At 33.6% G+C, this 115,343-nt stretch carries 104 protein-coding genes, 1 rRNA gene and 1 riboswitch (1 of these 106 running past the window's edge); of the genes, 50 read left to right on the top strand and 55 right to left on the bottom strand.

Annotated elements, in window-relative coordinates:
• Positions 1-346, bottom strand: the 5' end (the start) of a protein-coding gene (locus G3A46_RS11780; protein WP_165150040.1) for a M14 family zinc carboxypeptidase. Its footprint begins 821 nt before the window's first position; only the first 346 of its 1,167 coding nucleotides appear in the window; its start codon is at positions 344-346; its stop codon lies beyond the left edge, outside the window.
• A 292-nt stretch (positions 347-638) separates the two neighbouring features.
• Between G3A46_RS11780 and G3A46_RS11775 the strand changes: the two genes are divergently transcribed.
• Together G3A46_RS11775 and G3A46_RS11770 are read left to right on the top strand one after the other, a co-directional pair.
• Positions 639-1,079: a helix-turn-helix transcriptional regulator gene (locus G3A46_RS11775; protein WP_165150038.1), complete on the top strand. Its 441-nt coding sequence runs from the start codon at positions 639-641 to the stop codon at positions 1,077-1,079.
• 43 nt (positions 1,080-1,122) lie between these two features.
• The gene (locus G3A46_RS11770) at positions 1,123-1,497 is read left to right on the top strand and encodes a DNA topoisomerase IV (RefSeq protein ID WP_165150036.1); all 375 of its coding nucleotides are present in this window, start codon (positions 1,123-1,125) and stop codon (positions 1,495-1,497) included.
• On the opposite strand, the gene mscL is transcribed toward G3A46_RS11770, so the two are convergent.
• From mscL to G3A46_RS11735, 7 genes are all read right to left on the bottom strand, one after another.
• Positions 1,487-1,921, bottom strand: a complete 435-nt coding sequence (gene mscL / locus G3A46_RS11765; protein ID WP_165150034.1) for a large-conductance mechanosensitive channel protein MscL — start codon at positions 1,919-1,921, stop codon at positions 1,487-1,489. The two genes, G3A46_RS11770 and mscL, sit on opposite strands and share 11 nt — an antisense overlap.
• A gap of 70 nt (positions 1,922-1,991) precedes the next feature.
• A complete protein-coding gene (gene cmk / locus G3A46_RS11760) occupies positions 1,992-2,687 on the bottom strand; it encodes a (d)CMP kinase (RefSeq protein WP_165150032.1) in 696 nt (231 codons plus the stop codon).
• Entirely contained in the window at positions 2,687-3,706 is a 1,020-nt protein-coding gene (gene porQ, locus G3A46_RS11755; protein WP_165150030.1) for a type IX secretion system protein PorQ, read from the bottom strand. The genes cmk and porQ overlap by 1 nt, the downstream gene beginning before the upstream one ends.
• A gap of 134 nt (positions 3,707-3,840) precedes the next feature.
• Positions 3,841-6,291, bottom strand: a complete 2,451-nt coding sequence (gene lon / locus G3A46_RS11750) for an endopeptidase La (protein ID WP_165150028.1) — start codon at positions 6,289-6,291, stop codon at positions 3,841-3,843.
• Positions 6,292-6,531: 240 nt separating this feature from the next.
• Positions 6,532-7,917 (bottom strand): DUF6252 family protein, encoded by a 1,386-nt coding sequence (locus G3A46_RS11745; protein ID WP_165150026.1) that lies wholly within the window; start codon positions 7,915-7,917, stop codon positions 6,532-6,534.
• Between the two features lie 49 nt (positions 7,918-7,966).
• Entirely contained in the window at positions 7,967-9,286 is a 1,320-nt protein-coding gene (locus G3A46_RS11740) for an MFS transporter (protein WP_165150024.1), read from the bottom strand.
• Positions 9,287-9,377: 91 nt separating this feature from the next.
• Positions 9,378-10,196, bottom strand: a complete 819-nt coding sequence (locus G3A46_RS11735; protein WP_165150022.1) for a M48 family metallopeptidase — start codon at positions 10,194-10,196, stop codon at positions 9,378-9,380.
• A gap of 210 nt (positions 10,197-10,406) precedes the next feature.
• On the opposite strand from G3A46_RS11735, the gene G3A46_RS11730 reads away from it, so the two are divergent.
• The 3 genes from G3A46_RS11730 to msrB (G3A46_RS11720) are packed head-to-tail and all read left to right on the top strand — an operon-like array spanning position 10,407 to position 11,821.
• Complete coding sequence (locus G3A46_RS11730) at positions 10,407-10,934, top strand: collagen-like protein (protein WP_165150020.1); 528 nt, start codon at positions 10,407-10,409, stop codon at positions 10,932-10,934.
• 1 nt (position 10,935) lies between these two features.
• Positions 10,936-11,424, top strand: coding sequence for a peptide-methionine (R)-S-oxide reductase MsrB (msrB, locus tag G3A46_RS11725; protein WP_165150018.1), 489 nt, complete (start codon positions 10,936-10,938; stop codon positions 11,422-11,424).
• Positions 11,417-11,821, top strand: coding sequence for a peptide-methionine (R)-S-oxide reductase MsrB (gene msrB / locus G3A46_RS11720; RefSeq protein ID WP_165150016.1), 405 nt, complete (start codon positions 11,417-11,419; stop codon positions 11,819-11,821). The genes msrB (G3A46_RS11725) and msrB (G3A46_RS11720) overlap by 8 nt, the downstream gene beginning before the upstream one ends.
• Before the next feature lie 94 nt (positions 11,822-11,915).
• Here msrB (G3A46_RS11720) and G3A46_RS11715 read toward each other — a convergent pair whose 3' ends face one another.
• The 4 genes from G3A46_RS11715 to G3A46_RS11700 all read right to left on the bottom strand — a co-directional run bounded on the left by G3A46_RS11715 (position 11,916) and on the right by G3A46_RS11700 (position 17,497).
• Positions 11,916-12,899, bottom strand: a complete 984-nt coding sequence (locus G3A46_RS11715; RefSeq protein ID WP_165150014.1) for an SDR family oxidoreductase — start codon at positions 12,897-12,899, stop codon at positions 11,916-11,918.
• Positions 12,899-14,185, bottom strand: a complete 1,287-nt coding sequence (locus G3A46_RS11710; protein WP_165150012.1) for a nucleotide sugar dehydrogenase — start codon at positions 14,183-14,185, stop codon at positions 12,899-12,901. Before G3A46_RS11710 ends, G3A46_RS11715 begins: the two co-directional genes overlap by 1 nt.
• A gap of 69 nt (positions 14,186-14,254) precedes the next feature.
• A complete protein-coding gene (locus G3A46_RS11705) occupies positions 14,255-16,699 on the bottom strand; it encodes a tyrosine-protein kinase family protein (protein WP_165150010.1) in 2,445 nt (814 codons plus the stop codon).
• A gap of 3 nt (positions 16,700-16,702) precedes the next feature.
• Positions 16,703-17,497 (bottom strand): polysaccharide biosynthesis/export family protein, encoded by a 795-nt coding sequence (locus G3A46_RS11700; RefSeq protein ID WP_165150008.1) that lies wholly within the window; start codon positions 17,495-17,497, stop codon positions 16,703-16,705.
• A gap of 249 nt (positions 17,498-17,746) precedes the next feature.
• Here G3A46_RS11700 and G3A46_RS11695 point away from each other — a divergent pair, with 249 nt between their 5' ends.
• Positions 17,747-19,618, top strand: a complete 1,872-nt coding sequence (locus G3A46_RS11695; RefSeq protein WP_165150006.1) for an ABC-F family ATP-binding cassette domain-containing protein — start codon at positions 17,747-17,749, stop codon at positions 19,616-19,618.
• A 45-nt stretch (positions 19,619-19,663) separates the two neighbouring features.
• On the opposite strand, the gene G3A46_RS11690 is transcribed toward G3A46_RS11695, so the two are convergent.
• Positions 19,664-19,927, bottom strand: a complete 264-nt coding sequence (locus G3A46_RS11690; protein WP_206736012.1) for a DUF4834 family protein — start codon at positions 19,925-19,927, stop codon at positions 19,664-19,666.
• 108 nt (positions 19,928-20,035) lie between these two features.
• Here G3A46_RS11690 and G3A46_RS11685 point away from each other — a divergent pair, with 108 nt between their 5' ends.
• Together G3A46_RS11685 and G3A46_RS11680 are read left to right on the top strand one after the other, a co-directional pair.
• On the top strand, positions 20,036-21,028 hold the full coding sequence (locus G3A46_RS11685) for a transporter (protein ID WP_165150004.1): 993 nt from the start codon (positions 20,036-20,038) through the stop codon (positions 21,026-21,028).
• 18 nt (positions 21,029-21,046) lie between these two features.
• Positions 21,047-22,165: a GNAT family N-acetyltransferase gene (locus tag G3A46_RS11680; RefSeq protein WP_165150002.1), complete on the top strand. Its 1,119-nt coding sequence runs from the start codon at positions 21,047-21,049 to the stop codon at positions 22,163-22,165.
• A 101-nt stretch (positions 22,166-22,266) separates the two neighbouring features.
• Here the strand turns inward: G3A46_RS11680 and G3A46_RS11675 are convergent, their stop codons facing one another.
• Together G3A46_RS11675 and G3A46_RS11670 are read right to left on the bottom strand one after the other, a co-directional pair.
• Positions 22,267-23,220, bottom strand: a complete 954-nt coding sequence (locus G3A46_RS11675) for an EamA family transporter (RefSeq protein ID WP_165150000.1) — start codon at positions 23,218-23,220, stop codon at positions 22,267-22,269.
• Between the two features lie 116 nt (positions 23,221-23,336).
• The gene (locus tag G3A46_RS11670) at positions 23,337-24,683 is read right to left on the bottom strand and encodes a DEAD/DEAH box helicase (protein WP_165149998.1); all 1,347 of its coding nucleotides are present in this window, start codon (positions 24,681-24,683) and stop codon (positions 23,337-23,339) included.
• Positions 24,684-24,821: 138 nt separating this feature from the next.
• On the opposite strand from G3A46_RS11670, the gene G3A46_RS11665 reads away from it, so the two are divergent.
• Positions 24,822-25,523: an RluA family pseudouridine synthase gene (locus G3A46_RS11665; RefSeq protein ID WP_165150136.1), complete on the top strand. Its 702-nt coding sequence runs from the start codon at positions 24,822-24,824 to the stop codon at positions 25,521-25,523.
• A 39-nt stretch (positions 25,524-25,562) separates the two neighbouring features.
• Here G3A46_RS11665 and G3A46_RS11660 read toward each other — a convergent pair whose 3' ends face one another.
• The 12 genes from G3A46_RS11660 to G3A46_RS11605 form a co-directional block, all read right to left on the bottom strand.
• Positions 25,563-26,684 carry a DUF2891 domain-containing protein gene (locus G3A46_RS11660; RefSeq protein ID WP_165149996.1) on the bottom strand — a complete coding sequence of 374 codons (1,122 nt, stop codon included), beginning with the start codon at positions 26,682-26,684 and terminating at the stop codon, positions 25,563-25,565.
• Positions 26,685-27,463: 779 nt separating this feature from the next.
• On the bottom strand, positions 27,464-29,005 hold the full coding sequence (locus tag G3A46_RS11655) for a YifB family Mg chelatase-like AAA ATPase (protein ID WP_165149994.1): 1,542 nt from the start codon (positions 29,003-29,005) through the stop codon (positions 27,464-27,466).
• Positions 29,006-29,131: 126 nt separating this feature from the next.
• Entirely contained in the window at positions 29,132-30,700 is a 1,569-nt protein-coding gene (gene pgi / locus G3A46_RS11650) for a glucose-6-phosphate isomerase (protein ID WP_165149992.1), read from the bottom strand.
• A gap of 20 nt (positions 30,701-30,720) precedes the next feature.
• Positions 30,721-31,614, bottom strand: coding sequence for an N-acetylglucosamine kinase (locus tag G3A46_RS11645; RefSeq protein ID WP_165149990.1), 894 nt, complete (start codon positions 31,612-31,614; stop codon positions 30,721-30,723).
• A 3-nt stretch (positions 31,615-31,617) separates the two neighbouring features.
• Positions 31,618-32,613 (bottom strand): type I glyceraldehyde-3-phosphate dehydrogenase, encoded by a 996-nt coding sequence (gap, locus tag G3A46_RS11640; protein WP_165149988.1) that lies wholly within the window; start codon positions 32,611-32,613, stop codon positions 31,618-31,620.
• A 75-nt stretch (positions 32,614-32,688) separates the two neighbouring features.
• Positions 32,689-33,672 (bottom strand): 6-phosphofructokinase, encoded by a 984-nt coding sequence (pfkA, locus tag G3A46_RS11635; protein WP_165149986.1) that lies wholly within the window; start codon positions 33,670-33,672, stop codon positions 32,689-32,691.
• Between the two features lie 245 nt (positions 33,673-33,917).
• Complete coding sequence (gene tilS, locus G3A46_RS11630) at positions 33,918-35,222, bottom strand: tRNA lysidine(34) synthetase TilS (RefSeq protein WP_165149984.1); 1,305 nt, start codon at positions 35,220-35,222, stop codon at positions 33,918-33,920.
• On the bottom strand, positions 35,223-35,936 hold the full coding sequence (locus G3A46_RS11625) for a DUF3307 domain-containing protein (RefSeq protein ID WP_165149982.1): 714 nt from the start codon (positions 35,934-35,936) through the stop codon (positions 35,223-35,225). It lies immediately after the preceding gene.
• Between the two features lie 6 nt (positions 35,937-35,942).
• On the bottom strand, positions 35,943-36,629 hold the full coding sequence (locus tag G3A46_RS11620; RefSeq protein WP_165149980.1) for a fumarate hydratase: 687 nt from the start codon (positions 36,627-36,629) through the stop codon (positions 35,943-35,945).
• A gap of 116 nt (positions 36,630-36,745) precedes the next feature.
• Positions 36,746-38,047, bottom strand: coding sequence for an aminodeoxychorismate synthase component I (gene pabB / locus G3A46_RS11615; protein WP_165149978.1), 1,302 nt, complete (start codon positions 38,045-38,047; stop codon positions 36,746-36,748).
• Positions 38,047-38,589, bottom strand: coding sequence for an NAD(P)H-dependent oxidoreductase (locus G3A46_RS11610; protein WP_165149976.1), 543 nt, complete (start codon positions 38,587-38,589; stop codon positions 38,047-38,049). Before G3A46_RS11610 ends, pabB begins: the two co-directional genes overlap by 1 nt.
• 91 nt (positions 38,590-38,680) lie before the next feature.
• The gene (locus tag G3A46_RS11605) at positions 38,681-42,133 is read right to left on the bottom strand and encodes a M36 family metallopeptidase (RefSeq protein WP_165149974.1); all 3,453 of its coding nucleotides are present in this window, start codon (positions 42,131-42,133) and stop codon (positions 38,681-38,683) included.
• A gap of 193 nt (positions 42,134-42,326) precedes the next feature.
• Between G3A46_RS11605 and G3A46_RS11600 the strand changes: the two genes are divergently transcribed.
• Positions 42,327-42,908, top strand: coding sequence for an anti-sigma factor (locus G3A46_RS11600; RefSeq protein WP_165149972.1), 582 nt, complete (start codon positions 42,327-42,329; stop codon positions 42,906-42,908).
• 73 nt (positions 42,909-42,981) lie between these two features.
• Here the strand turns inward: G3A46_RS11600 and G3A46_RS11595 are convergent, their stop codons facing one another.
• Together G3A46_RS11595 and G3A46_RS11590 are read right to left on the bottom strand one after the other, a co-directional pair.
• Complete coding sequence (locus G3A46_RS11595; RefSeq protein WP_241836891.1) at positions 42,982-43,611, bottom strand: DUF4331 family protein; 630 nt, start codon at positions 43,609-43,611, stop codon at positions 42,982-42,984.
• 27 nt (positions 43,612-43,638) lie between these two features.
• Positions 43,639-44,337 (bottom strand): DUF4331 family protein, encoded by a 699-nt coding sequence (locus tag G3A46_RS11590; protein ID WP_165149970.1) that lies wholly within the window; start codon positions 44,335-44,337, stop codon positions 43,639-43,641.
• A 148-nt stretch (positions 44,338-44,485) separates the two neighbouring features.
• On the opposite strand from G3A46_RS11590, the gene G3A46_RS11585 reads away from it, so the two are divergent.
• Positions 44,486-45,691: an LETM1-related biofilm-associated protein gene (locus G3A46_RS11585; RefSeq protein WP_165149968.1), complete on the top strand. Its 1,206-nt coding sequence runs from the start codon at positions 44,486-44,488 to the stop codon at positions 45,689-45,691.
• 10 nt (positions 45,692-45,701) lie between these two features.
• Here the strand turns inward: G3A46_RS11585 and G3A46_RS11580 are convergent, their stop codons facing one another.
• The 6 genes from G3A46_RS11580 to G3A46_RS11555 form a co-directional block, all read right to left on the bottom strand.
• Complete coding sequence (locus G3A46_RS11580) at positions 45,702-46,457, bottom strand: LytTR family DNA-binding domain-containing protein (RefSeq protein ID WP_165150132.1); 756 nt, start codon at positions 46,455-46,457, stop codon at positions 45,702-45,704.
• Positions 46,458-46,594: 137 nt separating this feature from the next.
• Positions 46,595-46,897: a 2TM domain-containing protein gene (locus G3A46_RS11575; protein WP_165149966.1), complete on the bottom strand. Its 303-nt coding sequence runs from the start codon at positions 46,895-46,897 to the stop codon at positions 46,595-46,597.
• Between the two features lie 11 nt (positions 46,898-46,908).
• The gene (locus tag G3A46_RS11570; RefSeq protein ID WP_165149964.1) at positions 46,909-47,217 is read right to left on the bottom strand and encodes a 2TM domain-containing protein; all 309 of its coding nucleotides are present in this window, start codon (positions 47,215-47,217) and stop codon (positions 46,909-46,911) included.
• Positions 47,218-47,314: 97 nt separating this feature from the next.
• A complete protein-coding gene (locus G3A46_RS11565) occupies positions 47,315-48,643 on the bottom strand; it encodes a 2TM domain-containing protein (RefSeq protein WP_165149962.1) in 1,329 nt (442 codons plus the stop codon).
• A 69-nt stretch (positions 48,644-48,712) separates the two neighbouring features.
• Positions 48,713-49,372, bottom strand: a complete 660-nt coding sequence (locus G3A46_RS11560; protein WP_165149960.1) for a hypothetical protein — start codon at positions 49,370-49,372, stop codon at positions 48,713-48,715.
• Between the two features lie 123 nt (positions 49,373-49,495).
• A complete protein-coding gene (locus G3A46_RS11555; protein WP_165149958.1) occupies positions 49,496-51,649 on the bottom strand; it encodes a TonB-dependent receptor in 2,154 nt (717 codons plus the stop codon).
• 301 nt (positions 51,650-51,950) lie between these two features.
• On the opposite strand from G3A46_RS11555, the gene G3A46_RS11550 reads away from it, so the two are divergent.
• Positions 51,951-52,547 (top strand): DUF1801 domain-containing protein, encoded by a 597-nt coding sequence (locus G3A46_RS11550; RefSeq protein WP_165149956.1) that lies wholly within the window; start codon positions 51,951-51,953, stop codon positions 52,545-52,547.
• Positions 52,548-52,573: 26 nt separating this feature from the next.
• Entirely contained in the window at positions 52,574-52,903 is a 330-nt protein-coding gene (locus tag G3A46_RS11545; RefSeq protein WP_165149954.1) for a hypothetical protein, read from the top strand.
• 15 nt (positions 52,904-52,918) lie between these two features.
• Here the strand turns inward: G3A46_RS11545 and G3A46_RS11540 are convergent, their stop codons facing one another.
• Positions 52,919-54,190, bottom strand: a complete 1,272-nt coding sequence (locus tag G3A46_RS11540) for an NAD(P)/FAD-dependent oxidoreductase (RefSeq protein ID WP_165149952.1) — start codon at positions 54,188-54,190, stop codon at positions 52,919-52,921.
• Between the two features lie 111 nt (positions 54,191-54,301).
• Here G3A46_RS11540 and G3A46_RS11535 point away from each other — a divergent pair, with 111 nt between their 5' ends.
• On the top strand, positions 54,302-54,796 hold the full coding sequence (locus tag G3A46_RS11535; protein ID WP_165149950.1) for a sigma-70 family RNA polymerase sigma factor: 495 nt from the start codon (positions 54,302-54,304) through the stop codon (positions 54,794-54,796).
• Between the two features lie 6 nt (positions 54,797-54,802).
• A complete protein-coding gene (locus G3A46_RS11530; protein ID WP_165149948.1) occupies positions 54,803-55,447 on the top strand; it encodes a hypothetical protein in 645 nt (214 codons plus the stop codon).
• Between the two features lie 22 nt (positions 55,448-55,469).
• Here the strand turns inward: G3A46_RS11530 and G3A46_RS11525 are convergent, their stop codons facing one another.
• Both G3A46_RS11525 and G3A46_RS11520 read right to left on the bottom strand, forming a co-directional pair.
• On the bottom strand, positions 55,470-56,273 hold the full coding sequence (locus G3A46_RS11525; RefSeq protein WP_139854450.1) for a lysophospholipid acyltransferase family protein: 804 nt from the start codon (positions 56,271-56,273) through the stop codon (positions 55,470-55,472).
• A gap of 132 nt (positions 56,274-56,405) precedes the next feature.
• Entirely contained in the window at positions 56,406-57,047 is a 642-nt protein-coding gene (locus G3A46_RS11520) for a CoA pyrophosphatase (RefSeq protein WP_165149946.1), read from the bottom strand.
• An 83-nt stretch (positions 57,048-57,130) separates the two neighbouring features.
• On the opposite strand from G3A46_RS11520, the gene G3A46_RS11515 reads away from it, so the two are divergent.
• The gene (locus tag G3A46_RS11515; RefSeq protein WP_165149944.1) at positions 57,131-57,856 is read left to right on the top strand and encodes a peptidylprolyl isomerase; all 726 of its coding nucleotides are present in this window, start codon (positions 57,131-57,133) and stop codon (positions 57,854-57,856) included.
• A gap of 11 nt (positions 57,857-57,867) precedes the next feature.
• Here G3A46_RS11515 and G3A46_RS11510 read toward each other — a convergent pair whose 3' ends face one another.
• A complete protein-coding gene (locus tag G3A46_RS11510; RefSeq protein ID WP_139856471.1) occupies positions 57,868-58,491 on the bottom strand; it encodes a trimeric intracellular cation channel family protein in 624 nt (207 codons plus the stop codon).
• A complete protein-coding gene (locus G3A46_RS11505; protein WP_165149942.1) occupies positions 58,488-59,213 on the bottom strand; it encodes an RDD family protein in 726 nt (241 codons plus the stop codon). Before G3A46_RS11505 ends, G3A46_RS11510 begins: the two co-directional genes overlap by 4 nt.
• Positions 59,214-59,251: 38 nt before the next feature.
• Here G3A46_RS11505 and G3A46_RS11500 point away from each other — a divergent pair, with 38 nt between their 5' ends.
• From G3A46_RS11500 to G3A46_RS11470, 7 genes are all read left to right on the top strand, one after another.
• On the top strand, positions 59,252-60,226 hold the full coding sequence (locus G3A46_RS11500; RefSeq protein ID WP_165149940.1) for a stage II sporulation protein M: 975 nt from the start codon (positions 59,252-59,254) through the stop codon (positions 60,224-60,226).
• Positions 60,201-61,118 (top strand): hypothetical protein, encoded by a 918-nt coding sequence (locus G3A46_RS11495; protein ID WP_165149938.1) that lies wholly within the window; start codon positions 60,201-60,203, stop codon positions 61,116-61,118. Before G3A46_RS11500 ends, G3A46_RS11495 begins: the two co-directional genes overlap by 26 nt.
• Positions 61,111-61,836: a hypothetical protein gene (locus tag G3A46_RS11490; RefSeq protein ID WP_165149936.1), complete on the top strand. Its 726-nt coding sequence runs from the start codon at positions 61,111-61,113 to the stop codon at positions 61,834-61,836. Before G3A46_RS11495 ends, G3A46_RS11490 begins: the two co-directional genes overlap by 8 nt.
• Positions 61,826-63,013: a DUF4350 domain-containing protein gene (locus tag G3A46_RS11485; protein WP_165149934.1), complete on the top strand. Its 1,188-nt coding sequence runs from the start codon at positions 61,826-61,828 to the stop codon at positions 63,011-63,013. Before G3A46_RS11490 ends, G3A46_RS11485 begins: the two co-directional genes overlap by 11 nt.
• Before the next feature lie 4 nt (positions 63,014-63,017).
• Positions 63,018-64,010, top strand: coding sequence for a MoxR family ATPase (locus tag G3A46_RS11480; protein ID WP_165149932.1), 993 nt, complete (start codon positions 63,018-63,020; stop codon positions 64,008-64,010).
• A gap of 95 nt (positions 64,011-64,105) precedes the next feature.
• Positions 64,106-65,440 (top strand): DUF58 domain-containing protein, encoded by a 1,335-nt coding sequence (locus G3A46_RS11475; RefSeq protein ID WP_165149930.1) that lies wholly within the window; start codon positions 64,106-64,108, stop codon positions 65,438-65,440.
• Between the two features lie 117 nt (positions 65,441-65,557).
• Complete coding sequence (locus tag G3A46_RS11470) at positions 65,558-66,496, top strand: hydrogen peroxide-inducible genes activator (protein ID WP_165149928.1); 939 nt, start codon at positions 65,558-65,560, stop codon at positions 66,494-66,496.
• Positions 66,497-66,569: 73 nt separating this feature from the next.
• Here the strand turns inward: G3A46_RS11470 and G3A46_RS11465 are convergent, their stop codons facing one another.
• Together G3A46_RS11465 and G3A46_RS11460 are read right to left on the bottom strand one after the other, a co-directional pair.
• A complete protein-coding gene (locus G3A46_RS11465) occupies positions 66,570-67,625 on the bottom strand; it encodes a DUF5074 domain-containing protein (protein WP_165149926.1) in 1,056 nt (351 codons plus the stop codon).
• A 4-nt stretch (positions 67,626-67,629) separates the two neighbouring features.
• Complete coding sequence (locus G3A46_RS11460; protein WP_165149924.1) at positions 67,630-69,462, bottom strand: TonB-dependent receptor; 1,833 nt, start codon at positions 69,460-69,462, stop codon at positions 67,630-67,632.
• Between the two features lie 29 nt (positions 69,463-69,491).
• Positions 69,492-69,751: riboswitch (cobalamin riboswitch) on the bottom strand.
• A 143-nt stretch (positions 69,752-69,894) separates the two neighbouring features.
• On the opposite strand from G3A46_RS11460, the gene G3A46_RS11455 reads away from it, so the two are divergent.
• The 5 genes from G3A46_RS11455 (at position 69,895) to G3A46_RS11435 (ending at position 74,731) form a co-directional block, all read left to right on the top strand.
• The gene (locus G3A46_RS11455; protein ID WP_165149922.1) at positions 69,895-71,043 is read left to right on the top strand and encodes an ABC transporter substrate-binding protein; all 1,149 of its coding nucleotides are present in this window, start codon (positions 69,895-69,897) and stop codon (positions 71,041-71,043) included.
• The gene (locus G3A46_RS11450) at positions 71,043-72,074 is read left to right on the top strand and encodes an iron ABC transporter permease (protein ID WP_165149920.1); all 1,032 of its coding nucleotides are present in this window, start codon (positions 71,043-71,045) and stop codon (positions 72,072-72,074) included. Before G3A46_RS11455 ends, G3A46_RS11450 begins: the two co-directional genes overlap by 1 nt.
• Positions 72,074-72,868 carry an ABC transporter ATP-binding protein gene (locus tag G3A46_RS11445; protein WP_165149918.1) on the top strand — a complete coding sequence of 265 codons (795 nt, stop codon included), beginning with the start codon at positions 72,074-72,076 and terminating at the stop codon, positions 72,866-72,868. Before G3A46_RS11450 ends, G3A46_RS11445 begins: the two co-directional genes overlap by 1 nt.
• A 98-nt stretch (positions 72,869-72,966) precedes the next feature.
• On the top strand, positions 72,967-74,277 hold the full coding sequence (rmuC, locus tag G3A46_RS11440; RefSeq protein WP_165149916.1) for a DNA recombination protein RmuC: 1,311 nt from the start codon (positions 72,967-72,969) through the stop codon (positions 74,275-74,277).
• An 85-nt stretch (positions 74,278-74,362) separates the two neighbouring features.
• Positions 74,363-74,731, top strand: a complete 369-nt coding sequence (locus G3A46_RS11435) for a 6-phosphogluconate dehydrogenase (protein ID WP_165149914.1) — start codon at positions 74,363-74,365, stop codon at positions 74,729-74,731.
• A gap of 36 nt (positions 74,732-74,767) precedes the next feature.
• Here the strand turns inward: G3A46_RS11435 and G3A46_RS11430 are convergent, their stop codons facing one another.
• The 3 genes from G3A46_RS11430 to rpmH form a co-directional block, all read right to left on the bottom strand.
• Entirely contained in the window at positions 74,768-75,307 is a 540-nt protein-coding gene (locus G3A46_RS11430; RefSeq protein ID WP_206736011.1) for a T9SS type A sorting domain-containing protein, read from the bottom strand.
• 121 nt (positions 75,308-75,428) lie between these two features.
• Positions 75,429-78,281 carry a carbamoyl-phosphate synthase large subunit gene (gene carB / locus G3A46_RS11425; RefSeq protein ID WP_165149911.1) on the bottom strand — a complete coding sequence of 951 codons (2,853 nt, stop codon included), beginning with the start codon at positions 78,279-78,281 and terminating at the stop codon, positions 75,429-75,431.
• Between the two features lie 104 nt (positions 78,282-78,385).
• Positions 78,386-78,547, bottom strand: a complete 162-nt coding sequence (gene rpmH / locus G3A46_RS11420; protein WP_139856453.1) for a 50S ribosomal protein L34 — start codon at positions 78,545-78,547, stop codon at positions 78,386-78,388.
• Between the two features lie 199 nt (positions 78,548-78,746).
• Between rpmH and G3A46_RS11415 the strand changes: the two genes are divergently transcribed.
• The 3 genes from G3A46_RS11415 (at position 78,747) to G3A46_RS11405 (ending at position 81,017) form a co-directional block, all read left to right on the top strand.
• On the top strand, positions 78,747-79,634 hold the full coding sequence (locus tag G3A46_RS11415) for a DUF6263 family protein (RefSeq protein WP_165149909.1): 888 nt from the start codon (positions 78,747-78,749) through the stop codon (positions 79,632-79,634).
• Between the two features lies 1 nt (position 79,635).
• Entirely contained in the window at positions 79,636-80,205 is a 570-nt protein-coding gene (locus G3A46_RS11410) for a DUF2892 domain-containing protein (protein ID WP_165149907.1), read from the top strand.
• A 110-nt stretch (positions 80,206-80,315) separates the two neighbouring features.
• Positions 80,316-81,017 (top strand): redoxin domain-containing protein, encoded by a 702-nt coding sequence (locus G3A46_RS11405; RefSeq protein WP_165149905.1) that lies wholly within the window; start codon positions 80,316-80,318, stop codon positions 81,015-81,017.
• Positions 81,018-81,059: 42 nt separating this feature from the next.
• On the opposite strand, the gene G3A46_RS11400 is transcribed toward G3A46_RS11405, so the two are convergent.
• Together G3A46_RS11400 and G3A46_RS11395 are read right to left on the bottom strand one after the other, a co-directional pair.
• Complete coding sequence (locus G3A46_RS11400) at positions 81,060-81,980, bottom strand: lytic transglycosylase domain-containing protein (RefSeq protein ID WP_165149903.1); 921 nt, start codon at positions 81,978-81,980, stop codon at positions 81,060-81,062.
• A gap of 59 nt (positions 81,981-82,039) precedes the next feature.
• Positions 82,040-82,699, bottom strand: a complete 660-nt coding sequence (locus G3A46_RS11395; RefSeq protein WP_165149901.1) for an alpha/beta hydrolase — start codon at positions 82,697-82,699, stop codon at positions 82,040-82,042.
• A gap of 242 nt (positions 82,700-82,941) precedes the next feature.
• Here G3A46_RS11395 and G3A46_RS11390 point away from each other — a divergent pair, with 242 nt between their 5' ends.
• Positions 82,942-83,241, top strand: coding sequence for an N-acetyltransferase (locus G3A46_RS11390; protein ID WP_165149899.1), 300 nt, complete (start codon positions 82,942-82,944; stop codon positions 83,239-83,241).
• Between the two features lie 78 nt (positions 83,242-83,319).
• Here the strand turns inward: G3A46_RS11390 and mtaB are convergent, their stop codons facing one another.
• Positions 83,320-84,687, bottom strand: a complete 1,368-nt coding sequence (mtaB, locus tag G3A46_RS11385; RefSeq protein WP_165149897.1) for a tRNA (N(6)-L-threonylcarbamoyladenosine(37)-C(2))-methylthiotransferase MtaB — start codon at positions 84,685-84,687, stop codon at positions 83,320-83,322.
• A gap of 397 nt (positions 84,688-85,084) precedes the next feature.
• Here mtaB and G3A46_RS11375 point away from each other — a divergent pair, with 397 nt between their 5' ends.
• Both G3A46_RS11375 and G3A46_RS11370 read left to right on the top strand, forming a co-directional pair.
• Entirely contained in the window at positions 85,085-86,704 is a 1,620-nt protein-coding gene (locus tag G3A46_RS11375) for an ABC transporter substrate-binding protein (RefSeq protein ID WP_165149895.1), read from the top strand.
• Positions 86,705-86,980 (top strand): hypothetical protein, encoded by a 276-nt coding sequence (locus G3A46_RS11370; protein WP_165149893.1) that lies wholly within the window; start codon positions 86,705-86,707, stop codon positions 86,978-86,980.
• Here the strand turns inward: G3A46_RS11370 and G3A46_RS11365 are convergent.
• Positions 86,977-88,152, bottom strand: coding sequence for a GlmU family protein (locus G3A46_RS11365; RefSeq protein ID WP_165149891.1), 1,176 nt, complete (start codon positions 88,150-88,152; stop codon positions 86,977-86,979). The genes G3A46_RS11370 and G3A46_RS11365 overlap by 4 nt on opposite strands.
• A 229-nt stretch (positions 88,153-88,381) precedes the next feature.
• A complete protein-coding gene (locus tag G3A46_RS11360) occupies positions 88,382-88,663 on the bottom strand; it encodes a type B 50S ribosomal protein L31 (protein WP_139856443.1) in 282 nt (93 codons plus the stop codon).
• Positions 88,664-88,878: 215 nt separating this feature from the next.
• Between G3A46_RS11360 and G3A46_RS11355 the strand changes: the two genes are divergently transcribed.
• The 5 genes from G3A46_RS11355 to lptB all read left to right on the top strand — a co-directional run bounded on the left by G3A46_RS11355 (position 88,879) and on the right by lptB (position 94,829).
• Entirely contained in the window at positions 88,879-89,406 is a 528-nt protein-coding gene (locus G3A46_RS11355; RefSeq protein ID WP_165149889.1) for a DUF4199 domain-containing protein, read from the top strand.
• Positions 89,407-89,414: 8 nt separating this feature from the next.
• Positions 89,415-90,362, top strand: coding sequence for a glycosyltransferase family 2 protein (locus G3A46_RS11350; protein WP_165149887.1), 948 nt, complete (start codon positions 89,415-89,417; stop codon positions 90,360-90,362).
• A gap of 118 nt (positions 90,363-90,480) precedes the next feature.
• Positions 90,481-92,196 (top strand): phospho-sugar mutase, encoded by a 1,716-nt coding sequence (locus tag G3A46_RS11345; RefSeq protein WP_165149885.1) that lies wholly within the window; start codon positions 90,481-90,483, stop codon positions 92,194-92,196.
• Entirely contained in the window at positions 92,196-94,022 is a 1,827-nt protein-coding gene (locus G3A46_RS11340; RefSeq protein ID WP_165149884.1) for an ABC transporter ATP-binding protein, read from the top strand. Before G3A46_RS11345 ends, G3A46_RS11340 begins: the two co-directional genes overlap by 1 nt.
• Positions 94,023-94,088: 66 nt before the next feature.
• Positions 94,089-94,829 (top strand): LPS export ABC transporter ATP-binding protein, encoded by a 741-nt coding sequence (lptB, locus tag G3A46_RS11335; protein ID WP_139856438.1) that lies wholly within the window; start codon positions 94,089-94,091, stop codon positions 94,827-94,829.
• Positions 94,830-94,969: 140 nt separating this feature from the next.
• Here lptB and G3A46_RS11330 read toward each other — a convergent pair whose 3' ends face one another.
• On the bottom strand, positions 94,970-95,707 hold the full coding sequence (locus tag G3A46_RS11330) for a CDP-alcohol phosphatidyltransferase family protein (RefSeq protein WP_165149883.1): 738 nt from the start codon (positions 95,705-95,707) through the stop codon (positions 94,970-94,972).
• A gap of 127 nt (positions 95,708-95,834) precedes the next feature.
• On the opposite strand from G3A46_RS11330, the gene G3A46_RS11325 reads away from it, so the two are divergent.
• Positions 95,835-96,902 (top strand): PorV/PorQ family protein, encoded by a 1,068-nt coding sequence (locus G3A46_RS11325; protein WP_165149882.1) that lies wholly within the window; start codon positions 95,835-95,837, stop codon positions 96,900-96,902.
• A 53-nt stretch (positions 96,903-96,955) separates the two neighbouring features.
• Complete coding sequence (locus tag G3A46_RS11320) at positions 96,956-98,131, top strand: DUF4105 domain-containing protein (protein ID WP_241836890.1); 1,176 nt, start codon at positions 96,956-96,958, stop codon at positions 98,129-98,131.
• 24 nt (positions 98,132-98,155) lie between these two features.
• Here G3A46_RS11320 and G3A46_RS11315 read toward each other — a convergent pair whose 3' ends face one another.
• Both G3A46_RS11315 and G3A46_RS11310 read right to left on the bottom strand, forming a co-directional pair.
• The gene (locus G3A46_RS11315; RefSeq protein ID WP_165149880.1) at positions 98,156-99,442 is read right to left on the bottom strand and encodes a glycosyltransferase family 4 protein; all 1,287 of its coding nucleotides are present in this window, start codon (positions 99,440-99,442) and stop codon (positions 98,156-98,158) included.
• Positions 99,443-101,878: a YfhO family protein gene (locus G3A46_RS11310; RefSeq protein ID WP_165149879.1), complete on the bottom strand. Its 2,436-nt coding sequence runs from the start codon at positions 101,876-101,878 to the stop codon at positions 99,443-99,445.
• Between the two features lie 232 nt (positions 101,879-102,110).
• Here G3A46_RS11310 and G3A46_RS11305 point away from each other — a divergent pair, with 232 nt between their 5' ends.
• The 3 genes from G3A46_RS11305 (at position 102,111) to G3A46_RS11295 (ending at position 103,895) form a co-directional block, all read left to right on the top strand.
• Positions 102,111-102,884 (top strand): class I SAM-dependent methyltransferase, encoded by a 774-nt coding sequence (locus tag G3A46_RS11305; RefSeq protein WP_165149878.1) that lies wholly within the window; start codon positions 102,111-102,113, stop codon positions 102,882-102,884.
• Positions 102,885-103,000: 116 nt separating this feature from the next.
• Positions 103,001-103,705, top strand: a complete 705-nt coding sequence (locus G3A46_RS11300; protein WP_139856431.1) for an ABC transporter ATP-binding protein — start codon at positions 103,001-103,003, stop codon at positions 103,703-103,705.
• Between the two features lie 19 nt (positions 103,706-103,724).
• A complete protein-coding gene (locus G3A46_RS11295; RefSeq protein WP_165149877.1) occupies positions 103,725-103,895 on the top strand; it encodes a hypothetical protein in 171 nt (56 codons plus the stop codon).
• 76 nt (positions 103,896-103,971) lie between these two features.
• On the opposite strand, the gene G3A46_RS11290 is transcribed toward G3A46_RS11295, so the two are convergent.
• A complete protein-coding gene (locus G3A46_RS11290; RefSeq protein WP_165149876.1) occupies positions 103,972-106,461 on the bottom strand; it encodes a GEVED domain-containing protein in 2,490 nt (829 codons plus the stop codon).
• A 380-nt stretch (positions 106,462-106,841) separates the two neighbouring features.
• Here G3A46_RS11290 and rplS point away from each other — a divergent pair, with 380 nt between their 5' ends.
• The 6 genes from rplS to G3A46_RS11260 all read left to right on the top strand — a co-directional run bounded on the left by rplS (position 106,842) and on the right by G3A46_RS11260 (position 114,416).
• A complete protein-coding gene (gene rplS, locus G3A46_RS11285) occupies positions 106,842-107,192 on the top strand; it encodes a 50S ribosomal protein L19 (RefSeq protein ID WP_165149875.1) in 351 nt (116 codons plus the stop codon).
• Between the two features lie 705 nt (positions 107,193-107,897).
• The gene (locus tag G3A46_RS11280; RefSeq protein WP_165149874.1) at positions 107,898-110,126 is read left to right on the top strand and encodes an NADP-dependent isocitrate dehydrogenase; all 2,229 of its coding nucleotides are present in this window, start codon (positions 107,898-107,900) and stop codon (positions 110,124-110,126) included.
• Positions 110,127-110,191: 65 nt separating this feature from the next.
• Positions 110,192-112,552, top strand: coding sequence for a TonB-dependent receptor (locus G3A46_RS11275; RefSeq protein WP_165149873.1), 2,361 nt, complete (start codon positions 110,192-110,194; stop codon positions 112,550-112,552).
• A 4-nt stretch (positions 112,553-112,556) separates the two neighbouring features.
• Positions 112,557-113,357, top strand: a complete 801-nt coding sequence (locus tag G3A46_RS11270) for a DUF4249 family protein (protein ID WP_165149871.1) — start codon at positions 112,557-112,559, stop codon at positions 113,355-113,357.
• A gap of 26 nt (positions 113,358-113,383) precedes the next feature.
• Positions 113,384-114,199, top strand: coding sequence for an N-acetylmuramic acid 6-phosphate etherase (gene murQ, locus G3A46_RS11265; protein ID WP_165149869.1), 816 nt, complete (start codon positions 113,384-113,386; stop codon positions 114,197-114,199).
• Positions 114,192-114,416, top strand: a complete 225-nt coding sequence (locus G3A46_RS11260) for a DUF6095 family protein (protein ID WP_139856424.1) — start codon at positions 114,192-114,194, stop codon at positions 114,414-114,416. Before murQ ends, G3A46_RS11260 begins: the two co-directional genes overlap by 8 nt.
• 641 nt (positions 114,417-115,057) lie before the next feature.
• Here the strand turns inward: G3A46_RS11260 and rrf are convergent.
• Positions 115,058-115,167 (bottom strand): 5S ribosomal RNA (gene rrf, locus G3A46_RS11255).
• Positions 115,168-115,343: the final 176 nt, after the last annotated feature.

The following is a 115,343-nucleotide window of genomic DNA, read 5'->3' as shown; positions in this document are numbered from 1 at the left end:
CACCATCTGGATTTAAAATTGGGATTATATATAAGGTGTAACTACTTAAGAAATTTTCAATTTCAGTTTTAAAAAAATGTTTCTGATTTATGAATTTCAAAAAATCAAATAAAGCTTTGGTTGTGGTAGATTCATTTCCGTGCATTTGCGACCAAGCCAAAACAACTTTTTTTCCAGTTCCAATTTTCACAAGGGGGATATCTTGACCATTTTCTGACTGACCAACAACTGTAATATTGTAATCATTTTTATAAAGTTCCAATATTGGATAAATGTGATTTAATGTAATATATCTACCACTTAAAGCACTTTCAAAATTGCGGGTATACCAATCTTTTATTTCCATAGTAATTTTTGAAGTTTACAAAGTTAAACAATGCATTGTTTACAAAAGTAAACAAGAGACGCAGTCTAAGTCTATTACATCAGTAAACAAATTCCAGGCTTCTGCCCTCAATTATAACAAGCTGAAAACCAAGTTTCTATAACCTACGTTTAAATAACATATAATCAATTAGTTACGTGCTTATATTTAAACTTTTAATTTAAGTAAAAATAAGGATTTTAGACACATATTAGCATAGTTTAAAATAATAGTTTACATTTGTAATAGTTATTTTGACACAATATATGTTACAATGGTAAACAGTAAAGATTTTGTAAAACGACTTGAAAAAATTCTGGAATATTACGGTATTTCAGCAACAGCTTTTGCTGAAAAAATGGATTTTAATCGCTCCACCATTTCCCATTTATTATCGGGTAGAAATAAGCCAAGTTTAGATTTTGTCATGAAGTTATTGAAAGAATTTCCAGAAGTTGAAATGAATTGGTTGCTCTATGGAAAAGGAAGCTTCCCTTCTACTTTAGAAAATTCTAAAGAGAAAGAAGAACAAAAACTTAAACCTTCAAATACGAGTGAGAAAAGTCTAGACCTATTTTCGACAACTTCATCTAATGATGAAAAGAAGAGTGTTTCATCAATAAAAAGAGTTGATCAAAATCTTGACTCAGAAAAAGAGATCGATAAAATTGTGATATTTTATCGCGATGGCACTTTTAAAGCCTACCAAAACTAATTCTTCTCAGTAATTTTTCGGAAATTCGCATAAAAAATTAAAAATGCGTTTTTATCTACTTTTATTACCGCTGTTTTTATTCAGTAGTTGTTATGAAAAAGAGCGTAACTGCTCAAATTTTAAAATAGGAACCTTTGAATTCGAAGCACTTTCAGGAACTGAGGTCTTTAAAACTACCATCACACGTAACGATTCTATAGAAATAGATTATTATGAAGGGAAAGCTGATACCTCCTCTATACGTTGGATAAACGATTGTGAATACGTACTACAAAAAATAAATCCTAAGAATCAAGCTGAAAAGAAGGCGATTCAAATTAAGATTTTAACCACAGATAAAGACACCTACACTTTTGAGTTTAGAGAAGTAGGTAAAACGAGTTCTAGTAAGGCTACAGCACGAAAAGTTAGTCCTTAGCTCCTTTATTTTTAATGTAGCTATTTTGCTCTTCTAGTAACTTTTCAATATTGGAAAGCAGTTCAATATTTTTAGGAGTTTCTACGGTTTTATCTTTAGGGTTTTCAGATTTCGTTTTAAAGCGATTGATAAACTTTATTATCACAAAAATGGTAAAAGAGATTATTAGAAAATCTATTAAAACCTCCATTAATTCTCCATAACCAATTGCAACTTCATCAGAAGCTTCAGATGCTTCCCGCAATACGAATTCCTTATCTGAGAGCTTTACTCCTTCCGTAAGTAAGGATAACGGAGGCATTACAACCTTTTTAACTATAGTGCTAACTACATTGTTAAAAGCAGTTCCTATAACGATACCAACCGCCATATCAATCATATTACCTTTGATGGCGAAGTTTTTAAATTCTTTTAAAAAACCCATTTTATGTTGTTTTTGGAAAGTGTAATAATAGAAAACTTTTTAAATAGCAGAAAATGTACGGCGTTGTAATTTAAATACGCCCTGCTATTCTATCCTTAGCTAATTGGAGTACTGTATGAAACTGATCTTCTATATTGATATCAGAGTTATCAATTTCAATGGCATCAGAAGCTTTTTTAAGTGGGGAATCCTTACGCGTAGTATCAATGTTGTCTCTGTCTTCAATGTTCTTTAAAACATCCTTAAATTCAACGGAGTCGCCACGATCTGTAAGTTCTTTATATCTTCTTTCAGCTCTTTTTTCAGCTGAAGCATTCATAAATATCTTTAGTTCTGCATTTGGGAAAACTACGGTACCAATATCTCTACCATCCATTACTACTCCTTTCAATAAACCCATTTCTTGTTGTTGTGCAACTAATTTAGTGCGTACTTCTGGAATTGTTGCAATTGGACTTACGAACTCTGAAACTTCTAAATTTCGAATATCATTCTCCACATCTTTCCCATTTAAAAAAATATGTGCCTTATTCCAATCTGGTTTTTTTTTAAACTCTAATTGAATTGAAGGAAGTGAGTTTTTAAGTTTTTCTATATCAAAATTTTCTTTTGATATTATTCCATTTTGCATTGCAAATAAGGTAACTGCTCGATACATCGCACCGCTATCAACATAAATGTAACCTAAGTAATCTGCAAGTTGTTTCGCAACTGTACTTTTACCTGTAGAGGAATAGCCGTCAATAGCAATAGTAATTTTTTTCATTATTGAAGATCTAAATTTAATCCAAAGAAACTAGATGTAGCTGCAGCGCTGTATTTGGAATATGAATAGCTTAAGCGAAATTTATTAAGTTTAATACCAAAACCTGCACTTACTCCTGCAAATGCACGTTTATCTACTATACGAAGCTCTTCACCTCTTCTGAAATTATATCCTAACCTAATATTAAACCCACTTTCTGGAAATAGCTCGATTCCCACTATAGTATGTCTAAAGGCATTGTCTAGGAAATTAATATTTTCTTTTTGAACATTACCTTCAAGGTCGGTTTGTTCCCTTGCAGGGTTAGAAAAGGCTACATTCCATTGTTGCATATTTTCTAAAGTAAGATGCCATCGAATGGGAATATGCTCTAGCGTTTGAGATATTCCGAAAATAAGCTCAAAAGGTAGAGGTTCGTATTCTTCGTGATAAGGGGTGATTTGTGTCCCTAAGTTTCTTGCAACTCCAGTAATTTGAAGATCCCAATCTTCATAAACGTACATAAGTCCAATATCTACAGCAGCTCCAAATGATGAGTATTGCTCTAGTTTTGAAGATATAAGCTTTACATTTAACCCTACGTGAAAGTCGGTATAAGGAATATTTCTTGCGTGACCCAAAGATAGAGCTACTTCACCTCCACTAAAACTATTTGTTGGGGTTCCTGCCTCATCATATCCATCAAATTTTCCGTAATTCACATAGCTTACTCCTGCGTGTAATACTTGAGTACGTCTGTCCCAAAGATAAGCGTAGCTTGCTGTCCCATAATTTACATCACCAATATAGTTTGTGTAGTTTAGTGATAATTGATTGTCCATCTCTGCATTAATAGTTGCAGGATTAAACAATGCCTGTGAAGGGTCGTAATCGTAATTTGTAACAACTTTACCTCCTAGGGCGGCCATTCTTGGACTATTAACCAGATTAAGGAATTGATAAGTCGCCTTACCTCCCACCTGAGCTTCTAATAGCTGAGAAATTAATAGAAAAATTACCAAGAAAACCTTTTGGGTCATAAGTGTGAGTTACCGTAACTAAAGTCTAAACGAATGCAAGTGTAATTTATTTTTGCAAAGAAAAGAAAACAAAGATGATTAATGCACATTTGCATAAAAACAAAAATACATTAATCATCTTTTATTAGGTTATCTTAAAGTGTTTTAGCGTTCTTTACTTTTTCATCTGTAAGTGCCAACTCTAAAACATCGCTCATATCTTTCACATAATGAAAGGTTAAGCCTTTTAGATATTCTTCTTTTATTTCTTCAATATCTCGCCTGTTGTCTTCACAAAGTAGAATTTCTTTAATTCTAGCGCGTTTTGCAGCAAGGATTTTTTCTTTAATTCCTCCAACAGGTAATACTTTTCCTCGAAGCGTAATTTCTCCTGTCATTGCAATAGATTTCTTTACTTTTCTTTGTGTAAATAACGACACTAAAGAAGTAAGCATTGTAATTCCCGCACTTGGGCCATCCTTAGGGGTTGCTCCTTCTGGCACGTGAATATGAACATTGTACTTGTCAAAAATCTCTGGATCTATTCCTAGTTTTTCTGCATTAGACTTAATGTATTCTAATGCAATTGTAGCAGACTCCTTCATTACTTTCCCAAGGTTACCAGTCATATTTAATGCTCCTTTACCTTTTGAAAGTGCCGATTCTATAAATAATATATCACCACCTACACGAGTCCATGCTAATCCAGTTACTACTCCTGCAACTTCGTTGTTTTCGTATTTGTCACGTTCCATTTTTGGAGCACCTAATACTTTAACAATTATTTCATTGCTTACTTTTACCTCGTATTCTTCCTCCATTGCTATTTTCATAGCTGCATAACGCACCATTTTAGCAATTTGTTTTTCAAGACCACGAACCCCACTTTCACGAGTATAACCTTCCACAATTTTTTCAAGTTGTGGTTTTGCGATTTTTAAAGAATCACTAGTTAATCCATGTTCTTTTAACTGCTTTGGCAATAAGTGCCTTTTTGCAATTTCAACTTTTTCTTCAACAGTATAACCAGTAACGTTTATAATCTCCATTCTATCCAGTAAAGCTGGCTGAATAGTGCTTAAACTGTTAGACGTAGCGATAAACATAACTTTTGAAAGGTCGTAGCCTAACTCTAAGAAGTTATCGTAAAACGCATTGTTTTGCTCCGGATCAAGCACTTCAAGCATAGCTGATGAAGGATCTCCTTGATTGCTCGCGGAAATTTTATCTATTTCATCCAAAACAAAAACTGGGTTACTTGTTTCTGCCTTTTTTATACTTTGAATAATTCTTCCAGGCATTGCGCCTATGTAAGTTTTTCTATGACCTCGAATTTCTGCCTCATCACGTAGTCCTCCCAAACTCATTCGTACATATTTTCTACCTAGAGCCTCTGCTACAGATTTTCCTAAAGATGTTTTACCAACACCTGGAGGTCCGTAAAGACAAAGAATTGGCGACTTCATATCGTTTCGAAGTTTCAAAACAGCGAGGTATTCAATAATTCGTTTTTTAACATCGTCAAGACCATAGTGATCGCGATCGAGGATTTTTCTAGCTCTTTTTAAATCGAATTTATCTTTACTGTATATATTCCAAGGAAGTTCAAGCAATAAGTCTAAGTAGTTACGCTGAATGCTGAATTCTGCAACTTGCGGATTCATTCGCTGTAACTTAGAAAGTTCTTTTTGGAAGTGCTTGTTTACTTCTTCACTCCATTTTTTGTCTTTAGAACGTTCGCGAATTTCTTCGATTTCCTGCTCCATAGAAGAACCACCCAATTCCTCTTGGATAGTTTTCATTTGCTGCTGAAGAAAATACTCGCGTTGTTGCTGATTAATGTCACTCTGGACCTTACTTTGGATATCATTTCGCAACGACAACTTTTGAATTTCCATATTCATATATCGAAGCGTTTCCAAAGCGCGTTCTTTTAGATTGTTAATTTCTAAAAGCGCCTGTTTCTGTTCTACTTCAATATTTAAATTTGATGAAACAAAGTTTATAAGAAAGCTTGGGCTTTCTATGTTTTTAATTGCAAATGAAGCTTCAGTTGGAATATTAGGACTTTGCTTAATGATTTGCAAAGCCATTTCTTTAATGCTGTCGATAATAGCATTAAACTCATCGCTATCCTTCTCTGGTCTTGCTTCTGCTACTTCTCTAATTGTAGCAGTCATATAAGGTTCTGTAGTTATAACTTCAGCAACTTCAAAGCGTTTTTTACCTTGAATTATTACTGTAGTATTACCATCAGGCATTTTAAGAACACGAAGTATTTGAGCCACTGTACCAACGGTATTGATATCAGCCACACCTGGTTCTTCCTCATTTTCATCTTTTTGAGAAACTACACCTATTACCTTATTTCCTTTATTTGTTTCATTAATTAACTTAATAGATTTATCTCTTCCAGCAGTAATTGGAATTACAACTCCTGGAAACAACACTGTGTTTCTTAAAGGTAAAATAGGAAGTATTTCAGGAAGCTCCTCCTTGTGCATTGCGTCTTCGTCTTCAGCAGACATTAACGGAATGAACTCAGAATCTTCATGTAAATCTTGAAATGACAACTTGTCTATTGATGTAAATTTTGATTTAGCCATATATTGTATTAGGACATTGTGTCACTTTTAAAAGCAAACACAATTCTTATTATTGATTTTTTTTAACTTTTTTGCGTAAGAACCCTGAAAATCAAACTATCTCCAGTGTTCCACCTATAGTAATTCAAGAGTTGTGCCAGTCTATGATATAAGATTAGAAGTTTAAGCACAAAAATCACCAATAAAAAAAGTCGTTTTTAAATATTATAAAAACGACTTTTAAGAAATATTATAAAGAAATTACTCTAATTCGAGATAGAAAGAACCCTCAGTAATATTGTAGATTGTAGGATCTACTTCATTTAAGTCCTTGGCTTTAAAAGTAAAAGTTCCCTGAATTGTATTTTCTTGATAGTTATAATTAGTAATTGTAAGCGAACCTGGATTTGATATAAAATCTATTGATGTACCTACTTCAGGAGTATAAGTCCCAACAATTTCATTACCTTCAATTACTTCTGTACCCATTGCATAAGTACCTTCTGAAATAGTCGCAGGGAAGGTTAAAACCATACGTTGGCTTTCTAGATTTGTAGTAATGGTTATTGTAGGATATTGGTTAACAACATCAGTAGTTACCTCAATATCTAAAGGATTATACGATGTATCTCCTACTTTTGCCTTAAATAAGTTGTTACCACCAGGCACTCCTTCAAAATGAGCAGTTAATCTACCTTCAGTAACTAGCACTTCATCTCCAACTTGTCCTAGTGGATCATTTGCTCTAAAGGAGAAGTTAGCTTTTAAAATACCTAATTCTAAATCAAACTCTGTGATTGTTAGTGTTCCCGGGTTTGAAGTTAAAAATTCTGAACCACCACCAGCATTGTAAAGCCCAATTAAGTCTGTACCGTTTGAGATATTCACCATATTGTGAGTTCCTATTCCCAAGGACTTTGGTATGTCTATTCGTATAGAAGCCCCTTCATCGTTAAATGCTTCAACCTTAAGCATTCTAGTATTTGCAACAATAGGCTCTGTAACAGAAATGCTATCAGCTATAAACCCAACTTCGTCAACTTTTGCAAAGAATTCATCTAATGGATTTCCGCCGTTTCCACCATTTCCACTTCCGCCACCAACATAAGGAATGGCATTAAAGGAACCTTTAGTAATATCAATACTTTCTAAAACAGGATCTCCATTACCATCTAAAACTGTTTCGCCATTACTATCCACTTTTACTCTAAACCCAACAAATTTAAAAGTTCCAGATATAGTTGACTCTTGAGTATTTATTTCAGTGATTTCAATTTCTCCAGAACCACCATTTGCTAATGATGAATTAAATGGCCTTTCATTTATAGAGGTATCATAGTAAGAACCTAGGTTTTGATTTGCACTTAAATCAAAAACTCCTACAGCAGCATTAAATACTGTAAGTTTAATTTTTTCGCCAGTAACTTTTGTTCCAGTAATTACCAATTCATTTTCTGATGATAATGAAGCGTCTGTAGTGGCTGCTATAAATTGATTGCCATCTACTAAAGCTTTAAATTGGCCTATTTCAGCATTTGTATCATCATCTTGCGGAAAATCTCCAGTTAGAGGTTCGTCTTCACAAGCAATAAATTGAAAAGTAAGTAATGCTAAAAGCACAACTTTAAAAAAATTAATTTTCTTCATCCGGTAGGTTGTTTGGAATATAATAGAGACAAACTTAAACAAAAATTGTTTAAAAGTTTTTATTTCTTGGAACTCTTAAGAGTAAAATTACTCCTGTAATAAAAAATAAAACTAAAAATAAAATTGAGTTACGCATACTCCCTGTTATTTGGTCTATAAAACCATATATCATCATTCCTATTACGATACCAACTTTTTCAGCAACATCATAAAAACTAAAGTATGAAGTTGTATCCTTTGTTTCAGGTAAAAACTTTGAATATGTAGAGCGAGATAAGGACTGAATTCCTCCCATTACTAAACCTACAACTCCGGCCGTAACATAAAACTGTGTTGGAGATTCTATAAAAAAGGCTACAACACAAATAAAAACCCAAATAATATTAATCGAAATTAATACAGAGATATTTCCATATTTTTCAGAAGCACGTGAGGTTAATGTAGCTCCACCTACTGCTACCAATTGAATTATAAGAATACTAACAATCAACCCCATTGTTTTACTATCATCGCCACCCCAAGCTATTTCCTGTTCCCCAAAATATGTTGCAACCAACATAACTGTTTGAACCGCCATACTATAAACAAAGAAGGCTGCTAAATATCTTTTAAGTTGAATATTTTCTGATAGGGAATTGTAAACACCCTTTAATTCTTTAAATCCATTTAAAAATATTTGGGCACTAACCTTTTTTCCACTCTTGTTTCCTTTAGGAAGAAAATAAAAGGAATACTGACTAAAAACAATCCACCAAATCCCCACAGATACAAAGGACCATTTCATAGCTTTCATACTCGCTTCACCGCCCTCTCCAAATCCAAAAAGCTCAGGTTTCATTACCATTGCCAAATTAAAAAGCAATAAAATAACACTTCCCACATATCCCATTGAATATCCTCTAGCACTAATTCTGTCCTGTTGTTCAGGAAATGCAACGTCTGGCAAATACGAATTGTAGAAAACTAAACTTCCCCAAAAGCCAATTAGTCCGAAGAAATATAAAAGGAGACTGATGTAAATACTTTCAATACTAAAAAAATAAAGCCCCATGCAAGAAACAGACCCGAGATAACAGAAAAATTTCATAAAACTCTTCTTATTACCTACATAATCTGCAATTCCTGAAAGTATGGGTGAAATTAAAGCGACAACTAAAAATGCAGCTGCAGTGGTGTAACTAATTAAAGGGGTACTTCTGATAGAACCCCCTAAAACGTTTACAGTCTCTACATTAGCAGATTTAAACAATGCTTGGTAGTATATAGGAAAAATTGCCGAAGCGATTACCAAACTATAAACCGAATTAGCCCAATCATAAAACGCCCAAGCATTCAAAAGTTTTTTACTTCCTTTAGGTAAATATGGCATAAAAAATATTCGGTTAAATTTATAAGTCGCTAAACTAATAAAAAAATCCCGCTACAAACGGGATTTTAATTAAGTTGAAATATTTTAAATACTAATTTTTAAAAGTTGTAACTCCAAATTTTCTAGCTTCTGCTTTTGCACTTGCAGCCCAACCTTTAATATTTTGAATTCTTGTAGTACTAGAAGGGTGAGTACTTAAAAATTCTGGTGGCGCTCCTTGTGATTGAGCTTGCATACGCTCCCAAAGTTGTGCAGCTGCCATAGGCTCGTATCCAGCAATTGCCATTAATATCAACCCAATATGATCTGCTTCTGTTTCGTGACTTCTACTAAAAGGAAGCATTACACCTAAATTACTACCAAGACCATAAGCGGTATTAAATATTTGTTGATTTTCAGGATTATTAGCCAAGGCAACATTTCCTGCTACTGCTCCTAATTGTTGTAATTGTGCAGCACTCATACGCTGTTGACCGTGGTTTGCTAAGGCATGAGCAACCTCGTGCCCCATTACTGCAGCAAGTCCAGCTTCGGTTTTAGTTACAGGAAGAATACCTGTGTAAACTACAATTTTACCACCAGGCATACACCATGCATTTACATCCTTACTTTCAATAAGATTGTATTCCCAACGATAATCTGTTAGATAACCTGCATAACCATTAGCATTAAGATAACGCTCTGCCGCCGCAGCCATTTTTTGACCAACACTTTTAACCATATTAGCATCTGCCGTACCCTTAACAACTTTATTTTCAGATAAAAACTGATCGTATTGCTGAAAAGCCATTGGCAAAATTTGCGAATTTGGAACCAAAGCCAATGTTTGCTTTCCTGTAAATGGATTGGTGCTACAAGCAACAACCACTACTCCTAATAAGAGTGTTATAAGTGATTTTCTAAGTATCATAAATATAAGTGTTATATTAAAGAGTTAAATTTAGATATATATAATTGATTAATATTATAAAAAAATTCTAAAATTCAAATATTGTTCCACAAATGAAAATTTTATTGTTTCTTTAATATACGAAGACGTTTTAAGCCCTTATATTTATAGACTTTATAAAGTTGGAACGACTTTTGTAAACTTTGATAACGAATCTTTAAATATAGCATTATGAAAAATTTACTTCTCTTTTTAGCTCTGTCTTCAACCATTTTATTTACTTCTTGTGAAGGCGATCCAGGACCTCCAGGACAAGACGGACAAGACTTTTTAGCTCAAGTTTTTGAAACAACCGTGGATTTTCAATATGAAAATGGAAATAACATATTTAGTTCACCATATATAGGTTTTCCTTTTACAGTTTATGAAAGTGATGTAGTTCTGGTTTATAGATATGAAGGTCAAGCTGGAATTGGTGGCGGTACTATGGCTGATGTTTGGAGCCCTTTACCACAAAACATATTTTATAACAATGGTGATATCATTCAGTATATTTTCACCAATACATTTGTAGATGTTCAAATGATTATTGAAGGTAATTTTGACCTTTCTACATTAAACGATGGATCGGTATTAGATGATCAAATATTCAGAATTGCTGTTGTACCTGCAGAGTTTGCCAAAACAAATCCATCGATGGAGGATTTATTAGAACTTATGCAAATAGATGATTCTGAAGTTGAAAAAATCGAATTTTAAGATGAAGTTATTAAGTTCAATAATAATATTGACTTCATTACTTATTAGTTGTAATTCTCCTGCTCAAAAAAGTAAGGGCGAGCAACAAATTCCGTTTGAGGTAACAAAAACCGATGCCGAATGGAAAGCTCAGCTTTCACCTCTAGCCTATAGTGTTTTAAGACACGAAGCTACTGAACGTGCATTTTCTAGTGACTTGAACAACAACGATGAAGAAGGTGTTTATGTTTGTGCAGGTTGCGGAACAGCAGTTTTTAAGAGCGAACATAAATTTGATAGTGGTACAGGTTGGCCGAGTTTTGATAGAGAAATAAAAGGTAATGTTGCTTTTTCTACCGACAAAAAACTAGGCTATACACGGGTTGAAGAACATTGTGCTACCTGCGGTGGTCATTTAGGTCATGTATTTAATGATGGTCCAAAAGAAACCACTGGTAAAAGACATTGTATTAACGGCGTTGCATTAAAATTTATTCCAAAAGATGAGTGATTCAAAAAAATATCCAATTAGTAAATCTGAAGCCGAATGGCGAAAAGAATTAGGTGACAAACGCTATCACATTCTTCGCGAAAAAGGGACCGAATTTCCTCGAACTGGGGAATACAATCTGACATTTGAAGACGGAACCTATGTGTGTGGAGCTTGTAGCACCCCACTTTTTGAAAGCAACAATAAGTTTGAAAGTAATTGTGGTTGGCCTTCTTTCGACGATTCAATAGAAGGATCAATAGAATACGTAAAAGATACTACACACGGTATGATTCGTACGGAAATACTCTGTGCTAGTTGTGGCAGCCATTTAGGACATATTTTTAATGATGGCCCTACTGAAACAGGTCAACGATATTGCGTTAATTCACTTTCATTAGACTTTAAAAAGAAATAAACACAAATAGCTATAAAGTAAAAGCTCCAAGTTTCAAAACAATAAATTTTGAAATTTGGAGCTTTAATATTTTATAACTTAATGAGTGAGAAACTTACTGTTTCATAAATGCTTCCCACGTAATTTTAAGGCCTTCAGAAACTGAATATAAAGGCTTGTAATTCATTAGATTATTTGCTTTTTCAATATTAGCAAGAGAATCTCTTACGTCCCCTTTTCTTGGGGGTCCATAAGTTGCTTCAATTTCTTTTTCGGAAATACTTTTCAGCTTATCCCATAATTGATTTAAGCTTGTTCTTTCACCAAATGCAATATTAAAAACCTCGTTTACAGCTTTATCTTCAGCGAAAAATGCTCTAACATTTGCTTGAACAGCATTTTGAACAAATGTAAAGTCACGAGTCTGCTCACCATCGCCGTGCATAGTTGGGGATTTCCCATCTTTTAATGCCTGCATAAACAATGGAATTACCGCTGCATAAGCGCCTGTTGGACTTTGTTTTGGTCCAAAGACATTAAAATATCTCAATCCTATTGTTGGAGTGCCATAGGTTTTATAAAAAACGTCTGCGTATAATTCATTTACCAATTTAGTAACTGCGTACGGAGAAAGTGGTTTTCCTATGTTATCTTCAATTTTGGGTAATGATTTACTATCACCATAAGTTGAACTAGAGGCTGCGTAAACTAATCTCTTAACTGTCTTACTTTCGTTCTGAGCAACCAACATATTAAGAAATCCTGAAACATTTACTTCATTAGAAGTAACAGGATCATTGATAGAACGAGGCACAGACCCTAGAGCAGCTTGATGAGAAACGTAATCTATCCCATCCATAGCATCTTTACAGGTTTGTAAATCACGGATATCTCCTTCAAAAAATTCAAAACGAGAGTCATCTTTAAACTCTGCAAGATTATCTAAGGAACCTGTAGAAAGGTTGTCTAATACACGTACTTTTTTTGCGTTATTCTCTAACAAATAAGCTACTAGGTTCGAACCTATAAATCCTGCACCACCAGTAACTAAAAAGGAAAAAGAAGATAAGTCGTTATTGTGATATATGTTTTCTTTCATTATAAAGTGCCGTCAACGGTGTTTTTAGGATATAAAGACTTCACATCAAATACCACACATGGTTCAGACATGTGATTTTTAATTTCAAAACTTCTAAACTCATTATGTGGAACAGCTACCACAACTGCGTTATAATCTTTTTGCAATTTAGAAGCATCAGTTATCATTGATATTCCAAATTCCTTTTCAACTTCACTTGGATTAGCCCAAGGATCGTAAACATCAATATTTAAGTTATATTTTTCTAATTCAGTAATTACGTCTATAACTTTAGTATTTCTTATATCAGGACAGTTTTCTTTAAACGTTATACCCATAACTAAGATATTTCCATTTTTAACTTTGCATTCTTTACGAATCATAAGCTTTACAACTTCTTGCGCCACATATTGTCCCATTCCGTCATTCATACGACGTCCAGCTAGGATAATTTCAGGGTTATACCCTTCTTCTTGGGCCTTTTGTGCTAGATAATATGGGTCTACACCAATACAGTGCCCTCCAACTAAACCTGGACTATATTTTAAGAAATTCCATTTTGTTCCTGCAGCTTCCAAAACATCGTTTGTATTAATATCTAATAGACGGAATATTTTAGATAACTCATTCACGAATGCTATATTGATATCACGTTGAGAGTTTTCAATAACTTTTGCAGCTTCAGCTACTTTAATAGACGATGCTAGATGTGTTCCAGCCGTGATTACAGAAGCGTATAACTCATCGATATATTTTGCTGATTCTGGTGTAGAACCTGATGTAACTTTCATGATTTTAGTTACAGTATGTTCTTTATCTCCCGGATTAATACGTTCTGGAGAATAACCAGCATAAAAGTCTTTATTTAATTTCAATCCTGAATGTTCTTCCAAAATAGGAACACAAATATCTTCTGTAACACCAGGGTATACAGTAGATTCGTATATAACTACATCATCTTTTTTCAATATTTTCCCTACTGTCTCACTTGCGCGTTCTAGAGGAATTAAAACAGGTTGATTGTATTTATTTGTTGGAGTTGGCACGGTTACAATATAAACAGTTGCACTTTCCATGTCAGCTGGATTATCTGTAACTGTTAACCCAATGCCGTCATTTTTGGATAACACGTTCTTTAATGCTTCCGAAGAAAGTTCTAATGTAAGGTCTTCTCCGTTTTGTAATTGCGAAATGCGTTCTGCATTAATATCGAAACCTATTACTTTATATTTTTCAGCAAAGGCAGCAGCAAGTGGTAAACCTACATATCCAAGGCCAATAACAGCAATTGTGGGATTTTGAATCATTTACAATGTTTTAATTAAGATAAATTTTTAAGACTGCAAAATTAAAGGAAAAATTTAGATTAAGAGTTACTACTTCTTTAAAGTCTTCTTAATTCTTTCAGAAAATGAAGGCTTATTGTCGTTTTCATGATATCCATCTACACCATAACCATATGTATATCCGTAACCATACCCATATCCTTTTCCTGCTTTCTCAACATAGTCATTAAGTACAATACTTATATGTTTAATTTCACCAGACTTATACTTTTCATTTACAAATGTGAGCATGTTTTTATGAGTGTAATTAAATCTTACAACATACAAAGTAGCATCCGCATATCTAATAAGCTCTAGTGAATCAGATACTAATCCTAAAGGTGGTGAGTCAATAATAATGTAGTCGTACCTTTCTTTTAAAGTTTCTATAAGACTCTCTAAAGGCGAATCGATTAACAACTCCGAGGGGTTTGGAGGAATTGGACCTGAAGTTATAATATCTAGGTTTTCCAATTCTGTGTTTTGAATTATTTCATCAATTTCAGACTCACCTATAAGATAGTTAACTGCTCCTTTCTCATTATGTAAGTTAAAATCTCCATATATCTTAGGTTTTCTAAGGTCTAGCCCGAGTAAAACAGTTTTTTTGCCGCTTAGCGCAAAAACAGTAGCCATATTTATAGAGCAAAACGTTTTTCCTTCACCACTTATAGAACTTGTTATTAATACTGTTTTTGACCCTTTAATTCCTTGTTTTCTATAAATAAACTGCAAACTCGATCGCAAAGCTCTAAAAGCTTCAGCAATTGAGGATTTTGGTTTTGAAATTACTGCTAAATTTGATTTTATTGAATTGTTTCCAATAACTCCTAATACAGGAATTGGGGTTAATCGTTTTAATTCAGCAATGCCATTTACTTTTGTATCTAGGAAAAAACGTACAAATACTATCAAAAATGGAAATAGCAAGCCCAACAATGCTGCCATCATATAGTTAAGTTGTGTGTTTGGGCCAATTTTTCCACCGCCAGTATCCTTGGCAGAATCAATTACCATAACATCACTAACGTTTGCCGCTTTTACAAGTCCTGCTTCACTTCTTTTTGCTAGAAAAAGATTGTAAGTACCTTGACTTAAGTTATAGCGTCTTTCAATTTTAAGTAAATCTTGTTGTTCTTTTGGCAACTTCCTGATTTTACCTTCATTGCGACCTATCTCACCATTAATATATCTTAACTCCTCCTTTTTTAAACTTTTTGATGAACGAATATTTTCAAGTAAAACCGATTTTACTGCATCAATTTTTCGATCTATATCACTGAATATAGGTGCTCCTTCTTTAAATGAATATTGAAGTTTATTACGTTCTTCCGCTAAATTTACAATTCTGCTTACACCACTTACAATACTCGCTTCAGAAATCCCTGCAACTGAAGGCGCCGGCACATCTCTATAGTCGGAACGACTAATAAGGTAACTTTCTAAAGTTTCGTAATAATTTAGCTCTCGATTAACTGATTCTTTACGTAAATCTAACTCACTTAATTTAGCTGTAATATCAGACCCTTCAGCTTCAAGATTAAAAATGGCATTTTTATTTTTAAATCTATTTAACTCATCTTCAACATTAGATAATTCTTCCGATTTTTGAGCTAAACTACTGTCAATAAACTTTATAGTTTTCGTTGCAAAAAGGTTTTTTCGTTCTAACATGTTCTCACTTAACACGCTCACAGATGTATTTAAATAATCCACTAAACGCATTTTGTTGTGGCCTGTTAACCTCATTTTCAACACCGAAGAACCTTTGCTTTCTGGTTCTACGCGAATGCCAAGATATCTTCTTACTACAGCATCAAAATCACCAAATGAAATATAGTATTTAACACCAGGATTCACCCCTACTTCAGGGTTCGGCATAAATGTTCCGTTAAAAAATGGAAGTTTAATATGAGTGCCAATTTTAAAGTTTTTCGAAAAGCTACCCGGCGTAACTGCAATATTTCGTTTCTCCTTTGTAGTGTAGTCTTGCACTGTAATACTACCACTTTCAGGAAATGTAGTGCTAAACTCAAAATTTACTGAGTCTTTAAAAACTATTTGAATTTGGTGACCTAGCATTTGAGGGCCTACCGTGTCCACACTTACATAAAATGGCGTTTGTTGATAAGCATCTATCTGCTCGTATTTTCCATCTTTAAGATAGTTGGTATAATATTGTAATCGCTCAACTACTTTTTCATTATGAGATCTTGATTTTAAAGTAATTATAGCCGTATTTACCTTATCTGTAGTCCCTCCCCAATTAAAAGTAAGGCTTGTATTAGATGTGAAAAATGGATTCTGATCGTCTTTTATAGAAATTACATTATCTATTAAATAAATAGGTTGTTTCCGAATATTTACAAAATAGGCTATTGTGAATCCAATTGCTAAAGAAATTAAAAACAAAGGCCAATGACGTAATAGTCGTATTAAAAACCCTTTGAAATCAAAAGTAGCGTGAGATTCGTTTATTTCAAATTCGTCGTTCATAACTTATAATCTGGTAAAAAGTAAAATAGTAGTTATCAACGCCGAGGTAATGGATACAATTGTTGTAAATGACTGTAACCCCGTTGTACCTGTTCCAATAGACTTTTGTGGCAGTGGATTAACCAAAATTAAATCGTTGGGTTTAATAAAATAATAATCCGAGCTCATTGCGTCAATAGAAGTTAGATCGATATGATGTACTTTTTGTCCTGCGGGATACTGCCTAATTATTACAACATCACTTTTATCGCCAGTCATTAAAATATCACCACTATTTGCAATTGCCTCCATAATACTTACTTGGTCACGATAAATGATATTTGAACCAGGTCTTCCTATTTCTCCATTTATTGTATAACGAATACCAGCTAATTTTACAGTTACAAAAACATTGGCTTCTGCTTTAAAGTAATCTTTTAACAATCGATCTTCAAGTTTTTCACGCACTTCCTCGACTGTATAACCTAATACATTTATTTCTCCAAGACTTGGAATGCGAATGTTACCATGATCGTTTACTACAAAACCATCATAATACAATTTTTCCTCACCAGTTGCATTAGGATTAGCATCACTTATGGGGTTAAATATACCCACTGTTTCTTGATCTAAAGCTTTTACGCGAATACTTAATAGATCATTAATCTGAAGCCTGTAAGGTTCTGGTCTTTTACGTAAAATTGATAGGGTGTCTGTTTTCGATTGATCTTCCTGTAAATAGGTAAGTTGTTTTGTAGAAATACATGAACTAGTACAGATAACCAAAAATAAAATCAATAATATATATGTAAACTTCATAAAGAGCTTAGAGTGTTGATGAACAAATATAAACTAACACAATTAATAATGAAACATTATTACATTTATAACTAAAATAGGTGTTAATATCGAAACTGAAAGTTAATTATAACAGTATCTCATCAAAATAACCTTAAAAATAAAAAAGAATACTTAATATTCCTTTATTATCTTAGTTTGGCGTGTTATAGACTTGCAAATAATGAAACCCTATCGGCTATTTCATTACATTTGTGAAAAATTAAAATTGTGAATTACCTTTCAGTAGAAAATATATCTAAATCCTTTGGGATGCGGGTATTGTTTGAAAATATTTCCTTCGGAATTAACGAGGGACAAAAAATAGGCTTCGTTGCCAAAAATGGAACAGGAAAAACTTCCCTCCTAAATATTATCGCTGGAAATGACAAAGCCGATACCGGAAATGTTGTTTTTAGAAAAGGACTAAAAATTTCTTATCTCCCTCAAGAACCGGATTTAAACCCTGAGCTTACTGTAGAGCAAACTATTTTTTCTTCAGATAACCCTATTCTTAAAATAATAGAGCGATACGAACACGCAATAGAAAACCCTAACGATTCAGAAGCCTATCAAAAAGCTTTTGACGATATGGAAGCACATCAAGCTTGGGATTTCGAAACACGTTACAAACAAATCCTCTTTAAATTAAAGCTAGAAGATCTACACGCCAAAGTTGGTAAGCTTAGTGGCGGACAGAAAAAGCGATTAGCATTGGCAAACGCTCTGCTTACCACACCTGACTTGCTAATAATGGATGAACCTACAAACCATTTGGATCTCGAAATGATTGAATGGTTAGAGAATCTATTTGCAAAGGAAAATTTCACCCTATTTATGGTTACGCACGATAGATATTTCTTGGAGCGCGTATGTAATGAAATAGTAGAACTTGATGAAGGTGTTCTTTATAACTACAAAGGAAATTACAGCTACTACCTTGAAAAGCGTGATGCTAGAATAGAAAATGAAGCTACCGAAACTGGAAAAGCAAAACAACTATTCAAAAAAGAATTAGACTGGATGCGTCGCCAACCAAAAGCGCGAACAACTAAAAGTAAAAGTCGAATTGATGACTTTCACGATATAAAAGAACGTGCAAGCAAGCGCAGAAACGACCACCAAGTTCAACTTGAACTAAATATGGAACGAATGGGAACTAAGGTTGTTGAGTTTCACAGTGTTTCAAAATCTTTTGGTGAAAAGAAAATTTTAGACAAATTTGAATATAATTTTAACCGTGGTGAACGTGTAGGGATTATTGGAAAAAATGGAACTGGAAAATCTTCGTTCTTAAATATCCTTACAGGTGCCTTAAAACCAGATTCTGGAAAAGTTGTAATAGGAGAAACCGTTAAGTTTGGATATTACACCCAAGCAGGTATCAATATAAAAGAAGGTCAGAAAGTTATAGATGTAATTCGCGAATTCGGGGAGTATATTCCACTTAAAAAAGGAAGACAGATTTCAGCTTCGCAGTTATTAGAACGTTTTCTTTTTGATCCTAAGAAACAATACGATTATGTAGAAAAGCTTAGTGGTGGTGAAAGAAAACGTCTGTATTTATGTACTGTACTAATCAAAAACCCTAACTTCTTAATTCTGGATGAGCCCACAAACGATTTAGATATAGTTACTTTAAATGTTTTAGAAAGTTTTCTGTTAGATTTCCCTGGATGTTTATTAGTGGTTTCCCACGATAGATACTTTATGGATAAGATTGTAGATCACCTTTTTGTGTTCCGTGGAAACGCAGAAGTCGAAGATTTCCCTGGAAATTATTCCGATTTTAGGACTTATGAAGACAGCAATATTCAAGAGAAGCGTGAGGCTAGTGAAGCAGCTACAAAAGTTAAAAAAGATTGGAAACAATCTTCAAGTCCTGCTAAACTAACATATAACGAGCAAAAGGAATACAATAAACTTGAAAAGGAAATAGCGAATTTAGAGAACAGACGAGAAACTCTTCAAAATAAATTTGCAACAGAAAATTGGGATGGTGAAGAAATAGATAAGCAGTCTATTAAACTTCAAGAAATTATAGATGAAATAGATAAAAAAACTGAACGTTGGTTCGAGCTTTCCGCTAAACTTGAAAGTTAAAATAAATAATGTAGGTGGTTGATATGAAGAAATAGGTAACTAAACTTACTCTACTTCTTCATAGTCAACATACTCCCCTACTTTATTAGTAGTTCGAGAGTTTCGTGAGGGCATTTTATCGATACTTATATCTCCTTCACGTTGTTGATGAGAAGCTGCAGTTGGATTTGTATTAAAAAACTCTTCAAACTTTTGATTAGCTTTTTTAGAAATGTAACGCATTAAATATGGTGTAGCGAGCCTAAATAAAAATTTAAGTCCGAAATATATCAATAGAACGATTAAAATCGTTTTAAGAAATGAAATCATAATAATCTAAATTGTCTCCAAAAATAAGGATTGGGGTGCAAAAAGACGAATATAGATTATTAAATAAATGGTAAAATCTTCTATCTTTGAATTTAAACCTGACTCACTATGCAAATAAAGCTTTTATTTACATTATTTATCACGACAATTATTAGTCAATATTCATTTGGCCAGTACACCGAAATGATCAATACCAATCGTCCAGGTGTATCACAAGGTGCTTTTGCTGTGGGTAATAATGTACTTCAGTTTGAAGCAGGTATGAGCCTTGGAAAAGAAAAACACTCTCTTCTAAATACCGAAACTAATGGATTAAATATTGATTATTCTATTCGATATGGTTTTTGGAAAGAACGATTAGAAGTGAGCTTTATAGGGGATTTTCAATCAAATAATATCACCTATACCAATTTTACACCCGAAGAAAAAAGAAGTGTCGCAAATTTTAAGAGTAATACGTTAGGCTTAAAATACCTTATCTACGACCCTTATCGTAAAAAAGTACTAGAAGGTCCAAATCTTTATAGCTGGAAAAAGAATAATAGATTTCAAGTAGAAGATTTAATTCCTGCTGTGGCACTCTATGTAGGTGCAAACTTCGATTATATAGATGAAGATGTTGTTAACCCTTTTGTACCCCCACGTGATAATACTATAAGCCCTAAGTTTGTATTATCCACCCAAAACAACTGGATTGGAGGTTGGGTATTTGTAACAAACTTAATTGTAGATCGTGTTACTACAGATTATCCTACCTACGGATATATCGTTACCCTTACACACGCTACCAACCGATATTTCTCTATCTTTCTAGAAAACCAAGGATTTAAAAGTGATTTCTACTCAGATCAACTAATACGTGGCGGAGCAGCAGTTTTAGTTAATAAAGATTTTCACGTAGACCTTTCGCTTACTTATAGCTTAAAAGACACTCCTTCTATGTTTTATGGTCGTGTTGGTGCAGCATATAGATTTGATATGCATAAACAAGACGAGTATTTGGAAGATGAAGCCAAAGACAAATTGAAATCTAAAAAGGATAAAAAGAAAGAGAAAAAAGAAAAGCGTTTAGACGACTTCACTCCTGATAATAACGGCTAAAAAATAGCATTAATCAATATGATTACTACTCAATTAATTTCCTCAAAAAGTGATCTTAAAAAATTTGTCACTTTTCCATTTAAACTATATAAAGACTGTAAACATTGGGTTCCTCCTCTTATTAAAGATGAAATGGAAACTCTAGATAAGGCTAAGAATCCTGTTTTTAAAAATGCAGAATCTTGGTATTACCTTGCTTATAAGAACAACGAAGTTGTTGGACGTATAGCCGTAATATTAAATCATCTTGAAGTTAACGAACAAGGAAAAAAGAAAATCCGATTTGGTTGGCTTGATATGGTAGACGATATTGAAGTTACCAAAGCGCTATTGGAAAGAGTTTATGAAAAAGGCAGAGAGCACAACTTAGAATACACCGAGGGGCCAGTTGGTTTCAGCAATATGGAAAAAGCTGGAATATTAACAATGGGGTTTGATGAAATGAACACTATGATTACTTGGTATCACTACCCCTATTATGCCGAACATTTTGAAAAACTAGGCTTTGAAAAACAAGCCACTTGGGTAGAATATAGGTTAAGAATTCCAGAAACAATTTTTGAAAAAGTAGCTAAGTTTTCAAAAATTGTTCGTGATCGATATAAACTTTCGGTAATTCGTTTTAAGGATAAAAAAGAAATTTTACCTTATGTAGATGAGATGTTTGGATTGTTGAATAAAACCTATAATACGCTTCAAACATTTGTACCCATTCAACAATATCAAATAGATTATTATAAGAAAAAGTATTTCAACTTTATTCATCCAGATTACATTTGTTGCATTAAGGATGAAACTGGAAAATTAATTGCCTTTTCAATAGTAATGCCTTCATTCTCTAAAGCCTTAAAAAAAGCCAATGGTAAGCTTTTTCCATTTGGATGGACTCATATATTGAAAGCTCAAAAAAAGAATGATACTGCTGCTTTTTACCTAATCGGAATTGATCCAGAATACCAAGGTAAAGGTGTTACAGCCATTATTTTCGAAGAAATGCAAAACTTATTTAACTCAAAAGGGATTCACACCGTTGAAACAAACCCTGAATTAAAAGAAAATACTGCTGTACAATTACTTTGGAAAGATTATTCACCTGAGCAGCATAAGGAACGAAGCACTTTTAAGAAAAACCTATAACATTCTTCTAAAAAATTAAGTCAGGAAATAATTGAATCATCGATTATTTCCTGACTTTTTAATTTTTACAAAAGGAATTTTAGGCCGTATGAATGAAGTTGCTAAAATTCTTCTTTTTTATTCTTATTAAATATTTTACTTGTAAATCGTGGTAATGTAACTGTAGTCTTTGCCGTATTTATAAAATAAACTCCTGTTAATAACACTGCAGCTGCAATTAAAGACTGCGAGGTTATTTCTTCATCTAAAAAATACCATCCTAAAAATAAGGCTATAAGAGGATTCACATAGGTAGATGTAGCTACTTTATCTGGTGAAACAGATTTTAATAAATAATTGAAAGATGTAAAAGCTACAATACTTCCAAAAATTATTAATAACACCATACTCCATTGTACTTGCGTACTCCATTCGTTTGGTGCAAGCCACGCTTCTCCAAAAGCCAAACTGGCTAATGCAAGCGTAATTCCACCTGTAAACATTTGATACCCTGTATTCACAAAAAAGTTTTTAGGAAACTCTGCTTTTCCCACAAATAAGCTTCCAAATGCCCAACTAAGCATACAGGCAAAAATCATTATCATTCCAACTATTGAACCTTCTTGAGTTACTATCTGTTGTTGAGTAACCAACAGTGTTATCCCTAATATACCAAGGCCCACCCCAATAAGAGACATGAGTTTAATCTTTTTTCCTTGTAAAATCCTCATTAAAAAAAGAACAACTAAGGGCTGAGCAGAAATTTCCAGTGCAGCAAAACCACTATCTACGTATTTTAATGCCCAAACAATTACTCCATTTCCAAAGGAAAGAAAAAGAAATCCAACGATAATGGTATTTAGTAGTTGTTTACGCGTAATAGCAAGACTTTTACCCATTGCCTTAGCAATAATGAAGATAAGTACACCTGCAGTTGTAAAGCGAATGGAGGCTAAAAAAAACGGAGATAGCTCAGTGACAGCTACTTTATTTAGCATATACGTAGAACCCCAAATAACATATATGGAGAAAAACGCTAAAATTATTAATATCGGATTACGGGATTCTGAGTTCAAGTTAATCGGGGATTCGTAATTAGTATTCTATTATCAGTTAAAGTTAATTATGGGTGATTTGGAATTTTCCTTTTCGTATTTACTCAAAACTTACTATTTCGATAAATAGTTATAGCTTATTTACGTTTATTCCTCTTGTTATAATTTTTATCACCTCTAGTTTTAGGTTTTTTATATTTCTGCTTAATTATTCGTTTGTACGAACCTCCTAAGTTTTCTTTCCTGTTTTTCTCCTTTTTTTCGTGAAATGCAGGTCCAACCTCTTCTATATTATTAGGGTTGTTTATTTCTAAAACTTTAGGTTGCTCCTCGTAGGTTAACTGCTTTGATATTTCAACTTCTTCAGGAAAATCTAATTCAGTAATCTTCAAATCCATCAAATTCTCAATGGCTTGTTTTGCTTCATTTTCATCTTCAGTATAAAGCAATATTGATGTTCCCTTCTGCTCCGCTCGACCAGTTCTTCCTATACGGTGCATATAATTTTCTGGAAACAATGGTGTATCGAAATTTATAACGTGTGAAACCTTATCTAAATCAAGCCCACGTGCCATAACATCTGTAGTAACAAGAATACGCGTCTTTTCATCATTAAAGTTTTCTATAGAACGCAGCCTGTAATTCTGTGTTTTATTTGAATGTATTACGGCTACTTCACTTCCAAAAAATTCATCTAAAATATCGAAAAGTAAATCGGCACTCTTCTTATTAGGAACAAAAACAAGTACTTTTTTAAAATCTTTTTCATCCTGAAGGATGTGCTTTAGCAAATTCGCTTTGGTGTAAAAGTTCTTAACTTTATATGCGTATTGTGAAATATTATCTAAAGGAGTTCCACTTACCGAAACCGAAACAGTAGTTGGCGCAATAAAGAAATCGTGAATAAAAACATTCACATCATCTGTCATTGTTGCAGAAAACATAATATTTTGACGCTTGTTTGGAAGCAGTTCCAAAATATTGGTAAGCTGAAAACGGAAACCTAAATCAAGCATAACATCTACTTCATCAATCACCATTTTTTTAACTGATTTAAGCTGTAATGCTCGGCTAATCACTAAATCGTACAATCGTCCTGGAGTAGCAACTATTATATCAGCACCTTCGGCAACAGCTTCTTTTTGTCTGTTTATGTTTGTACCACCATAAACTCCAATCACCCGTACAGAAGAGTATTTACCAAACTTTTCAATTTCTTCAACAACCTGTATTACAAGTTCACGGGTAGGAACCATTACTAAAACACGTGGATGTATATCCTTCGAGAATTTTAAATCTTGAAGAATAGGCAGCATGTACGCAAAAGTCTTTCCAGTACCTGTTTGAGCAATACCCACCATGTCTGTACCAGACAAAATAACCGAATACGATTGTGCCTGAATAGGTGTAGGTTTTTCAAAGCCTAAATCGTCTATTGCGAATTGTAGTTGTTTATTTAGGTTAAAGTCGTTAAAAGATTCCATTTTAATAGTTTGGCGCAAAGGTAGTGCTTAAGAGCGTCCTATAACCACAGTTATTTTATTTATTATTCATTTTTTTACAAACTAAGTAAATTTTCTTTTCCTTATTTTTGAAAAGTTGAATTCTAAAATTACTTAATAATCGGAACTTCAAAAAATCACAGCACTAAAGAGAATCTTCAAGTTATATATGAAGACAATCACCTAATAGTTATAAACAAACGTCCTGGCGATATCGTTCAAGGAGATAAAACCGGAGATATGCCTCTCTCCGAAGTGGTAAAAGAATACATCGCAGAAAAGTATAATAAACCTGGAGCGGTGTATTTAGGTGTTGTTCATCGACTAGACAGACCTACAAGCGGAATTGTTTTATTTGCTAAAACATCAAAAGCACTAACCCGCTTAAATAAACTATTTGCCAAAAGAGAAACTCAAAAAATATATTGGGCACTTGTGAAAAACGCTCCACCAAAAACGGAAGATACTTTAATCCATTTTTTGAAGCGAAACCCTAAACAGAACAAGTCTTATGCTCACATAAAAGAAGTTCCAGAAAGTAAAAAAGCTATTCTTCATTATAAATTAATTCAGAAGCTAGACAATTATTACTTATTAGAAATTGAGTTAGAAACTGGTAGACATCATCAAATTCGATCACAACTTTCTGCTATTGGTTGCCCGATAAAAGGGGATTTAAAATACGGTTTCGACAGAAGTAATCCCGATGGAAGCATTCATCTACACGCAAGTAAACTAACTTTAGTTCATCCCGTACAAAAAGAAGAATTCACATTTGAAGCCCCTAATCCTACTGATGTGCTTTGGGATGTTTGCAAATAATTTAGAGCTATAAAATAATTGAACTCAGAATTATTCTTACTATTTATGAAGCGTATTTAAAGCAAGAATAGCAAAGCTTCCTAACCAATGTCCACCTTCGTAACTATCCCCTACCAAATTAGGATATGAATAGGCTAAGTGCTCATTAGCTACATTTTTAAGGTGTTTGTATTTTGGATAATCCCGAGCTAAGGCATAGAATACCCACGCTCTACTGAAGTTTAAGCCGTCTAGATGAACTAATTTCCCATCAGTTCTATCACTTACCTCCCCTACTTTTAATTGATAATTTTCATTAGCCAATTCGGGCAAAAATGCATCTATCCAATTCAAAAACTCATCTTTAGAAAGTACGCGTTGCATAATATCTATCTCTTCTAAGCAAGGAGACAAAAAATCAAAGCCGCTAGGCTCCCAAGTAATAGGACAATCTATGTCATTTAAATAAAAGTCTTTAGCTCGTTTTTCTATGATTTGTTTCAACTCATCATCCCCTATTGTTTTAGCGTAATCGTAAGCAAAGGTTAACCCAAAAGCGGTATTCGAGTGTTCTCCTACTCTAATTGGGTAATTTAATTTTGGCAAAAACTCTTTATACCTAGTAACAATAATATCTGCTAGTGGTTTTAAGTTTTCTTCAAGTTGTTGTGCCATAGGATCATCCCAGTTATGTAATTCTTCCGCAAGTTTTAATAGCCAAGCCCAACCATAAGTTCTTTCGAAGGAACTGTTGATAGGCTTTTTAAAATACTCAACCTCTGTAGCTACATTTTCTGCAGTAATTTTCTCTTGTAGAATATTCTTCACCTCTTCTGCTTTATCCATATCTGGAAATTGCTTTAAAAGTGTAACCATAGACCAATAACCGTGTACAGCACTATGCCAATCAAAGCAGCCATAAAAAATTGGATGTACCTTAATAGGTTCTACTAAATCTGCTTCACTTTCTAAAACTTCACCAGGCTTATAAGGGTATTCTGTAGCAACACAATGTAAAGGAAGTTCAATTAATTTGTTCGCCTCCGCTAGTGTAAATGATGGATCTTCAAATTTTTCCATTGAAACAACTTCTGTTTTCGAAATTTCAGAATTTTTATTTGAGGGGTTATTACAACTAATTACTATTAAAGCTGAAAAAATATATAGCAAGTGATTTTTCATAAATAAGAAAGTTTAGTGCAAGATAAATAGATTATACCTAGGATATAAACATTTCTATCATTTAGCTGAAAATTGATTTAAAATTTAAACACTTAATCTACTGATTTTAAAAGTATTTAGATTATCCACTTAGATAAAAAGTTTAGCGCTTCGAATTTGGATTTATTTCAAGTTCTAGAGAGATTCAAATTCCTTGAAAATTTTAGGGTATAGTATATTTCTTAACACTCTTATTTAAAAGTTTAAGAAATTCTATAATATAGCAAAACTTTATGTTGATAAGTTTAAAACCTACTGATTTACAGTGTATTAACTTTTATTATTTGACAACTTTAAAATTCTAATAAATTGAGTATTACTTAATACACCTATATTTGTTTTAATAAAAGGGAAGGCTACCTTTTCCGGTAGCCTTGGAAAGCTTCATTAAGCTTTGTAGAAAAAATAGAGTAACCATTAAATATTACTCTCCTTAGATTACCACATTAGAGTAAATCTAAGGCTTTTCGATTAAAGGGGTGTTGCGCACCCCTTTTTTTATGACTATGATATGCTTGATAGTATAGTACAAATGTATGTAATTCGTTGTCTTTTAAAGAAGTTCTCGGTAATTAATTGAAACCAACATTTAATAAATTCAATAAATTACAGAATCGTTTATTATAGACATGTTTTTTAGTTATGGGGGAGGTTAGAATGAACTTTAAAACGGAATAAATGTTTTAACCCTAGCATTAAATTATATTGATGAAAATATACATATTAAACTTATACCTTACCTACCCAAACCAACCATCTCTATCCAAACTTCTATACTGAATTGCTTCAGAAATATGATTGCCGTTTATTCTTTCAGAAGCTTCTAAATCGGCAATAGTTCTTGCTACTTTTAAAATTCGATCGTAAGCTCGAGCGGATAGATTTAATTTTTCCATTGCTGTTTTTAATAGGCCTAAAGAATCTTCATCTAGTTTACAAAACTGACGTATTTGCTTTACTCCCATTTGCGCATTGTAGTGGATATTCTCGAAATCAGAAAAGCGTTTAGACTGAATTTTCCTAGCATTAGTAACTCTCTCGCGAATTACAACACTTGCTTCACCACGTCGTTCTTCACTAAGTTTTTCAAATGGAACTGGAGTAACCTCAATATGAATATCGATTCTATCTAATAACGGACCTGAAATCTTACTCAAGTAACGCTGCATTTCGGCTGGTGAGGACATCACAGGGGCATCAGGATCATTAAAATACCCGCCTGGACTAGGATTCATACTTGCTACTAACATAAAGCTTGAGGGATAAGTAACTGTAAATTTTGCTCGAGAGATAGTCACTTCTCGATCTTCTAAAGGTTGCCGCATTACTTCGAGAACTCCACGTTTAAACTCAGGAAGTTCATCTAGAAATAACACTCCGTTATGTGCAAGACTAATTTCTCCAGGTTGTGGATATTGCCCACCTCCTACAAGGGCGACATCCGAAATAGTATGATGAGGACTGCGAAAAGGTCTAGAAGTCATAATCCCTCCTTTTTCCATAGTTCGTCCAGCTACACTGTGTATTTTAGTGGTTTCGAGACTTTCTTGAAGTGTCATAGGAGGCAATACACTTGGCAATCGTTTGGCTAACATAGTTTTTCCAGAACCTGGTGGACCTATTAATATAATGTTATGTCCTCCAGCAGCAGCGATTTCCATACATCTTTTAATAGATTCTTGACCCTTTACATCAGCAAAGTCGTATTCTGGGTGTTCTAAATGATTATAGAACTCAGCCTCCATATCAACTATAGTTTTTTCTAATGGAATATTTTCATTAAAATAATCGATTACTTCTTTAATGTTATCGATTCCATATACATCCAAACCTTCAACAATAGCTGCTTCTTTGGCGTTTTGATTTGGTAAAATAATCCCTTTAAAACCTTCTTCTTTTGCTTTAATAGCTATTGGTAGTGCTCCTCGAATTGGTTGTAAATTGCCATCCAAGGACAACTCCCCCATTATTATAAAATCTGAAAGTGGATTCCGTTCTTGTATCTGTTCTGTAGCGATAAGTATTCCCATAGCCAGAGTTAGGTCGTAAGCCGAGCCTTCTTTTCTTAAATCTGCTGGCGACATATTGAGAATTAACTTCTTTCCTGGAATTTTATATCCGTTATTTTGAAGCGCTGCTGCAATTCTATAATTACTTTCGCGAATAGCGTTGTCTGGTAGACCAACCAAATGGTAACCAACTCCCTTATCTACATTTACTTCAACAGTTATTGTAGTAGCTTCTACACCAAAAACGGCACTTCCATAAACTTTTGTGAGCATATGCTTGAGGTTTTAGAATAGATTTTTAAGTAAGATAATAAAAATCTTTAAAACCCTCACAATTAAAAACTTACAGCTTTGAAAAGTGTATGTAACTAGAAATAGACTCCTTAGTTGTATTTTAAATTAAGAGTCTAATATTTTTTTTATCAGATTTTGAGTGGATGGATTTTTAACTGCAGAAGCATTTTTATTCTCGATAGAACTTAGAGTTCCCTTGGCAACAGTTTTACCTAATTCAACTCCCCATTGATCATAACTGAAGATATTCCAAATAATCCCCTGAACAAAAAGCTTGTGCTCATACATCGCAATAAGTTTTCCCAGACTGTTTGGAGTAAGTTTCTTGATTAAAATTGAATTTGTAGGTTTATTTCCTTCGAAGAATTTAAAAGGCTTTTCAACCTCTTTATTATATGTACCCTCCCACAATGCCTCAGTTTGAGCAAGATAATTAGCCATTAAAATATTGTGGTTTTTAAAATTACCAAGTAAAGGCTCGGAAAATCCGATAAAATCGGTAGGAATAAGTTTGGTCCCTTGATGAAAAAGTTGGAAATATGCGTGTTGTGAGTTACTACCTACATTCCCCCAAACTATTGTTCCAGTTTGGTAGTTAATCTTGTCCCCATTTCTATCAATATTCTTCCCATTGCTTTCCATTATGGCCTGTTGAAGATAAGGAACAAGTTTATTTAGGTATTGAGAATATGCTACAACTGCTTCACTTTCTACTTTAAAAAAGTTGTTGTACCATATTGACAATAAAGCAAGTACTACAGGAATATTTTTGTCGAATTCTTCGTTTTCAAAATGTGTATCCATTTCTGAAGCCCCCTTTAAAATAGCTTCAAAATTATGATAACCAACAGCGCAACAAATAGAAAGCCCTACGGAACTCCATAGAGAAAAACGACCTCCTACCCAATCCCACATTGGGAAAATATTATCTTCTGAAATTCCGAAATCTATTGCTCCTTTTATATTAGCAGAAACCGCAACAAAGTGACTTTGAATATTTTCTTCAACTGCACTTCTTAAGAACCAATCTCGTACAACTGTAGCGTTTACGATAGTTTCTTGAGTTGTGAAACTTTTAGAAACAACTATAAATAATGTAGTTTCAGGATTTAGTTTTTTTAAGATTTCCTCTACATCATCCCCATCGATATTCGCAATAAAGTGAATATTTAAGTGATTTCTATAATATTGAAGTGCATCAGTGACCATTTCCGGGCCTAAATGACTGCCTCCAATTCCAATATTTACAACATCTGTTATCGATTTTCCTGAAAATCCTTTATGGTTTCCACTTATTATTTCTTCTGAAAAATTCTTCATTTTTTGAAGTGTACTAGCCACTTCAGGTTTAAGATTATTTAAATCTCTAAGTGCTGTGTGAAGAACCGCTCTACCTTCTGTTTGGTTTATAGGTTTTCCTGAAAATTGTTGGTTTATAGCTTCTTTTAAACCTACCTCTTCTGCAAGGTTAAGTAAAAGTGAAATCGTTTTGTCTGTAACCCTATTTTTAGAGTAGTCTACATAAAAGTCCTTCCATTCTATTTTAAAACGGTCTGCACGAGTAGTTTCTTTAGAAAAAACATCCTGCATTTGCTTATCTTTTATTTCTTGAAAATGGGTTTCAAGGGCTTTCCAAGCATTTGTTTTTGTAGGATTTATTGCAGGTAAGGGCATTTTATAGGTGATTGGTGTTTTTACTTAATTTTATTTTTATAATACGCTATTAATCCATCAATTGGCCGTTGTACGATATTTCCCAATTCAAGATTGTATTCGTCAAAACATTCTTTAATTATTTGTTCTGAAAAATGTGCAATTGAACCAACAAAATGTATTGGCACTTCTCTTGCATTTTCAAAACTTAGAATGCGACATTCTATAAAATTTGAAATTCCTTCTTTTATAAGTGCGTAAAAATATGAGTTTATTTTGTCCTTACCTAAATCATTTCCCTCTATGTTATTGTTTTGAGAAGAAGAATTAAATATGAATTGAGCAAATGAAGCCAAATATGTGTTCGGATTTGCTTTTTTATATAAATTCATCTTGATGTCGTCCGCATTCAAATTGAAGTTTTTTTCAAATTCTGATGCAATTTCGACAGGCATTCTATTGTAATAGTAGTCTCTAATCAATCTTTTCCCAAAATAATTACCACTAGCTTCATCCATTAAAATATAGCCTAAAGCAGGAATATTTGAGTGGATTACTTTTCCGTCGAAGTAACAGCTATTACTGCCAGTACCTAGAATACATACAATTCCAGGTTCTGAAGTAGCAGAATAAACCGCAGCAGTTAAATCTTCTGAAACACTTACAGTTGCATTTACAAAAAGCTCTTCTAAAACTTCCTTTAAAATACTTCTAGGAGTTATGGTACCACAACCTGCTCCATAGAAGTGAAGTGTTTCCACTTGGGAAAATACATTTTTTAAGTTTTCGTTAGAAGAAATTCGAAACAGAAGTTCTTCTTTAGGCACAACCGTTGGATTTAAACCTAAAGTTGTAGTTTTAAAGAGTACATTTCCTGAATTATCTAGCAGGACCCAATCGCATTTTGTCGAGCCACCATCAGTTATGAGGGTCATAGTTTATAACGTTGCAATATGAACTGTCAAATCTACTAATTTTGACGAATAACCATATTCATTATCGTACCAAGCTACTAATTTGAAAAAATTATCGTTTAACGCAATCCCAGCATTAGCATCAAAAGTGCAAATATATGGGTCTGAAACAAAATCCTGAGACACCACTTCGTCTTCGGTGTAATTTACAAGTCCTTTGTATTCATTCTCTGAAGCATTTTTGAAAAGTTGTTTTATGGCTTCGTAGTTTGTATATTTTTTAGTTCGAAGAGTTAAATCTACCACAGAAACATCAGTAGTTGGAACGCGAAAAGCCATCCCTGTTAATTTCCCTTCAAGTTCTGGGATTACTTTAGTTACAGCAATTGCAGCACCTGTAGTTGTTGGAATAATATTGTTTAATGCATTTCTTCCAATACGATAGTTTTTCTTTGACGCACTATCTACCGTTGATTGTGAGGTAGTTACCGCGTGTACAGTAGTCATAAGTGCTTCTTCAATCCCGTATTCGTCATTGATAATTTTCGCTAATGGCGCCAAGCAATTTGTTGTACAAGATGCATTTGAAATGATTGTATCTGTAGCTTTTACACTTTTGTGATTCACGCCCATCACAAACATAGGTGCAGTTTTGGAAGGTGCAGAAATAACCACTTTTTTTGCTCCAGCTTTAATATGAGCAGAAGCTGAATCTACTTCTTTAAAAATTCCAGTACAATCCATAATAATTTCGGCTCCTACCTCATTCCATTTTAAGTTTTCAGGATTCTTTTCAGCAGTAACTCGAATCTTTTTTCCATTTATAACTAGGTAATTGTTATCTACAGTTATAGTTCCAGGAAATTTTCCATGTACTGAATCGTATCTTAATAAATAAGCCAAATGCTCTATATCTAGTAAATCGTTAACAGCAACTACCTCGATATCATTTCTTTTTGATGCTGCTCTTAAAACCAAACGACCTATACGGCCTAATCCATTTATTCCTGTTTTTATCATAGTTTTTTTATTTAATATAAAATTAATTTAGCGAATTTGTTTAGTTTTTAAAAATAGAATGCGAGAAAGTAATACTTATATAGAGATAATATCTGCCACACGTACAAGACTTACGTCAAATTGATTACTAGATTTAATTGCTTCAGCAAAAGGAATTAATTTTACTTTATTATGAACAATCCCTACCATTACATTAGATTCATCATTTAAAAGTGCGTCTACAGCTCCCACTCCTAATCTACTTGCCAAAACACGATCGTAACAACTTGGCGCTCCACCACGTTGAATATGTCCTAAGACCGAAACTCTTACTTCGTAATCCTTTAAGTTTTTCTCGATATTTTCTGCTAATTCAAATATATTTTTTCCTATTTGATCCCCTTCAGAAACTACAACAATACTAGATGTTTTACCAGATTTTTTACTTCTATCTAACGATTCTAGTAAGCGTTCTAATCCCATATCTTGTTCAGGAATCAAAATTTCTTCAGCACCGGCACCAATTCCCGCGTTAAGAGCTATATCTCCCGCATCACGCCCCATAACTTCCACTAAAAACAGTCGATTATGAGAATTAGCGGTATCTCGAATTTTATCAATAGCCTCTACAACTGTATTTAAAGCTGTATCGTAACCAATTGTATAATCTGTTCCATTAATATCGTTATCTATAGTTCCAGGGATACCAACAATTGGAAAATTAAATTCTTTTTGAAATGCTGTAGCACCTTTAAAAGTTCCATCACCTCCAATTACTACTAGAGCATTAATATTTTCATTTATGAGATTATCGTAGGCTTTTTTTCTTCCTTCAGAATTTTTAAACTCATCACATCGTGCAGATTTTAAAAAAGTTCCACCACGATTAATAATGTTTTTAACCGATCTTGCATTTAGCTCCTTAAAATCTGCTTCTATCAATCCTTGAAATCCACGGTAAATACCTACACATTTAACACCTTGATATTCGCAAGCACGGACAACTGCTCTAATTGCAGCATTCATCCCTGGAGAATCTCCACCACTTGTTAACACTCCTATTTTCATCGAATTTTTCATAATTGGAAAGTTACAATTTATGTTTACAATATGTAATGATTAATGTCAGAAACAAAAATACGTGTTAGTACGTATATAATATTACAATAACGTGCTGTATATTTGAATCATAGAATTAGTGGATAATGCACATTGATTATATTTTTTGTGGGGATAGAAAATATTCAAAGTGCAAATAAAGTTTACTAAAGTTAGGTTTGTTAGAAAATCTCGACCACAAGTCGAGATTTTCGCTTTTTAGACACTTAGCTAACGTAAGTAATCTTAATAATTTTCTCTGTTTTTTCAGTTACTTTATAGGTGTCATCCATTCTTTTTCCTACAATCCAAACTACTTTATTTTTATCTACAAGAACCCAAATTTTCTCCTTTTCGGTTGCTGAAAGCTTTTCATCTTTAAAAAATTTACTCAATTTCTTAGACCCACTCATTCCAAAAGGCTTGAAACTATCTCCTTTCCTCCATTTTCTTAATTTCAATGGAAAGTTCAATTTTTCGGCATCTAAATAAATAGTATTCTTTTCTGTTTCACCAATAGCTATAGATTGCTCAATTTCTAATTTAATTGGTGCGCTTATTCCCTCTTCCGCAACCAAGTATTCCTCATCTATGGGATTTATAACAATTTCAGTAAGAATCAATTCATCGCGATTTTTTAAAAGTCTATGAGTTTTAGATAGAACTTGTTTGCCTGTTTGAGCATCTAGCAAGTTGGAAACATCATTCCATTCGGTAAAACCAAAATCCTTAAGCAATTCGTATAATAACTCTTCAGTATGGGGTAACTCCCGTAGTTTTTGGATATTTAAATGGTATGAATCAGATTTTTTGGAAATAACAAGTTTGTACACCAATGACATATAATCGTCTATCAAATTTTGAGATGCAATTAGGTTGTCTTGTGTCTTTTTAAAGTTTTTAAGGAGGTTTTCATTAGTTTCTTTAAATCGAGGAATAACCTCTAACCTCAATTTGTTTCTAAGATAATCCGTTTTTTGATTGGTACTATCTTCTCGCCATTTAAGCTTATTTGCTTCAGCGTAATTAACTATTTCTTCTCTTGAAAAATTCAATAATGGCCTTACTACTTTCTGATTCTTTTTTGGAATTCCTGTAAGTCCGTTTAGGCCTGTTCCTCTTGAAAGATTTATAAAGAAAGTTTCTAAATCGTCATCTAGATGATGAGCTGTTAGTAGATAATCGTAACTAAAATTGGATAAAATCTCTTCAAACCAATTATATCGCAATGTTCTGGCTGCCATTTGGGTTGAAACCTTTTGTTCATCCGCATACTTACTAGTGTCAAATGTTTCAGAAAAAATTGGTACATCTAATTTTTCAGCTAATGCTACTACAAATTGCTCATCGCCATCACTTTCTTCTCCTCTGAGTGAAAAATTGCAGTGTGCAAGAGCGATTTCAAGATTTAAGTTTTTAATTAAGTGCGTTAAAACCACACTATCTACTCCCCCACTACAAGCAATAAGATTTTTTTTCCCTTTTAAGAATGAAAAGTTTTCCTCGATATGTTTTTTGAAGTTAGTTAGCACTTAAATGAATAAAAATAAATTAATAATTATACCTGCTATTACTGCTATTCCGAAGCTCAACATAGTACCAATAAGCACGTATTCTGTTTTTAACGTTTCATCATTTCTATAGCGTAGAATTGATTTTGCAGCAATCAAAAACCCTACAGCTGAATATTGTGAAACGATGATAAATGTTAGCGTTAGAATTCTTTCTAACACCCCAATTACTTTTCCTGCATTGGGCATTTCATTATCGCTGGAGACCTGTATATCTGTTGCTTTAAATACTTCTCTAATAAAAATATTCGCAGGTTTTAAACACACCAAGTATCCTGCTATTATTAATAGGTATTTAAAATCTATAAAGGTGTTTACAAAGGGATTTATTCCTTGCCATATATCAAACAAAAGAACTACTACTGTTAAAATTATTAAGTGTAAAGCCTGATCTACAAAAAAAGCGTACCTACCTAAATATTTACTGTTATTAAGATGGAGTTTAAATCCATCAATTAAGAAATGAGTTACAGTGATTATTGCTGCAGCCCAAACAAACTCAACTTGTAATGATAATAGCCATGATAATACAAAGCACACTAAAGCGTGCCAATACAAAAATGGACTTTTAAAGCCTATTGTGTTTTTTTGTTTAGCTAATTTATTAGTTTGGAAAAAGTAATCCAAACACAAATGCGCTATAAATTGGAGGAGCAATAATTCCTTTATTCCCATAGTGTTTTAGTTTGTAACTATCATTTTATAGTAATTTACAGCTTCTTCAATTGCATTCCAACCTACACTAGTCGAGTGTTGATTTACTGCAGACTGCCCAATACCTAAACGTTTTGCAATTTCATCTTCCTGATTATTCATCAGCTTTAAATATAAAACCTCACATTGTCTAGATGTTGCTTTACTTATTAACACGTCTAAAAGTGCTAGTAAAGGTTGGAAATTTTTATTTAAAGACTCGTCTTTTGAAGCAAAAAACAAGGTGTTTTTTATAACGATTCGCTCCTTATTATAGGTCGTTTCTCCACTTATTTCGCGTCCTGATAAGTAAATAGCATCACCATCAATAATTCCATCTTTAGGACTATACCTACTCAATTCACCATAACCTATAGCAAGGCGAATTCCGTGTATCTTAAATTGTTTTACTCTACTGTCGGAGGTTTTATAGGTTTTAACTTCAATTGGAATTGCTTTTACAAAACTCTTTATAGCTAAAGCCACTTGTAATCCTTCCGATGCATTTGGCACTACACATTCTATGTAGTCGCCTTTAATAATACGACCATATACATTAAATTCTTCCTCTAAATCTTTTAGAAGATTCTTTAATTTTTCCTCTACAAGTTTACGGTCTTCCCCTGTTAAACTAGTAGAAGATATGATGTCGCCAGATATAACCGAATATTTCATTCATTATAAATTTATTCAAATATACAAATTTATTAGTCATAATGCTAATAAATATGCTTTATAAGCCAAAACACTAATAAATAAAACTTATCAGTTAAAAAGCTAATAAACTAAGATTATAATGGAGGGTTAAGAACTAAGCGCATTGCTTTTGCTTTCAGCAGACACTCTTCGTATTCATTTTCTGGGATAGAATTTATTGTAATCGCACTTCCTACAGAAAAGCTAACATACTTTTCAATAGAATTATATAGAATACTTCGAATAACTACGTTAAAATCGAAATCGCCTGAAGGTGTAAAATAGCCTATGGCACCACTATATAATCCGCGTTTAGCATCTTCAGTACTTTCAATAATTTGCATGGCAGAAATTTTTGGTGCGCCTGTCATACTTCCCATTGGGAATGTATTTTTTAAAATATCTACACTAGCAGTTTCTGAACTCACTTGACAGGAAATTGTAGAAATCATTTGATGCACTTGTTCAAATGTATAAATAGCACATAACTCCTCTACCTTTACACTACCCTTCTGAGCTATTCGAGATAAATCATTACGCACAAGGTCTGTAATCATTATATTTTCACTGCGTTCTTTAGGATCATTTTGAAGTTGTTTTATCATATTCAAATCATCAATTTCATTATCTAGACGCTTAGCCGTTCCTTTAATAGGTTGTGAGACTATAGTATTTCCGCTTCTTTTGATATATCGTTCTGGAGAAGCCGAAAGTGCATGTAATTCATTCAGCTTCAAAAAAACGGAAAATGGTGGTTTTGAGATTTTATTGAGTTCAATAAAGGTATTTAAGGGGTCTATTTCAGCATTTTCAGAATAAAACTCTTGACATAGATTTGCTTCATAAATATCTCCTCTTTTTATGTGCTCTAAAAACTTATCTACCTTTTCGATATAATTAGCTTGAGCTGTACGAGCTTTAATATCCAAAGCCTTATGAGGGTTAATGTATTTGGATGAATGTAGAAGTTCTGAAATTTCCTTCCAATCAGATTCTAATTCATCATCGACCATATTTAAATAATGAACCTCAACATTTTCTTCAGTAAAAAGAAAAAGCTTTTTAGGTTGAAAAAAATATAAGTCAGGAAAATATAAACCGTCAAAGTTATTGGATTGAAGCGGCTCTACATCATTTTTAAGGTCGTAAGAAAGGTAACCAAAAATCCAATCGAGAGTTGTGGTTTGATACTCTTTTAATTTATCAAAAGCATCATACGCATCGGTTTTTATTGCCGTAAATGCGTCAACTGCAAGTATAGCTTGATAGCTTTCGTGAGCTTGTTTATAGCTGTTTGAGTCTAACCATACAACCTCATCATATTGCTGCGCCCATTGAAGGAAGCTTTGTTTAGATGCTTCGGTTAAAGAAAAAGGAAATTTCTTAACAGTCCGCATTAAATTTCAATTTGATGTACAAAGTTTTGAATAACGTCTATAAAACCTAACAGTAAAATTTCATTGGTAATGGTGTTTTCCTGTTCTGAAAAATTTTCAGAATAAGATGGGAAACTAAAGCTCTCAACTACATTTGCACCAAAGCGAGGAAGTGTATTTTTTGTGTACTCCAAAGCTGAAGCTGCTCCGCGTTTGCCATTAGAAGTACTCATTAACAACACTTTTTTTCCTTCTAGAAACTTTCTATCTAAACGGGATAACCAGTCTAACGTATTTTTAAAATAAGCCGAAATATTTCCGTTATGTTCATTTACTGAAATTACGAGAGCATCAGACTCCTGTATCTTGTTGTTGAGCATTTTTAAATTAACAGGATAACCTTTTTCGCGTTCAAGGTCTACGCCAAACATTGGCAGATCATAATCTGTTAGTTTAATAATTTCAGTATTGTGATTTGGGATGTGAGTTGCAGCAAAGCTTACAAGTTTATGGTTAATAGATGTACTACTATTACTACCTGCTAGGAAAAGAATTTTACTCATTCTATAAGTTTATTTGGGCGACAAAGTTATTGAAAAAAACCCGCGCCAAACAAGTTTGACGCGGGTTCTTAACTATTGAAATTATAAATTTTTATTGCTTCACTATTCGTTTAACAATACTTGTGTTTTGGGTGTTAATTTTCATAAAGTACATTCCTGCAGCTAGATTCTCCATTGAAATTGAAGTTTCTGCACCAGACTTACTTAAATCGATGTTTTTAACAACACTTCCTTTTACATCAGTTATCACAGCATTTACAAGCTGCTCAGATGTTTTATTGGCCAATGTAATAAAACCAGAAGTTGGGTTTGGATAAAGTGCAATGTTATTAAAGAACTCATTATCATCTACACCTAAAGTATCTTCTACTGTAACTGTGAAAGTACAAGTGCTTTCATTTCCAGAAGCATCTGTAGCAGTTAACGTAATAGTTGTAACCCCAGCATCTACCATTGTTCCTACAGCAGGATTTTGTGTAATAGTAGGAGTTAAACTACAGTTATCAGTTACTACTGCGTCAGCTGTATAATCAGGTAATGTAAACTGAGTACCTGGGTGTACCTCAACTACCACATCGGCAGGACAAGTAATAACTGGCGCTTCAGTTTCTGCAGTAATTTCAGTTAAAGTTCTTAATGCTTGGCATCCTGTTGGGCCGATATTAATATCAGAGTTAGGAACTCCAAAATCTGAAGGTTCACATACTCCAGACCAATCAGCAGCTGAATCTGTGTCTCCGTGTCTTCTAAAAGAATCAGAACCACAATCATTCGTAAAGCTAGCGCCTGCACCAGTCCAATCTAAATCGGAAGCAGTTATGTTGAAACCTGCAATTGTTAAATTCAGGTTTGAAATTTGAGAAGCACTAAAGCCCCAAAAAACAGAGTCAACAACGTTTCCGTCAGGATCAATAATTATAATCCATCCAGTACCAGTACTACCCCACCAAATATTATTACCCCAATAATCAGGTCCACTTTCATCACTAAATACTCTTACAGAATTTTCATCCATGTGGAATAATGGCCTTACAATTGAATTAACTGTATTTATGTTTGTATATGGTTGATCACTTACTGCAACTTTGTATCCTACATAATCTGTAGCTACTCCAATGTTTTGAATTTCAAATCTATCTGGAGTCTCAACGCTTATTTCAGAAATAACCAATTTAGATAATAATCCTGGTTCACTTTCTTGTGCATAAACATTACTATCGTCTGTTGGTGTGAATGTATAAGATGTTCCTTCGTGTAAAAAGTTTCCTCCTGTTGGAGCGTCAAACCATCTAATAATGTTTGAAGGGTCGTTAGGAGTTGCAGTTACAGTAACTTCTTCACCTATACAAACGTCTGTTGCTCCTACAGTAGTTGGTCCATCAGGAACTGAAAGAACTTCAATAGTATCAGTGTCAGAAGATGCAACTGTACAATTACTAGCTTGAACAGTATAAGTAACTGTATGAACTCCAACACCAGCAGCAATAGGATCGAAGCTGAATGTTGATCCATCGCCGTTATCTGTTACACCTGGTCCGCTATAAACACCACCTCTTGGGGCACCACCAGTTAAATCAGTCATCACATTTGAAGAAACACATACTTCTTCTAAAACACTTAATGAAGCACTTGAAGGAGGTGTATCAAAAGCTTGAGTTCCATCACTTCTACTTCCTGAAGATCCTTGGTCTGCACTATAACCTAACCCTCTTTTTGCAAAAGCTTCCCATAGCAAGCACTCATTTGCACCGCCATATATAGCTTGATCTGCTGCAATAATTGCATCACGACCGTCAACAAATCCTGGGCTACAAGGTTGTAACTTCAATCCTTCAGTTACAATAGCCATAGCCATAATGTTTCCTGCATCTTGGTTTACATCACCAGTAAAATTGTATGGATTCGGATCGTAACCATGTTCATCGATTAATGCCCAAGTTACTTCCCATAACATTTGTGCCCATACAGAACCTACGCCGTGTGGTACAGCAGCTGTTTTAATAAAATCATAAGTTTGAGGATTCACACTCATATCCGTACTATAAGGATAATCTCTAATACCTCCACCGTTTGGTCCTTGACCAAATAAGTATGTTCCTACAGCTCTAGGGTCTGTACCTACATCACCTGGAGAAATTGTTAGTAAAGCTCCAAAAAAGTCACTCCAACCTTCTCCCATTTGTTCTGAATTCTGCAAACATCCTGCAGCAGATGGACCACCAGTTAATCTATTTGAAATACCGTGTCCGTATTCGTGTATAACAACTAATGAATCGTAATCTCCATCTTTATCACCACAAATGTACATTTGCATTGTTGGGTTACCTCCATCTGGTGGAGTTCCAAAGTTTGCATTACAAGTACCTGAACCATCTTGAGCTTCAGCATTTACTGAGTCACCACCAATACCGCCATTACCGTAGTTATTTTCTTGAAAGTTTCCACTTTCTTCATCAAAACCGTACATATACATTACGTCGTGAATGATGTTATTTAAATAAAACAAGTTAGTAATTGCAGCATCTTCATATTGGTTAGAACTTGAATATGTTTGACTAAACGGATAACCTGTAAAATCTAGATTTGGTCCTCCGTTTGGTTGATATCCTGGGTTATTACCATCTTCGTAAGCATTTGCATTATTACCACGTGTAACTGTATATTCTGCTCCAGGAACTCCATCAGTATCGTGCCATCCGTAAGGAGAAGCAACAGGATGTGCTGGTTGAACTTCTATTGATCTGTTTCCATAATATGGGCTCTCAATAGGTAAAGCAAATGCCTCATAACATTCAGTACAGTTAGTATTATTAGATTTCGCTACTAATTCTGCATAGTTAGGCACGTCAAATAAATTGGTGTTAAAGTTCATTTCTTTCACGTCATTACTATGGTCGTGATCAAAATTACAGCTAACCATCCAGTCTGCTTTATCTAAAATTTTACCAGTAGTAGCATCAACTCTTAAACTCCACCAGTTTTGTTGGCTTTTCTCTTGAATTGAAATATCCCAAGATAAAACTAATTGATTGTCATCGGTAATAGCATACACGAGTTTTGCAGGGATAGGACTTAAAGAAATACCTCCATCACTTAATAGTGTTTCTTTAGAAGCACCTTTAGCTTTATCTAATACAGTTAAAGACTCATTAAGCGTAAAACCTAATTGCATTGCTGCAGCCTGAACTGCTTGCGAAGCTGTTAATCCTGGTTGTGTATTTCCAAATAATTTTTCGGAAGTACTTTTAATAAATTTACTGTCTTGTGAAATAACAGCACCATTTGGTAAAGTATGAATTCCAGAATCGGTACCGTAAATCTCGATATCGTTTAATAACTGTCTGAAATAAACGTGTTGAATTCCACTTGTACGACTTTTAGATTCGTCTGTAACTTGCCATTGAAGGTCTTCAGGTAGTAACTCTCCTTTCTCTACAAATTGATTCAGTTGGTCGGAAATAGTCTTTGAAAAATCCTGAGCAATCATACTGCCTGAAAACAAACAGACAGCTGCCAGAAATAAATTTCTTGTAACTTTTTTCATGTTTTTTTGGGGGTTGATTTTAATTAATATGTATAAATTGTATTATTTGTGCTTGTAAAGCTATTAAAAAATAGTTCTATTACAACCTTTACATTAGCATCCCTATTTATTTAACATTTTTAAACAAGAGTTTTTATACTTAAATATGTTTCGACAATATGAGTACTTTTACAGAAATTAAATTATCATCTAAATGAACGAGAATAAAGCTTCTGATATCAAAAAATCAAAACCACGCAATCTACCGGCTATTTTAGGATGGGCTGCTGCTATATTTTTTATGGGAGGAATTTTGTGGATGCTAAAACAAAATAACGATTTGAATAAAGCTCTACAAACTGCTACTGTTCAGAATACAGTTTTAAAAACCAAAAATTCTGAAACAGAAAATCAATTAAAAGAAAGTAATAAGGTTCTTGAAATTTTAAGAGCTAAAGATGTTCAAACTTATACATTAGCAGGTAACCAAGCTGTAGCGCCTACCGCTTTTGCTAAGGTATATTTAAACCAAAAAGAAGGAAATACTTATATAGATATTAAAAACCTACCTACACCACCTAATGGGAAGACTTATCAAGTTTGGACACTCAAAATGGAACCCTTTTCCGCAACAAGCATTGGTTTAATCAACCTTCAAAACAACGTTGCTGATGGAATATATAAATTTTCAGATCTTTCTTTATCTGAAGCTATTGGTATAACTTTAGAGGAAGAAGGCGGTAGTGAATCACCTAATCTTTCGCAATTGTACACATTAGGAACTATAGCTAAGTAATAACCTTTCTATTTTAGAAAACAAAAAAAAGAGAACTACTTGAGTTCTCTTTTTTTGTTTTATAGTAGTTCTATTAAAATGGCGGAGCCAAATAAGGAAAGCTGTTGGAGAATTCAGCATCATTTGAAGGGACTCCATCTTCAGTTAATCCTGGATTCTCTGTCCCATCGGCACCTCCATAAATTAATTGAAGTGTTGTATTCATCACATCTTCCCCTAAGGCTCTTCCTGTTAATATATCAACACCGTTTGAATAAGTAGTTTCTCCTGTTTCAGCTAACCATAATACATCGTTTGACAACAAAGTAGAAGAAGCAGCTGCGTCTAATCCCCATACGTTTGTTGTATAATTTGGGTTTAGTAACAACAATTTACTTTCCATCATACTCTGAAATTCAACTTGCATTTTTGAAGGTACCGTTACATTGTAAGTATCTCTATAGCCTAATGTTCCAAACATTGTATTTATAGATGGTCTTCCCATTTGGTCTTCCTGAATGTAAACACCACTAAAGTCTAAACCACTTTCATCACAAGGGTCACACATACTTCCACCGCAGTCTATTCCAGTTTCATCTCCATTCTTTATACCATCGGAACAAGTAGCATTAATAATAATATTATCGTCGTCGTCTTTACATTGGGTGAATAATAATAAGGAACCTAATGCAGCAAAGAGCGTTATATATTTTAAAGTTTTCATGTTTTTTGTTTTGTTGATTAACACGTTTTAAATCTTTCTTTTAGACTCTACCCAAACATTATACATTGGAGTATCAGGTGAAAATTGATTTACCCCTACTGTACCACCTGGAAGCATTGATTTTGGAAGTTCAATTACTACACTTAAAACATTTTTTCCTGCGTAATAATCTGTTCCTTGAGAACTGAACTCTGTTGCATCGCCAGCTAGAATACTGTTGTACTTGTTTAGATCAAAAAAGAAAGGATCTTCACGTGGCCCTGCAAATAATTTTATTCCATCTATTTCAGCAACTTGAATATCATCTATAGTAGAAATTTTCACACTTCTTCTTGTGCTTGAGGTTAAAATAGTACTTCTTAAACCTTCATCCCCCGTATACTCAGGAACTGCTGGACCAAAGAAATGCATAGAATCTCCACGTTTGATAGCTTGAATAACTAAATCTTCTTTAAGGTCGTTGTCTTTGTCTATATTAAATTCTATAAGTACAGATTCGTCAAAAACAGCTTGCTCGGTAGCCTGTCCTGCTGGCAGTAATCCTTGAATATTAGCTACAAAAACAAAGTTATTATTGTTTTCACCTTGAAAGGCGTAAAAATCTGCAATATCTGCAGAAGAACCTTTTACCGATGGAGCATCCATATGATCTGCCGACATCAAAAAAGCAGATAATGCAACCATTCCAAGGCCACCTATGACTGCAAAAAGTTTTGATTTTTTCATCTTTTTAGTAAGTTTTTATTAATTAATTTTACTTGTTCATTTTAACTTAGGTCTAAATGTACAATCTTGATTTTCAAAAATGCGATATTTTTTGGGAAACAAGAAAAAATCAAGGCTTGAACAGTCAAAAATAACTATAATTAATTCGATGAACCCTTCAGCACCCGATTGGATACTAAAATTCTTAAATCTATTTGAAAAGGAGGAACTTGTTGATGCTTTTAAAAACAACCATCAATTTTATGAAGCTTTAAAGCAAACAGGATTTATCTATGGTGTTACTGTTTCTGTTATTCCGAAAAAATCTCTTGGACATTTAAAATACACTAAAGAAGAGCTTACTAAAATTAATCTCTTTCATACTTTACTTTTTCAATATTTTCAAAACAACGAAAATGGCAATTACGACGATGCCATAAAAAGTATTCTAACATTTTATAATCATTTAGAAAAAGGGAAAACAGGATTTTTTCAAATGTTTTCTATAGCACAAAGTCCGTCAAACACTTTAGAACATATACTAACAGCGCGATTACAATCGGTTAATACTATTTTAAAGAAGAATACAATTTCTTTACTCACCCACGCCCTACTCTACCTTGATGTTCTTGCATTTAAACATTGGCAAAAAGATCCTAGTTCAGTGAAATCTTATTATCGTGAATTAGAATCCACTACCTTAACTGCATGTTTTTACACCTTAGTTTCTAAAAAAGAAAAAACAAAATACGATAAGTTATTAGTAGAGTTTTTTGAATCATCATCAGATTATATAATAGATTATAGTGAAGGTGGAGCGGCTACTTTTTTAGAGAGTTTAAACTACCTCAACAGCGATATAAACTCATTAGAAAAACAATTTATCTTAGACTTGTGTTGCCTTACTGTTTGGGAAGATCTTACAATGGATATTTCTGAACATCAGTTTTTACAACAATTATTAGTCACCTTAAATTTCTCTGAAAAGGATTTAGAAGGAAGTCTTTTATCTCTTAAAAATTTTGCTGAAAAATACACGGAAAAAATTCTACTTTTTGAATATTCACACCCTGTAAAGCAATTCTACAAGCAATCCTCTGCAACGGTTAAATTACTAATTCTTAGAAATAAAGATAGACTTGCTAGAGAACTTGAAGAAAGTGGTGAATTAGTTGTTTTACTTGGACATTCAACAATTCGTGATCTAACAGCAGAAGAAAAGTATAAAGTGAAAGAGCAGTTATTAGACATTTGTAAGTCTATACCTTCACTAACCATTTTTCTCTTACCGGGAGGAAGCTTGCTACTACCGCTATTAGTTAAATTTATTCCGAAGCTATTACCATCTTCTTTTCAGGAGAATAGAATTAAATAAGTTTTGAATTTTACTCCAACCAAAGTTTAAAGTCTTTCACCCGCTCACGTGCAACAACAACTTCTTGTTCTTTATAGCTATTTAACTTCAATTGAAGTCTAGAGTTTGTATAAGATATTATATCCTTGATTGAGTTTATATTTATTATATATTTCCGACTGATTCTAAAAAAAAGTTCTGGCGAAAGTTCCTGTTCAAGCTGTTCTAAAGTTGTTTCTAAAAGATAATCTCGCCCATCTACAGTGTGTGCATAAGTTCCTTTATTTTCAGAATAAAAACACTCTATCTCATCTACCAAAATCATTTTGATATGCTGCCCTATTTTGGTTGTAAATCGTTTTTTATACTCGCGTTCAACCGGATTTACCAGAAGCTTTTTAATGTCCTCAAAATTAATTTGTAGATTTTTATTTGAAGGTTTTAAAAACATGTATTTTTTAACGGCAGCTTGTAATTCTTCTTCATCTATAGGTTTTAATAAATAATCTATACTATTAAGCTTAAAAGCCTGCAAAGCATATTCATCAAAAGCTGTGGTGAAAATTATCGCACTGTTAACCTCAACAACATCAAATATTTCAAAAGAAAGTCCATCACTTAATTGAATGTCTAAAAAAATTAAATCTGGATGTTTGTTAGTCTTAAACCACTCTACAGCTTCTTCAACACTGTGTAGCATTTCACTTACATTTACATCTTGTTTCGCTAACATACGTTGAAGATAACGAGCTGACGGTTTTTCATCTTCAATAATTATTACATTCATATAGTTTCGTAAAAATTGTGTGGGTAATTGTAGCGTTTTCATTTACGTGTTTTCACACTAAAAGTACTTAGCCACCTTTGAAAATTAGTTTTATTTATTATTTGAATTTTGATTGTTGCTAATTGAAAATCAATTTGCTATTGCTCTTCTAAAAACTGTTTAATTTTCTTTTCTTCCCATCGCTTTAAAAAAACGTTTTCAAGTTTAAATTCAAAGAAAACATAAATAGCGTGTGATACTAAACCTATACCCCAGAAAAAAGCAAATGCATAATTACTCCAGTTTTTGAAATCTAAAGGTTTGTTGTTAAAAACATTAGCTGAGAAGAGAAGGACTATAATATTAACTACTACAAAAACTAAAAGATGACTATAGAACCCTTTTAAAGTTTCGACTTTTTTCTTAGCTCTTAAATAGGATAAACTTTTCTTGACCTCCATTTTTAAAATGATTAAAATTCACTTTTATTTTCTCGTTTTTTCTCCTCTTCCATATACTGCTTAATCTTACGATTTTCCCAATCTTTACCCATAAATGGTGCCCATTTAAATACCTTAATAGCCTGAAAAAATATTCCGATTCCCCATCCAAAAGCAGCCCATAAAAACCAAGGATTTTTAAATTCGTTTACATAGTAATTTAGTCCCGCTAAGGCACAAATGAAAATAACATACATGGCAACATTAGTGTAAAACTTTTTCATTTCCTCTACACGTCGTTTTGCCTTGATATATTTATAATCTTCTTTATTTATTTCCATAACTGTAATTTTAAACCTTATCTTAAAAGTACCGAATATTGAGCTCTATGTAAAGAGAAAGGCGCCGAAGTGTTAATAATAAGTGATGAACAGTAAATTATTCATCTTTACTCATTAGTTCACGAATCTTTCTTTCTTCCCAAGACTTGCTAAAAAACGGATTGTATTTAAATGTTTCTGATGCGTGACCAATTACTCCAAATCCCCATCCGAAGATTGGAAATAGCGCCCAAGGAAATCCTGCGTGGGAAATTATATTTAAGTAAATAAGTACTGGAATAAAAAACACGAAAATAGCTAAATGCACATAAAACCATTTTAGCTTCTCCACTCGCTTTTGAGCTTGTTTAAATTTCTTTTCTGAAATATATATTTTTGATGAATTCATAACTTCAAAGTTTTCTGTTAATATTGGTATTGCAACACTAAACTCCTCTTGGTTTTTACTAATAGTAACGGGTTGCTTAGTAAGAAGCGCATACCTTTCTCGAATGTTTCGCAGCCCCAAGCCTGTGCTTTCTTTTAAAACTTGTTTAGGCTGAATATTATTGGTTATTATTAAAATCCCATCTTTTTCTGTTATAGTAATATGAAGTTTTTTCGATGGCATAACTTGATTGTGTTTTACAGCATTTTCCAACAGTAATTGCAGCGATAATGGCACTACCTTCGCTTGCGAATTTTTTAAATGTTGTGGTGTACTAAAAATGATGCTATCCTCAAATCTTACTACTAAAAGAGACATGTAGAGTTCGGCAAACTTTAGTTCTTCTTCTAGCGTAACCAGCTCTTTATTCTTTTGTTCTAATACATAGCGATATACTTTTGAAAGCGAAGTTGTAAATCGAGTAGCTGCTTCTGGATTTTCTTCAATTAAACTAGTTAGTACATTCAGGCTATTAAAGAGAAAATGAGGATCTAATTGATTTTTTAGAGCATCAAACTTTGCTGATGCTGTTCCAGCAATTAGTTTTTGTTCGGTTACAATGGTTTGCTGTTTATTTCGATAGTAATAAAAAGAATAAAATATTGCAGTAATTACTACAGAAATAATGAATGAGAGATAATAGTAATCAATCTTTTCAGAAGAAATAAATACTGAAAAATCTTTCCCTTCTATTCCTACTTGTGTAATTATACGAATAACAAAAAGAGCTACTAATGTAACTAAAACACCTCCTAAAAGCCCTTTTAAAAGGTTTTTAGTTTTAAAGACTTGATTGGGAAATGTTTTGAGTAAAAACCCAAAATAGTATGCATTAGCCAAATATAGAATTACAGAATATAATTGGTTGTACGAAAAAGCAATCAGCAGCTGACGACCATTTTTAAAGAAATGTCCATTTATATGTTGAATTATCACAAGAATGATAAACACAATAGTCCCTACAAAAAATGCTTTCCCTATGTCTTTAAAAATGCGCATTGAATGATTATTTTAAAAATTACACACAAGAATATCAGTTGATTAATAATCTTGAAATTAGGAAAAGGTTTACTTACAACTTTCTGCAACAATTTGTTTTGCTCTTTCTTCACCATAGGTTGGGTAGAACTCTCCTTCGGGTTTAAAAGTAGCAAAAAGTTCTATCGCACGTTGAAGGTCTTTGCAGTAAGTATCTATTGTTTGATTAAAATATTTTGCACTTCCTATATCCCACTCAGCTTTAGCCAAGATCATTCTTGGATTTTCTGGAGCTATAGCTAAAGCTTGGTTGTAAAGCGCAGCAGCTTTTGGAGAATAAGTCATTCCGTATTGCTGCCCGTCAAACACAATCCAGGCGGTATACAACTGTGCTTGCAGCACTAATAATTCAGGATTACCTTTTGATATAGCTGTGGCATCATTTATAAAATTCTGTGCTTTGTCTAGTTGTGCTTTCAACTTCGCTGCGTCTTTTTCTGTGAAACTGTTTATAATATTTATTTGAGCTACATAATAAGGCGGCAGCCAATTGTCTGTTTCTGCGGTTGCAATTCTTTCAAACATATTGGCTGCTTCCCAAGACTTATCTTCCTGCCAAAGCTTAAATGCTTTTTGCATTCCTTGTTGGTATTTGGTTGGTTCCGAAACTTCTGTTGAAGTTGTTTGAGCCTCTACCTGCATAAAAAAAGCAGTTAAGACTATACTTAAGTAAGTGAGTACGTTTTGCATAATTGATATTTTAGTTTTGGTTTAAAGTTTTATTATTATTCAAATTTCCTTTAATACTTCTATTATTTAAAAATGAAACAACCGAAATGTTGATTACATTGACTGAATTGTAATATTAAACTCCTACAGATTATCTAGTTGATTATTTTTCCCGTCTTCACTAATAGTCCAAAAGAAACCAACAAAAAAGAATTGATCTGCTGCTGGAAGTAATTTCCTTCTAGCAAAATTCCCATTGGCATCAGGAGTATTTGCGTACTGATATCCATTCACATTTTTAAAAGCGAAGGCATTGTTTATGGAGAAATAAAGTATCTTTTGTTGCGATAATAAATACGCCCAGTTTAAACTTACACTGTTATAATCTCTTGTTTTTTTCTGAAGAAAGCCAGGCGAATTTAAATCGGTGTAAGTTCTACCACTGCCGTATTGATAGCTAAATCCTATCTGACTTTTCCAATCGTCAATCCAATATTTTGCAACAATCGAAAGATTATGAGTATTAGCAAAGTTTGGTGTGGCCTTAATTGGGTAGTCTTTATATTTTCTTTCGGTATCCAAATATGAATAGCTTACCCAATAATCTACATTCTTTATACTTTCGTTATCGCGCCAAAAAACATCCAATCCTTGGGCATAGCCATTTCCTGTATTATCAAACAAACTATTTACATCGGGAATGGTTTCGTTGTATGTTACAAGCTTATTGTATTGCTTTCTATACACCTCAGCACGAAATATTCTATTGTTTGCAGCATATTGATAATTCAGTATGTAATGTTGGGTATGTTGAGCTTCTACGTCTGTAGTAAACTTTAAAATTTCATTATCTGGTTGTTGAAAGAAATCTCCGTAAGCTATGGAAAGCTGACTATTCTTACCTGTTTTAAAAGCAAATGATACTCTAGGTGAAACTGTAACTTCCTTAAACAATTCACTATACTCCCCACGAGCACCTAGTTTTAATGCAAGTTTTCGAGAGAAAATGATATCTGCTTCGGTAAAAAAGGCAGACACATTATTTTTAAACCCAAGCTTTGCTGAAAAGTCAGACGCATTATATTTTTCATCAAAATCGGTAAGAAACTGTTCCACACCAAAATTCAGTTTGAAATAATTACTAAAACGTTTGTTGAGTTTTAATTTTAAATGTGCCGAATTTTCAACATCCTTTATATCTGCTTTGTCGATGTTTACTTTTGTATTTGCGTATGTATAACTCCCACCTCCAAAAATTGACCAGCCTTTATTAAGTTTTTCAGAGTAACTAGCATTAGTATAGAAGTTCTTATTATTCAACTTAAAATACAATCCTTCTGCTAGATTAATATCTTCTTGTGTTAGTTCAAAATTTGAAGAGTCGAAAGCGCCATAAACCTTTAATAATCCGTCTCCAATTTTTTGTCTAAAAACAGCCTCTCCGGAAGCTGTTTCAAAGGGTTTTTCCCAAGTGTTTCTATCAGGAAGCACAGCAATGTAAGGAGCAAGATTTATATAAGATGTATTCAGACTCAATGATGACTTATTCCACTTTTCGGTGTGTCCTACCCCTCCACCAACGCTCATAATAGCAATATTTGTCTTTTCCTGTACAGGTTCGTCTATGGTATTCAATAGTAAGACTGAGGATAACGCTTGTCCGTATTCTGCAGAATAACCTCCAGTAGAAAATGTTATGCCATCAAACAAAAAGGGACTGTATCTTCCGCGAGTTGGGATGTTATTGGTTGTAGGGCTATAGGGTGTAAAAACTCGAATACCATCAATAAAGATTTGCGTTTCACCTGCATCCCCACCACGGACAAAAAGGCGTCCATCCTCAGCAACCGTTGTTGTGCCTGGAAGCGTTTGTAACGCCCCTACAAAATCACCAACTGCACTTGCTGTTGTTACTATATCCATTGGCTTTAAAACAGAAATTTTACTATTATCACCCGCTGAAAAGGAGCCTGCAGAAATTGTTACTGTTTCTAACGAATTTACATCGTCACGCAGAACAACTTTAAGATTTTTTAGTTTCGAAACATCATCTATCATTGTAAATGTTTCAAATGAAACATACGATATAGTTAAGGTTTGTACTCCAGTTTCAGTAGTTTCAAATGTGAAATTTCCATTTTGATCTGATGTAGTACCATCATAAGTTCCGATTAAATATACATTTGCCCCAAATATTGGAACACCTTTGTTATCGGTTACTATTCCTGAAATTTTGCTTTGTGCAAAAAAGGAAAATGGAAACAGAATTATTAGAAAAAAGACTACAGAAACTTTCATCGAATGGTTGATTTTGATTTACAGTTCAAAGATGAATTTTCTACACGCCCTTTCTGAATAAAACAATCTGAACTGTAAAAAAACACAGCTCAATTGTAACTCAAATTTCTTCTTAGATTTTAAAAACTCATATTAAATTGATAATCAGCACACAAGCTACGAATTATCCTTAAAACATTAATAACTAACACCTTATTCTAATTTATAAAATTCAAATTATCGATATAGTTGTTTTACCTCTATCATTCATAGTCCGAACAAAAACAGAATTATTGTATCTTCGGTTTAAATCAACTTTAAAATGACAGATTCAGAAAAAGTAGATATTTTCATCAATAAACAGACAAAGTGGAAAGATAAGCTTCAACTTCTACGCAGTATTGTTCAACAAACCGAATTAAAGGAAGAAGTAAAATGGGGCAAACCCACTTACACCTTTAATGGAAAATTAGTAGTTGCTATGGCTGATTTCAAAAATCATTTAGCACTTTGGTTTCATCAAGGTGTGTTTTTAAAGGATGAAGCTAAAAACCTTATTAATGCCCAAGAAGGAGTAACTAAAGCCTTAAGGCAATGGCGTTTTAAAGAAGATGATGAAATTAATCCCAAGCTCATTTTACAATATGTAGAAGAAGCAATTGAAAACGCTAAGGCCGGTAAAGAAATGAAGCCTGTTAAGAAAAAAAATGTTTCAATACCTCTTTTACTTAAAAGCGCATTGGCAACTGACAAAGTTTTAAAAGAAAGCTTTAGCAAACTAACCCCTGGTAGGCAAAGAGAATACGCTGAATATATCGGTGAAGCAAAACGAGAAGCAACCCAACAAAAACGCCTAGATAAGTCTAGTGAATTAATTAAAAAAGGCGTTGGATTACACGATAAATATAAAAACGACTAAGAAAATAATTCCTAATCTAATTAATTATGAAAACAGATACTTACACCAAGGCTATTCTAACAATCATTGCAATTTGCTTAACTTTTAATGTAGTGAAAGATTTGAATCTAATTCCTTCTGCTTATGCTAATAAAAGCAAAGAAATTGAACCTATAAATAATGTAATGGATGTACGTTTAGTGGACATTAATACCTACGACCAACTTAATGTCAATCTAAAGAGCATTGACACTTACGATGAAATGAAAGTAAATATTAAAAAGGTTGAAACTTCAAATGCATTAGATGTGAATATAAAAGAAGTTGGAGGGAGTTGGATAACAAGTGGAAACCCGATTCCTGTAAAAATCAAGTAATTGTTTAAAGCTATTTTATTTTTTGAAAGGCCTAATAATTAATCTGGCAGCTTTATCGTAATTGATATAACTGTAGGTCCAATTAAAAAAAGTTACCACTCTATTTCTAAAGCCAACTAAAAACCACAAGTGAACAAACATCCATAAAAACCAGGCTATTGCACCTCCAAAGTGTAATTTCCCTATATCTACAACTGCCTTGTTTCTTCCAACGGTGGCCATAGTCCCCTTGTCGTTATATTTAAAAGGTTTCATTTTTTTGCCATTCAGCATTCTTTTAAAATTATCTCCCAAGTTCTTTCCTTGTTGGATTGCGGGTTGGGCTACTTGGGGATGACCTTTAGGGAAGTCTTTGGTCTCCATTAATGCAATATCTCCTAAGGCGTAAATGTTTTCAAAACCTTCAACCTTATTAAATTGGTCAACCTTATACCTATTTGCTTTTTCAATTAAAGCTTTTCCATCAATACCATTTATTAATGCTCCAGTTACCCCTGCAGCCCATATAAATGTTGCAGTTTCAAAGGTCTTTCCATCCTTTGTAGTAACGGTTTTGCCATCATAACTATTTATAAAAGTTTCCAAATAAAGTTCAACGCCAAGTTTTTCTAAAAACTTTTGTGCTTTTTTTGAAACCTGTTTACTCATTGGTGGCAATACCCTATCCTGCCCTTCAATAAGGTGAACATTCATTTCTTTTTCGTCTATATCGGGATAATCAAACTCCAAAATTCCTTTTCTAAATTCGGCTAAAGCTCCTGCTAATTCAACACCCGTAGGACCAGCACCGGCAATCACAAAATTTAGCAGCCGTTTTCTTTCTTTTACATCTGAAGTAATATCGGCTTTTTCAATATTTTGCAACATCAAACTTCGGATGTTTAAAGCTTGAGGAACTGTCTTCATCGGCATACTGTTTTCAGCTATACTATCATTCCCAAAATAATTTGTGCGCGTACCAGTCGCAATTATTAAGTAATCATAAGTTAGACTACCTATAGAGGTGTAGATAGTATTTTCTTCAGTATTAATACGTTCGACCTCAGCCAATCTAAAGTGAAAATCAAGATTTTTCCTAAAAATTTTCCGAAGTGGATATGCTATAGAGTCTGGTTCAAGACCAGCTGTAGATACCTGATACAACAAAGGTTGAAAAGTATGGTAGTTATGTCTGTCAAAAAGTACAATTTGTAGATTTTCATTCCTAAGCTTTTTTATAAAGGAAACCCCAGCAAATCCGCCCCCTATCACAATTATGCGTTGGTTTTTAGTTTTAGGAATATTCATAGTTTTAATTTTTATTAAAGTTACAAATTGTTAAGATGCTTCATTTAATTTTTATGACTTTTGTAACAAAGCTAAACTAGCATATACTAACCTATTACCAACAAAATAACTTTGAACAAAGAGCTGGAACATAGTTTTGTCACTCAAATTGAGGAAAACCAAAACATTGTACATAAAATTTGCAGGTTATACACCAACGACAGTGAAGCGCACAACGATCTGTTTCAGGAAATAACCATACAATTATGGCGTGCATATCCAAAATTTAGAGGAGATAGTAAGTTTAGCACTTGGATGTATAGGGTTGCTCTTAATACAGCAATTACACTTTATAGAAAATCGAAAAGAAGCATAAAAACACAAGATTTTGAAGGAGTTAGTTTTAAAATTTCTTCCGAACCTTATGACGATACTACCGAACAACAACTAAAACTAATGTATCGTGCTGTTAAAGATTTAAACGATATAGACAAAGCACTTGTCTTTCTCTACTTAGAAGACAAGAATTACAAAGAAATTTCCGAAACACTAGGTATTAGTGAGGTAAATGCAAGAGTGAAGATGAACAGAATAAAAGGAAAATTAAAAAACATTTTAAATCCGTAGATTATAATGGATGAATTAGAACTTTTAAAAAAACAATGGCAAAGCCGCGAGCAGGATTTGCCACATTTGAGTTTTAACGACATTTATAAAATGCTGTTGAAAAGGTCATCTTCCATCGTGAAGTGGATTTTCTATATCAGTATCGCTGAAATTATTTTTTGGACAATTTTATCATTCTTAGTTCCAGAATCGAACACTAAGTTTAATAATGATATTGGGATACACAATACCCTTATTGTTGTAAACATCCTCAATTATTCAGTATTTGGAGTTTTCATCTATTTGTTTTACAAGAATTATCGAAAAATATCGATAACCGACTCTGTTAAGGAGCTGATGCAAAACATTCTACGCGCACGTAAAACTGTGAAGTACTTTGTGATTTACAATGTTACTGCTACAGCAGTATTACTTATCTGTATTAATATTTATTACTACCTGAACCAAGATATAGTTTTCAAATATATGGTTGAAGATTTTGGTTTAAGTAATGTTACTCAGGAAAGGTTTATGAGTATGTTTTTTTTAAGCCAAATATTAATTGGCATCGTACTGATAGTACTAATACTATTATTCTACAGAGTTATTTATGGTATCTTAATGAAAAGATTGTACAAGAATTATAAAGAGTTAGAAAAGATAGAATTATAAAAGTATCTACTTGGAATTTCTCTTAATAGCGCCATTGTCTTTCCTTATTAAGTTCTTCTTCACTCTGAATTTCTTCAGAAGGAATCACTTTAAGAAATGAAGGATGTTGCTCTATAGCGTACTCTAATTTCTCTACTATTTCTTGAATGGTATCGTTTTCATAATCGAATTCTAAAGGTTTTTTAATATCCATACTTTGAAGGATACCACGCTTCTTAATTCGAAGTCCTTTTTTATCAAAAGACCTTCTAAAACCATCAATTACAATAGGAACTACTACTGGTTTGTTCTTTTTTATAATATGTGCTGTACCGCGACGAATAGGTTTCCAAGGCTTTGTTGTTCCCTGTGGAAAAGTAATAACCCAACCATCATTTAGCGCCTTTGTGATGTTGCTAACATCACTCATTTTTACTTGTTTATTTACTTCTTTTCCTTTTTCACGCCAAGTTCTTTCAATACTAATTGATCCGGCATAAGCAAGAATCTTAGGCAGTAATCCAGCCTTCATCGTTTCTTTTGCTGCAACAAAATAAATATTGAGTTTAGGACGCCATAAATAACCAACGTTTTTGATACTATCCTCTCTTCCGCTTAAACTAGCATTAAAGACGTGAAGCATCGCTGCAACATCGGCAAAATAAGTTTGGTGATTACTTACAAAGAGAACATTGGTATCTGGAAGATCTTTTATAATCTCACTTCCATGAATTTTTAGCTCATTAAACCCTTTAAAACGTCTATGAGTTAAAACCCCAGCTATACGTATAAGCCAGAGTTTAAAAAAAATTATATGCCCGAATGGGTTCTTTTTAAAAAGACTCATTTATCAGTTCAGTTTCTTTAAATGCAAACAATGAATAATTGCAGAAAACAGTTGATAGACTGTTTACTTTTATACTGCAATACACTTATTAACAATCAAGTTGATTAAACGCAAATATACTAAAATATGCTTTTATAGAACTTTTTTAAGCATTTCTCGCACCTCATTGAGCATCATTGCAGTAGCACCCCATACTACATAACCATTTAGATTAAAAGCTGGCACATTTATGCTCGTAGCGTAAGAAGTGGATAGTGTTTGAGTAATTATATTTTCATCATTCATAAAATCGTGTAAAGCTACTTCAATCAAAGCTTCAACCTCTTTTTCTTCAGCTACAAATTTTGGAGGTTCCGTTGTAATTCCTAAGAATGGTTGCACAAAAAAATTGCTCGGAGGAATATAAATTTCTGTAAGTTCTTTTAATACCGAAATAGCATTTCTAGAAACCCCAACCTCCTCTTCTGTTTCGCGAAGTGCAGCATCTTGCAACGAATTGTCTATAGCTTCAAGTTTTCCACCAGGAAAACCTACTTGAGCAGAGTGCACCCCCTTATAAGTCTTCCGAAGTATTAATATTAAACGTGTTTCTAACGTTTCTGTGGGATAAAACAACGACATTACTCCGGCTTTTTTTGCAGTATATTTAAGTCTAGCGGTTTCTTTTAGCTCCTTTAATCGCTCTTCAGGCGCCATTTTAAACTGCACTGCTTCACCTGGAAGTTCCATTTTTCTTACTTTTACAATTCGTTTTTCAAACTCACGGAAATTCATTTATAAAAAGCCTATTAATTATTAAACTACGAAGATGAATAATTTGAACATCACATCTTCAATTTTATCAAATATTTAATTAAATGAAAAAGAAATTTATTGTCTACTTCGCCTATCTAGCTATTGGCTGTGTAATATTTGCAAGTTGTGAAGATAAGAAAAAGGCAACTAAAACTGTAGTTGAAACTAAAACCAAAAAAGAGGTTGAAGTTGAAGATGAAACTAAAGTTGAAAAAGACACAAAGGCTGATTATCCTAAAATAACAAGTGAAAACGTAGTTGAGTTTTTAACCGAATACGGAAAAAACAACCCTGAAACGAAGGTTTTAATCACAAGTAGATATGGTGACATTGTAATTGAGTTGTATAAAGACACTCCCTTACATCGAGCAAACTTCATTTATTTAGTAAAACAAAAATACTTTGATGAAACCTTTTTTCATCGTGTAGTTCCTAATTTTATAATTCAGGGTGGAAATAGTGATTTAGTTTCTACACCCCGTAAACGAGCTGCATTAGGCAACGAGTATTTACTACCTGCAGAAATTATTCCTGGTAGAATTCACCAATACGGAACTGTTTCTGGAGCTAAAGAATACCGTGAAAATCCAGACCACAGAACAGCCCCTTATGAGTTTTTTATATTCCACGGCCCTAAGTCTTCAACCTCACATTTAAATGGAAAGTACACCATTTTTGGAAACGTTATTAAAGGGATGGATGTAGTGGAAAAAATTTCAAATGTAAAAGCAGACGATGGCGATTGGCCATTAGAAAACATTTATATTTCTGCGAAGGTTGTGGAATGAAGCAAAAGCTATTATTGCTGCTCCAACTCTTCCTTTGTATAGATGTTGGGTAATGAAAGTCTAAAGTATACTGCCAGCAAACGAACTATAAATACAATCGAACCTGATATTATTACAATAAAGTCTAATGGAATTACTGTTTTCAACAATATAAAATAAACAGCCCCTCCTATAATACATGCAGTTGCGTAAATTTCTTTTCTAAAAATGATTGGGATTTCATTACATAGAATATCTCGCAATACTCCACCAAAACACGCTGTCATTGTTCCTAAGGAAATACATATAATTGGTGAAAAACCTGCCGCTATACCTTTTTCTACACCTACAATTGTATAAAGTGCTATCCCAATCGTATCAAATAAGAATAAAGATCTTCGAATATAACCTAGTCTTTTTCTGAAAATTACCGAAAATACTGTAGCTCCAAAAATCACATACACATAGGTTAAGTCTACCATCCAAGCAATTGGAGCCCCAATTAAAACGTCTCGCAATGTCCCCCCACCTACGGCTGCAACGAAAGCAATTATCAAAATCCCAAATGGATCTAGCCTTTTATGAAGTGCTGTAAGCACCCCAGAAATTGCAAAGGCCAATGTTCCTATTATATCTAAAACTAATATTAAACTCACATGTTTTGTGTAAAGTGGTTATAATCTTTTAGTACTGTATCAATATACTGTTTATCGTATAAGTCTGATGATGTTCCTAATACGCTTTCAACTTTATTTCGAAGTAATTTCAAGGTATTGAAATCATTAGATTTTAATGCAATAATATATGTTTCTTTTATTAGTCTTACATCCTTATCTGTAAGATCAGTAACATTCAAGAACTTTGGCTGATAGTTATCTTCAATTTCTTCTAAAATTGTATGACTAATATTTACTTTATTTTTTGTGCTTATCACGACAGTTCCGGCAGCATGGTCTCCAACTCGTTGACGTTTGTCTGAAAAAATAATAGATAACAAACCAATAGATCCTAAAAATATCCATAAATCCACCAATCTGAGCATCCATAGAATCAGGTAATCACTCCAATGAGCAGGACTACCATCTACCTTTACAACCTTAGTTTTCATTGCCATCTTCCCTACTGTTCTTCCATCAAAAAGAATATGCATATACAAAGAATAAAACATTACCGGTAAAAACAATAGTTGTTGTAGCCCAAATACAGTCCATTGATCACTAAATGCCACATGCATTGCATCTGTAATTAACTCTACAATATAGAAATACACAAAAAACAGAAAGATATCTATCAAAAAAGCTAGAATCCTCTCACCTACACTTACAATCTTGTAGTCTAGATTTACGTTTTGAGAAGTATTTATTTCTAGGTTTGCCATTTAAAAGCAAGTGGTTATATTTATCAAAAAATTAAAAGATGCGCGAGGCAGCATTCGTCAAGCAAAATAAGGCAAAATGGATTGCATTTGAAAAAGCAATTACACTTAATTCAAAAATAAATCCAGATCAGCTTGCCGACGACTATATTCAGCTTACAAACGACCTCGCTTATGCGCAGACATATTACCCTGATAGCAAAACACTTCAGTATTTAAATTCATTAGCTTCACAAGCTCATCAAAAGATTTATAAAAATAAAAAAGAATCCAAAAATCGGCTTGTAAGTTTTTGGAAGGACGAGTTTCCTTTATTCTTTTACCAGCACCACCGAATGCTATTTTATTCGTTTTTACTTTTTGCAGTAGCAACGGCTATTGGAGTGATTTCAGCAGTAAACGACGATTCATTTGTTCGACTAATCCTCGGGGATTCTTATGTAAACGAAACAATAAATAATATTGAAAAAGGCGACCCTACTGCTATTTACAAAAGCGGAAGCGAGATAGGCACGTTTTTAGGAATAACCATCAATAATATTCGGGTTGCGTTTTTGGCTTATGCCTTCGGAGTTATCACCTCGGTGGGAACTGCGTATGTGCTATTTAGTAATGGAGTAATGCTAGGAGCTTTTTTTACTTTTTTCTATAACCGAGATTTACTCTTTGAAGCTTCAAAAAGCATTTGGCTTCACGGAACGATTGAAATTTCTGTAATCGTTATTGCTGGATGCGCAGGAATGGTAATGGGAAATAGCATACTTTTCCCAAAAACGTATTCGAGGAAAGTTTCATTTTTAAGAGGTGCAAAAGACGGACTTAAAATCGTGGTTAGCACCATACCTTTTTTTATTATAGCTGGATTTATTGAAGGCTTTATTACACGTTACAGCAATATGCCTGTATGGTTAGCATTGACTATTATTTTCTTGTCTTTGATTCTGATTATTTACTATTACATTATATATCCAATTATCCTACATAAAACAAATGCTAAAAAAATACATACCGCTTAAACAACAACGAGATGTAGGTGAAATTATAACTACATACTTCGATTTTTTTAAACAGAACTTTAAACCCTTTTTAAATATTTTCATTAGTTATAATGGAATATTTATTCTTGGTTTTTTAGGAGTGAGCTACTTGATGGTTACAGGCTTTGTAGGAAGTCTTTCATCCAACACAATTGGGTCTGACTCTTCAATTTATAACATCTATATAGCGCTAGGAGCTCTTGGTTTCATTTTTCTATTTCTACTTACAGCAATTTTAAACTACAGTTTAGCCGCAGTTTATGTTATTCAATATGAAGGAAATAAAGGAAAAGAAGTTGTAAAAAGAAAAGTTTGGGAGGTAGTAAAAGATAACCTCGGAAAAATTATACTCTTCATTGTATTAATGATGTTGATGTATTTGGGTCTTGTAGTGGTAGGTGTAATTATTTCTTTTATCCCTTTATTGGGTACACTCGCTTATTATCTTATGATTTTAGGATTTACCAGTTGGAGTGGACTTTCTTTTATGGCATTAATTAACGACAATCGAGAGGTCACTGATGCCTTTGGTGAGGGTTGGAAATTATTAAAATTGTATTTCTGGAAATGTGTATTATCAAATTTAATAATTAGTATTCTCCTTAGCTTACTAATGATGGTTGTACTTATTATCCCAGGTGTTTTAATTAGCGTTTACGCATTTCATTCCCTAGATTCAGGTGTAGATTTAGCAAATTCGGCTGTAGCTAATGTTGTTTGGACAATTGCCCTATCTATTGTACTTATATTATATACACTTAATCAATCTATGCTTCAATTTATAAACGGTATTTTATATTATTCCCTTCACGAAGAAACCTACAATGAAGCAACTCGCGAACGTATAGATCAAATTGGAGCAAGTGAATAGATTTATCTTCATATCATTTTTTTTACTGAATTCATTTGCCGCAACTGCATTTGTAAAAGATTCTCTATCCGTAATTGTCGAAAATGAAAATGTTGTCCGAAAGCAATTTTCTGAAGGCTTATCTGATAAATATTCAGGCAGAGATTTTGATTATGATAAAATTGAAGGAGAAGCCGAGAATTATTTAGGCCGTGCAATTAATTGGTTTTTCAAAACTCTAGGCGAAATTTTTGGATTTGAACTTTCACCTGAAATGTTCGAGCTTATAAAGAATTTCATCTATGGATTACTGATATTTTTTGCTATTTATATTGTTGTTAAATTATTAGTTGGTAATAATGCTTCTTCATTATTCAGCAGAAAAAAGCAAGTGATAGCACCACTAAATATAAAAGAGCAGCATATTGAAAACGTCGATCTTGATAGCTATATAAAAAATGCTCTTCAGGAAGAAAATTACCGACTGGCAATCCGATATATGTACTTAAAATCTTTAAAACTACTTTCACAAAATAATATTATCGATTGGCACTATGAAAAAACTAACAGCGACTATTATCGAGAGATTGAAAATCAAGGACTAAAAGAAGATTTTAAAAAAGCATCCTACCTATACGACAATATTTGGTATGGCGAATTTGCACTTAACAAAACTGGATTTTTAAGTGCCCAAAGAGATTTTGAACGTTTAAATCAAAACTTAAACAATGCTAGATAAACGTTCAAAAAGAGTACTATGGATATTTGGGCTAACATTATTGTTAATCCTAATTACAGAAATTGTAAGGCCAAAACCTATCGATTGGAGACCGAGTTACACCTCAGTAGATAAAATCCCTTTTGGCAGTTTTGTGTTTTTTGAAGAAGCTACTTCGCTATTTAAAGATTCAGAAATAGAAAATATTGACAAAGATCCTTACTCGTTTTTAGTCGATAGCACCTACAACAAAAACTCAGCATATATATTTATAAATGAAGAGTTGAATTTTGATAAAAGACAAACTCAAATATTATTAAAATACGTTGAAAAAGGAAATACAGTTTTTATTTCTTCACGTAGTTATGGGAATATTTTACAGGATACATTAAAAATTAATTTACATACAAGCTACAGCGTTTTAGAAGAAGAGGTTACTCCAACATTCTTTTCACCTTCTTTAAAAGAAAAACAATTACCAAAATTTAAAAAGGGAATATTTAAAACTTCATTTTCAGCAATAGACACCTTAAAAACTAAAGCTTTAGGTTACTATGATTCAAATAAAGATAAATTAGACGACTTAAACTTTATAAAAGTAAAATATGGCAACGGTGCATTTTTACTTCATACTTTGCCTGAAGCTTTCACCAACTATTACCTCCTTAAAAACAACGAGCAATACGCTGCAAATTTGATATCGTATATTGAAGCAGAGCATATATATTTAGATGAATATTTAAAGTCGGGTCGAAAAGTAGTTACTTCGCCTATGCGATTTGTATTAAATCAAGAACCCCTTATTTGGGCGTACTACGTTTTAATTTGCGGGTTAATAATTTTCGTTCTTTTTAAAGGAAAACGTGAACAGCGCATTGTAGAAGTGATTGAACCACTAGAAAACACTTCAGTAGAATTCACCAAAACTATTGCCGATTTATATTTTCAGCATAAAGATTACAGCGATATAATTGCTAAAAAAATAAAGTACTTTTCAGAAACACTTCGAGCAAAATACTTTTTGAATACGAATGACATTACAGAAGATTTAATCAAAAAATTGGCTTTAAAAAGTGGAAACACTCTAGAAGACACTCAAAAATTGATGCATCTTATTAAAAACTTAAAAGAAAAATCTGTTCATAGCGAAGCCGACTTGCTTGCGCTAAACAAACAAATAGAAGAATTTAGATTGTAAAATTATGGAAGATACACAGGAAAATCCGTTAGAGTTTAACTCGCGAATTGATTTAAAAAATTTACAGGAAGCCACCGAAAGAATAAAAACGGAACTAGGAAAAGTAATCGTTGGACAACACGATATGTTGGAAATGCTAATTATTTCGATACTTAGCAACGGTCATTCATTAATTGAAGGTGTGCCAGGAGTCGCAAAAACTTTAACTGCCAAACTCTTAGCCAAAACAATGTCGGTAGACTTTAGTAGAATTCAGTTTACACCAGATTTAATGCCTAGTGATATTCTAGGTACTTCAATATTCAATGTAAAAACCAACGAGTTTGAATTTAAAAAGGGTCCTGTTTTTTCCAATATTATTTTAATTGATGAAATAAACCGTGCACCTGCTAAAACTCAAGCCGCCCTTTTTGAAGTAATGGAAGAACGTCAAGTTACTATGGACGGTAAAAAGTATGAAATGAATCCTCCTTTTTTGGTTTTCGCCACTCAAAACCCGGTAGAGCAAGAAGGAACATACGCACTACCTGAAGCGCAATTAGACCGTTTTCTATTTAAAATAAATGTGCCCTACCCTAGTCTGGAAGAAGAAGTTCAAATTTTAGAAAATGAACACAGTCGTAAGGATAAGTTGGTTTTAGACAATATTTCACCCATACTTAATGCACAAGAAATCGCCGAGTATCAAGACACAATTAAGCAAATAATTATCGAGAGTAATTTACTAAAGTATATTGCCGCTATCGTTGATAATACGCGTTCTAACTCAAACTTATATCTAGGTGCATCGCCACGAGCTTCTCTAGCAATAATGAATGCTTCCAAGGCACTCGCAGCTATTAACGGGCGTGATTTTGTTACTCCAGACGATATAAAGAAAATTGCTCCATCGGTACTTCGACATAGAATTATGCTTACCCCAGAGCGCGAAATGGAAGGAATTACAGCAGACAAAGTGGTGCAACAGATTATAGAAACTATTGAAATCCCTAGATAGTCGTAAAAACTATTTTGCTGAGTCTTACTAACACAGAATGACTATTGTAAGTAAAATGATAATAATAAAATAGAAACCCTGATTAAATTTATAAATTGAAGAAATTCCTTAAAAGCTTATACTTAAAACAGCGATTTTTCATCGTGCTGTTCTCACTTGCAGTTTTGTTTGTGGGGGCGTATTTCTTTCCAGAGTTGTTTGGTGTAATTAGGCTGTTTTTCTATTTGTTTATTCTAGCAGTATTTTTTGATATTTTCTTACTTTTTCGAAATAAAATTGGAATTCAAGCTGACAGAGTTTTACCTGAAAAACTTTCCAATGGCGACGAAAATCCGATTGAAATAAAGGTTATTAATCGATACCAATTTAAAGTTTCACTTAAAATTATTGACGAATTACCCGTACAATGGCAGATTCGTGACTTTAAAATTGAAGCGATATTAAATCCTTCAGAAGAGAAAATTTTCAACTATCAAGTTAGACCTACAGAGCGTGGCGAGTATCACTTCGGTAACTTGAATGTATTTACTTCATCGGTATTAGGACTAGTTGCACGAAAGCAGCAATTTTCGGCAGAAGGTATGGTTCCTAACTACCCGTCGTTTCTTCAGCTTAAAAAATATGATTTTATAGCTTTTTCCAATAAACTCAAATTGTTTGGCCTTAAAAAAATAAGGAGAATTGGCCACACTATGGAATTTGAGCAAATTAAAGACTACAATACTGGAGATGACATAAGAAATATTAATTGGAAGGCTACTGCCAAGCGCAATAACCTAATGGTTAATCAATTTCAAGATGAAAAATCGCAGCCAGTTTATTCTGTAATTGATAAAGGAAGGGTAATGAAAATGCCTTTTAATAATTTAAGCTTATTAGATTACGCTATAAATTCGACCCTTGTAATTTCTAACATTGTATTAAAGAAGCACGATAAAGCTGGAATGTTCACTTTTTCAAGAAAAGTAAGCGATAGAGTTATAGCCCAGCGTAGAAATGCGCAAATGCATTTAATTTTGGAAACACTTTATAATATAGAAACAGATTTTTCAGAAAGCGATTTTTCTCGTTTATATGTAGATGTAAAGCGCCATATTAAACAGCGAAGCCTTTTATTACTCTACACAAACTTTGAAACCATGGATGCGCTTCATCGTCAATTGCCGTATTTACAGGCAATAAACAAAACGCATCTGTTGGTAGTTATTTTCTTTGAAAATACCGAATTAAAATCATTTTTAAATAAAGAAGCGAAAACCACGCATCAAATTTTTGAAAAGACAATTGCCGAAAAATTCATTTTTGAGAAGAAACTTATTGTAAATGAGCTTCACAAATATGGAATTCAATCAATTTTAACTTCACCTGAGAACCTTACGGTAAATACCATCAACAAATATTTAGAGATTAAAGCCAGAGGGATGATCTAATTGATAATTTCAACTTTGAATATATATTCATTTCATTATAACTAAGCCTGCTATTATCTTAAGGTAGAAATAGAAATATTTGATAATAGATTTATATTTGTATAAATAAAGTTTACAATGACAATTACTCAATTAAAATATGTCTTGGCTGTAGCAGAGAGCCAAAATTTTACAAAGGCCGCTGAGAAAACCTTTGTTACTCAGCCTACGCTTAGTATGCAGATTCAAAAATTGGAGGAAGAACTTGAAATTCAAATTTTTGATCGTACCAAAAAGCCGATTGAACTTACCTCTGTAGGTCAAAAAATAGTAGAACAAGCCCGAAATATCGTTAACGAATCTGAGCGAATGCAGGATGTTGTAGATCAAGAAAAGGGCTTTATTGGTGGTACTTATAAACTTGGTATTATTCCTACTGTTATGCCAACCTTGTTGCCAATGTTTTTAAAAACATTTTCAACTCGCTATCCAAAGGTTCATTTAAAAATCGAGGAGTTGAATACAGATGAAATAATCACTAAAATTAATGATGGATATTTAGATGCGGCTATTGCTGCAACTCCTTTAAAACAGGAAAGAATCAAAGAACGCCCTATTTATTACGAGCCGTTTGTAGCCTACATCCCAGAAAATCACCGATTAGCATCTAAAGATACTATAGAAGCAAAAGATTTAGACATTGAAGATGTATTATTATTAGAAGATGGTCATTGTTTTAGAGATGGTATTATTAACCTGTGTAAAGCTTCTAAAAATGGAAGCTTCGAAAAGTTCCAACTTGAAAGCGGTAGTTTTGAAACGCTTGTAAAACTTGCTGACGAAGGTTTAGGGATGACACTTCTACCCTATCTTCACACATTAGATGTTTCCCCTAATCAAACCAAGAATTTAAAATACTTTAAAGAACCATCTCCTGCTCGTGAGGTAAGTTTAATTTACAGTAAAAGTGAACTTAAAATGCAAATCACTAATGTTCTATACGACGTTATTTCAGGTATAATTCGCGGTGCGATAGCATTCCAAGATGTTAAGATAATTAGTCCTCTGAAAAAATAATAAAGAAATTCCTATAAACTAAAAAGTCCATTTGAAACTAATCAAATGGACTTTTTTGGCTATATAAAAACAATTAATTGTTGAAATAAATTCCACCAGGAACTATTCCAGTTTGAAAGTCTTGTATTTGTTGATTTGTAGAAAGATCATAAATATATAAAGAACCTTTACTAGCAAAATCACCTGCGTCGGTAGCGTAAAGCTTACCATCATTAGCTTGTAGTACATAAAAGTATCCTTCAATGATGTCAGTTCCTGGTAATGTAACTGATGAAGAATTTACTTTGTAAACTTTTCCATCTAAGCTGTAAAACAAGTTATCGCCGTCGATTGTTAGATTACTTGGGTGTTGTGTTGTTTCAAAAGCAAAAGTTTCTGAAACCTGACCTGATGATAGGTCTATTTTCACTAACGAACCTGCAGTTTCATTTCCTGTATAACTAGGCATTCCTCCACAAAGCACATAAAGATTGTTGCCTTTAACTACCATCGAATTTGGAGCATCACCTACAGTAATAGTACTTTCTACAGAAGTTCCAGAAATTACAGAAATCACATTATTTTGTCCAAAACCACCTTGGTGAGCTACATATACTTTATTGTTGTGAGAAATCATTTTTTCTGGTCCAAATGCTACTGAAATATTTGCAGAAATCTCGTTAGTTCTTAAATCAACAACAGCTACGTAATCATCTGAGTTGTCGTTTGGATCTCCCCAGTTTGTAATGTATCCCTTGTTCCCGTCTATACTTTCAAAAAATCGTGGATTATCAAGTCCTGTTGTAATAGAGTCTATGGCTTCAAAACTGTAACGGTTAGCAACCATAATTTTATTAGAATTATTTACAACTATGTAAGCGTTTTCGTTATTAAAACCCATTGAGTTAACAATATTCCCAAGTTCTTTACCATTTACAGTTCTGTAAATGTTTTGTGAAACAGTTGCATAGTCATTAGATATATAAGTTATTGTTCCGCTTCCATTCATAAATGGACCTTCGTTAGTAACTAGAACTCCGTTCTCATATGCAGCAGGTTCGTAAACCGGCTGATTGTCATCATCACTACTACAAGCGACAAAAAATAATGTTGATAAAGCAATTAAGAGTGATCTTTTTATTGTTTTCATTTAGTTATATATTAAAGTTTAAAAATATTTCGATACTTCGTGAAGGCATTGGTCTATAGGCTACATTTTCATAATATTTATTGAAAACATTTTTTACCCGACCGCCTAGTTTTATATTCGGATTGAAAGGAAATGTGTAATCTGCACCAAGATTCAACAAAGAATAAGCATCCACAACTTCACTGTTATCGGTAGTTGTATAAGCTTCACCATTAAACAATCCTTGTAAATAAACTGAAAGCTTTTTATAGCTATAAGTTACCGATCCAGCTGCTTTGTGATAAGGAACGTAGATTAATTGTTTCTCTTTTTTTAAATCTTCAGCTTTCGTATAGGAATAGTTAGCATTCAAATTTAAAAACTGTGATTTGCCTATTTCCACATTATAATCAAAAGTAACTTCAGCTCCAAAGTTTCTTGTTTCACTTATATTTTCAGGCTCCCAAATACCACCACTTCTTGGCGTCCATTTTATTAAGTCCTCAGATTTAATGTAATAAGCAGCAACATCAACATTTAGTTTTCCAAAAGGAATTTCCTGCCCAAGTTCTACTTGATATGAAGTTTCTGGTTTTAAGTCAATATTTCCGCCAGCGTACCAATAAAGGTCGTTAAATGTTGGGATTCTGTAGTTTTTAGAACCATTTATTCGAAGTGAATAAAACTCGGAAACTTTGTATTTTGCATCTGCTGAAAACAGAATCGGGTTATCATAATCATTTAGAAATTCCTTTCTAAAATTAACTCCGTAGTTGAGTTTATCAGAAACCTTATGATTTAATAATAAAACTGCAGCCAAGGTTCTACGGAAATTATCGCCAACATTATCACCGTTTCCATTTAATAAAGTGTACTCAGCTTTTCCATTTAAACGAATCTTATTTTTAAATAGGACTTCTGTCTGTAATCCACCAATAAAGCTGTTTGCTTGTCCTTTGTCGTAATTTGATTTTTCACTATCTGGAATATACCTAAACTGTTCGTACAGGTGTGCGAAACTAGCTTTTGTATTAAATATTCCTATTTGTTTTTGTAACTGCCATAAGTTTCTCGTTGCAATATCTTTATAAGCATCTTTTCCTATGGTATTAAGGCTACCTGAAAAGTTTCTATCGTTATACACGTACTCCGAATTCCAAGTAACAACACCATTTCTTATACGCCGAGCTTCATTTACTTTGGCTGAAAAACGTAAAAACTGCCCATGTTTATTTATTTTATCCTTTCCTACATAGTCGTAATCATTTTCTGAACGTAAAAAATCTACACCTACATTTAGATAATGATTATCCCAAGTTTGAGTGGTATTTGCATTTGCAGCTATCGTAGAAAAGCTTCCGTAGCGCAATCCTACATTGGTTTTATTTATTTTTTTAAAAGTGTAAGTATTGTTTAGATGAATACTACCACCTACTGCTCCACTTCCATATTGAACTCCCCCACCACCACTTCTGATTGATATTTCGTCGTAGTTTAAAGGAGAAATCACATTAAAATCAGTTTGACCTGTAAAAATTGAATTTATATTAATTCCATTCCAAATAACAGCAGTTTGCGAAGCATTTGTTCCTCTAAATGAAGGAGATGAAACCATCCCTAAACCATTTTCTTTAAAATAGATTGAAGAATTATATCTAAGTGTTTCAGTTAATGACGTAGCGTTTCCTTCAACAATCGAATCATTTACTTTTTCGACCTTGAACCCTTTAGAAAAGTGTACAAGTTTTGAGTCGGTAAGCAATACTTCAGGTAACTGCTGAATAGTATCCAATTGTGCCACAACTGAAGTTGAACACAAGAAAATAGCCAAGATGATATGGTAATGTAGATTTTTCATAATTCAACCTTTATCCCGAAAGTTTGATATTTTTATGTTATGAATCTGGCAGGTCTCCTGGCTTGTCTTTTTTGCTACCTTCCCATCTCTATAATTATCAAGACAGTGGTTTTGAAGTATGCATGCCTCAAATTTATCAAGGCCGACTCACAGTTGCGGGAACAGCATAGGATTATTGATTTTTTTATAATGCCGAATTAAACATTCGAGTAAAAAGCATTTAAATCTTTTACCTATTTCCCTTTTAAGAGCATTTTTAAATATGCTCACCAAAATTCGATGCAAAGATAGTCGTTAATTTCAGCGATGAAAAGAAATTATTGTAAAGATTATTATTGAAGTCTCTGAATAGTATTTTAAAAAATATGCTATTGAATCTTTCTGCAACTTTGTGATACCTTTGCGCATCTCGAAAATATTAAACAGCCAATAATGCCAAGTTTTAAAAATCTTATTGTTTTATTCTTTTTCACTTTAGTATTTATCTCTTGTAAAAATGAAACTAAAGAATCTACAGAAAGTGTTTCAGGTGAAGGCAAAAAACTTGAAGTAAAATATGCTAATGGCTTTGAAATTAAAGCATACGAAGGTTATAAAACAATCACTTTAAAAAATCCTTGGCCAGGAACAGATAAAACTTTCATCTATGCTCTAGTTGAGAAAAATGGTTCTCTTCCAAATCCAGAAAACTATAATGCAGTGGTTGAAATTCCTATTAAGCAGATAGTTGTAACTTCTACTACTCACATTCCTTCCTTAGAAATGTTAGGAGAAACAAATACTTTAATTGGCTTTCCTAATTTAAACTATATCTCTTCGGAAGAGACTAGAAAAAGAATTTCAAACAATGAAATTAAGGAGTTGGGTAAAAACGAAGACATAAACACTGAAATTCTTATCGATCTTTCTCCCGATGCTGTTATTGGTTTTGCTGTTGATGGCAACAACTCTGCGTTTTCAACAATACAAAATGCAAGAATTCCTGTACTTTATAATTCAGACTGGACAGAGGTTTCTCCTTTAGGAAAAGCTGAATGGATAAAATTTTTTGGTGCGCTTTACAACAAAGAAAAAGAAGCCGACAGCATTTTCAGTAAAATTGAATCGGAATATATTTCAGCTAAAAATTTGGCTTCTGAAGCTAAAAAAAAGCCTACCGTAATTAGTGGAGCTATGTACAAAGATGTTTGGTATATGCCACAGGGAAATAGTTGGGGGGCACAGTTTATACAAGATGCTAACGGAGATTACCTTTGGAAAGATTCTGAAGGAACTGGCAGTCTTTCTTTAAGTTTAGAATCGGTATTAGACAAAGGTATTGAAGCAGATGTTTGGATTGGCCCAGCGCAGTTTAATTCTTTAGAAGAAATAAAAGAAGGCAGTCAAGCTTATACCCAATTCAAAGCCTATAAAACTGGGGAAGTATATTCCTATAGTATGAAAAAAGGTGAAAAGGGAGGTGTAATTTATTACGAATTAGCTCCAAATAGGCCAGATTTAGTGCTAAAGGATTTGATTAAAATTCTACATCCTGAAATGTTGCTAAATCATAAATTTCATTTTTTCGATAAATTAAACTAATGCAGACTTCGCAATCATATCGAATTCATTTTTCGGTACTTTTAATAGTGCTGCTCGCTGCATTTTTGGTGAATTTGAGTATTGGCTCTGTTTCAATTCCACTTAAAGAAATCATTTCGGTATTCATTGGAAATGGCTCAACAAAAGCTACTTGGGAGTATATACTAATTGATTATAGACTTCCAAAAGCAATTACCGCAATGCTAGCAGGAGGCGGCTTAGCAATTTCGGGATTGTTGATGCAAACCTTGTTTAGAAATCCTCTAGCAGGTCCATTTGTTTTAGGTTTAAGCAGTGGAGCAAGCTTAGGAGTTGCTATTTTAATTTTAGGTGCAAGTGCATTTGGAGGCTTTTTTGGAACAGTGTTACTAAGTCAGTGGAGCTTAGTAATCGCTTCAGCTTTTGGTAGCTTTTTAGTGTTATTGGCAGTGCTAGCTGTTACATTCAGAATAAAAGATACTATGGCTATTTTAATTATCGGACTTATGTTTGGGAGTGTAACTACTGCAGTAGTTTCGGTCTTATCATACTTTAGTAGTGCAGAACAATTACAGCAGTATATATTTTGGTCGTTTGGCAGCTTAGGAAATCAATCTTGGCAAGGTGTAACAATATTAAGCATTTGCTTTTTCGCTGGACTAATCTTGAGCATCTCGAGTAGTAAGTCTTTAAACACACTATTATTAGGTGAAAACTATGCGAAAAGTATGGGAATTCACATTAAAAAAACAACCTTTATAATCATATTAGCAACAAGTATTTTGGCAGGAGGAATTACGGCTTTTGTTGGTCCGATTGCCTTTGTAGGTTTAGCAGTACCGCATTTGGTGCGACAGTTTTATAAAACTTCAAATCACTTAATTTTACTTCCGGCTGTTTTACTTTGTGGGAGTTTGTTAATGTTAATCTGCGACACCATTGCTCAATTACCATTTAGCGAGTTCACATTACCAATTAACGCAATAACCTCACTAATAGGTGCACCGGTTGTAATTTGGCTTTTAGTTCGTAAACGAAAATTATTTTTTTAATGGCTTCAGAAGAAAAAAATATCATTTTAGAAGCTAAAAATCTTGCTGTTGGATACTCCAACAAAAAGAGCGATTCTGTTATTGCTAAAGAGATTAACTTTTCAATTAAACAAGGTGAATTAGTCGGACTTGTAGGTGCAAATGGCATTGGAAAATCTACACTTTTACGTACTTTAACTGGAATGCAAAACCCTTTAAAAGGCGATGTGTTTCTGAATGAAAAACACATTAATAGCTATACTTCTTTTGAGCTTGCAACTGAATTAAGCGTTGTGTTGACTGAAGCTCCAGCCTCTAAAAACTTATCAGTTTTAGAAATGATTTCCCTAGGTAGGCAACCTTATACCAATTGGATTGGAACCCTATCGGAAGAAGATAAAAATGCAATAAATTTCGCTTTAGAAGCAACTGAAACCACTACACTAGCCCATCGAAAATGTTTTGAATTAAGTGATGGACAGATGCAACGAGTGGCAATAGCACGAGCTATAGCACAAGATACACCTATAATAATTCTTGACGAACCAACAACACACCTCGACATCTATCATCGGGCCTATGTTCTTAAATTATTAAAGAAACTAGCTTCAGAAACCCAAAAAACGATATTCTTTTCAACCCACGAAATTGATTTAGCAATTCAGCTGACAGATAAAATGTTGGTAATGGCAAAAGATGAAAATCATTTTGAAAGTCCGTGTAAACTAATTGAATCGGGGAAATTCGATGCTTTATTTCCAAAAGAAACCATTGATTTTGATAGAGAAACAGGGCGTTTTATTATTAAAAGTTAATGAGTTTTAATATTTCTGATTACCTTTTAACTTCTTATCTTTATTCAAAATCAAAAAAGAATGAAACATCTGTTTCATAATAACTTAATTCTACAAAATTGAACGAAACCCTTGTATTCCTACTTTTTGCAGTAGCCTGTCTATTTATTGGAGCATTAATTGGCGGCTATTTTGCTCGTTTAAAAAACAAAGTTGAAACTAGTAAAATTGAAGAAAGACTTCAAAATGCTAAGAAGCTAGAAGATCAATTAAACGAAAGATTAAATACCCTTACTTCTGAGAAAGAACTTCTACAAAAAGAAAAGGAACAGTTGAACATTCAGCTATCTCGTCAAAGTGCAGAATACGATGCACTTTATGCCGAATTGAATAAGGAAAAGGAACGTTTTAAAAACTTCGAGAAAGACTTTGAAGCTAAATTTTCAGTGTTAGCCGATAAAATTTTGATTGATAAAACCGAAAAATTCACTGAAACCAACAAAGAAAATATTGAAGGAATACTAAAACCCTTGAATCAAAAAATTAAAGAATTCGAAGAAAAAGTTGGAAAAAACAATATCGATTTTGTAAAAACACATGCAGAATTAGGGAAACAACTTCAAATACTTAATGAGCAAAATATAAAAATAAGTCAAGAAGCTGATAACCTTACTAAAGCATTAAAAGGCGATTCGAAGATTCAGGGGAATTGGGGTGAAATGATTTTATCTAGGGTTTTAGAAGAGTCTGGTTTAGAGAAAGGTCGCGAATATACAATTCAAGACAGCCATGATAATCCTGATGGTGGCAGATTGCAAACCGATGTTATCATTCATCTTCCGGATGGCAAGAAAATGATAATCGACAGTAAAGTTTCACTTACCGATTTTGAAAGATATGTTTCAGAAGAAGATGAAAAAATAAAACCTGTTTACCTTAAAAAACACATTGAGTCCATAAAAAAACACATCATAACCCTAAGCGAGAAAAAATATTATCACGCTATTAATGACAGTCCAGACACCATTTTTATGTTTGTTCCCATTGAACCAGCATTTGCAATTGCAGTTGCCAATCAAAAAAATCTATACCAAGAAGCTTTTAAACGAAAAGTTATGATTGTTACCCCTTCTACTCTATTAGCCGCTTTACGATTAGTAGAAAACTTATGGGAGAACGACAATCAAAAGAAAAATACTCTTGAGATAGCAACAGAAGCCGGTAGACTTTATGATTCTTTTGTTAGTCTGCTAGATGAGCTAAACAAGATAAAAAGACAACTAGGCACCGTTCAAGGCTCTTTTGACAATGCCTTGGTAAAACTTGAAGGCAAAGGAAATTTAGTGAGAAGAGTTGAAAAACTAAAAAAGCTTGGGGCGATTACAAGTAAAAATATTGATCAAAAATTATTGAAAAACTCTGAAGAATAAATAAGATAGAAATATTAAATAAAGCTATACTTTATTTGACAAATACCCTTTTTTAGTCTACACAAAATTTATGTACATTTATTGAATGAAAAAAATTCTATTCATAATTCTAGGAAGTCTAACGGCATTGTTTATTCTATACTTTGCATTTTTGTATTATGTACCCTATAGCGAAGGAACTCGTGCCGGAGAATTAATAAAATTTAGCAATCGTGGAGTGGCGATAAAAACTTGGGAAGGTGAGATTAGCCAAGGTATAAGCGGCGCTCAAATATTTTCTTTTTCTGTTTTAGACAAAGACAAAGAAGTTATTGAAAAGCTAAAAGAATATCAGGGCAGCTACGTTAAGGTAACCTATATCGAACGATATGCTTCGTTTGCTATTTGGGGAGACACAAAATATTTCATTACGAAAGTAGAAAAAGAAAATTCGCCCCATTTTAATCGAAATTAAACTGAGGCGAATTTTAATTATTTAATCTTTAGTTGTCTATTTTTTAGCAATCTTCAAAGTTGTTTGCATATTTCCTGAAATTATTTTCAGAAAATAAAACCCACTATTTAGTCTACTCATATCCACTTGAACGTAATTACTTCCTCCTTTTCCTTCAGAAATTAAGGATCCTAAAACATTGTAAATTTGATAACTATCTACTTTAAAAATTGAAGTAATAGTCAAATCTGTTTTTACTGGATTTGGATAAAAGTTCAAGTTTTTAATAAACTTATCTTCAGTTGAAAGCTTATTTACTACCGTTACCTTGCCTCGTAATGTCGAATTACCGTGACTTTGATATTCCGTTACACCTGTTTTATTAAAGGTATATGAAAATCGACTTTTTGAATCGGTTAACAACCCACTATCAAAAACTTCACTTCCTCCGTAAATACTAGTAACACTTTTTTGAGAGTTATCTTTCCAAGTCCATAAAACTGTATCACCAACTTCTATAGTAGGACTTGCAACAGATTCATTAATCCCTTGTCCCCATGGAATTTCCACAACATTCTGCGCAGTGAGAATATTCATGGTTAAAAAACATAAGAACAGGGTAATTTTATTCATAAAAGTCTTACTTAACGAGTTAACAATCTAATTTAAGCAAAAAAATTAACATAAAAAATAGATATTCAATAAAAGAATACAGGTTCTATTTACTTAAATACATTTTTCTTCTTGCGTATAAATCGTAAAAAGCATCGTCTTTTAAGCTATCTATAAACAAGATACTCTCTCCTGTACTTTTCATTTCAGGCCCTAGTTGCTTATTAACATTCGGGAACTTATTGAAACTAAACACAGGTTGTTTAATTGCAAATCCTTCAAGTTTTGGGTTAAAGTCAAAATCAGTTACTTTATTATGACCTAGCATTACCTTAGTTGCATAGTTTACATAAGGTTCGCCGTAAGCCTTCGCAATAAATGGAACCGTTCTAGATGCACGTGGGTTTGCTTCAATAATATAAACTACATCATCTTTTATTGCAAACTGTACATTTATAAGTCCAACAGTATTTAAAGATTTCGCAATTTTAATTGTGTGATCTTTTATTTGCTGTAACACAAACTCTCCAATATTAAAAGGAGGCAATGTAGCGTTAGAATCTCCAGAGTGAACTCCACAAGGCTCTATATGCTCCATAATTCCTATAATATATACATTTTCACCATCACAGATTGCATCTGCTTCAGCTTCAATTGCACCATCTAAATAATGATCAAGAAGTAATTTATTATTAGGAATAGTACGAAGTAAATCTACAACGTGCTCTTCTAATTCTTGTTTGTTGATTACAATTTTCATCCCTTGACCTCCTAATACGTATGAAGGACGAATTAACAATGGGAAGTCAAGTTCATCAGCAAGTTTTAGTGCTTGATCTGTAGTTTCAGCTACTCCAAATCTTGGATAAGGAATATCATTTTCTTGTAAAAGTTTTGAGAAACTTCCGCGGTCTTCAGCTAAGTCAAGTGATTGATATGTTGTACCAATTATATTGATTCCATATCTGTCAAGTTTTTCAGCAAGTTTCAGTGCGGTTTGCCCACCTAACTGAACGATTACTCCTTCAGGTTTTTCGTGACGAATAATATCGTAAATATGTTCCCAGAAAACTGGTTCGAAATACAATTTATCAGCAACGTCGAAATCTGTAGATACAGTTTCTGGGTTACAGTTAATCATTATTGTTTCATATCCACATTCTGCAGCAGCTAAAACACCGTGCACACAGCAGTAATCAAATTCAATACCCTGCCCTATTCTATTTGGACCTGAACCAAGAACAATAATTTTCTTTTTATCGGTTACTATACTGTCATTTTCAGCATAAGGCTTCTCGCCTTCACGCTGCATATCATTCTCAAAAGTTGAGTAATAGTAAGGAGTTTCAGCTTTAAATTCTGCCGCACAAGTATCTACTAATTTATAAACGCGTTGAATATTCATTTCCTCACGTTTTGTATAGATTTGGCTTTCTAAACATTTCAGCATATGAGCAATCTGACGATCCCCATAACCTTTTTGCTTAGCTTCCAATAACAATTCTCTTGGAAGTGTTTCTAAAGTATAACTAGAAATTTCCTTTTCAAGCAGGAATAGCTCTTCATATTGACGAAGGAACCACATATCAATTTTAGTGATCTCGTGAATTCTACTTAATGGAATTCCAATTTGAATAGCGTCATAAATCACAAAAACACGATCCCAGCTTGCATTTTTCAACTTATCTAGAATCTGCTCGTAATTGGTATATCCTTTTCCGTCAGCTCCAATTCCGTTTCGTTTAATCTCAAGAGATTGCGTAGCTTTATGAAGTGCTTCTTGGAAAGATCGACCAATACCCATAACTTCTCCAACAGACTTCATCTGAAGCCCTAAAGTACGGTCAGAACCTTCAAATTTATCGAAATTCCAACGTGGAATTTTCACAATTACATAATCTAAAGTAGGCTCAAATAAAGCTGAAGTAGATTTAGTAATCTGGTTGTTTAATTCGTCTAAGTGATAACCAATCGCAAGTTTTGTAGCAATTTTAGCAATAGGATATCCTGTTGCTTTAGAAGCTAATGCAGATGAACGTGAAACACGAGGGTTGATTTCAATTGCAATAATTTCCTCATCATCATCTGGGCTAACTGCAAATTGCACATTACATCCACCGGCAAAATCACCGATACTACGCATCATGTGAATTGCCATATCACGCATTTTTTGGAAAGTGCGATCGTTTAGCGTCATCGCAGGTGCAACCGTAATAGAGTCACCCGTATGGATTCCCATTGGATCCATATTTTCAATTGTACAGATAATTACAACGTTGTCGTTATTATCACGTAACAATTCTAATTCGTATTCCTTCCAGCCTATTAAAGCTTTGTCTATCATTACCTCGTGAATTGGAGATATTTCTAGACCTTGCGATAATAGTTCGTCAAAATCTTCTTCTTTATGAACAATAGACGCTCCAGCCCCACCAAGAGTGTATGAAGCTCTAATAACTAAAGGAAACCCAAATTCCTGAGCTATCTCCTTACCTTCTAAATAAGAGGTTGCAGTAGCCTGTGGTGCCATACCAACACCAATCTTCTCCATCAATTCTCTAAACTGCTCTCTATCTTCAGTAATATTTATAGCGTCTATATCTACACCAATAAGTCTTACATTGAAATCCTTCCAAATTCCTTTTTCGTCGGCTTCAATACACAAGTTTAATGCTGTTTGCCCACCCATAGTTGGCAATACTGCATCAATTTGTGGATGCTCCTTTAGGATTTTTATAAGTGATTTTGTTGTAAGCGGTAGTAAATAAATATGATCGGCCATTGAAGGGTCGGTCATAATTGTGGCTGGGTTACTATTAATTAAAATAGTTTCTATACCATCTTCACGCAAAGAACGTAAGGCTTGCGAACCAGAGTAATCGAACTCACAAGCTTGTCCAATTACGATAGGCCCAGAACCAATAATTAAAACGGATTTAATGGAGGGATTTTTAGGCATTTTTTAAAAGGTTTTTTTTAGTGTCGCAAAATTACGACGCTCTTGGGTATAAAAAAAGGTGTTGCTTAGATAAACAACACCTTTTTATTTATAACTTATAAACATTATTTTTTGTGACGGCCTTCTGATGAAACAGAAAGTTTCTTTCTGCCTTTCGCTCTGCGGGCAGCTAATACTTTTCTTCCGTTTACAGAAGCCATACGCTCTCTAAAACCGTGTTTGTTCTTTCTTTTTCTCTTTGATGGCTGAAATGTTCTTTTGCTCATTTTAATATGCTTTAACTTCTGTAATATTTTTTTTAAATACCACTTTACTTAAAGTGGGCGTGTTTACCATAGCTTTTTATCTGCTTAGGCGGGTGCAAATATACAATCAATTTTTATTTTCCCAAATCTAAATATCAATTTATTTTTATTTGTTTTTCATACCTTTGTCGGCCTTTACAAATTCTCATAGATTCAGCCAATGAAATCAATCTACTACTTAGTCTTTTTTTTAAGTTTTGTAAGCTTATACAATGTAGCTGCACAAGAAAAACTTCAATACAACTTTAAAAAGGGAGATGTATTTATGATTGAGCAAAACGCTATTCAAAATATAACTCAAAATATTGACGACAGCGAACACCTTATGACCAATACCGTATACGGAATTTTTAAGATGGAGGTTGTAAATGTTTTAGGCAGTAAATTTGTGTTGGATGTTAACTTTGAAACTTTCAAATTAAAAATAGACTCCAATTTATACGGTGCGTTATCTGATATTGACACTAGTATTCCTGCAAATGACGACAATGTAGAAGCAAAAATTTTTGAGGGCTTAGTGGGACCAAAGTTTCAAATGGTATTATTGCCAACCGGTGAAATAGAATCTATTACTGGAACTGAAAACCTTGTTGAAGGTATGATAAATAATGTTGAAGATATAGATGATTTCACTAAAGCAATGATGAGAAAAAGTGTTGAAAAGGAGTTTAACAACCACGATATGGTTGAAAGCATGCAACAGTTTACATTTATTTATCCTGAAAAATCAGTGAAAACTAATGAAACTTGGGAAAACACTTACACTGGTGATTTTACAGCGAATAACACTTGGAAGTTGATGAATTACTCAAAAACAAACATCAACCTTGAATCTGATGCGATAATTAATTTAAATACCACTGAAGATTCTGTAATTATGGAATTATCTGGTAATCAAAAAACAAAAGCTGTTACAAAAACAGCTACTGGATTCATTGAAACGATGACCGTTACTCAGCAACTAGAAGGAGTATCTATTGCTCTTAATATGAATAATATAGAAATACCTACAACTCTAACATCTACAATAACTTACAAATCTTTATAAAATGTTCAACAAAAACATAAAACTAGTTTTAGCTGCATTAATTATAGGGGCAGCTGTATGGCAATTTACAGAAACAAATATTGGGAATGGAATTATGCTTATTCTCCTCTCTTTAATATTCGTTTTTCTATATTTTAAAAATGAAATTATCCTACTTGCATTTCTTAGACTACGTAAACAAGATTTCGCGGGTGCTAAAAATTGGCTAGATAAGATTAAAAACCCTTCAAGCGCATTAGTTCCTAAACAGGAAGGCTACTACAACTACTTAAACGGGTTGATGGTTTCCCAAACCAATATGGTTGAAGCTGAAAAATACTTTAAAAGAGCTGAAACTTTAGGTTTAAATATGGACGCAGACATGGCAATGACAAAGCTGAATCTTGCTGGAATAGCGATGACAAAAAACCGCAAGAGAGACGCTGAAAAGCTTATGGAAGAAGCAAAAAGACTTGATAAGCACAATATGCTAGACGATCAGATTAAAATGATGAAGCAGCAAATGAAAAAAATGGGGCAGCCAAGACAACAATTTGGAGGCGGTCGTGGAAGAGGCGGAAGACGCTTCTAACCCACACAAACAAATAAACTCTTTTTAAGTTTTAACAATATAAATGATCTTACTTCAATTATATTGTTAAAACTTTATTTTTTCACTACCTTTAAGCAAAGCAAATGCTTATGGGTAGAAATCTACTATATCTCCTCTTTTTATTTTCTTTTTTAGCGCAATCACAGGTTGAGCAACACACCTATTTATCTGAAGCGATTGGAAAGAACATTAAGAAATACACGAAAAATTCTGAAAAAGCGTATTACGATCAGGATTTTAAACGTGCGGATTTCTTATTTGACTCCCTCATAAAGCACGTAGTTACCGGTAGCTATTTAGACAACTTTAAGGTTAGAAAATTATCGGGAAGGAAAACTCAACTACATAAGTTCGAAAAACCAATGTTTTTGATGACCTATGCTTCTTGGTGTACACCTGGTTCAGGTGAAATCCCTGCATTGAATGAAATCGCTGAAGAAAACAAAAACTCTATTGATTTTGTTATTCTGTTTTGGGATTCAAAAGAAAACGTACGCAAGATTGCAAAAGCGTATTCAAAAAATATAAACATCGTTTATATAGACGAAAAAGAAAACACAAACAACCATATTATTGAAGTAATGAAGCACAGTTTAGGCTTCCCTACCTCATTTTTTATGAACAAAAATAAACGTATAGTCGATGTTCGTAGAGGTACACTCCACCCCTATAATGAAAAGTATGAAATTTCCTATCAACTAAATTTTAATTCATTCTTAAACGGAATTACCCTACTTAAAAATTTCAATATTGAAGATAATCAACAATTAGTGGTAAAAGAAAACCCGTAAAGTTATTTTACGGGTTCCTTTTAGTTTTACTACTTATTGATATTATTGATAATAACCATTTTCGGGAATTTCAACAAAATATTCTTTTCCTGAAGCATTTTTTAAATAAGTATCTCTAAGCCAAGGATTGTGAATTTTCAAAATTTTATAATTGATACCATAAGGCTTAACCCATTCAGCCCAATCTTCAACAGGAGTATCAACCATTACTTTGTAAGTAGGGATCGTTTGATATAAATCCTTTTCTCTAAAATTGAACCCATACTTCTTAGGATTACTCATAATTTCTTTGATAGCAATTATCCTAAACACATATCTACTCGTTTCATCGTTTAACAGCAAGTCGTAGTAACTAGTTTCTTTCTGTCTGTTAATTTGCTTATTCATTCCTCCTACACCTGCGTTATATGATGCAGCTGCCATAGTCCAACTCCCAAAACGTTCTTTAGACTTTTTAAGGTATTCTGCTGCAACCATAGTAGCTTTTTCTAAATTGTAACGCTCATCCACGTAATCGTTAATTTCAAGTCCATATTCCAAACCTGTACCTTTCATAAAATGCCAAATACCACTAGCGCCAGCAGGAGAACTCTTATATTCCAAAGCACTTTCTGCTACTGCTAAATATTTAAAGTCATCAGGTAATCCATACTTTTCCAATAATGGTTCAAGTAAAGGGAAATATTTGTTTGCTCTTTTAAATAGCAACAATCCATTAGATTGCCAATATGCATTAACAAGCAACTCTCTATCTATTCTTTCTCGAATATCAGGATTGTGTAATGGAACTTCTTCTCCAGCAAAATCCAGTTTTTCTGGAATTGGCAATGCATAAACATTGTAATCGTTTATTATCTTTTTCTCTAAACCTTCATCTGTTTGAGCGTCTTGAACAGCATTGATGCTAACAGCACTTACTGCTAAAATCACAACTCCTAAACCTATTTTACTAATCAATTTCATAATGTTATAATTTTCGTTAAAGATACTGAAATAAGAATCCTTCAGAAAATAAGAATCTATTATTCTTCAATAAGCTCGTAGAGTATTTTTGATATTTTTCTTGCTTTATTTAATATCATAATATGAGTTCCCCCCTTAATAATAATTGAGCCATTGATATATTTAATAGGAAACACCGGGTCTTTTTCACCGTGAATATGAATAATCCCTTCTCTTGCCTCTGTTTTATCCCACGTAATCATTTTTTCTAATGCCCAATCTAAATATCGTTTATCTCGAACGTGAAGATATTCCTGGTAAAGTGTTAATCGTTTTTTGGATTTTGGGCCTACAGAGAGTTTTGTTAAATCATCTACACTTAACACTAAACTTGTAGGGATTAATTTATAAGCTTTTGTTAGACTAGCCAATTTCATTCTACGCGGAAGTTCTTTGCTAGTTTTCACACTAGATATTATTATTATCTTTCTAGGAGCGTAGAAACTGCACATTTCTTGCACCACTACTCCTCCAAAAGAAACACCAATCAGAACCGCATCTGGCTCTTTAATACGACTAGCCATCCTTTTAGCGTAATCTGCTAGCGTTTCCTCTTTTTCGGGAATAAGCCACTCTAATACGTGTGTTTCATAATTATCTGGAAATGTAAGATTTTTGAAGATTTCGGCTCCAGCGGCCATTCCTGGAACAAAATAAATGTGATTTTTTTGATAACTCATAAGTCTTTTAAGAAGAAAATGGTAAAGCCCAAAGATATTTCGTAAATTTACACATACCAATTTATCATTCTTGCGAAGGATCTGTTAAACTAATTATATTTCTTACAATAGGTTACTTTGAAAACAACTCTAACCAACTTAAATAAGATTTTATTAAAACCTCATTCTGTTCTGTGATTTGAGGTGGTAAAGATATTCAACAAACATAATAATTCTTGATATAATACTTAAAACAACTCTGTATGACTGAAGATGTAGCAATTACCGACAACGAATTTTTAAGACAATTTGAACTTGAAATCGAAGGCAAAATGGCGCGTATTGAATACGCACTTCAAGACCGAAAAATATTCCTAACAAAATACGAAATGCCTCAAGAGTTAGAAGAACAAGGTTATCGTGAAGTTTTTATTGAAGCTGTTTTTAAAGAAGTAAAAGACAGAGAAATAAGCTTAGTGCCTACAAGCCCAGAAATTGTTGGATTTATGCGTAAAAATCGTAGAAAATATAAGTCATTACTTCCAGTAGGAATTAACATATAATCCTAATAAAAAAAGCAGTTGCGCCAGAGTTTTAAAACTCTGGCGCAACTGCTTTTTTTTATATTTCAATTTAGAAATCTAAATGTCTTGAAGTGTCGTATTAGCAACTTCAGAAACAACATTCTCAAACCTCACTAACCCATCTTCATCAATTTTTGTCAGTGTGATTTCTTGTAATGTATTTACCAATTCAGGATTCCATGGTGCTTTTACTTTTACGTAGTTTTCAGTAAACCCGTGAATATAGCCTTCTTTATTTTCTCCTTCAAAAAGTACAGTGTGCGTAGTCCCAAGCTGACTTTCATAAAAAGCTCTTCTCTTCTTAGCTGAAAGCCCTCGCAACATTTTACTACGCTTGTTTCTCACTTTTTTAGGTACAACACCTTCCATTTCGGCAGCAGGAGTATTATCTCTTTCAGAATAAGTAAAAACGTGTAAATACGAGATATCTAATTCGTTTAGGAAGTGGTACGTTTCTAAAAATCGCTCATCTGTTTCTCCTGGGAAACCAACAATAACATCAACACCGATACAAGCATCTGGCATAACTTCGCGAATCTTTGCCACTCTTTCAGTATATAACTCACGCATATACCTACGACGCATAAGCTTTAAAATATCATTGCTTCCACTTTGAAGCGGTATATGAAAATGAGGTACAAAAGTTCTCGACTTTGAAACAAACTCAATAGTTTCATTCTTAAGTAAGTTCGGCTCTATAGAAGAAATTCGAAGTCTTTCAATCCCTTCTACTTCATCTAATGCTTTTACGAGATCTAAAAATGTGTGTTCGTGTTTTTTATTTCCAAACTCACCTTTCCCATAATCCCCTATATTTACTCCAGTTAAAACAATTTCTTTAATACCTTGTTGTGAAATTTCAAAAGCATTTTTTAAAACGTTTTCTAAAGTATCACTTCTTGAAATCCCTCTAGCTAGAGGAATTGTACAGTACGTACATTTATAATCACACCCATCTTGAACTTTCAAAAAAGCACGAGTTCTATCTCCAATAGAATAAGAACCCACATAAAAATCTGCTTCTTCAATTTCGCAAGAATGCACTTCACCTGCACCTCTACTGCGCTCTGGACGAGATAAAAGATCGTTTAAATATGATGTTAATTTAAACTTTTCAGTAGCTCCTAAAACCAAATCCACACCATCAACATCGGCCAATTCGTGTGGCTTAAGTTGTGCGTAACACCCTATCGCGGCAACAAATGCATCCGGATTAACTTTCTGCGCTTGTTTTACAATGGTTTTAAAACGCTTATCCGCATTTTCAGTTACACTACAAGTATTAATAACATAGATATCAGCTTTTTCTGAAAAATCTACACGTTCAAATCCTTCCCCTTCAAAACCTCTCGCAATAGTAGAAGTTTCGCTGAAATTTAATTTACATCCTAGGGTGTAGAAGGCGACTTTTTTATTTTTTTCCATCATGAAAATTATTACGGCAAATATACGGTATTCTCTTTTAATTAGTAGATGATGAATGCGGGGGCTAAATGATGATTTTGGACTGAATGTTGAACATAAAGCTGAGTTATATTTGAAAAAAGCAGGTTTATGAACTTTAGTTTTAAAAAACCTGAAGTTTGGAAAAAAGCAATGATTTCAGGTAAAGAAAAGAACACTATATCAGAAAGATTTCCAAAAAAAAGAGGATTTCAACCTTACCATTCAATTAAGAAGAGCTGCAGACTTAGTTGCATTAAAAATATCTGAAGGTTCTATTCTTCAATCAAATCTTGAACACCACTTTGATTTCTCCCATTTTATTCCCAAAAAAAGGCAATAAACATCTATATTCGTGCATTCGTGGTGACATTTAGTTATGATTAGAATTCTCTTATTATTTACAATTATATTTTCAATTCTTTCTTGCCAAAATAAAGCAGAAACAGAACGTGATCATCTTGTGTTTCGCTATAATGAACACGGAAACATTCCCACTTTAGACCCTGCTTTTGCTCGTAATCCGCAAGCAATTTGGCCAGATAATCAACTTTACAATGGCTTAGTACAACTAGATGATTCGTTAAATATTAAACCCGACATTGCAAAGCGTTGGACTATTGACGATTCAACTAACACCTATACTTTCCACCTTCGTACAGATGTTTATTTTCATCAGAATAGAGCTTTTGCACAAGAAGAAACTCAAAATACAAAGAGATATACAAGAAAAGTAGTAGCTGAGGATTTTGTTTATAGCTTCGATAGACTGTTGGATGAAAGCGTTGCCTCTTCTGGAAGCTGGGTTATGAATAACGTAGAAAGTTATAAAGCTGAAAACGACTCAACCCTAATAATAAGTTTAAAAAAACCATTTCCTGCATTTCTTGGATTGCTTTCAATGCGCTATTGTTCTGTAGTCCCTAGAGAAGCTGTAGAATATTACGGAAATGAATTTAGAAGAAATCCTGTAGGCACCGGTCCCTTTCAATTTAAGATGTGGGAAGAAAATGTAAAATTAGTTTTTACTAAAAACCCGCTTTATTTCGAGCGTGATGAAAATGGAGAAAGACTCCCTTATCTTGAAGCTGTTGCAATTACATTTCTTCCCGATAAACAAAGTGAATTCTTGCAATTTGCTCAAGGTAAATTAGATTTTATCTCCGGTTTAGATGGAAGCTATAAAGATGAGTTATTAACTACCGAAGGAAAACTGCAGTCAAAATATAACGATATGGCTTATATGATTACGGGGCCATATTTAAATACAGAATACTTAGGTATTTTTCTAGGGAGCAAAACAACCGAAATACAAAACAAGGCCTTACGCCAAGCCATAAATTACGGTTTCGACCGTGAAAAAATGGTTACCTATTTACGAAACGGAATGGGTATTCCTGCCATTCACGGCTTTATCCCAAAAGGGCTACCAGGTTATGAAGAAATAAACGGATATACTTACCAACCTGAAAAAGCAAAGCAATTAATAGAACAGTACAAAACAGAAACCGGCGATTCAAAACCTGAAATAACCATTGGCACTAACAGTCAATATCTGGATATATGTGAATATGTTCAACGGGAATTAGAGAAAATTGGGATAAGCGTAACCATAGATGTGATGCCTCCTTCCACCCTTAGACAAATGAGAAGCAGCGGAGACCTTGATATTTTCCGTGGTAGTTGGATTGCAGATTATCCTGATGCTGAAAACTATTTATCGCTTTTTTACAGCCAAAATTTCACACCTAATGGGCCAAATTATATGCACTTCAAAAATGAAGTGTACGATAGTCTTTATGTAAACTCACTTTCCATTTCAAATATTGACGAACGCAAACTACTTTACACAAAAATGGACTCCATTATAGTTGAGGAAGCACCTGTAGTGCCATTGTTCTACGATATGGCTGTACGTTTTGTAAATAATAAAGTTTATGGTTTAGGCATTAATCCTCAGAACTTTTTAATTTTAAAAAAGGTCAAAAAAGAAAAGTAAATGGGATTTGGCAGTTCAGGGATGATTCAATCGATTCCCAATAATGCGAAGCAGCTCGTCAAACGAAAAAGTTACTTTGATAAAGATGTTGATTCTAAAAGTTCGAACTCAAAGAAAATTGTAGATCATAAAAAAATGTCTCCTGCTCAGTTTGTGGCTTTTAAACAGCAATTAAAAGAAAACGAATTACGCCGCCAAAAACGGTTAATTGTGATCTTTGGCGGCGTAATGACTATAATATTAAGTGTGATTTTTTACTTCTTATTTTATTATTAATCCTTTCTCCACTTTGCCGTTTCTTCAAATACGTGTTCTAATATTTTCTCATCTGCTTCAGTAAACTCAACGTTTCTACGACTCATTACTACTTTAGCTACTTCAAAAGCTTTATTTGTTTTATAAGTTGTAAATCCACTGCTTCCACCCCAACTAAAACTTGGCACAAAATTTCGTGGAAATCCACTACCAAAAATATTTGCACTTACACCTACAACAGTCCCTGTGTTAAACATTGTATTGATACCACATTTACTGTGATCCCCCATCATTAAGCCACAAAATTGTAACCCTGTTTTTGCGAATCCTTCAGTTTCGTAATTCCATAGACGAACTTCAGCGTAATTATTCTTTAAATTTGAATTATTAGTATCGGCACCTAAATTACACCACTCTCCTAAAACAGCATTACCTAAAAACCCGTCGTGACCTTTATTTGAAAAACCGAAAATTACTGAGTTACTCACCTCACCTCCCACTTTACTATGTGGACCTATAGTTGTATCTGAATATATTTTAGCGCCCATTTTTAAAATTGCGTGTTCGCAAAGTGCAAACGGACCACGAACTAAAGAACCTTCCATAATCTCGGCATCTTTACCTATATATATAGGACCATTAGATGCATTTAGTGTACAAAACTCAACTTTTGCTCCTTCTTCAATAAAAATATTCTCTGGATTTTTTGCCCAAACGCCCTCCGGAATTGGTTGTGATTGTCTTCCCTCCGTTAGCATTTCAAAATCGCGCTTTATCGCTTCGCCATTTTTAGAAAAGATATCCCAAGTATTTTCAATTCGTAACACATCCTTGTGCTCGTATTGGATAACGTCATAAGTATCAAAATCTACTTCTTGACCATCCGATGTGAAAAAAGCAAGCGGTTCATCATCAAAAAATACCGCTTGATTCTCCTCTAAATTTTTAATAATATTCACTAAATTTTGTGAAGGCAGAAAAGAAGCGTTTATAAAAATGTTCTTATCTAATTCTAGAAATGGATATTTATCTGAAAGATAATCTTCAGTTACTGTTGTTGTAGTAAAACCTAAATAATGCTCCCATTTTTCACGAATGGTTAAAATTCCAACTCGGATATCGGCTACTGGACGAGTAAAAGTAAATGGTAAAAGCTGATTGCGGACGTTTCCGTCGAAAAGAATATAGTTCATTTTGATTTTAGATTTTCGATATTAGGTTTGCGATTCTTTAAAAATCGTAGCAGTAAAAATACAAAACCAATTTTACTTAAAAATCTACAATAGTCAATTAAATATAACAAATCAAAAAAGCCTTCGATTTCTCGAAGGCTCTTGTAAATTATCTATTTAGAGTGGATTGACTAATTTCAATAAATGATTCTGATATGTATCAGCATCAATATTAAAATTGAATCGAAACCTACTCTTCAGTTTTTTCTGCTGCTTTTGCAGGTTTTTTGAACTTGTCGTATTTGTTTTTGAATTTATCAATACGTCCAGCAGTATCAATAAGTTTTGCTTTTCCTGTGTAGAAAGGGTGTGATGTACGTGAAATCTCCATTTTTACTAAAGGATATTCAACACCATCAACTTCGATAGTTTCTTTAGTATCAGCTGTTGACTTAGTAAGGAAAATTTCTTCGTTACTCATATCCTTAAAAGCAACTACTCTATAATTATCTGGGTGGATACCTTTTTTCATCTCTGTAATATTATTTTTTATAAATGGACTCTTCCGACCTTTCGGAATTGAGTTTGCAAATTTAATCAATAATTAGAAAATAGCAACAAAATATTGCACTTTTTTAATTCACACTAAATTCAGTTGCAAATGTAACGTTTTACTATCTTTGTTTACTAACAAACCGAACCTTTTCTACCACCAATTTTGGTAGATTATTAAACCAATTTATAATTATGGAAAATCAAACCGCATCATTAAAAAAAATCGCCCTTAACTTTGGGGTGCTTTTAGCTTTACTTTCAATCGTATTACAAGTTATATCGTTTGTTCTTGACGCACATATAGATAGACCTTGGTGGCTTACCATTCTACAATTAGTAATATCTATAGGTGTACTTGTTTATGGAATTAAAGCGTTTAAAAATGATAATGCTGGGTTTCTTACTATCGCTCAAGCTTTAAAAACAGGACTAGCAATTAGCCTTGTTGCAGGTATTATATCAGTTATATTCAATTATATTTTCATCAATTATATAGATCCTGATTTTATCCAGAAAACATTAGATTTCTCTAGAGAGCAAATGATTACTGATTTCCCTAATATGACACAGGAACAAATTGAAAATAGCCTTGAAATTTCAGCTAAATTTATGACCCCTACTATTATGTCGGCTATGGGGATTTTAGCAACTTTGTTTTTCGGTTTCATAATATCGCTTGTTGCAGGTATGATTTTAAAGAAAAACCCACCACAACTTTAATTTACTGAATGAATATTTCCATAGTCATCCCACTTCTTAACGAAGAAGAGTCTCTTAATGAACTTTACCGCTGGATTACCACTGTAATGCAAGCAAATGGTTTCGCATACGAGCTAATTTTTATCGACGACGGAAGTACTGATGGTTCTTGGGATATAATCGAGAAAATTTCATCTGAAAATTCGGACGTAAAAGGTATTCGATTTCAAAAAAATTACGGAAAATCACAAGCGCTTCACGCTGGCTTTGCAATGGCAAAAGGTGATGTAATCATCACCATGGATGCCGATTTACAAGATAGTCCTGAAGAAATTCCTGAATTGTACAAAATGGTTACTGATGAAGGTTTCGATTTAGTTTCAGGATGGAAAAAGAAACGATACGATTCTGTAATTAGTAAGAATTTACCTTCAAAGCTATTTAATTATGCTGCTCGAAAAACTTCAGGCGTAAAGTTACACGACTTTAATTGCGGACTAAAAGCGTATAAAAAAGACGTTGTAAAAAGCATTGAAGTAACTGGAGAAATGCATCGTTACATTCCAGTTTTGGCTAAAAACGCAGGTTTTACTAAAATTTCAGAAAAACCAGTTATTCACCAAGCCCGTAAATACGGTACTACCAAGTTTGGCGCTGAACGTTTTATTCGTGGATTTTTAGACTTAATAACCATCTGGTTTTTATCTCGCTTCGGCAAACGCCCAATGCACCTATTTGGAGCTTGGGGAGCTTTAATGTTATTTATCGGGTTTTGTTTTGCGCTATATTTAGGTATAGACAAGCTGTTCTTAAACCCAACTGGTAGATTAATAGCAGAACGTCCAGAGTTTTTTATAGCCTTAACCGCAATGGTTCTAGGCTCACAACTTTTCCTAGCAGGATTCTTAGGAGAGTTGATTCTTAGAAGCAAAAAAGAATCAAAAAACTATATAATTAAAGAAGTAATAAACACTTAACATTTGTTAAAGGACAAAGTACTTAAAGTATGGAGAGATCCAACTTTAAGTACTTTTTAACTTTAGCAGACTTTAGGCACTATATTTATGCCTATTTTTGCACTTTTAATTTAAGAAAATGATTTACGTAGATCCGAAAATTTTAGACCGCGTTAACCAGTGGCTCACCCCTTTTTTCGACGAGAAAACTCAACACGATATTAAAGAAATGATCGCAAACGATCCTGAGGGATTGGAAGACAGTTTCTACAAGAACCTTGAGTTCGGAACTGGTGGAATGCGAGGTATTATGGGGCTTGGCGACAATAGAATTAATAAGTATACCCTAGGGAAAAACACTCAAGGTCTTTCTAACTACCTAAAAGAAAAATTCCCTAACCAAGATATAAAAGTAGCAATTGCATACGATTGCAGACACAATAGTAAAACATTTGCAAAAGTTGTTGCTAATGTTTTTTCGGCAAATGGAATAAAAGTTTTCCTTTTTTCAGACTTACGCCCTACTCCAGAGCTTTCATTCGCAGTAAAACATCTAGGATGTCAAGCAGGAATTGTACTTACAGCTTCACACAACCCACCAGAATACAACGGATATAAAGTGTATTGGGAAGATGGCGGGCAATTAGTACCACCTCAAGACGGAGAAATTATTTCTGAAATTAATTCCCTTAAATACGAAGACATAAAGTTTGAAGCAAATGAAAGTTTGATTCAGAATATAGATTCGGAAGTTGATGAAGCATTCGCCAAGGCATCTGTAGAAAACGGAACTTTTAATACTTCAGAAGAAGCACGTAAAAACCTGAAAATCGTTTTCACTTCGCTTCACGGAACTTCAATCACGATGATTCCAAAGGTTTTAGAACAAGCTGGCTATAACAATGTATTAATTGTTGAAGAGCAGGCAGAACCAAATGGAGATTTCCCTACAGTGAAATCTCCAAACCCTGAAGAACCTGCAGCCTTAAAAATGGCTTTGGAACTCGCTGAAAAAGAAAATGCAGATATTGTTATTGGAACAGACCCAGATTGCGATCGATTAGGGATTGCAGTTAGAAATAGCAATAACGAAATGGTTCTTTTAAACGGAAACCAAACAATGGTTTTAATGACGCATTTCCTTATTGAACAGTGGCAAAAAGCAGGAAAACTGAACGGAAATCAGTTTGTAGCTTCTACGATAGTTTCTACTCCAATGGTTGAAAAAATAGCTAATCACTACAACGTTAAATATCTTGAAGGTCTAACAGGCTTTAAATGGATTGCAAAAATGATTAAAGACAATCCTGAGCTAGAATTTATTGGCGGCGGGGAAGAAAGTTTCGGTTATTTAGTGGGCGATTTTGTTCGCGATAAAGATGCTGTTACCGCTACTCTTTTAGCTTGTGAAATTGCAGCCCAGAAAAAACACGCTGGCAACAGTATGTTTCAATACCTTAATGACGTTTACAACCAATTTGGAAATTACCGCGAACATTTAATTTCTCTTACAAAAAAAGGGAAACAAGGTGCTGAGGAGATTTCAAATATGATGAAAGAACTTCGCACTAATCCATTTAAGGAAATTGCTGGAAGTAAGGTTGGGAGAATGGATGATGTTTCTAAAAATGAAACTACAGACTTCATCAAAAATGAAACTTCAACATTAAATCTTCCAAAATCTAATGTATTAATTTTCTATACTGAAGACGGAAGTAAAATTGCAGCAAGACCAAGTGGTACTGAACCAAAAATAAAGTTCTACATTAGCGTAAACACTTCAGAGAAAGAAAATTTTGAAGGGATTCTTCAAAAGAAAATAGAGGCTATTGCAGCACAACTAAACATTAGTTAATGAATTATTTCAAAAAAATACTGCGTTACGCCTACCCGTACAAGAAATATGCATTCCTCAATATATTTTTCAACATATTGTATGCGTTATTTAGTACACTTTCATTTGTAGCATTAATCCCAGTTTTAGAAATTATTTTTAGTAACCAACGTACACTTGGCCCAAAGCCAGTTTACGAAGGCATTACCAATTTAAAAGATTATTCGCAGGAATACCTTAATTACTTTATTATAGAAAGTATAAACAATCTAGGAGAGTTTAAGGTGCTTATGTATATGGTAGGAATTATCATTTCGTTATTCCTATTGAAGAACTTAAGCAACTACTTAGCTTTGTTTTACGCAACATTTCTTCGGAATGGGGTATTAAAGGATCTAAGAAATGCTCTTTACAGTAAAGTTGTAAGTTTTCCTTTGGCGTTTTATTCTGAAAAAAGAAAAGGTGACACTATATCTAGATTAAGTGGTGATGTAGATGAAGTTAAAAACTCTGTTCTTTCAGTATTAGAAATGATTGTGAGAGAACCACTAACCATTATTGCATCGCTAATATTTATGCTTTTCATTAGTGCCAAACTTACCCTTTTCGTTTTCTTGTTTTTACCTATTTCAGGATTTTTCATTTCAAAAGTTGGGAAGACATTAAAGAAAAAGTCCTTAAAAGTTCAACAAGAACAAGGTGTTTTCCTTTCTATTTTGGAAGAAACTATGGGAGGTCTTCGCATTATTAAAGCCTTTCACGCCGAAGAACTTTTTCAGAAGAAATTTGAAGACAGCAACGAACGATTCTACAAACATTCTAATCAAGTAATGAACAGGCAAAACCTGGCTTCACCTTTAAGTGAACTTCTAGGGATTATAACAATCGGAATCTTGCTAGTTTACGGAGGGTATTTAGTTTTTATCGACGAAACATTAGAAGCTAGTTTCTTTATTGGGTATATTATGCTTGCTTATAATATTCTTACTCCGGCAAAGGCGATCGCTAAAGCTAGTTACTCTTTAAAGCGTGCAAACGGTTCTGCGGAGCGTATATTAGAATTGTTAGAAGCCGAGAATACAATTACCGATATTGAAAACCCTGTTCAGAAAGAAGATTTTGACAGCACAATTTCGATTAAGAATATTTCGTTTAAGTACGAAGATCAATACGTGCTAAAAGACTTTTCGTTAGAAATTCCTAAAGGAAAAACTGTTGCACTGGTTGGACAATCTGGTAGCGGAAAAAGTACAATCGCCAATTTGTTAACACGTTTTTACGATGTAAACAAAGGGAGCATAGAGATTGATGGTGTTGATATTAAAAATATTTCGAAAAAATCTTTACGCGGTTTAATGGGAATTGTATCACAAGATTCTATTCTCTTTAATGATTCCGTTGCCAACAACTTAAAGCTTGGGAAACCTTTAGCTACCGATGCAGAATTAATGGAAGCTGCTGAAATTAGTAATTCGTATGAATTCATTAAAAATCTACCCGATGGCTTTAATACAAATATTGGTGATAGCGGGAATAAATTAAGTGGAGGTCAAAAGCAACGATTGAGTATTGCTAGAGCTGTACTTAAAAATCCGCCAATTATGATATTGGATGAAGCTACCTCGGCCCTAGACACAGAAAGTGAGCGTTTGGTTCAAGATGCATTAGAAAAAATGATGCAAAATAGAACTTCGATTGTTATTGCGCATAGACTTTCTACCATTCAAAATGCAGATAATATAGTGGTACTTTCAAAAGGTGAGATTGTAGAACAAGGTAAACACCAAGAACTTTTAGAGAAAAAAGGAGTTTATTACAATTTGGTTGAGATGCAATCGCTAGCGTAATTTAAATAATTAATATCTTCGTATCCCGAAACTTCGGGACTGGTCGAACCTTCAGAAAAAGAATAAATGAAACTAAAAGCCGAAAATTTAGTAAAATCTTATAAAGGCCGAAAGGTTGTTAAAGGCATCACAGTTGAAGTAAACCAAGGAGAAATTGTTGGTTTGCTGGGGCCGAATGGTGCTGGTAAAACCACCTCGTTTTATATGATAGTAGGGTTAATTAAACCCAATGGCGGAAATATTTATTTAGAAGGAACAGAAATCACCAAATACCCAATGTACAAACGTGCTCAAAATGGTATTGGTTATTTAGCGCAGGAAGCTTCAGTTTTTAGAAAACTAAGCGTAGAAGATAATATTTTAAGCGTTTTACAACTCACCAAACTCTCCAAAAAAGAACAACGTGCCAAAATGGAATCGTTAATTGAGGAGTTCGGTTTGGGACATATACGCAAAAACCGCGGAGATCTTTTAAGTGGTGGAGAAAGACGTAGAACTGAGATTGCAAGAGCATTAGCAACCGACCCTCATTTTATTCTTCTAGATGAACCTTTTGCAGGAGTTGACCCTGTAGCTGTAGAAGACATACAGCGTATTGTAGCAAAGCTTAAAAACAAAAACATCGGAATCCTTATTACCGACCACAACGTTCAAGAGACGCTCGCTATTACAGACAGAACCTACCTTATGTTTGAAGGAAGTATTCTAAAACATGGAGTTCCAGAAGAATTAGCTGCTGATGAAATGGTACGTAAAGTATATCTAGGTCAAAACTTTGAGCTTAGAAAGAAGAAGTTGGAATTCTAATTTTTCAATCTACCTTAAATTAATCTTTACTGTTGGAATTTTAAACTTCAATTATAGGTTTAAAGTATAATGATCCTATTTTTCAATTGAAAACTCAGTAATCTTCACGAGCCAATATCAAATCTTTTTACCCTAGTAATTTAGCTTTTCCAGAACACTGAAAGCAATATATAAATCAAGATTATAAAAGGTATTGCTAAAAACTTCAGAAAAACTAAAAGAATAACACACAATAGTAAAAACACATAACGAACTGCATTACTTTTAAAATCCCAAGTTTTAAACTTTAAAGCGAAAAGTGGTATTTCAGCATTTAGCAGTACACAACTTAATAATGTCATCCCAATTAAGAACCATTTATTAAGAATTATCGTTTCAGCTAAATCTGAAAATTGAAATTGTAAAATTAGCGGAAGGCTTAAAATCAATAAAGTATTAGCGGGCGTTGGCAATCCAATAAATCCAGAGGTTTGGCGCGTATCTACATTAAACTTAGCCAAGCGGTAAGCAGAAGCAATTACAATCATTAACCCTAATAGAGGTAAGTAATTATTAAAACTCACATTCCACCCGTCTAACGAAAAAATCTCTGTTAGCGTTTGCATATGCCCGAAGATAGAAAGATTCAATAACTGAAACATTACTACTCCTGGTACTACTCCACTTGTAATCACATCTGCAAGAGAATCTAACTGAAGTCCGATTTCACTTTGTGCCTTTAGCAAACGAGCTGCAAGTCCGTCAAAAAAATCAAAGAATATTCCTAGGAAAGCAAAAACTGAAGCTATTATTAAATCGCCTGAAACAGCGAAAAGCACTGCTACACATCCACACATAATGTTTAACGATGTGATGATATTTGGTATTTGTTTTATCATAATTTATTGGTAGGAAGTGTAAAAATAACAAAGTATTTTCGTCCTATGCTAATTTAAGGCAATATGTCTATAAATTTTAAGTTTAGTATTTTATAAAATAGTGTCATATTTGCCCAAATTTCCAGGCTTGAAAGATAGATTATTCCTACTTATCGTACTTATCTCGGTTTTTGCCCAAGCACAAACCGCACGTAAATATTCCAACGAATTCATGAACATTGGTGTAGATGCTGCTGCATTTGGTATGGCCAACGCTGTGGTAGCTTCATCTAGCGACGTAAATTCTGGATATTGGAACCCCGCTGGATTAGTAAATCTCGAAGACAAACAGCTTTCCTTAATGCACGCGTCGTACTTTGCAAACATCGCTAACTACGATTATGCAGCCTTTGCAATGCCGCTAGACGACAAAAGCGCTGTAGCACTTTCTGCCATACGTTTTGGTGTGGACGATATCTTAAACACCACTCAGCTTATTGACGATGAAGGAAATATAAGATACGATCGAATTAGTAAATTCTCTACAGCAGATTATGGGTTTACATTTTCATACGCTCGAAGACTCCCTTTAGACGGTCTTAATTATGGTGTAAACGCTAAAGTGATTAGACGTGTTATCGGTGATTTCGCATCATCTTGGGGATTTGGATTGGATGCAGCTGTGCAGTTTAGAACTGAAAACTGGATGTTTGGAATAATGGCTCGAGATATTACTACAACGTTTAACGCTTGGAGCATCGACGAAGAAAAGTTTGCTGAAATACAAGGAGCCGTAGAAGGTCAAAATCAAGAGTTACCTGAAACCACCGAAATTACTATCCCAAAACTTCAATTAGGGGTAGCTCGAAAATTTGTTTATCGTCACGACTTTTCTCTTTTAGCTGAAGTGGATTTAAATTTCAGATTTGCTGAAACAAACGACATTATCTCTACTTCATTTGCGAGTATTACCCCCTCTTTAGGACTTGAATTCGCGTATATTGACATGGTTTATGTTCGAGGTGGAGTTGGTAATTTTCAAAATATTAAACAACTAGATAATTCTGACGCTGTAGGATTTCAGCCTAATATTGGCGTTGGATTTAGATATAAAGGCATACAAGTAGATTACGCATTAACTGATATTGGTGACCAAAGTGCGGCACTATATTCAAATGTGTTCTCGCTGAAATTAGATTGGGAAATTTTTAGATAATAAAATTGAACTTCTAATAAGATATTTACAAAACTAATAATCGTTTATAGGTGGTGAAAAATTACATAGTATTACTTCTTTTATTTTTTTCGGTTTCAGCAAATGCACAGTTTGCGCAATTATCTGAAGCTTCCGAAATAAGTATTATCACAATTGGTCCCGGAGCTGAACTTTACGACAAGTTTGGACATAGTGCTTTCAGGATTCAAGATAGTATCAACGGAATGGATGTAGTGTTTAACTACGGGGAATACGATTTTAACACCCCAAATTTCTACCTTAAGTTCGCTCAAGGTAAATTACTTTATCAACTAGGCGTAGATTATTACAAAAACTTCTATCCTCGTTATGTAGCGCAAAATCGCTGGATGAAAGAGCAAGTTCTAAACCTTACGCATTCTGAAAAACAAGAACTATCAGATTATCTTTGGAATAATGCTCGTCCTGAAAATAAAAAATACAAATACGACTTCTTTTATGACAACTGCGCCACTAAAATGCGCGATGTTGTTTGGACTGTACTCGGAAAACAATTGGAGTTTAATGACGATCATATCACCGAAGAACTAACTTTTAGGCAATTAATTCAGCTAAACCTTGAAGCAAATTCTTGGGGAAGTTTAGGGATAGACACAGCTCTTGGTGCTATAATAGACACAAAAGCAAAGCCGATTGAATATCAGTTCCTACCAGAATATGTATTCCAAGGAGCCGCTAACGCATATATTAATAGAAATGGAGAAAAAGTTTCATTGGTTAAAACAACCAACACTTTATACAAAAACACTCCTACTCCACCCCAAAGTAATTTCTTTTTAAGTCCACTATTTATTTTAGGACTTATTGGAGCTTTAATCGTTTTTATAACCTACAGAGACTTTAAAACAAATAAACGAAGCCGCTACTTAGACTTAATTATTTTTCTATCTACAGGTATTATAGGAATTCTACTTTTCCTTCTTTGGATTGCTACAGACCATAGTGCGACTGCCAATAACTACAATTTGTTGTGGGCTTTTCCTATTTCAATTTTCGTAATTGTAGCGGTTGCAAAAAAGGATATTTCACCAAGTATGAAGCGTTATTTTATGCTTTTATTAGTGCTTTTAAGCCTACTAACCCTTCATTGGATTACAGGCGTACAAGTTTTTGCAATTGGCCTATTGCCATTGCTAATTGCTATAGCAATTCGCTATATATTTTTAGTGTACTACGTAGGAAAGAAATAGAGAATTGAACTAATAAGAAGTAAATTATAAGCTAACATCTTTTATCAAAGCCGACATCTGTTTTGTAAGTTGCTTGCGACTAAACTTATCAACTCCCTCGGAAGAAACTTGTAAATCACCAGCCTTATACTGTTCATAAAGTCGGAGAATTTCATTTTTTAATTCATTGTCACTAGAGTAATCAAAGAATCTTCCAGATTTTGTTTCATCCACAATCGCTTCTATATCACTTTTTTGTGGCCCTAAAGCAATAATTGGACGTTTTGCAGCTAAGTATTCGAAGAGTTTTCCAGGAATTATAGCTCGAGTTTCAGCGCTATTTATTTCAACTAATAGTAGCACTTGACTTTCATTTTGCAGTTTTAAAGCTTCAGAATGTGATACATACCCTAAAAAAATGCTATTTTCATCTAGATTAAACTCAGATAGACTTTCTTTTACTTCATCACTAACTGCACCAGCAAATTTCAGTTCTAAATCCTTCTTAAAAGAAGTGTTTTTCTTACATATTTCAGCAAGTAAATACCATAGATTTTTTGGATTTCGCTCACTTAATAAAGAACCAATATGAGAAATAGAAAACTTTAAATCTCGGTTGTAGTTTACCTCTTTCGTTATATCGAAGCCGTTTGTAATTACTTCAATTGGTTTGTTTGTAATTTCCTCAAATTCTTTTTTAGTGGTAGGGCTTGTAACGGTTACAACATCTGCAGTATTTAGCACAGCAGCTTCTAATGCTTTGTGCTTTTTTTCTGAAGTTTTATTTAACCGAAGTGATTTGTGGTAATGTATCGTTGTCCAAGGATCGCGAAAATCTGCAATCCATTTTACATTTAATTCTTTCTTAAGCTGCATCCCAATTAAGTGAAGACTATGTGGAGGCCCTGTGGTGATAACAACATCTACAGCATTTTTCTCGATGTAATCTGATAAATATTTTACCGAAGGTTTCACCCATCCTACTCTAGCATCGGGAATAAAAAAATTACCGCGCACATACAGCATTAACTTTTCAATTGCAGAAGAATCTTTTTTAGGGATAATTCCACTGCTCATCTGCTTAGTTTTCTTTTTTGAAAAGAATTTAGCAAATCGATATGGTTCCTTAATAGGATGTTTTATAATCTCGACATTTGAAGGTATCTCAGCAGAGAAATTTTCATCGACTAATGGATAATTCGGATTTTCTGGGATATAAACAATTGGCTCTACGCCGAATTCTTTGAAATACTTCACGAATTTTAACCAACGCTGAACACCTGGACCGCCTGCTGGAGGCCAATAATATGTAACTATAAGAGCACGTTTCATTTACTCCTTAATTTCCTTTTTCCGAAATGTAAAATACAACCCGCTTAATAAAATTAATAGAAGAATGATACTACTTATTGTAGATATAGTACTACCTGTCTGAATTACCTTAGGCTCAAATTTGAATTCAATCTTATTATTACCTTCAGGTACAATCATAGCTCTTAATACATAATTTGCTCTAAAATATTCTGCAGGTTTCCCGTTGATATAAACATTCCATCCTTTAGGATAATAAACTTCAGAAAATATCCCTAGTTGTTCCGTTTTGGTTGAAGCTTCATACACTAAGTGATTTGGTTTGTAGCTTACAAGTTCAATAGAAGCTGTACTATCTCTAGCTACATTTTTAGCAGGTATTTTGGAAAGGAATTCCTTGTTGACTACAGCAGTCTTTTTAGTATCTAAACTATCTAAAAGTCGAATTTCCTGATCTGCATTTTCTGCCGGTTGTACGTTATCTACAAACCAAGCATTTCCATTTGCATAAGGATTTCGTTGCGCTACCGGTCCTCCATTTTTATTCTGTGCAATGATGTAACGAACATTCATCATATTCAGAATTCCAATATTTCCTTGGCTGATGTAAAACTCAAACAAATCCTGAATTTTTCCAGGCTTTGCAGCGTGGTATCCTCCTAATGCATTGTGATAAAAGCTTGCACGTGCACTGTTGAATGCATTTGTAGTAGCATCATAAACCCTGAAATGACCATCGTCTTCTAAGATTTGAATATCAGCTCCATTTTTCTGAAATGGTTCTTCAACCAATCTTGCTTGAACAAAATCATCTTCGTTTACATATCGTCTATCAACGCCAACTAAATCAACTAATACCAAAATGCAAAGTCCTGCAATTGCAATTCCTTTTTCCAAAGTTCCTTTCATAAAAAACCAAAGAACTGCAGCCGTTAAAATCACAAATATTAGTGATCGGATAGCATCAGAAGTAAAAAGGGACATTCTATCTTCACGAATTGCTTCTAAAAATGGTAATCCCATTTCCTCTCTAAAGTAACTATCATATGGACTTGCAAAATCAAAAAGTGTCGATTTAAAAAGAATAAATATCAAGGTAAGACCTCCTACAATTCCTGTAGAATACAACAATGCTTTTTTCTTTTCTTCCTCCCTTTCAAAATTATTGAAGAATTGGTGAAGCCCAACTACAGCAAGAATAGGAATGATAAGCTCTAGTATTACTTGAATAGAAGAAACAGCTCTAAACTTATTGTAAAGCGGCACGTAATCTATAAAGAACTCGGTGAGACCACTAAAGTTCTTACCCCATGAAAGCAGTAAGATTAAAATAAAAGCAGAAACAGACCACCATTTTAATCTACCTCTAACTAAAAACAGAGCCAATACGGCAAGAAATATCATAATTGCACCAATATATGCAGGTGCACCAACAAACGATTGATCTCCCCAATACATAGGTATCTGACTTAACACTTGATTTGCTTCTTGAGGTGAAGCACCCATGCGCAGTAAGACTTCAACAGTTTTTGAATCTTCAGGAAAATCTTCAGTAGAACTTCCTCCCATAAAGCGAGGGATAAATAAGTTGAAACTTTCAAGCTTTCCGTAGCTGTATTCCGTTATATAGTCATAATCCAAACCAGTTTTATTGTCTTTTGGAGTACCATTTGCATTAATAGTTAATTCCGATTTTCCACGAGTTGAAGTGTCGGCATACTCTTTTGTTGCTAGAATATTAGTTGCATTTAAACCAATGGCTATTATAACCGAAATACACATTAACCCAACAGCTTTGAAGAAATGAGGTAATTCTTTCTTTTTATATGCATCAATTAAATATACGATGCCTATAATCACTACTAAGAGCATTAAATAATATGTCATTTGGAAGTGATTTGCAGTCAACTCCAATCCCATCGCAACTGTTAAAAGCAAAAACCCCCAAAGATATTTTCGTTGAAAAGTGAGAAATATTCCGCTTAACACCAATGGCATATATGCAATAGCATGAGCTTTTGAGTTATGTCCAACCCCTAATATTATTATTAAATACGTTGAAAAACCAAAGGCTAACGCTCCTAGGAAAGCAAGTTTGTAATCTACTTTCAACACTAGGAAAAGAATATACATTCCTATAAAGTAAAGGAATAGATAATCTGCTGGTCTCGGTAAAAAACGAATAGCAAGATCTAACTCCTTTATATAGTTATTCGGGTATTTTGCACCAAGCTGATAGGTAGGCATCCCACCAAAAGCAGCGTCTGTCCAAAAAGTTTCTTCACCTGTATTTTTTCGAAAATCATTTTGCTGTTTTGCCATCCCAGTATATTGAACAATATCACTTTGGAATATTTTTTTACCTTGTAAAACTGGGTTAAAATAGGCCAAGGAAGCAACTATGAATAACACGAAAACAACTAAATGTGGAAGTAACTTTTTGTAGTTAAACTGCATAATAAGGCATGTATAATTTGAATCGGGGAAATTAGCAAAAAAATATCATTAATCTATGGCAATAAGCGAGAGTATGAAGCAAAAACAACAGCGATTTTTAATCTTGAAATAAATCTTCTTCAAGAAAATTTGGTGCAATGCCACGGTTAGAATTACTTTGTAGCCTAGATTAAATTTGAAAAAATCTACCAATTCACTTAAACAGAAACTTAATTCGGATTATTTTTCCACAATGATTCACCAATCAAAAAGTTATCTTGAGTTTTTAAGACGTTCTAAGAACAAGCACGGGGTTCACTCCCCTTTTGTGTTCAACCTTATTACGAAATGTTTTAATGATAAAACTAAACACCCTGAATACAAGATTTTAAGGCAGTATAAAAAAACTTTAAAACAAGATAAGTCTGAAATCAACATGACAGATTTCGGGCAAGGATCAAGAGTTTTTAAAGGAACAAGTAGGAAAACTTCAAGAGTAGCAAAGCAAGCTGGAATGAAATTAAAACGTCAAAAGCTTTTATTTCGCCTAGCTTCTTATTTAGAAACTAAAAATAATTTAGAACTAGGAACCTCATTAGGAATTAGCACAGCAGCCTTAGCTTTAGGCACCAAAAAAGGAAAAGTTTTAACTGTTGAAGGTTGCCCAAACACTGCTAAAAAAGCTAAAGGTTTATTTGAAGAATTTAATCTGGATAATATTCAACTTGAGCAAAACACTTTTATTAATTTTTTATCAACTCCTTCTCAAGATAAATACGACTTAATTTTTATTGATGGTGATCATAATGGGGAACGCACTTTAAAGTATTTTGAAAAGTTATTAGCTTTTACGCATAATGACACTGTAATTATTTTTGATGATATTTACTGGAGTAAAGGGATGACCGAAGCTTGGGAAGAAATTATAAAGAATGAAAAGGTTACCGTAAGTATCGACACCTTTCAATGGGGATTAGTGTTTTTTAGAAAAGAACAGCTTAAGCAACATTTTATAATTAGAGTATAAATTAGACTCACTAAAACTCGCTCAAAACATTTAAAAACAGAAGTTGTAACAGATATCTTAACTTTGCGTCCTATAGTCGAGATAAACATAGCTCCTAAATCTAGAACTAATAAAATATGAGTTTAGTAATTAAAATTCGAAATATAACTAGAGATTTTCCTTTAGGATCAGAAACCGTAAAAGTTTTAAAAGGAATAGATTTAGACATAGAACGTGGGGAATACGTAGCTTTAATGGGACCATCTGGTTCTGGGAAATCTACATTAATGAATTTACTTGGATGTTTAGACACTCCTACTTCTGGAAGCTACGAGCTTAACGGAAAAGACGTTAGCAGTATGAGTGATGATGAACTTGCCGAAATCCGAAATAAAGAAATTGGCTTTGTATTTCAAACTTTTAACTTACTACCTAGAACAACTGCTCTTGAAAATGTAGCCCTGCCAATGATATATGCAGGAGCATCAAAAGCAGCGCGTACCGAAAGAGCTAAAGAAGTGCTTACCAATGTAGGCTTAGCAGACAGAATGGACCACAAACCTAATCAGCTTTCTGGTGGACAACGACAAAGAGTTGCTGTTGGAAGAGCATTAGTAAATAGACCTTCTATTATTCTTGCTGATGAACCAACAGGAAATTTAGATTCTAAAACATCTGTAGAGATAATGAATCTTTTTAATGAAATTCACAAAGCAGGAAACACTGTTATACTAGTTACACACGAAGAAGATATTGCAGATAATGCACATAGAATTATTAGGCTTCGTGACGGAAAAGTGGAAAGCGACACTAGAAAAGAAGTTATAACAGAGCAGATATAATTTATTAAATATTACAAATATGATTGATCTTTCAAATCCTATCGTATTAATTGTTGGCGGTGTAGTTTTACTTGCATTGCTATATTTCTGGAATAAGAGCAACGCTTCTAAACTGCGTAATCGCAGAAATAAATCCTTCAGAAGCAGTTATTACGAACGTAAAAAGGAACGAGAAAAAGAAAAAGAATAGGTGATTCTACAATATAAAAATCCCCTTTAAAACTAAGTTTTAAAGGGGATTTTACTTTTAAGTTATTAAGCTGTGATTAAAACTTCACAATCTTAAAACTCTTTTCATTTCCGTTTACCACAGCCTTTAGAATGTAAGTTCCTGCTGAAAGCGAGCTAACATCTAATTGTGTTTGTTGCGATTTAGGACTCACTTTAATCAATTGCTGACCTAGTAAATTGTATAAAATCACTTCAGAAATAGTTTCATCAGATTTTAAGTTTAATTGATTTTGAACAGGGTTCGGGTAAATATTGAAATTGTTAAAGCTATAATCATTAACTGACATTGGCTCTACCACACTAACAAAATAGTCTTCCGCTTCACCGTAAGTATATTTTTCACAAGGATCAATTTCAGAATTTGATTCGAAACTATGTAATCTAATTCTAAGTCTATAATCTCCTAAATCCTGATTTGCAGGAACAGTAAATTCGTAGCTTACAAGTCCATTACTTGGGAAACCATTACCTAGTGTATTAGCAATTTCTTCATCATTTTCAAAAATTCCGTCTTGTCCAAAATCTATCCAAGCACGTACATCTTCAGTTATTGGATCTGGAGATCCAGTTTGAATTTCAATAGTATAAGTTTTTCCTTGTTCTAAATTGGCAGGAGTTACACTTGTATAATCACCATATCCATCTAAAGAGCAACCTGTTTGATTTTCAAATACTACTTCTCCATTTGCATTTTTAAAACGAACTGAACTAATAACACCATCAAAATCACAACCCACAACATATTCTGGTTCGCAATAGCAATCTGTTGGAGCATTTATACCAACACTTACCACGTTGCTTGTATCAGATTCACCTGAAAAACTACACTCTATATAGAATCTGAAATCTGTAGCTTCAGCAATTCCTTCTGAAATGATATAAACCAAAGTGTTTGAATTAGGAAGAGTTGTCCAATCATTTTGTCCTTGAGGACTACTTTCCCAATGGAAGGCTACTCCTGAAGCTTGAGTCACTCCACTAACGCTAAGTACTATTTCTGAGTTTTGACAGATAGAATCGGGCCCTACTGCTGTACCTGCATCAGGCTGACCTGAACAATCTACACTACCTATAATATCTACAGAATAATCGCGAACCATTCCCCAAGGTGCATCTGGAACACAAGGATCTACTGGCATTTGCCAATATTGTAAAAACACGCGCATACGGAAATGTCCTTCTGGAGCATCTGCAGGAATATTTAAAGTAAGACTTTTCTGCGTACCACTTACTGATCCAACAGAACCAACTATTTCATCGGTTTCAAAAGAACCGTTATTATTAAAGTCAATCCAAACTGCTACAAAATCATCGGTAGATGCTGAAGAAATTTGTGCTACATATTCAACACCAGTAGCCAACTCAACCGACTGATTTGTTCTGTCATCATAAGAGGCTGTTGGACAAGTAGTGTTTAAGTCACTTATACCCGTTCCATTTTCACCTTGTAAAACAAAATCTTTGATATAGTCACCAAATTGATTACAACCATTTGTGAAAACTGGGATACAATGACATTCATTTGCTGGTTTTACTGTAATTGTTAATGGGTCTGAATACACAGGAGAACTACTTCCGCATTGTACTACAAAACGATAATCAGTATCAGTAGTAATGCTTTGATATAAACTAAAGTTTGTTGCTCCAGCTAAGTCTTCCCAGTTACCACCAGATTCGCGGGTTTGCCATTTGTAGGTTAACCCTGATTGACCTTGAGTAGCTCCTGAAACCTCTAATAAGAAATCTATCCCTGAACAAATTTCACTAGGACCTTGAACGGTACCTGCAGAAGGTGTTCCGCTACAAGCAGCTATATCCTCACAATTACCAAACATAGAAAGAACACCATCGCCAAATTCTCCTGGACCAGGCACAAAAGTTTGAGTATTAGGGTTAAAAACATAAACTGGGTAAGTAGTATTTACATTGGTATTTGTAATTTCCATAAACCCATTAGTGTTACCTATTGAAATTTTAATTGCAACCCAATATATAGTAGTAAAAGAGTTTCCTTGAAATTCGAATGGTGAATCAAAATCTACAGTAACAGTAAGGTGATCATGATTGTTTACAATTCCATGGTTTTCAATATTTGAAGGAGTTATTCCAAGTTCTGAACCAATAAGAGTACCTGGTCCACTACCTGTATCATTATAGTAATAAACATCTACAGATTGAACTGGAATTCCAGGCTCAACCATACTATTAAAGCTTAAGCTTTCCATAGTAAAGCTTTTGTTTGCCGGAACCATTAAATCGTTGGCCATTTGTACTTCTCCCAAATTGGAATACCCATCCTCAATAACTGGGGGTGCAGAAGTAATTTGATTACAAGCTGCTGTAAACGGAGCCGGATTTAAATCTGATAATAGGGCTTTAGAATTGTTAAAAATTGATCGCTCTCCAAAGGTTGCTTTAGGAGCTTTGTCTTTCCAAGTACCAACATTATGTGGGGATTGTTGAGCACTTGCTTGCCAAAATATAGCAAGAAAAGTTACTAGAGTTAGAAGGGAGTTTTTAATCATAAAATTTAAGTTTGATTTATTGTTATTAATTTTTTGTTAAAACTAACATAAGCTGTATTTCTAAACAACAAATCGGTTAAAGATTTATCATCACTAACCTTCTTTTAACAATTAGAGTCTTATTATACGATTATAAAACTTGTGAGAACATAAGTAGTATCTTTGAAGTCTTTACTAAGCATTCCATATTTAAAGTGATAATGCTGATAGAGCTTTTTTGACAACTCAACTCTCTTAATACTAATTAAAGATGTTTTGTTTTAAACTCAAAAAAAAAACTTGTCACATATTATAAATTGCTTACTTTTGCACCCACTTAATTCAACCTCTGGCGAAAACCGCGAATGTTGCTTTAAATTAAACCCTATCAATTTAACAAAATGGAAGAGTTAATTAAATTTGTTGAAGACGAATTTGTTACAAAAAAAGAATTTCCTGAATTCGGAGCTGGAGACACTATTACTGTGTACTACGAAATCCGTGAAGGTGAAAAAACAAGAACTCAGTTTTTTAGAGGTGTTGTAATCCAAGTAAAAGGAACTGGAACTACAAAAACTTTTACAATCCGTAAAATGAGTGGAACTATTGGTGTAGAGCGTATTTTCCCAATCAATATGCCAGCACTTCAAAAAATCGAGGTTAATAAAAAAGGTAGCGTGCGTAGAGCTCGTATTTACTACTTTAGAGGCCTTACTGGAAGAAAAGCCCGTATCAAAGAAAAGCGTTCATAAGTTATTCTTTGTTGAAAACTCTCAAAAGCCCTGTTTTAACAGGGCTTTTTTTATGAACAATTGTTAACAACAGTTGTTCGTAAACAGTGGATTTTTAATGAGTTATAAATTATTGCAATACCGATAAAGAGTCTTATATTAGCAGTATCAAATAAAGTTAAAAGCTTTTTTGATAATTTAAAGTAACGTTCTTTTACACTATTCTTTTCTAATTTAGTATAAAGCTATCAACCTTAATGGATGTTTAGTTTTTAAATTTTAAAAGAGTAACTGAAAACACTTTATTAGCTTTTTTTAATTGTTTGAAGTATTCACGATCTTTAGATTATTAGTACTTAGATTAAAAAAAGTGTTGGGTAAGTTTTAAAATTTAAATTGACCTTCGGGTAAATTAAAATAGAAAAACGAAACCCATGTAAGTAAACTACAACTGCAAGAATATAATAACATTGCTTATAATATACCATAGAGTATATTGGTTGGTAAAAGTTTACATACAAGGAGCCATATCATTAGTATTTATACTTTGATATGGCTTTTCTTGTTTCTGGAAACCCTCTTATTTATCCAATATTAAAGGTGGATTTTAAATCTTTGCAAATCCTTAACTTTTAAACTACTATACTCTCTTTTAAAACCCCCACCAAATAGCTATATTTGCATTCCGAAAATTTTAGATATTTATTTCTTATAAAAAACATTTCAATGACAAATTCTTCAAAAATTATATACACCAAAACCGATGAAGCACCGGCTTTGGCAACACACTCGTTTTTACCAATAGTTGAAGCATTCACTTCACCAGCAAACATAGAAATAGAAAGTCGCGACATTTCACTGGCTGCTAGAATTCTAGCTGTATTTCCAGAAGCTCTTACTGAAGAGCAACGTGTAAGTGATGATCTTGCTTATTTAGGAAAACTTGCCAAATCTCCGGAGGCTAACATTATTAAACTTCCAAATATCAGTGCTTCTATTCCACAATTAACAGAAGCGATTGAAGAATTACAGAAGAAAGGATTTGACATTCCAAATTATCCTGAAGACCCAAAAAATTCAGAAGAAAAAGAAATAAAAGCAAAATACGACAAAGTAAAGGGAAGTGCTGTAAACCCAGTTCTTCGTGAGGGTAATAGCGACAGACGTGCTCCTAAAGCCGTAAAAAACTATGCTAAAAAACACCCGCACAGCATGGGCGCTTGGAGCAGTGACAGCAAAAGCCACGTTGCAACAATGCAAGAAGGTGACTTCTTTCACAATGAAAAATCGCTAACCTTAGCTTCAGACGATACTTTAAACATTGTATTGGTTGAAAACGACGGTAATAAAACTGTCTTAAAAGAAAACTTAAAAGTTTTAAAAGACGAAATCATCGATGCAACGGTGATGAACAAAAAAGCTTTAATTTCATTCTTAGAAGCTCAAGTTGAAGATGCAAAAGCGAAAAACGTTCTGTTTTCTGTGCATTTAAAAGCTACCATGATGAAGGTAAGCGACCCTATTATTTTCGGGTATGCTGTAAAAGTTTACTTTAAAGACCTTTTCGAAAAGCACGCTCAAACTTTTAAGGAGTTAGGTATCGACGCTAACAATGGTCTTGGAGATCTAGAAAATAAACTTTCAGAATTAGCTACAGATAAGAAAAACGAGATTCTTAACGATATTAAAAATATAATCGACAAGAATCCTGATTTAGCAATGGTAAACAGTGACAAGGGAATTACAAACCTTCACGTTCCTAGCGATGTTATTATAGACGCATCTATGCCAGCTATGATTCGTAACTCTGGTAAAATGTGGGGTCCTGACGGAAAAAGCCACGATACTAAAGCCGTAATCCCTGATAGCAGTTACGCAGGTGTGTATCAATCTACTATAGATTTCTGTATAAAACATGGTGCTTTCGATCCTACTACAATGGGAACAGTACCTAATGTTGGATTAATGGCTCAAAAAGCTGAAGAGTACGGAAGTCACGACAAAACTTTTGAAATTCCTGCAAATGGAAAAGTTCAAGTTATAAATAACTCTGGTGAAGTAATTATCGAACACACTGTTGAAGAAGGTGATATTTGGAGAATGTGTCAAGTAAAAGATTTACCGATTCAAGATTGGATTAAATTAGCAGTTTCTCGTGCTAGTGCAACAGGAAGTCCTGCTGTTTTCTGGCTAGATGAAAATCGTGCACACGATGCTGAATTAATTAAAAAAGTAAATACTTACTTACCTAATCACGATACTGAAGGTTTAGAAATAAAAATTCTTTCTCCAGAAAAAGCAACTGAATATACTCTAGAGCGCGTGAAAGCTGGTGAAGATACTATTTCAGTAACTGGAAACGTATTACGTGATTATTTAACAGACCTTTTCCCTATTTTAGAATTAGGAACTAGTGCTAAAATGCTTTCTATCGTTCCTTTAATGAACGGAGGAGGATTATTTGAAACTGGAGCTGGAGGTTCTGCACCTAAACACGTTGACCAATTTTTAGAAGAAAACCATTTACGTTGGGATTCTCTAGGAGAGTTTTTAGCTTTAGCTGTTTCTTTAGAACATCTTGGAACTAAAAATAACAATCAAAAAGCAATAGTTTTAGCTGAAGCTTTAGATGAAGCAACTGAAAAATATTTAGACAATAGTAAGTCTCCTTCACGTAAGGTTAAAGAAATTGACAATCGCGGAAGTCACTTCTATTTAGCTATGTATTGGGCAGAAGCACTTTCTAAGCAAGATAAGGACCAAGAATTGAAAGATATATTCACTCCAATTGCTGAACAATTAAATGAAAACGAGAACAAAATCAATGAAGAATTGACAATGGTTCAAGGACATTTAGTTGATATAGGTGGTTATTACGAGCCGACTGAAAAATTAGTATTTGAGGCTATGCGACCAAGCAAAACTTTTAATAATATACTTTCAGAAATAAATTAAGATTATAAATCGTTATAAAACCTTCAGCATTGCTGAAGGTTTTTTTATACCTAATAATATTTAAATTGAAAAAAATACTCGCATTTATATTTTTCTTTACAAGTGTTGTAATCTTCGCTCAAGAAAAATTCACACTTAGTGGGACTGTTTCAGAAGCAAGTTCTGGCGAAACACTTTTTGGAGTAAATGTTATTATTCCCGAATTACAAACTGGAACAGTAACTAATCAATATGGATATTATTCAATTACACTTCCTAAAGGGAATTATAATGTCACCTATAGTAATATAGGGTTCGCATCCCAAACTGTTGATGTTGCTCTTTCAGAAAATATAAAGTTAGATTTAGAACTTGCTACAGATACTGAAAACTTAGATGAAGTGGTTATTAAAGCAAATGCAGAAAACTTAAGTGTTCGCAGTTCTCAAATGAGCGCAAACACTCTCTCATCGGGAACAATTAAAAAAATCCCAGTGGTTTTAGGTGAAGTTGACGTTATAAAAGCCATTACATTACTTCCTGGAGTTACCAGTGCGGGTGAAGGAGCTAGCGGTTTTAATGTTCGGGGTGGCGCGTCTGATCAAAATTTAATATTATTAGACGAAGCTACCATTTATAATTCCTCACATTTATTTGGTTTCTTTTCTGTATTCAATCCAGATGCTATTAAAGACCTTACATTGTATAAAGGGGGAATTCCTGCTCGTTATGGAGGAAGAGCATCTTCAGTTTTAGATATTTATCAAAAAGATGGTAATAAACGAGAATATCACGCAAGTGGAGGAATTGGTTTAGTTGCAAGCAGATTATTATTAGAAGGCCCTATAAAAAAAGACAAAGCTTCTTTTTTGATTGGAGGCCGAAGTAGTTATGCACACTTATTTCTTCCTTTATTTGATAACGATAACATTGCTTACTTCTACGATCTAAATACAAAACTAAGCTATAATATTAACGACAATAATCGCCTTTTCCTATCCGGATATTTTGGAAGAGATGTTTTTGAAATTTCAGATAGTTTTACAAATAACTTTGGAAACACAACTTTAAATCTTCGTTGGAATCACCTTTATTCCGATAAGTTATTTTCAAATTTATCTTTAATCTACTCAGATTATTATTACGGACTAGCACTGAAATTTGTTGAGTTCGATTTTGATAGTGGTATTCGTAATTTCAACTTGAAATACGATTTCACACATTATATATCAAATAATATTGATTTGCGTTACGGACTAAATAGTATTTACTACAAGTTTAATCCAGGAGATGTAAATCCAACCACGGAAGATTCAGGAATTAATCCTTTTAAGCTAACCGATAAATACGCATGGGAGAACGCAGCTTACGTGGATGCTAAAATAGATTTTTCCGATAAAATTTCTGTACAAGCTGGACTTCGACTATCTACTTTTAATCGTTTAGGACAAGATAAATTGTTTCTTTATGAAAACAACAATCCTTTAAATTACGATTCTAATCTTAAGATATACCGAAAAGCAAAACCTATCGATACCGTATCATATAGCAGAAGTGAAACAATTAAATCTTTTATAAACTTAGAACCTCGATTTTCTATTTCCTATTTATTAAATGAAAATTCTTCTATAAAGGCGAGTTACAATAGGATGTCGCAATATATTCACCTAATAAGTAACACCACCTCTCCTACTCCTTTTGATATTTATGCACCAAGTGGAAAGTATATTGACCCACAATTGGCAGATCAGGTGGCTTTGGGATATTTCAGAAATTTTAAAAATTATTCATTAGAGGTTGAAACATTTTATAAGGAAGTAAAAAACAGACTAGACTATATTGATGATGCCGATTTAATTGCAAATAATGCCATTGAGCAAATTTTATTAAACGGGGTAGCAAGAGCTTATGGATTAGAGGTCTTATTCAAAAAAACAACTGGTAGATTTCAAGGTTGGCTAGCTTATACATTGTCTAAAAGTGAACAAAGAACACCTGGGCGTACGGAATTTGAAAGCGGCATTAATAATGGTGAATGGTATAATAGTCCGTGGGATAAATCGCATGATATATCGGTTACAGGACAATATGAACTTTCAAAAAAATGGTCTTTTGGTGCCAATTTTATTTTCCAAACAGGGATACCAACCACTTATCCAGAAGGACAATATGAATATAACGGAATGGTTGTTCCTGTTTATGAAGCCCGTAATAGTAGTCGTCTATCTCCGTTTCATCGTTTAGATTTATCAGCCACTTGGACTCCAAAACCTGAAAGTACAAAACGCTGGAAAGGCGAATGGGTGTTTAGCGTCTATAACGCTTACAATCGTAAAAATGCAGCGTCTATTAGATTTAGCGAAAATACAGATATCGGAAAAAATGAAGCGGTTAGACTATCTATATTTGGTATAATTCCGTCAGTTACTTATAATTTCAAATTTTAATACTATGAAGAAAATATATCTATTAGTTTTTTTCTTCGGAATTCTTACTTCTTGTCAAGATGTTATAGATGTTGAGCTTAATGACGCTCCTCCCCGATTAGTTATTGAAGCCAATATTAATATTCTAGAAGATGGCTCTTCATTAAGTAGTTTGGTGAAACTTACAACTACAGCTCCATTTTTTGATAATGTTGTCCCTATAGTTGAAGATGCAATTGTGCTAATTACAGATGAAAATGGAGTTGAATATCCGTTCGAATACCGCGGTCAAGGACTTTATCAAGGAACGTTTCTACCACAAGAAGACATAGACTATTCCCTTAAAATAATTTACAACGACGAAGTTTATACAGCTACAACACAACTTCAAACAACAGCTACCTTAGAATATGTTAATCAGCGTGACGATGGAGGTTTTAGTGGAGAGGATATCGAACTAAAAGTCTTTTTTAATGATCCTATAGACGAAGAGAATTTTTATTATTTTACCGGAATTACTGAAAAAGGGACTGTACGTAGTGTTTATAACGATGAGTTTTCTAACGGAAATTTAAATTTTGGTTATTTTGTAGTAGAAGACTTAGCTCCTGGAGATAGTGTTATTTTTAATCTTTATGGTGTTGATGAAGACTTTTATAATTATATGTTTGTTCTTTTACAACAAACCGGTGGAGGGGGCGGTCCTTTTGACACGCAACCAGCTACTGTAAGAGGAAATATAATTAATGAAACAAATCCTGAAAATTATCCGCTTGGATATTTTAGAATATCTGAAGTATCTATACTTAATTATACAGTTCAATAAAATTAATATTAGCCTTAACTTTATAGATGAATTTTTTAAAAACCACTGAATCAGATTCAAAATACAATCATTTAGAAAAAATGAGTGTACAAGAACTGCTTCAAAATATAAATAACGAAGACAAAACAGTAGCTTTTTCTGTTGAGAAGGCGCTACCTGAAATAGAAGCTTTAACCGAAAAGGTAGTTGAAAAATTAAATACTGGTGGTAGATTATTCTATATTGGAGCAGGAACAAGCGGTAGATTAGGGATTGTAGATGCTAGTGAGTGTCCTCCTACCTTTGGGGTATCTCCCGATTTGGTTATTGGGTTAATCGCGGGAGGAGATTCAGCAATACGAAACGCTGTTGAATTTGCTGAAGATTCTGAAAACCAAGGATGGGAAGATCTTAAAAAAGAAAATATTACTGAAAAAGATATTGTAATTGGTATCGCTGCTTCTGGAACAACACCTTATGTTATTGGTGCCTTAGAGAAGTGTAATAAAAATAATATTGCTACAGGTTGTATCACTTGTAATGAAGGAAGTCCTTTAGCCTTAACTACACAATTTCCAGTAGTTGTTACTGTAGGTCCAGAATTTGTTACAGGAAGTTCACGTATGAAGGCTGGTACAGCCCAGAAACTTATTTTAAATATGATTTCAACTGCTACAATGATTCAGTTAGGACGAGTTAAGGGGAATAAAATGGTAGATATGCAATTGAGCAATAATAAACTGGTAGATCGAGCTATTAAGATGATTACTGCTGAACTAAATATCTCAAATGAAGAAGCTGAAAAACTACTAGCGAAATATAAGAATGTTAGAAACGTATTAAACAATTATCACAATGAGTAAAGGACACACAGATTTTAATTTATTAAAAAAAGGATTAAAATATATGGCAATTGCCTTGCCATTACTGTTTTTAGGTCCTTATTTACTCACTTTAGCATTTTTGAATAAAGACACTAATATTATCTATATGATTCTTCCAGTCGCTCTTATTACTTGTGTAGGAGCAATATTCTTATGTTTTAAAGGTATAAATACAATCATGAAATCTATATTTTAAAATTGTATTCATTTATGACAGTAGTTATTCTAACTGTTATAACTGCTTATTTTATATAAGAAGATAAAGTTTACATATTTAAAAGAGGCCACTATATCTGTATAGTGGCTTTTTTAATTTTAAACTAGTGGTTTAACGCTGAAGAATAGTGGCTGAACTATTATCGTTATGCTAATATCTCTATATAATATAAGTATGCTTCCTGTAATTACAGTTTAGAACAAAGAAGTTATAATCACCTTAACTAATAATAAGGCTTCCTAAAAAGGAAGGCGACTTGAGGAGTTAAAAACGGTTCTTGCAGGGTTACTTTGGTAACGCTGCAATCACCACCCACGCTGTGGGAGTATAGGAAGTTTTCAGTTTAGGGCAAAAAAAGTTTTAATCCCTCCAGTACTAAAAGGTTTACAAAAAAGGAAGTCGGCTTGAGGAGTTAAAAACGGTTCTTGCAGGGTTACTTGGGTAACGCTGCAATCACCACCCACGCTGTGGGAGTATAGGTCGTTCTATTTATAACTTTAGGAAAGCAACTTTCAAATAAAAGGAAGAAGGACAATCTCCTAAAAGATTAAATTGGTAATTTGTTATTTCAGTTTATTGCAAAAAAAAACCTTCATCAAGTAAATGATGAAGGTTTTAAAGGAAGGCGGCGACCTACTCTCCCACAGGATTGCAGTACCATCGGCGCAAACGGGCTTAACTTCTCTGTTCGGAATGGTAAGAGGTGAGCCCCGTCGCTATAACCACCTTAGTTTTAAGTTAGGAGCAAAGCTAAGCTTGACTCTTAACTTCTAGCCATCGGCTAGAAAATATCGTGACATATTGTAATGTAAACAATAGGAAAAAAGTGAATTTACTACTATAAAGAGTTGCGTTCCCCGCCGAGGCGGGGAAAGCGATGTACATAAGCTTATGGGCTATTAGTAT

The sequence above is a fragment of the Aequorivita sp. KMM 9714 genome (assembly GCF_011065475.1).
GTDB lineage: Bacteria > Bacteroidota > Bacteroidia > Flavobacteriales > Flavobacteriaceae > Aequorivita > Aequorivita sinensis.
This window is presented reverse-complemented; position numbering and strand designations above follow the sequence as displayed.

What these genes read in the sequence shown, in the direction of transcription:
- G3A46_RS11355 (WP_165149889.1), top strand. Translation starts at nt 88,879, where the DNA reads ATGGAAAATCAAACCGCATCATTAAAAAAAATCGCCCTTAACTTTGGG.
- G3A46_RS11400 (WP_165149903.1), bottom strand. Translation starts at nt 81,980, where the DNA reads ATGAAATTGATTAGTAAAATAGGTTTAGGAGTTGTGATTTTAGCAGTA.
- G3A46_RS11480 (WP_165149932.1), top strand. Translation starts at nt 63,018, where the DNA reads ATGGAAGATACACAGGAAAATCCGTTAGAGTTTAACTCGCGAATTGAT.
- G3A46_RS11625 (WP_165149982.1), bottom strand. Translation starts at nt 35,936, where the DNA reads ATGGGAATAAAGGAATTATTGCTCCTCCAATTTATAGCGCATTTGTGT.
- G3A46_RS11390 (WP_165149899.1), top strand. Translation starts at nt 82,942, where the DNA reads ATGACTGAAGATGTAGCAATTACCGACAACGAATTTTTAAGACAATTT.
- G3A46_RS11740 (WP_165150024.1), bottom strand. Translation starts at nt 9,286, where the DNA reads ATGCCATATTTACCTAAAGGAAGTAAAAAACTTTTGAATGCTTGGGCG.
- G3A46_RS11495 (WP_165149938.1), top strand. Translation starts at nt 60,201, where the DNA reads ATGCTAAAAAAATACATACCGCTTAAACAACAACGAGATGTAGGTGAA.
- G3A46_RS11715 (WP_165150014.1), bottom strand. Translation starts at nt 12,899, where the DNA reads ATGAAAGAAAACATATATCACAATAACGACTTATCTTCTTTTTCCTTT.
- G3A46_RS11600 (WP_165149972.1), top strand. Translation starts at nt 42,327, where the DNA reads ATGAACGAGAATAAAGCTTCTGATATCAAAAAATCAAAACCACGCAAT.
- G3A46_RS11610 (WP_165149976.1), bottom strand. Translation starts at nt 38,589, where the DNA reads ATGAGTAAAATTCTTTTCCTAGCAGGTAGTAATAGTAGTACATCTATT.
- G3A46_RS11710 (WP_165150012.1), bottom strand. Translation starts at nt 14,185, where the DNA reads ATGATTCAAAATCCCACAATTGCTGTTATTGGCCTTGGATATGTAGGT.
- msrB (WP_165150016.1), top strand. Translation starts at nt 11,417, where the DNA reads ATGAGTGATTCAAAAAAATATCCAATTAGTAAATCTGAAGCCGAATGG.
- G3A46_RS11290 (WP_165149876.1), bottom strand. Translation starts at nt 106,461, where the DNA reads ATGATTAAAAACTCCCTTCTAACTCTAGTAACTTTTCTTGCTATATTT.
- G3A46_RS11580 (WP_165150132.1), bottom strand. Translation starts at nt 46,457, where the DNA reads ATGAATGTAATAATTATTGAAGATGAAAAACCGTCAGCTCGTTATCTT.
- G3A46_RS11550 (WP_165149956.1), top strand. Translation starts at nt 51,951, where the DNA reads ATGACAGATTCAGAAAAAGTAGATATTTTCATCAATAAACAGACAAAG.
- G3A46_RS11350 (WP_165149887.1), top strand. Translation starts at nt 89,415, where the DNA reads ATGAATATTTCCATAGTCATCCCACTTCTTAACGAAGAAGAGTCTCTT.
- G3A46_RS11570 (WP_165149964.1), bottom strand. Translation starts at nt 47,217, where the DNA reads ATGGAAATAAATAAAGAAGATTATAAATATATCAAGGCAAAACGACGT.
- G3A46_RS11330 (WP_165149883.1), bottom strand. Translation starts at nt 95,707, where the DNA reads ATGATAAAACAAATACCAAATATCATCACATCGTTAAACATTATGTGT.
- G3A46_RS11565 (WP_165149962.1), bottom strand. Translation starts at nt 48,643, where the DNA reads ATGCGCATTTTTAAAGACATAGGGAAAGCATTTTTTGTAGGGACTATT.
- G3A46_RS11375 (WP_165149895.1), top strand. Translation starts at nt 85,085, where the DNA reads ATGATTAGAATTCTCTTATTATTTACAATTATATTTTCAATTCTTTCT.
- porQ (WP_165150030.1), bottom strand. Translation starts at nt 3,706, where the DNA reads ATGACCCAAAAGGTTTTCTTGGTAATTTTTCTATTAATTTCTCAGCTA.
- G3A46_RS11415 (WP_165149909.1), top strand. Translation starts at nt 78,747, where the DNA reads ATGAAATCAATCTACTACTTAGTCTTTTTTTTAAGTTTTGTAAGCTTA.
- G3A46_RS11260 (WP_139856424.1), top strand. Translation starts at nt 114,192, where the DNA reads ATGAGTAAAGGACACACAGATTTTAATTTATTAAAAAAAGGATTAAAA.
- pabB (WP_165149978.1), bottom strand. Translation starts at nt 38,047, where the DNA reads ATGCGGACTGTTAAGAAATTTCCTTTTTCTTTAACCGAAGCATCTAAA.
- G3A46_RS11520 (WP_165149946.1), bottom strand. Translation starts at nt 57,047, where the DNA reads ATGAATTTCCGTGAGTTTGAAAAACGAATTGTAAAAGTAAGAAAAATG.
- G3A46_RS11680 (WP_165150002.1), top strand. Translation starts at nt 21,047, where the DNA reads ATGATTACTACTCAATTAATTTCCTCAAAAAGTGATCTTAAAAAATTT.
- G3A46_RS11305 (WP_165149878.1), top strand. Translation starts at nt 102,111, where the DNA reads ATGATTCACCAATCAAAAAGTTATCTTGAGTTTTTAAGACGTTCTAAG.
- G3A46_RS11295 (WP_165149877.1), top strand. Translation starts at nt 103,725, where the DNA reads ATGATTGATCTTTCAAATCCTATCGTATTAATTGTTGGCGGTGTAGTT.
- carB (WP_165149911.1), bottom strand. Translation starts at nt 78,281, where the DNA reads ATGCCTAAAAATCCCTCCATTAAATCCGTTTTAATTATTGGTTCTGGG.
- G3A46_RS11340 (WP_165149884.1), top strand. Translation starts at nt 92,196, where the DNA reads ATGAATTATTTCAAAAAAATACTGCGTTACGCCTACCCGTACAAGAAA.
- G3A46_RS11735 (WP_165150022.1), bottom strand. Translation starts at nt 10,196, where the DNA reads ATGATACTTAGAAAATCACTTATAACACTCTTATTAGGAGTAGTGGTT.
- G3A46_RS11770 (WP_165150036.1), top strand. Translation starts at nt 1,123, where the DNA reads ATGCGTTTTTATCTACTTTTATTACCGCTGTTTTTATTCAGTAGTTGT.
- cmk (WP_165150032.1), bottom strand. Translation starts at nt 2,687, where the DNA reads ATGAAAAAAATTACTATTGCTATTGACGGCTATTCCTCTACAGGTAAA.
- G3A46_RS11410 (WP_165149907.1), top strand. Translation starts at nt 79,636, where the DNA reads ATGTTCAACAAAAACATAAAACTAGTTTTAGCTGCATTAATTATAGGG.
- G3A46_RS11445 (WP_165149918.1), top strand. Translation starts at nt 72,074, where the DNA reads ATGGCTTCAGAAGAAAAAAATATCATTTTAGAAGCTAAAAATCTTGCT.
- G3A46_RS11365 (WP_165149891.1), bottom strand. Translation starts at nt 88,152, where the DNA reads ATGAACTATATTCTTTTCGACGGAAACGTCCGCAATCAGCTTTTACCA.
- lon (WP_165150028.1), bottom strand. Translation starts at nt 6,291, where the DNA reads ATGGCTAAATCAAAATTTACATCAATAGACAAGTTGTCATTTCAAGAT.
- G3A46_RS11620 (WP_165149980.1), bottom strand. Translation starts at nt 36,629, where the DNA reads ATGAAATATTCGGTTATATCTGGCGACATCATATCTTCTACTAGTTTA.
- G3A46_RS11435 (WP_165149914.1), top strand. Translation starts at nt 74,363, where the DNA reads ATGAAAAAAATTCTATTCATAATTCTAGGAAGTCTAACGGCATTGTTT.
- G3A46_RS11595 (WP_241836891.1), bottom strand. Translation starts at nt 43,611, where the DNA reads ATGAAAACTTTAAAATATATAACGCTCTTTGCTGCATTAGGTTCCTTA.
- G3A46_RS11555 (WP_165149958.1), bottom strand. Translation starts at nt 51,649, where the DNA reads ATGAAAGTTTCTGTAGTCTTTTTTCTAATAATTCTGTTTCCATTTTCC.
- G3A46_RS11545 (WP_165149954.1), top strand. Translation starts at nt 52,574, where the DNA reads ATGAAAACAGATACTTACACCAAGGCTATTCTAACAATCATTGCAATT.
- G3A46_RS11345 (WP_165149885.1), top strand. Translation starts at nt 90,481, where the DNA reads ATGATTTACGTAGATCCGAAAATTTTAGACCGCGTTAACCAGTGGCTC.
- rpmH (WP_139856453.1), bottom strand. Translation starts at nt 78,547, where the DNA reads ATGAGCAAAAGAACATTTCAGCCATCAAAGAGAAAAAGAAAGAACAAA.
- G3A46_RS11370 (WP_165149893.1), top strand. Translation starts at nt 86,705, where the DNA reads ATGGGATTTGGCAGTTCAGGGATGATTCAATCGATTCCCAATAATGCG.
- murQ (WP_165149869.1), top strand. Translation starts at nt 113,384, where the DNA reads ATGAATTTTTTAAAAACCACTGAATCAGATTCAAAATACAATCATTTA.
- G3A46_RS11395 (WP_165149901.1), bottom strand. Translation starts at nt 82,699, where the DNA reads ATGAGTTATCAAAAAAATCACATTTATTTTGTTCCAGGAATGGCCGCT.
- G3A46_RS11575 (WP_165149966.1), bottom strand. Translation starts at nt 46,897, where the DNA reads ATGGAGGTCAAGAAAAGTTTATCCTATTTAAGAGCTAAGAAAAAAGTC.
- G3A46_RS11505 (WP_165149942.1), bottom strand. Translation starts at nt 59,213, where the DNA reads ATGGCAAACCTAGAAATAAATACTTCTCAAAACGTAAATCTAGACTAC.
- G3A46_RS11455 (WP_165149922.1), top strand. Translation starts at nt 69,895, where the DNA reads ATGCCAAGTTTTAAAAATCTTATTGTTTTATTCTTTTTCACTTTAGTA.
- G3A46_RS11405 (WP_165149905.1), top strand. Translation starts at nt 80,316, where the DNA reads ATGGGTAGAAATCTACTATATCTCCTCTTTTTATTTTCTTTTTTAGCG.
- G3A46_RS11660 (WP_165149996.1), bottom strand. Translation starts at nt 26,684, where the DNA reads ATGAAAAATCACTTGCTATATATTTTTTCAGCTTTAATAGTAATTAGT.
- G3A46_RS11705 (WP_165150010.1), bottom strand. Translation starts at nt 16,699, where the DNA reads ATGAACGACGAATTTGAAATAAACGAATCTCACGCTACTTTTGATTTC.
- G3A46_RS11670 (WP_165149998.1), bottom strand. Translation starts at nt 24,683, where the DNA reads ATGGAATCTTTTAACGACTTTAACCTAAATAAACAACTACAATTCGCA.
- G3A46_RS11485 (WP_165149934.1), top strand. Translation starts at nt 61,826, where the DNA reads ATGCTAGATAAACGTTCAAAAAGAGTACTATGGATATTTGGGCTAACA.
- G3A46_RS11315 (WP_165149880.1), bottom strand. Translation starts at nt 99,442, where the DNA reads ATGAAACGTGCTCTTATAGTTACATATTATTGGCCTCCAGCAGGCGGT.
- G3A46_RS11360 (WP_139856443.1), bottom strand. Translation starts at nt 88,663, where the DNA reads ATGAAAAAAGGTATCCACCCAGATAATTATAGAGTAGTTGCTTTTAAG.
- G3A46_RS11585 (WP_165149968.1), top strand. Translation starts at nt 44,486, where the DNA reads ATGAACCCTTCAGCACCCGATTGGATACTAAAATTCTTAAATCTATTT.
- G3A46_RS11690 (WP_206736012.1), bottom strand. Translation starts at nt 19,927, where the DNA reads ATGATTTCATTTCTTAAAACGATTTTAATCGTTCTATTGATATATTTC.
- G3A46_RS11310 (WP_165149879.1), bottom strand. Translation starts at nt 101,878, where the DNA reads ATGCAGTTTAACTACAAAAAGTTACTTCCACATTTAGTTGTTTTCGTG.
- G3A46_RS11465 (WP_165149926.1), bottom strand. Translation starts at nt 67,625, where the DNA reads ATGAAAACAATAAAAAGATCACTCTTAATTGCTTTATCAACATTATTT.
- G3A46_RS11500 (WP_165149940.1), top strand. Translation starts at nt 59,252, where the DNA reads ATGCGCGAGGCAGCATTCGTCAAGCAAAATAAGGCAAAATGGATTGCA.
- G3A46_RS11540 (WP_165149952.1), bottom strand. Translation starts at nt 54,190, where the DNA reads ATGAATATTCCTAAAACTAAAAACCAACGCATAATTGTGATAGGGGGC.
- G3A46_RS11470 (WP_165149928.1), top strand. Translation starts at nt 65,558, where the DNA reads ATGACAATTACTCAATTAAAATATGTCTTGGCTGTAGCAGAGAGCCAA.
- G3A46_RS11730 (WP_165150020.1), top strand. Translation starts at nt 10,407, where the DNA reads ATGAAAAATTTACTTCTCTTTTTAGCTCTGTCTTCAACCATTTTATTT.
- G3A46_RS11590 (WP_165149970.1), bottom strand. Translation starts at nt 44,337, where the DNA reads ATGAAAAAATCAAAACTTTTTGCAGTCATAGGTGGCCTTGGAATGGTT.
- G3A46_RS11605 (WP_165149974.1), bottom strand. Translation starts at nt 42,133, where the DNA reads ATGAAAAAAGTTACAAGAAATTTATTTCTGGCAGCTGTCTGTTTGTTT.
- lptB (WP_139856438.1), top strand. Translation starts at nt 94,089, where the DNA reads ATGAAACTAAAAGCCGAAAATTTAGTAAAATCTTATAAAGGCCGAAAG.
- mscL (WP_165150034.1), bottom strand. Translation starts at nt 1,921, where the DNA reads ATGGGTTTTTTAAAAGAATTTAAAAACTTCGCCATCAAAGGTAATATG.
- G3A46_RS11525 (WP_139854450.1), bottom strand. Translation starts at nt 56,273, where the DNA reads ATGAGTCTTTTTAAAAAGAACCCATTCGGGCATATAATTTTTTTTAAA.
- gap (WP_165149988.1), bottom strand. Translation starts at nt 32,613, where the DNA reads ATGATAAAAACAGGAATAAATGGATTAGGCCGTATAGGTCGTTTGGTT.
- rplS (WP_165149875.1), top strand. Translation starts at nt 106,842, where the DNA reads ATGGAAGAGTTAATTAAATTTGTTGAAGACGAATTTGTTACAAAAAAA.
- pfkA (WP_165149986.1), bottom strand. Translation starts at nt 33,672, where the DNA reads ATGAAAAATTCGATGAAAATAGGAGTGTTAACAAGTGGTGGAGATTCT.
- msrB (WP_165150018.1), top strand. Translation starts at nt 10,936, where the DNA reads ATGAAGTTATTAAGTTCAATAATAATATTGACTTCATTACTTATTAGT.
- G3A46_RS11460 (WP_165149924.1), bottom strand. Translation starts at nt 69,462, where the DNA reads ATGAAAAATCTACATTACCATATCATCTTGGCTATTTTCTTGTGTTCA.
- G3A46_RS11560 (WP_165149960.1), bottom strand. Translation starts at nt 49,372, where the DNA reads ATGCAAAACGTACTCACTTACTTAAGTATAGTCTTAACTGCTTTTTTT.
- G3A46_RS11450 (WP_165149920.1), top strand. Translation starts at nt 71,043, where the DNA reads ATGCAGACTTCGCAATCATATCGAATTCATTTTTCGGTACTTTTAATA.
- G3A46_RS11430 (WP_206736011.1), bottom strand. Translation starts at nt 75,307, where the DNA reads ATGAATATTCTCACTGCGCAGAATGTTGTGGAAATTCCATGGGGACAA.
- G3A46_RS11515 (WP_165149944.1), top strand. Translation starts at nt 57,131, where the DNA reads ATGAAAAAGAAATTTATTGTCTACTTCGCCTATCTAGCTATTGGCTGT.
- G3A46_RS11745 (WP_165150026.1), bottom strand. Translation starts at nt 7,917, where the DNA reads ATGAAGAAAATTAATTTTTTTAAAGTTGTGCTTTTAGCATTACTTACT.
- G3A46_RS11270 (WP_165149871.1), top strand. Translation starts at nt 112,557, where the DNA reads ATGAAGAAAATATATCTATTAGTTTTTTTCTTCGGAATTCTTACTTCT.
- G3A46_RS11685 (WP_165150004.1), top strand. Translation starts at nt 20,036, where the DNA reads ATGCAAATAAAGCTTTTATTTACATTATTTATCACGACAATTATTAGT.
- mtaB (WP_165149897.1), bottom strand. Translation starts at nt 84,687, where the DNA reads ATGGAAAAAAATAAAAAAGTCGCCTTCTACACCCTAGGATGTAAATTA.
- G3A46_RS11700 (WP_165150008.1), bottom strand. Translation starts at nt 17,497, where the DNA reads ATGAAGTTTACATATATATTATTGATTTTATTTTTGGTTATCTGTACT.
- G3A46_RS11530 (WP_165149948.1), top strand. Translation starts at nt 54,803, where the DNA reads ATGGATGAATTAGAACTTTTAAAAAAACAATGGCAAAGCCGCGAGCAG.
- G3A46_RS11655 (WP_165149994.1), bottom strand. Translation starts at nt 29,005, where the DNA reads ATGCTCACAAAAGTTTATGGAAGTGCCGTTTTTGGTGTAGAAGCTACT.
- G3A46_RS11280 (WP_165149874.1), top strand. Translation starts at nt 107,898, where the DNA reads ATGACAAATTCTTCAAAAATTATATACACCAAAACCGATGAAGCACCG.
- G3A46_RS11775 (WP_165150038.1), top strand. Translation starts at nt 639, where the DNA reads ATGGTAAACAGTAAAGATTTTGTAAAACGACTTGAAAAAATTCTGGAA.
- G3A46_RS11645 (WP_165149990.1), bottom strand. Translation starts at nt 31,614, where the DNA reads ATGACCCTCATAACTGATGGTGGCTCGACAAAATGCGATTGGGTCCTG.
- G3A46_RS11300 (WP_139856431.1), top strand. Translation starts at nt 103,001, where the DNA reads ATGAGTTTAGTAATTAAAATTCGAAATATAACTAGAGATTTTCCTTTA.
- pgi (WP_165149992.1), bottom strand. Translation starts at nt 30,700, where the DNA reads ATGCCCTTACCTGCAATAAATCCTACAAAAACAAATGCTTGGAAAGCC.